Below are 115343 nucleotides of genomic sequence, written 5' to 3'. Positions count from 1 at the left end.
CTCCTAAAAGTGCATAAAGCATTTAAACCCGGCCTTTCCTAATAATAATCGTACAAGTATCATACACCTAATAGAAATTACTAGAAAAGTAAAATGTCTATGAATATTTCGTTACTTCAGCTACATATTTTGAATGTGTGGAAAAATTGCCAAGAAATACATTGCTTGATAAAATATAATCGTAATTTTCAGAATTTTAAGAAGTTTAATAGTTTCCCATTCTTGTTTATTCAATAATAATAAAATGAAAGTATGGAGGGCTTATAATGACGAAGTTTATGACAGATATTCTTGAAGACTATGCAGGGCAGCAACCAAATGCAATTGCAACATTGTATGATGGAAAGGCAATAAGCTATCATGATTTTTACCAACGTGTAGAAAGATTTGCGACTTACTTGCAGGAACAAGATTTTAAAAAGGATGATGTGATTGCCCTATATACGCTCAATTCAGATTTATTTTTAATCGCATATTTAGGTGTCCAATTAGCTGGATTTATTGTGATGCCAATTAACACTAAATTAGCTGCTCCTGAGGTTGATTTTATTTTTAATCATTCACAAGCAAGGGGCTTAATTTTTGATGAAAGATTAACAGAGGTATTAGAGGACGTTTCTTATTCATTCCAACATACAATCGGATTTCAAGAAATGAAAAACATAATTGAATATGATAATCGTGCTAGAAAAATTGTGCAATTAGAGGCTGACGATACAGCAGTGGTCATGTATACGTCGGGAACAACAGGTAAACCCAAAGGCGTCATGCTAACGCATCAGAATATCGTGGCTACAGCAGATATTTGGTCTTCTTCTATGAATATGTCTAGCAAGGACAAAATGTTTATTTGTACGCCTTTGTTTCATTGTGCAGGTCTTCATGTATTTGCTATGCCTATGTTTTATAGAGGGGGAACAGTGGTCATTGAAGAAGCATTTTCACCAACTAAAACGTTAGCTCAAATTGTAGCTACTGAGGCGACAATTTTCTTTGGTGTTCCATCTATGTATACCATTATATTAAATACTCCTGGATTCAAGGAACATAGCTTTAATCATTTACGTTTATTATGTTACGGTGCTGCCCCGATGCCTTATGAGCTTGTAAAGCAAGTGAAAGAAGCATTTCCAAATGTAAAGGTTCAAAATCTTTATGGTCAAACTGAAAATTCACCTGCAGCTACCTCTTTATTAGATACGGATGCATTGACGAAAATTGGCTCAGTTGGAAAACCATTAGCACAGACAGAGGTTTGCGTAGTTAATAGTGAAGGAAAGACCGTACCAGCTGGAGAGGTGGGCGAAATATGCGTAAGAGGACCACAAGTAATGAAGGGCTATTTACGCAATCCAGAGGAAACAGCAAGAGCGATTAGGGATGGCTGGTTGTACTCAGGCGATTTAGGACGCTTTGATGAGGAAGGCTATTTATATATTGTAGATCGAAAAAAAGATATGATTATTCGTGGTGGAGAAAATATTTACCCAATCGAAATAGAAGAAGTTCTATATCAAATGCCGGAAATTTTAGAAGCAGCAGTGGTTGGATTGCCACATGAAGTATATGGAGAAGTACCAAAAGCATTTGTTGTGTTAAAGGAAGGGAAGTCTCTTGATGAAAATTCGATACTATCCTATTGTCAAACACGACTTGCCAAATACAAAGTACCTTATGAAATTGAATTTTTAATAGAATTGCCACGAAATGCCTCTGGGAAGGTACTAAAGCATACATTACGGCCGAAAGTGACAACAATTTAAGACAGTTCAATTATCCTTTGGCATAATTGCTATCCAGATTTTTGGGGTTCACTGTCTTGTGTAACTCGATATTAGTACAAAAAATAGTTACTAAATCAAGATAAAATAGGAACGGCTATGAAAGTATCGTATAATAGAGTCTACGACAAATTGAATAATGAGAATGGCGAAGGGGCTGCTCTTCGCCTTAGAATAGGAGCGGAATTTGTCTTGTGGACGGGGTATAAACGCCTTTTACTTATTGGCATTTTGATTATTATGTTACTTTCAGGCTGTCAGCCATTTTCTCAGCAAGATGCTGAACAAAAAAATCAATTAACGGTTTTAACAGTAGAATTTAATAGCGGGGCACCTATTCCAAATCTCTTCCTTACGGTTACAGATGTACAAACAGGTGAAGTAGTGGAAGAAGCGATTGGTTCAGAAGAAGGAGAAGCTATATTTTCGAAGCTCAAGGCAGGGAGAGAATATGCAATTGCGGCAACAACACTTGAAAATAGTACGACAAATAATGGGTATACAACAATCGAGAATTTCACTTACGATACAACAAAGCCCTATTATCGATTGCAAACACACTTTTTAAGAGACGATCAGGAGTTAGATGTCCCTGTTGTCATGCAAAACCCCGAGCTGCCACATGGCTGTGAAATTACTTCACTTACAGCCGTATTAAATTATTTTGGAATGAATGTGTCGAAGCTCGAAATGACTGACAAGTATTTACCAAAGCAAGAAATACGAACAGTAGGCAATCAACGTTTTGGACCAAATCCCAATGATGCTTTTGCAGGTAATCCTCGTGATAAAGCTCGTGGCATGTATGTTTTTGCTGCTCCAATTGTCAAAGCGGCTGAGGCAGTTATTACAGATAAACAAGCTGGCTTACATGTCAAAAATATGAGTAACGCCTCACAGGATGACATTTTACAGCTTGTGCGTGAAGGTATTCCTGTCGTGACATGGGTAACGCTAGATTTATCAAAGCCTAAACGAAAAGCAGAAAGAGGCTGGATTTATGCAGGTGAAACGACTCGACATGATGCTTTTATGAACTTACATGCAGTCGTCTTAACGGGACATTTAGGTGATAAGGTAGTCGTAATGGATCCTTTAAAAGGGTATGTTACTTACAATGTCGATCAATTTTTCAAAAGTTATCAGGAATTAGGCAAACAAGCTGTAGCTGTTCATAAATAAGCTATAAATCATTAGTATGTTACACTAATAAAAAAGTAAAAGTGAGTTGAGTAGAGTAGAATGGCCATTGAGCACGTTTTTTTACCTGTTTTACTTGGAGATGAAATGAATGCTTATGGCATGGCCAGAGCATTTTACGAAGCCTATGGTGTGAAGCCACTTGCACTAAACCATACAAACATGGAAAAAATTCAACAAAGTGATTTATGGACTTTTCGCGAGATACCGCGACTTCATATCGAAGAAAGATTTGTGACCGCCCTAAAAGCCATAGCGGAGGAGTTCCGAGACAAAAAATTACTGCTATTAGCCTGTGATGAATTTTATGTCAAAAGAATCGTAGAACACAAAGAAGAGTTAGCAGAGGATTTTCTAGTTCCCTATGTAGACGCCACACTTGCGCATCAACTTTTAACTCGTGAAAGCATGTATGAGCTATGTGCACAATTTGGTTTTCAATACCCTGCTACACATGTATGCACGGTGAATGATTATGAAGACTACAACATGCCATTTGATTATCCAGTTGTCATTAAGCCCATGAATATGACAAAATATGCTACTTGTATTTTTCCTGGTAAGAAAAAAGTATATATTGCATATGATAAGGACGAAAAGGACAGTATATTACGTGCTATCTATAAAGAATCAGCTTATCGTGATGATCTGATGATTCAACAATATATACCAGGTGAAGACGCTAACATGCGTGTTGTTAATGCATATATAGGACAAGATGGGAAGGCAAAACTTCTTGCCGTAGGAAACCCTATTTTAGAAGAACATTCTCCAGAAGGGATAGGACGTTATGTAGCGATTATGACAACCTATCATCAGGAATTAATGGATAATGTTAAGCTATTCCTTGAAGCGATACAATTCCAAGGCTTTGCCACATTTGATATGAAATATGATGATCGTGATGGTCAATATAAATTGTTGAGTATTGAATTACATAATGAACTTTCCAATTATTATGTGACGGCCAGTGGCTTTAATTTGATGCAGTATGTAGCGAACGATTATGTTCGAGGAAGTAAACAACAACTAACATATGTGAGGAACAAGCATCTTTGGACAATTGTACCGAATGGTGTGCTGTTCAAATATGTTCAAAATGAACAACTAGTAATGGAGGCGAAAAGTTTAATTCGTCAAGGTATGGCTACAGATTCTATTTTTAATTATAAGGATATGAATGCAAAACGTTGGTTGAATGTCACGCTTGATAATTTAAGCTTTTATCGTAGCTATAAGAAATATTTTAATAACAAAGGTCTGTCTAACACATGAAAAAACAAACTTTAGGTATAATTGGTGGCGTTGGTCCACTTGCAACAATGTTTATAGGAGAAATGATTGTAAGACGTACGAAAGCACAAAAAGATCAGGATCATTTACATACCATTATTGATAATGATACAAATATTCCTGACCGTACGGCCTTTATTTTAGATAATACAAAGGACAATCCAGTTCCAGTCATTATTGAGGATGCAAAAAAACTAGCTTCGGTAGGAGCAGACATAATAGCGATCCCATGTAATACGGCGCATACGTTTTATCAAGAAATTGAAGAGGGTTCTCCTATACCTGTCGTGCATATGATTCGCGAAACAGCAAAGCGTGCTGCTGATTTAGGAGCAAAGCGAGTAGGTATTTTAGCAACAACAGGCACGTTAACATCACGGATGTATCAGGAAGCACTTGAGGAGTTTGGTATTACACCAGTTGTTCCAGATAATGAAATGAGATCCTATGTGATGTCGATCATTTATGATTATGTCAAGGCTGGGAAGGATGTTACGCTAGAAGATTGGCAACCGATAGAAGAGGCGATGCTAGCACTAAATTGTGATCGAATTGTATTAGGTTGTACAGAGCTATCTGTTGTAAACAGAGATTTAAAGCTAAGTGACATTTATATTGATTCATTAATCGTTTTAGCTGAATGTGCCATTTTAGCTTGTGGTTATGAATTAGTCGATTAGTTGAATTGAAAAGAATCTGCTTGCTTTTCACGGGTAAGCTACAATTCTTGAAAGAGTTGTGGACAGGCTTACTTTCCGTGTTGAGTGAAGCAGATTTTTTATGAAAGGAAGCAATGTTCTCTTGAAACGATTAGAAAATTGCTTACGTACATATAAAGTAGGAACCTACGGAGTGTGTTAAACTAGTGTCAAGTAGATAGAAGGTGGGAAATAACATGTCAGTCATAAATTTATTAAAAGAAGAACTACAAGCAAAATGGAACTTTGAAACACCCATGAAAATTCAAGATGAAATGATACCAGCTATGCTTGAAGGCAAAGATATTGTGGCGGAATCACCAACAGGATCAGGTAAAACGTTAGCATATGTCTTACCATTATTAAATAAAGTGAATGGGGCAAAAAAGCAAACACAAGGACTGATCGTAGCTCCCTCGCAAGAGCTCGCTATGCAAATCGTAGAAGTTATTCGTGAGTGGACAGCTGGAACAGACATTACTGTTCAACAGCTGATTGGTGGTGCCAATTCTGCTCGTCAAATTGAAAAGTTGAAGAAAAAGCCAACGATTGTTGTTGGCACACCTGGTCGTTTAAACGAATTAGCACGAGCAGGAAAATTAAAACTCAAAGAAGTCGAAACAGTTATTTTAGATGAATGTGATCAATTACTAAGTCGTGAATACCGTGTTGTTATCAAATCCTTTATCGAAGGTTCTGCCTATGGCCGACAAGTTGTTGTTGTGTCGGCTACGATTACAGAGGAAATTGAATTAGTGGCAAGTCGTATGATGTTTGAGCCACTGCGTTTTAAAATTAAGCCTGAGGACATGTTAAAGGTCGGTAAAGTTGTCCATTCTTTTGTGAAGGTAGAAGAACGTGATAAAACGGATTTCCTGCGCCGACTTTCCCATACAGAGGGTTTAAGAGCGTTGGCTTTTGTTAATAATATCGATCAATTATTAATGAAGGAAACAAAACTACAATACCGTTCAGCACCGATTGTCACGCTCCATTCTGATATGAAGAAAGAAGAACGTAAAAAAGCGTTAGATGCATTCCGTAAAGGAGATGCGCGTATTTTAATTGCAACAGATATTGCAGCTCGTGGTTTAGATATTGCTGGTTTAACACATGTTATTCATGTTGATGTCCCACGAACTATTGAACAGTATTTGCATCGTTCTGGTCGTACTGGGCGTGCTGGAGCTGATGGTGAAGTATTAACCTTATTATCTTATCGTGATGAAAAAACCTATAAAAAATGGACAAGGGAAATTCCGGGCAAGCCTGTGCAAAAAATATGGCATGATGGCGAGCTGATTGAAGGTAATTCTAAAACAATTGGACAGAAGCGAGGGAAATAGTATGACATTTGAAGAGAAATTACAGGCATATGCAGAGCTTGCAGTAAAAGTGGGTGTGAATATCCAACCAGGTCAGTACTTATTAGTCAATACATCTGTGGATGCTTTAGATTTTGCCCGTTTAGTTGTAAAAGAGGCTTACAAGGCTGGAGCAGGCCGTGTTCATGTAAACTTTTCCGATGATGAATTGGATCGTGCTTATTTTGAGCATGCATCCGATGAGGAATTTAATCGCTTCCCTGAATGGGTTGTGAAAATGCGTGATGAACTGATTGAACGTAAAGGAGCTCTATTATGGATTGATGCAGCAGATCCTGATAAGCTAACAGGAATTCCAGCAGACAGACTAGCAACACATCAAAAAGTATCAGGGGCAGCATTGAAAAACTATCGCAATGCAGTCATGAAGGATTTAATTGCTTGGTCCATCGTAGCAGTTCCTTCAGCTAAATGGGCAGCAAAGGTTTTCCCTCAATTAACAGAGGAGCAGCAAGTACCTGCATTATGGGAAGCTATCTTTAAAACGGTTCATATTGGAGAAGGCAATGCAGTTGATAATTGGCGTCAGCATGTAGCTAATTTAGAATCTCGTGCACAGCTTTTAAATAATAAAAAGTATGCAAAGCTTCACTATACAGCACCTGGTACAGATTTAACAATCGCTTTAGCACCACAACATAAATGGCTAACTGGTGGTAGTAAAACACCAGAAGATAATGTCTTTGTGGCCAATATGCCAACAGAAGAAGTTTATACACTGCCAATGAAACAAGGTGTAAACGGTTATGTTAGTAATACGAAGCCATTAGTCTATCAGGGCAATATCATCGATGGCTTTAAATTAACATTTGAAGAGGGCAAAATTATTAAGGCAGAGGCTGAAGTAGGACATGATTTATTGCAAGAGCTTATTCAAGTGGATGAAGGCTCAAGCTACTTAGGTGAAGTAGCACTTGTCCCTCACGAGTCACCAATTTCAGCGTCGGAAATTTTATATTTTAATACGCTGTTTGATGAAAATGCTTCAAACCATTTAGCTATTGGTGAGGCATATCCGACTTGCTTAGAGGGTGGTAGAGACCTAGAAAACGGTCAACTTGAAGCATTGGGTGCCAATATTTCTGTGACACACGAAGACTTCATGATTGGCAGTGGAGAAATGGACATCGATGGTATTTTACCAGATGGTACAGTTGAGCCAATTTTCCGCAAGGGTAGCTGGGCATTTTAAATTTTTAGTCAATAAGAAAAGAGGGAAGCAGATGAAACGATTATGTAGCTTGGTAGGTATGACAGTATTATTCATGACAATTTGTGTTTCATCTGCTTTTGCTCAAACAGAAACCTATGTGGCTATTGGCGATTCCTTAGCAGCAGGTCAAACACCCTACAAAGAAATTGATGTAGGGTATAGTGATTTGATTGCCATGAAATTAAGTTCGATTGGTCAATTATCATTTTATACAAAAGAACTTGCTTTTCCAGGCTTTACTACGGCGGATGTATTAGAACGAATACGATCTGAGGAAGCGGAAAATTTATTAGCAAATGCGACGCTTATTACAATTTCGGCAGGGGCTAATGATTTATTACGTCTTGTCCAGGTAAACCCAAATGCAGGAACCTTAGCTTTTTCACAGCTTCAGGCAGATTACGCTTTAAATTTGGCAAGAAAAAATATGCTATCGATTTTGGATGAATTAGAAGAACGTGCGCCTAAAGCAAAAATCTATGTTATAGGGTATTATTTTGCTTATCCAACAGTTCATCCGACGCAAAAAGAAGGAACCAATGCCCAGCTAGTTAGATTAAATACGATTTTACAACAACAAGCAGAGCAAGCTGGCGCAGCTTATATAAATGTCTATGATGCCTTTGGATTGAATGCAACCAACTACTTACCAAATAGTGCTGATGTTCATCCAAATATTGAAGGCTATCGACAAATGGCTAACTCATTTTTACAAGTTTATAGTGGTAGTGATGCTTTAAACATCTCTTCAGCAGAATTGCCAAAGCCAAATCCCAAGTCATTTGAGGAAATCCTAAAGCAACAATCATCAGCGAAACCTCAGAAGCAAAATGTGACACAACATCAATCTCCTCGTATGACTTACGTAATTCAGGGATTCCCGGGATATAAGGCATTTATCAAATACATCTAAATAACAGGTATCTAAGGCATCTTACTTATAAGATGCTTTTTTCTATGAAAACCAATTTTGGCTAGAACTACTAAACCTTTAGTGTTCACTAGATTGGGAATAGTCATGCTAAAATATAGAGAAGACTAGGAGGTACTAGAATGAAAATATTTCATACAGCAGATTGGCATTTAGGAAAGCTTGTTCAAGGTGTCTATATGACAGAAGATCAACATTATATTCTTCAACAATTTATACAAGCGATTGATGAGGAAAAACCAGATGTAATTATCATCGCAGGTGATTTATATGATCGTTCGATGCCTCCTATTGAGGCAGTTAATTTACTAAATGATGTATTAGCGAAAATAGTATTAGAGAAGAAGATTCCTGTTCTAGCAGTGGCGGGAAATCATGATAGTGCAGGTCGTTTAAATTTTGGTAGCCGTTTAATGAGTGATAGTGGTTTATATATTAAGGGCCAATTTACAAAAAATCATGCCCCTATTGTTTTGAATGATCAACATGGGGAAGTACATTTTCACCTAGTGCCCTATGCAGAGCCAGCTGCTATTCGCAACATCTTTGAAGATGAATCAATCCGTTCTCATCAAGACGCCATGCAAAAAATTATTGAGTATATCACGAAAGACATGGACACAAGTAAGCGTCATGTTTTTGTTGGACATGCCTTTGTGACGAAGTATGGTGAGGAGAAAGCAAATACTAGTGATTCCGAGCGACCCCTTTCCATTGGAGGCTCAGATTGTGTGAATGCAGCTTTATTCAAACCTTTTCACTATACGGCGCTTGGGCACTTACATAAGGCACATTTTGTTTTAAACGAAACCATACGCTATGCAGGCTCTATCTTAAAGTACTCGTTATCTGAGCATTTACATGAGAAAGGATTTTTAATCATCGAATTAGATGAGCAAGGTAACACCACAGTAAGTAAAAGAAAGCTTGTGCCAAGAAGAGATCTACGAGTAGTAGAAGGGCAATTAGAGGAGTTATTAACGCTCACACCAAGTGAGGATTATGTATTTGTTAGATTGACGGATAAAATATCTGTGACTTCACCGATGGAACGTATTCGTAGTGTATTTCCGCACGCTATGCATGTGGAGCGGAAGGTACTAAGACAAGATATGCCACGTGAACTACAAGTAGTAGAAGCTGAAAAACTAGAAGATATTGATTTATTCCGTTCATTCTTCACCAATATTATTGGCATTCAGCCTGATGAAGATACGGAACGCCTATTCACAGAGATGTTACAGGAGTTATTAGATGAGGAGCGAGAGACTGTAAAATGAAGCCTTTAAAGTTAACAATTACAGCGTTTGGTCCATATAAAGACACGGAGGTAATTGATTTTCAAGAGCTAGGGGAGCATCGATTGTTTGCCATTTCTGGAAAAACTGGTGCTGGTAAAACAACCATTTTCGATGCTATTTGCTATGCTCTTTACGGATCAGGTAGTGGGGAGGACCGGCAGGATACAGCTTTACTAAGAAGCGGCTTTGCACATGATGAAGTTTATACAGCTGTAGAACTCGTCTTTGAAATGCATGGAAAGGTCTATCAAATAGTACGACAGCCAGGTCATATTAAAGAAAAAAATAAAACGGTTACTGGAAAGAAAATAGAGCTAGCAGAAGTAAAAGACGGAAAGCTAGATTATAGCATTGTAGAAAAACAGCAAACGCTTGAAGTCGATAAGAAAGTGCAGGAAATCATAGGTCTCACAAAAGATCAATTTAGCCAAATTGTCATGCTACCTCAAGGTGAATTTAGAAAACTATTAACCTCTGATTCAACAAATAAAGAAGTAATTTTACGGAAAATCTTTAAAACAGATCGTTTCGGTGTCATGGCGAAAAAGCTTGATGCCAAGCGTAAAGAAGCAGAAAGTGATCTTGAGCGTGCCAAACAATTAAAAGAACATTTACTTGGTCAAATTGTGGGCGCCTTACCACAACGTTCTTCCACTTTATTCACAGTGATTGCTGATAATACCGAAAATTTACATCAACTGACAGAGGCACTTGATGAGGAGCTTAGCTACTATAAGAAATGTGGAGAAGATGAACAGTCATACTATGAAGAAGCGTATAGCCTTCATCAAAAAGAGCAGGAATATTATCGCTTAGCAAAAACGCTAAATGAGCAATTTGATGAACAAGCTAATCGACAGCAACGGCTACAAATGCTTTTACAACAGCAGGATTTATACCAAGCAAAGGAGAAGGAGATTGCTTTAGCAGAACAAGCAGAGCGACTGGTGCTCCTCGAACAACAATGCAAGGATTTACGTGCTGAACTGAATGTTAAAGAGATAGCATTTCAACAAGCAAAGGTTAAGCAACAGCAGTCACAAGAAAAGTTGCAAGAAGCGCAAGAAAAATATGAGATAGAGCAGGCTAAAGAATCTGAACGACAGCAAATCTTACAGCAGGAGATGCAGATGCTAGCGCTTTTACCGAAATTTGAAGCCTATGAAAACAATATACAGCAGCTGCAAATAGCGGAGCAATATGCTGAAAATGCAAAACGAGCAGTAAATGATAACGTCAAACTTTTGGAAAATGAACAAGAGCAATTACAGCATTTTTCTCAATCATTAGAAGGCTATGAAAAACAGGTTGAACCCTATGAAAGCTATTTAGAACAATTACCGAAACTACGGGAACAGGTTGCTTTAATCAAGCAAGCGGATAAATATAAACATGCCGTAGATTTAGCTAAGCAGGATGTAGTTGCTTCAGAAAGTCTCTATCAAGAAAGTAAAGAGGCACTTCAACTTTTGCAGCAACGATGGCTGACGAGTCAAGCTAGTATTTTAGCAGAACAACTGAAGGAAGGAGAACCCTGTCCTGTTTGTGGTAGTATGACACATCAGAAAGCACACAATGAGCAACTGGAAGTTATTGAGCTTGCTCAAGTGGAAGCATTAAGAGCGAAGGCATCATCAGACGAGCGTAAGTATTTAGAGAAAGAGGCATTTTTAGCATCAGCGCAGCAACTTCTTCAAGATACATGGCGACAACTCGAGGCTCAGCATATTAAGCAAGAAGACCAACCACAGATCACCGCTACTCTACATGAAGTGGAACAAGAGCTTGCTGCATTAAAAATTATTCAACATCAATTAGCTGATGTGCGATTAAAAATAAAGCATCAGCATGACCGAATAGAGCAGCTACGAAATAAGCATATGAAGCTAGAGCAATATTTAGCAGAGCAGATAAAAGAATGGACAAAATTACAAGCGGTTGTAGACGAACAACTTAAGCAGATGCCCCCTAATTTACCAACTTTACAGCAATTAAAGCAACAACTAAATGAAGTTAGTAAACAGAAAGAAGAGCTTCAAAAAAGTTGGCAAGTGAGTCAAGAAAATTTGCATGCAGCAAAGGAAGCAGCTAGCAATGCAACACTAACTGTAGAAATTGCCAAACAGTCCTTTGAGGAATTACAGCTTAAAATGAATGAAAAGCTTCAGCAATTTTCAGCAGATATGCAAGAAATAGGTTTCGAAAGCTATGAGGCTTATGCAACTGCTAAACGGAGTGCCATACAATTGGATGCACTTCGAAAAGCATGTAGCGACTATGCTTTACAAGTACACACGTTGCAAATTCAGATTACCGAAGGGGCTACATACCTTCAAGGAAAAGAGAAGCAAGATTTAGAGGCGATGGAAGCAAGAGTAGAACAGCATCGAGTTTCCTATGAGGAAGCATTTAAACGTTTACAACAGATCAATGGCTTTATACAAGCATGCCAAGGCTTTAGTAAAAAGGTGGAAGAAATAGCGAAAGAGCTTCATTTACTTGAACAAGAAGCAGGGCGAGTAAAGGAGCTTTATGGATTATTAAATGGACAAAACTCGAAAAAGCTATCCTTTGAGCGTTATATACAAATTAACTACTTAGATCAAATTACAGAAGCTGCCAATATACGTCTGTATCATTTATCAAACGGTCAATTTGAGCTTAGACGTTCAGATAGATTAGAAAAGCATGCGAAGCAAAGTGGCCTTGGTCTTGATGTTTATGATGCTTATACAGATCAATTACGAGATGTCAAAACTTTATCAGGTGGCGAAAAGTTTAATGCTTCGTTGAGCCTTGCATTGGGGATGGCAGATGTGATTCAAAGCTACCAAGGTAATATTCATATTGAAACGATGTTTATTGATGAGGGCTTTGGCTCGCTCGATGAGGAATCACTAAATAAAGCAATCGATACATTAATTGATTTGCAGGATTCTGGTCGTATGATTGGCGTTATTTCGCATGTACCTGAATTGAAATCCGCGATGCCAGCAGTTTTACATGTGGAAAAAACATTAAATGGCCATAGTCAAACCCATTTTGAAGTGAAATAAAACGAAGGCGTATTTCCTTTAAAAGGAATACGCCTTCGTTTTATTTTTTTCGGGTTGTGGTTGTAGGCGTTGTGCCTTTTTTTGCAGCCATTACTTTTTTGACGATAGGAATAACAATAGGTGCTAACTTAACGGCAGTTTTTACAACGTTTGATACTTTCATCCCAAAACAGCTCCTTTTACAATTACTACTTCCTGTTTCACTTAAAAATAAAACATTAACGGATAACACGAACAGCCTGAATTATATTCCAAATCACAATACCTAGTGAGACGAGAGCATAGATGGCGAATGAAGCAAACCAAATAATCATCACTGTATTATTACTGGAGGTTGGATCTATACTAAATGTGGAAAAAACAAAGACAATAAAGAACAGGATGCCAAAAACAAAAGGAACTAAATGAGAGACAAGTGCACGAATCGAATGTTTTTTTACATCACTATCTTTTGTCACGAAATATACAATTAATGGAACGATAAAAGGGGCGAAGAAAATACTAAGATAACTAAAGGCAGCTAAAATTTTTTGATTCTCCATAGTTGTACCTCCTTTTTAAATATTTACGCATGAAAAACAGCAAAGTTTCAAAAAAATGATGTATGGAAGGTTGTAATCTTTCAATCCTTTGCGTACAATGAGAGTGTTCAAATAAATTCAGATGTAACGACCACAAGGGGAGCTGATGATGTCAGCTGAGACTGGGCACGTAATGCCTTGACTCTTCGAACCTGTAAGTTAACGCTTGCGTAGGGATGTGGATAGAAACCGACACTTGTACGATGTGAGGCTCTGTCCTGACATCGTTTTTTCCTCCTTAAAGGAAAAAGGTGTCAGAAAGAGACATATCAGCGCTTTTCTATTCCTGCTCTTGTATCCTACATCGGAACAAAGGAGAGAATATGTATGGACAAAAAAAGACTATTAATGCTAGTGGAGATTGCGATTTTTGCAGCGATAGGTCTCGTACTGGATCAGGTTTCCTTTAAAGTATGGGCACAAGGCGGCTCAGTTAGTCTTGTTATGGTACCGATTATGTTAATAGCATTTCGCTGGGGCTTAGTAGCTGGTCTTACTACGGGACTACTTGTGGGTGTTATGCAAACAATGTTTGGTTCTTATATCGTGCACTGGCTACAAGGATTACTAGATTATGGCGTTGCTTTTACTGTTGTAGGATTAGCGGCGGTTGTACGTGGACCAGTATTAGACGCTGCTAAACATATGAACAAAACAAAAATGGCACTTTATATAATCATAGGTACCGTTTTCGCAGGCTTCTTACGATACACAGCACATACAATTGCTGGTGCTGTATTTTTTGCCGAATATGCGGGTGACCAGAATGCATGGATCTATTCCATCATCTACAATGGTACATATATGCTACCAGCAACCATTTTAACGGCTGTCGTTGGTGTTCTTTTATTCACAGCCGCTCCCCAATTAATGCAAAGAAAAGCTTAATGCTAGTCCCTTCACAGGCGTGGAGGGACTTTTTTGTCGTGAATAACTCTTTTAGCACTTTGCAAAGTAGGAAAGCATACAATATTTAAAGCGTTTATCGTTATACGCATAAAAAGTTATGTTATATTAAAGAATAGATATTAGATGAAAGGGACGTTATACATGATTGTAAAAACGCAAGAAGAGATTGAAGCTTTTAAAAAAATAGGACGCATTTGTGCTGAAATTCGCGAAGCAATGAAAGCTGCTACAAAACCAGGTGTTACAACACTTGAGCTTGATGAAATTGCTGGTCGCATGTTTGCAGAGGCTGGCGCTATTTCAGGACCAAAGGGAGAATATGATTTTCCAGGGTATACATGTATTAGCGTCAATGAAGAAGTAGCACATGGTATTCCAGGAAAGCGTGTTATTCAAGAGGGAGATATCGTAAATATTGATGTTTCAGGCTCTTTAAATGGCTATTTTGCTGACACAGGTATTTCATTTGTTGTGGGTGATGGCTATGAGGACAAAGAAAAGCTTTGCCGTGTTGCTAAAAGTGCCTTTGATCGAGCAATGACAAAGGTAAAGGCTGGATCTAAATTAAATCAAATTGGTAAAGCTGTTGAACGCGAGGCAAATGCTAATGGGTTAACTGTTATTATGAATTTAACAGGTCATGGCTTAGGTCAATCTTTACATGATGAACCAAACCATATTTTAAATTATTACGATGCATGGGATACTACTATTATGAAAGAAGGTATGGTCCTTGCGGTTGAGCCATTTATCTCAGCAAAGGCAGAGCATATCGTAGAAGCAGGTGATGGCTGGACATTCGTGACGCCTGATAAATCACTTGTAGCTCAAATCGAACATTCAGTCATTGTAACAAAAGATAAACCAATTATCTTAACGTCATTAGACGAAGAATAGGATGTAATGAAAAAATCCTGCTAACCAATTTATTTTTGGTAGGCAGGATTTTTTTAATAAATAAAATGCCAACAAAGAGAACACCGCATAAAAATAAAGCAGCTGTAGTGACAAGTAGCTCATCAAAACCATTATGTATGGCGATTCCAATATAAGCCCAAATAAAAACACTTGGATACACAACATCAAAGTGATGGAAACGGATATGTAGCGCAATGGCTCCTCCTAAAGTAAGTAAAATCACTGCCCAAAGAGGCGTACTAAGACCAAAGCCGTTCCAACCATAAGCCGTTAACGTAAAGCTTGTATTTGTGATAAAAATAAATGTCATCCATGCTAAATAAATAGAGAAAGGAATACGACCAAACAAGGATTTGTCCTGAAGAGGGTACGTATTATACAACATAAACAAATACAAGACTAAGAGTAATGTAATGCCAAGAGAAACAATAAATAACTCATGGTGCCAGACATATATCGTCAATGCTTGTAATATATTTATGCAACTAAAAAGCGCAGACTGTTTCAAAGTTGTCTTTTTCATGTTCATAACTAACCAATAACCGAGTAAAAAATAAATGATAATCCAAATTACATGACTTACACTAACTGGTGCAAATACAACAGAAAAACGATTAGCGATTTCTAGCGAAGATTGACCGTTGATGTTCACGAAAAAGGATGAAAAGGTTAGGATGATTGAGACAAGATAAGAGATTGTCATCAAGATAAACCGAGGCATGTTTTCCTCTCCCTTCGTGTTAGATTGTATAGGGAAAAGACAAATAAGTATAGTACTGTCACTTTTTTTATTATAACGGAAATTTCCAACAATGTATCGTGTTGTTTTACTATTAATACCTACAATTTACCATGTCTGATAGGCATCCATATATTTCTTTAGTACAATAAGAATAGCCAAATAAAAGGAGTGAAGTTTCATGACACAAAATTTGAAAAATCTAGATCTAACTGTTGAACTAGACAAAAAGATGTATAAAAAGAAATTAAAAGTACTCCAATATGAAATGTTGAACGCACAACAATTTTTATTAAAAAACAAGATTGGCTTGATCTTGGTATTTGAAGGAATGGATGCAGCTGGTAAAGGTGGCGCTATTAAACGATTAATCGAACGTGTCGATCCCCGCGGTTATGTTGTACATCCTATTTCTGCTCCTCAAGCTCATGAATTACGCTACAATTATTTACAACGATTTTGGAGAAAATTGCCTCAACATGGGCAAATCGCTATTTTTGATCGCTCGTGGTATGGCCGCGTACTAGTAGAACGCATCGAAGGATTCGCAACAAAGGATGAATGGTCTCGTGCTTATGAAGAAATTAATAATTTCGAGAAGATTTTAACTGCAGGAGATTACATAATTATTAAGTTCTGGCTTCATGTTTCAGATGAGGAGCAATTAAAACGCTTTAAAGAACGTGAACAAAACCCTTATAAATCTTGGAAGTTAACAGCCGAGGATTGGCGCAATCGAGATAAAACACCTCAGTATATTGAAGCAGCAAATGCGATGTTTGAAAAGACAGATAAAAAAGATGCACCATGGGTCTTAGTCGCTGGAGATGACAAAAAGTATGCACGTGTTCAGGTGCTACAGGAAACTATTGCACACATTGAACGAGAGGCTCAAAGGCGTGGTCTTCATTTAACAAATGTGTTAGACAATACTCAACTAGAGGATGCTGATTCCTCCAGCTTAGAAATAGTAAACGAGAAAAAGAAAGAACAAAAAACTAAATAATTGAATTGTGCTGCTATGACAATAAGACATAAGCTGTTTTGGTTGTAGCAGCCTGTTTTTTTACATACAATGAAATATAAATAGGGTTTGCAATTATGGCTTGTAGCCAATGAAACAAAGAGAAATGTATTGATTTTTATTGGAAGGCTAGTGTGGAGAAATGGTGCTTAAAATTTGGAATCTATTAAGAAAAAAGGGTGGGAATGTGGTAACAATAAAGGGGGAAAAATGCTACATCCGCACATTCCAAGAAAAAGATGCACGAAGTTTAACGGGTCTCGTAAGCCGTAATAAATACTTTTGGTCTATATACGAGCCACTGCAAAGACCTGAATACTATACAGTCGATGCTCAATACAAAAAAATTCAAGAAAGTCTCTATTTAATGGAGTCTAAGCGTGAATTTACTTTTGGTATTTTTGAGCATAGTACAAATAATCTAATAGGGCATATTGCACTTTATGCTGTCAAACGCTTACCGTACTCGAGTGCATTTGTTGGCTATGCGATGGATGAGATTTATGTTGGAAAGGGCATTGTCACAGAAGCTGTGAATATGGTGGTCCGATTTGCATTTGAACAAATTGGTCTACATCGTGTAGAGGCCTACGTATCGACACAAAATAATGCCTCCATGCGTGTATTAGAGAAGGCTGGATTTCAGCAGGAGGGTCTGCTAAGAAAGCTACTGTATATCAATGGTCATTGGGTAGATCACTATATGTATGCACGTTTAGAGGATGAATAGAAAAATAAGTGCCTATCTTCCACATAGAGAGGATAGGCACTTGCTCTTTTATGAATGTATGAAGAAATAATTTTATTGTTTATTTCCATCTTCAATTAAATCTAGATGACCTGTATTTGGATCAATTATTAAACCATGAACAGGTACGTCTTTTACCATTAATGGATGATTACGAATTGTATCGACACTTTTCTTAACACTTGTTGCTACATCACCGAAACCTCGTAAAAATTCTTTCAAATCAAAACCAGAATATTCCAACATTTTGATTGTTTCTGGATCGATGCCTCGTTGTACCATTTCGCTAAGCATGGCGTCAGGATCAACCGCACTCATACCACAGTCATAATGTCCAACAACATACACTTCATCAGCTTGTAGGCCGTAGACAGCAACTAATAAACTACGCATAACTGCACCGAAAGGATGGCTCACTAACGCACCAGCACTTTTCACTATTTTTACATCGCCATTACGCAAATTCATCGCTTTTGGTAAAAGCTCTACAAGACGAGTATCCATACAAGATAAAACAACAATACGTTTATCAGGATATTTCGTAGTGATGAATGGCTCATATTTTTTTTCTTGTACAAACTCTTTGTTAAATTCTAGAATATCTTGTAACATTGTCATGAATATTGCTCCCTTCCTTACAAAAAATATTGTAGAGCAAAATTTTCAATATGCAAACAATAAAGACTTTATTCAGATAATTTTTACAATAAAGGAGCAGTTTCATACGCTTTAGTAGATGAAATAACTTGTAAGCTATAAAAAAACAGCTACCTATAAATAGTAGCTGTTTTTTACACATTAAAATTTTTCGTTTGGCTTTGGATCTACAGTTACTGAAGACTTGCTATCTAAACCAACTTGTAGGTAGTGGATGAAGAATCCCGTTGAAATTAATAAAACTGCTGAAAAGCCAAGAACAGTTGTAATGAACATTATTAGAGCTCCTCTCTACTTAAATGATCTACTAAAATTCCCTAAAACAATTATACAATAGGTTACTAGGAAAATCTAAGGATAATTTATGACAACCTTAACATACTTAGCCTAGAATACTATTAGTAGGAATGGATTATTTAGAAAGCCCAATTTCCATCACGGAATATTGGGTCTATTTGATCATCATGTGTTATTCCATCTATATTCATTTTGGTAGAGCCAATCATAAAGTCTACATGTGTCAAGCTTTGATTGAGACCATGTGCGCTTAGTTCCTCAGAAGTCATTTCTTTGCCGCCCTCAATGCAAAAAGCATATGCACTACCAATGGCAAAATGATTGGATGCATTTTCATCAAACAATGTATTGTAAAATAATAGGTCGGATTGTGAAATAGGTGATTGATGTGGTACTAATGCTATTTCACCAAGGTAATGAGAACCTTCATCTGTTTCAATAAGGGAAGCTAAAATTTCTTGGCCTTGCTCCGCCTTGACGTCAATGATTCGACCATCTTTAAATGTTAGTGTGAAATTATCTATAATATTGCCACCATAGCTTAAAGGCTTAGTGCTTGATACATAACCATTAACACCTGTTTTTAACGGTGCTGTAAAAATTTCTTCAGTTGGCATATTGGCCATAAATGTTTGGCCTTGAGTACTTATACTACTACCCCCTGTCCACACATGGTGTGGAGGCAGCTCAATTGTTAGATCTGTGCCTGGTGCAGTATAGTGCAGTGACTTAAATTGCTTTGCATTTAAATAATCAGCTTTGCTATGTAATTCCTGATCATGTGTATGCCAAGCTTCAACAGGATTTTCAACGTCTATACGTGTGGCTGCAAAGATAGCTTCCCATAATGCATCCATTTGCTGTTCTTCTGGAAGGTGAGGAAAAACCTTTGCTGCCCAAGCTTTAGATGGAGCAGCAATGACAGACCAGCTAAACTTATCTGCTTGTAACCATTGATAATAGTTGGCAAGTGCTTGGCCAGATGCTTTTTGAAATGCCATGATTCTATCACGCTCAATACCTTTTAATAAATCGGGATTTTGTGAGCTAATGCTTAAGAAAGCAGCACCATGTTCAGCTAACCATTCACGTTCCTTCACTTTCCAAGGTGGGAAGAAATCAAATGAGTCTTTTGGTGCCCCTTCATAGCGAGCACGTACAAGTTCATCATCGGATATATCGACAAAAACTTGTTTAGCACCATTTTTATAGGCAATTTTAGTAATTATTTGTGCGAGTTTTAGGTTATCAGTCGAACAGCTTATATAAAGATACTGATCTTTTTGGATATTTACTCCTACTTTCACCGCTAACTCGGCATATTTTAGTAATTTTGTGTCAAACGATAATAACAAAATCATATCCCCTTTCAATTTAAGACAGTTAAGTGTAATATTCTTAATTCAATATAATCAAAAATGGTCGAAATGTGAATAAAAAGCATTAATTACATCGAAAAATATATGAAATACATTTATACTAGGAATATATATATTTAAAATATGGAAAAAAAGACGAAATAACATTAGATAGTAGATTTGGAGGTTCTAGAATGGATAAGTCGTCGATTATAGGGTTAATACTTGCTTTAGTAGCACTATTAACAGGGATGGTAATGAAGGGTGTAAGTTTATCTGCATTTTATAACCCTGCAGCTATCCTAATTATCATTTTTGGTACTATTTCCGCAGTAACAATTGCCTTTCCTATGCAGGAGTTAAAGCGTGTGCCGAAGCTATTTAAGATTCTTTTTAAAGAAACAAAATTAGCAAATGATATAGAGATTATTAAAATGTTTTCACAATGGGCTGACTTAGCTCGTCGCGAAGGGCTATTAGCACTTGAAAGTAAGGCCTCAGAGATTGAAGATCCATTTTTAAAAAATGGCCTTACATTAGCAATTGATGGTCAAAATGCTGACTACATACGTGATGTCTTAACAGAAGAAGTAGAAGCGATGGAAGAGCGACATACTAGTGGAGCAGCTATTTTTACACAAGCAGGTACATATGCACCTACTTTAGGGGTTCTTGGTGCAGTAGTAGGGTTAATCGCCGCATTGGCTGATATGAATGATATCGAAAAGCTAGGACATGCTATCTCTGCTGCCTTCATGGCTACATTACTCGGTATCTTTACAGGGTATGTTTTATGGCATCCATTTGCAAACAAGCTAAAACGTAAATCTGCTTTAGAGGTAAAACAAAAGAGAATGATGATTGAGGGTATCCTTTCAGTATTAGAAGGGGAGGCTCCACGTGTAATTGAACAGAAACTATCATCATACTTAACGATGGAAGAACGTCGTCAAATTTCTGGTGAAAGCGGGGCGGGTGGCCTTGGCAAAGAAAGCTAAGAAGAAAAAGCATGATGAACATATTGATGAATCTTGGTTAGTGCCATACGCAGATATTTTAACTTTGCTGCTAGCCGTGTTCATTATTTTGTTTGCCTCAAGTTCAGTCGATCAAGAAAAGCTAGAAAGAATGTCGGCAGTTTTTAGTCAAGTCTTTGATGGTGGAACTAGTTTTCTAGAGCAACCTGCACCAGTCCCTACTCCGAATGCGGATAGCGACCAAACGCCACAGCAAAACTCTGCCTATTTAAAGGATCAACAGGAGTTAGCTGAAATAAAAGATAGTGTGGATAATTTTATTGCAGTCAATGAAATGGAAGGTCAATTTGCCACAGAAATGACGGATGAGGGATTACTAGTGACAATCCGCGATAGTATTTTATTTGACCCAGGGCAGGCAACAGTTAAACCTGAGTATGTCCCTATTGCCAAAGAGCTATCAACTATGCTGGAATCTGATCCAGCTCGAAATATTGTCATCACAGGTCATACAGATAATGTGCCAGCAGGTCCGAATTTTACATCAAATTTTCAGTTATCTGTAATGCGTGCAACTAAATTTTTAGAACTGCTTATTGAAAGTAATGATAAATTAGATCCTACGCGCTTTAGTGCAAAAGGAAACGGTGAGTATCGTGCAATTGCACCAAATGACACAGCCGAAGGACGCGCAAAGAATCGTCGTGTAGAAGTATTAATTCAACCATTAGTTACTGAGGATGGTTCAGAAACTTAGAGTACACAGTAATAAAGAGCTATTAGCAGCAGACAAATGTCTTGAGCTAATAGCTTTTTGTTTTACCTATTTACGTAAAGATCCTAATTCAGCAACAATCGCTTGCATTTCGCTTGGACTAAAAGTTTCTCTCTTCATAACCATTTCATATAGATACACTAAATCTTCATAATTTGCTTCATCGAAGTTTTCTGATTTCATTGCATCGACATTCACCATACGAAGCTTGTCCTTCATTTGATCAACCATATACATAACGTTTTCTTTAGATGGAACTGATAAATCCATTTTTTACCCTACCTTTCGTCATCCTCGCACATATCATTTCATTGAATAAAAAAAATGTCAACTCCGTATTTGGGCATTGCTTTAAAAATAGACTGTTATTGGGTAGAATAAGTGCAGAAGACTGTTTATTTATGAAATAATAGGGAATATGCAACTATACAAGCAGGGGGTTTTAATATGGGTCAAAGTAAATTATTAGCATCTATTGTAGCAGGAGCAGCAGTAGGAGCAGCATTAAGTATGTTAGATCGTACTACACGAGAAAAAACAATTGCCTCAACAAAAAAGATGAAGGAAGCCATCTCATACTATGCAGCAAATCGAGAAGAATTGCAGGTTTTGGTAGAGGAAAAAGTACTCGCGGCAAAGGTGCTTTGTGAAAGTGTGTCAGATAATGTCAACACAATTGCTGAAAAGGTGGATGAATTTAAGGATTTACCTTCCACTATACAGGGAATGATTGAAGATACGAAATCAGCCTTTACTTTACCTCATAAGGAGTAAAGGTCGTTTTAGGAGGAATTGTATGGAAAAGAATAAAGCAACATTGCATAACGCTTTTGGGTTTGTAAAATCGTTTGTTTCTCCAGAGGAGGGAGCGATTGATATTATGACATCCAAAGGCTTTATCCAAGATTTAATAGGTCGGCTCAAGCGAGTTGAAATATCTGCGCTTGCTGCACAATTGGCTTATTTCTTTTTACTATCGTTCTTCCCCTTACTTATTTTCTTGGTGACACTATTACCATATCTTAACTTAGAAACCACTCAGGTCTATTCATTTTTAGTGAATATCTTACCTGATGAAGTGTATAAGCTGATTGAAAATACACTGAATGAGATTTTAACAAATCGCAACAGTAGTTTACTGTCCATTGGGGTTTTAGGTACTATTTGGTCTGCATCTAAAGGCATTAATGCATTACTTCGTGCTTTAAATAAAGCCTACGATACAGAAGGGAGAGCAGGCATATTAGATAGGGGTTTATCACTTGTTTTTACAATCGCTCTCGTTATTGTTATTGCCGTTGCGCTCTTATTACCGGTCTTTGGTCAGCAAATTGGACATTTCCTATTCTCAATCGTCGGAATAGAGGAGCAATTTGAATCAGTTTGGCATAGATTAAGATGGTCAATCCCGCCATTATTGATTTTCATCGTATTAATGGGCATCTACTGGTTTGTGCCAAATACAAGTCCTCGTTTGAAAATAATGGGCGTATGGCCAGGAGCGTTATTTGCCACGCTTGCTTGGTTAGCAGTCACATACGGTTTCTCTTTTTATATTAATAATTTTGCAAATTATTCTGCTACATACGGTAGTATTGGTGGCGTCATTATTTTAATGCTCTGGTTATATTTTACGGGAATCATTTTAATCTTTGGTGGCGTATTAAATGCTACAATGCAGAAAAGAGCACTTCAAAAGGAAATTCGTCGATAAGGAAATGATCATTCATTAACAAGAGCCTCGCTAAACTCCTAAAGAGTAGCGAGGCTATTTTACCTGATTTTACCTGATTAAATGCATCAATTATTCAATGAAAGCCTCAGCGCATGTCACAGGAAGAGTAGCTTCAAGCAAGCTGGACTCAATTATGCTGAGGCTTATTTGATGTTAAACATTTTTATTGAGCATACGTAAACCATTTAGAATAACTAGAATTGTACTCCCTTCATGCCCGATTACGCCTAATGGCAAGTCGACAACTTGTAAAAAGTTAGAAGCGATTAAAAAGATAATAACCCCGATAGAAAAGAAAATATTTTGTTTCACAATACGTTGCATTTTACGTGATAAACGAACAGCATAGGCGATTTTTGATAAGTCATTTTTCATTAGCACGACATCCGCTGTTTCAAGTGCCACGTCTGTGCCTTCACCCATAGCGATGCCAGTAGTTGCGGTAGCCAATGCAGGGGCATCATTAATACCGTCGCCGACCATGCCAACAAATTGATGCTGTGTAAGTAGGCGTTTCATTTCAGTTACCTTCGTTTCTGGCAGACATTCTGCGACGTATTCAGTAACGCCAGCCTCCTTCGCGATAACTTTCGCTGTTTTTTCATTGTCACCTGTAAGCATCACCACTTGAATACCAAGCTCTTTTAATAATGTAACAGCTTTCTTAGCTTCAGAGCGCACAGTATCTTTTAATGCTGTTAATGCAACAATACCATGTTGATCGCGAATGAAAATAACTGTTTTTCCCTCTTCTGTAAGTTTAGTTACAGCAGCATTTGCAAAACTGTTAGCAAGTTGTACATCAACAAACTCTGGTTTGCCTACTTGATACTCCTCGTTTTGAATCGTTCCTTTAATACCCCAGCCAGGAATATCTTCAATTGTTGCTTGTGGCAGTATGTCGATTCCTTCAGCCTTAGCATAGGAGGTAATCGCTTGGGCAAGGGGATGATTGGATTGAGATTCAATTCCTGCAAGAATTGCTAGAGCCGTCTCACGTTCTACTCCATCACGGACAATAAAATCTGTAACAACTGGTTTGCCTTGCGTTAAAGTACCTGTTTTATCGACCGCCAATGCACGTAACACACTAAGATGCTCTAAATGTAAACCACCTTTAAATAGCACACCATTTTTTGCACCATTTGATATAGTAGCTAGTGTTGCAGGCATAATGGAGGCAACGAGTGCACAAGGTGAAGCAACCACTAATAACACCATTGCTCGGTAAAAGGTTGTTGTCCAGTCCCAGCCGAGTAAGAAGTGGGGAAGAACCATCATAATGGCAACACCAAGTAAAACAAATTTTACATAAGTCCCTTCAAATTTTTCGATGAATTGTTGAGAGGGAGATTTTTCACTTTGGGCACTTTGAACGAGCTGTATAATTTTTTGGAAAAGGGTCTCTGAATTCGCCTTTGTCATTTCCATAGTAATAGCACCATTTAAGTTGACTGTGCCTGCAAAAACTTCGTCTCCTTCGCTTTTGAGATTGGCAGTGGCTCACCGCTAATAGCTGACTCATCAATAGAAGATTGGCCTTTAAAAATAATGCCGTCTGCTGGAATTCGTTCGCCCGGTTTAATCAATAAATGATCCCCGATTTGTAATGTGGAAACTGATACTTTCATAGGCTCAAATCCGCCACGCACTAACCAAGCTTCTTCTGGCTGTAAATTCATAAGTGCAGATATTTCGCGATGACTTTTATTCATCGCATAAGTTTCAAGTGCACCACTTACTGCAAAAATAAATATTAGGATGGCCCCCTCTGTCCAATAGCCAATTGCAGCTGAGCCAATTGCAGCTAATACCATCAACAGCTCAACATTTAGCTTTCGCTCTTCTATGGTTTCTTCAATGCCTTCTTTTGCTTTCGCGAAACCACCTACACAAAAGGCAATTAAATATAGTAGAACAGAAGCTGTTGTTTGTCCACTTGTGTCTAAACGCCATGCTAGTAAGATGAAAATTCCAGCCATTAATGCAGCAATTAATTCTGCATGTTCTTTTATTTTCTCAATTATGTTTATGTTTTCTCGATTAGAGTATTCCATCTTTATCCCTCCTGATAATGAAAATCAATATCAAAACCTTTATAAATTAGTGTTGTTTTGAGCTATTCAATTGAAAATGGATTTCAATTACCATCTCTTTTGTTTAGAATTATTATAACAAAGGAATTTATAAAAATAAAGTAGGAAGTTTGATGGAGATTTTTAAACAATTTGCGAAAGGATTGAAAAAGGCACAGTCTATTCACTAGGAATATTCTGTGCCTTACAAAATTGTGCAATAAAATGAGTTACTACTGCTATCTATTATTTAATTAGAAGACTCTTTCTGCATGCAGAGCAAGTTTTTCTAATGATGATTTATCCACATCTGCATGTAGTGAGTTACCATGTGAATCCATTGTTACAACTGCTGTAAATTTTTCAACATTTAAGTGCCACATGGCTTCAGGAATACCGAATTCCATTAAATCAACACCATCCACGCCTTTAATACAGTCCGCATAGTATTGTGCTGCTCCACCAATTGCATTCAAGTAAACGCCACCATGCTCATTAAGCGCTTTTAATGTTTTTGGTCCCATTCCACCTTTACCAATAACAGCACGGATACCGAATTTTTTCATGATATCGCCTTGATAAGGCTCCTCACGAATTGAAGTAGTTGGGCCAGCAGCTTTCACTGTCCAATTGCCTTCTTCATCCTTAGCCATTACAGGTCCGCAGTGATAAATAACTTGTCCATTTAAATCAACTGGTGCATCGTGGCTCATTAAATGGTGGTGGATGGCGTCACGGCCAGTATACATACGACCAGTAATAGAAACGACATCTCCAACTTTTAATGAACGAATTTGTTCTTCAGTAATTGGCGCAGTAAGTTCTACTACATCTGTAGTTGTATCTTCTGTTGTAGCAGCTACTTCATTCTCTTTGAAGGTAATTTTTTCACCTTCTTGATAGTGCCAATTCAAAATTTCGCCAGTTTGAGGATCGATGTCCACAGCCATACGTCGGTAAGCCCAACAATTATATGCTACTGATACATAGAAAGAGGCAGGTATACGGTGCATTACGCCAATTTTACAGCCTAATAATGTTGCTTCACCACCGAAGCCCATTGTACCGATACCAAATGTGTTAGCCGTTTTAACAACATACTCTTCTAACTTAGCAAGATCTGCATTTGGATTTGTATCTTCAACATGGCGGAATAATTGCTCTTTTGCTAAATCATAGCCCGAAGAACGGTCTCCACCAATACCTACACCAATGAAACCAGCAGAACACCCTTGACCTTGTGCTTGGTATACAGAGTGTAAAATACATTTACGAATACCATCTAAGTCACGCCCTGCACGACCAAGACCTTCTAGTTCACATGGTAGACTGTATTGAATGTTTTTATTTTCACAGCCGCCACCTTTGAGAATTAACTTGATTGTAATGTAATCTTTTTCCCATTGCTCAAATTTCATTACTGGCAAACCATCACCAAGATTATTACCACTGTTTGCACCAGATAATGAATCCACCGCATTAGGACGTAATTTAGCATCTGCAGTTGTATCGTTGATTGCTTTTTTGATTGCAGCTTTAATTTCTAATTGGTTTACGCCAACAGGAGTATAAATTTTGAAAGTTGGTAGCCCTGTATCCTGACAAATTGGTGACACGTTATCTTCTGCCATAATAATATTATTTGCAATTGTGTCTAAGCTCATTGCTGCACGAGTACCAGCATTCTCAGCTTCTTTTGCTTTTTTAATAGCACGACGTACATCCTTAGGTAAATTCGTAGATGTTTCAGTAATTAAATCGTAAAGACTCTTCTCCAAATTTTGTAGATTCATTGGTATTGCCCCCCATAGAAAAATTGATTATTTCCACGTTACATTATACTCTTTTCAACTAATGAAAAAAGAGTCCTTATCTGAGACCGCTAAATTAAAGCATATTTTAATAATATAGAAGGAGAGTATTGATTTTATAGAACGTTTGTTCTAAAATAGAATAAATCCAATATTAGGAGGAACTTGAATGACTGCTAAAACTTTACTTGAATTACCCGAAGCATTCGAGCAATATAGACCATTAATAGAAGGGACAATGAAGCCTGTTGTATTGGTTAATACGGAAATAAGTAAAACAACTTTATTTCAAAGTAAGTTTGCAGGAGATCCTTATTTCCCATTGGGAATGGACTATCCAAAAAACATGAAGGGACAACCGTTAAAGCTATTAGCTCAAATTAACTTTGCAGAGGTTCCTATGCATTTACCCAATTTCCCAGAAGAGGGAATATTGCAGTTTTATATTGATGGTTATGACGATGTTTTAGGAATGGATTTTGATAATGGACAAAATCAAGAAGGCTTTCGTGTAATATTTCATGAACAAGTTATGCAAGATGAAGCACAGCTTATTCAAGACTTTTCTTTTATAGAAATAGATGATGAGGAATTATATTTTCCTGTCGAGCGTGAAATGGCATTATCCTTTATTACAGGCGTTGAGCCGATGTCGATTGATGATTTTAGAAGCAATGAAAAGTATGCTAGCATCTTAACAGCTTTGGAGGATGACGAAGCATTAGAAGACAGCTTCTATGATGCTATGACTGGTGATGGTCATAAAATTGGAGGGTATCCATTCTTTACGCAAGAGGATCCTCGAGCATATGGTGATTATAAAGATTCAATCATTTTGCTGTTACAGATTGATAGTGTCGGCGACAATATTCTTTGGGGCGATTGTGGCGTTGGCAATTTCTTTATCACAGAGGAAGAGTTAATGAATAAAGATTTTAGCAAGGTACTTTATAATTGGGATTGCCATTAAAAAACAAGCGAGCACACGATGCTCGCTTGTTTTTTATTCATTATTGTTCACGAGCATGAAATTGCTCCATTTTGTCCTCTAAATCATCCATCATTTGGATTAAGCGATCAATATCTTCTAACTCAGCTGTTTCAGGATCAAGGGCATCTAATACTTCTAAAAACATCTCCAGACGCTCTTTTAAATAGGTTACTTGTTGCTCTTTATCAGTGATTGGCTTTGACATTCGTACACCTCATTTCATCCCTTTCATCGTAGCCGATTTGAGCTTAAATTTCAATGTTTAGGGAAACACCTAGGACTAAGAGATTAATTTTAAAAAACAATAAACAGAATATTTACAATATTGAGGATGTATGTTAAAGTTGTTTTAAGATAAAGTAAAGGAGCTGATTGGAAAAAGTCATCTGCAACGCTAACTCGAAAAGGAGGGAGTTTAAACAAGTAATCGGTAATATTCAAAAGCCGAAAATCGTGTTTATACAATTAAATGAGGATAAGTATTAGTTAAGCCTTAGCGTAAAATCACATGTGGTGAGCGCTAAGGCTTTTTGGTATGCTGTTCTTTGGAAGAATGACTAGATAGTGGAGGGAAAAATGACGTACTTCTCAGATTACAGCAAAAAAAGATTTACCATTTTAGTAGTAATTGTATCCATATCAGGCTTTTCACAAGGGATGCTATTACCGCTTATTTCGATAATATTTGAACGTGATGGGGTATCCTCTGCATTGAATGGCTTGAATGCAACAGGCTTATACATAGGAACATTACTGATTTCACCATTTATCGAGCAGCCCTTACGCAGGTGGGGCTATAAACCGATTATTTTAATTGGTGGAGCACTAGTTTTTGCGTCTTTACTTGCATTTCCTCTATGGAAAAGTGTGACCTTTTGGTTTGTCCTTCGTTTATTAATTGGCGTAGGCGATCATGCCCTGCATTATGCCACACAAACATGGATTACTAGTACTGCAGATCATAAAAGCTTAGGGAAGGGGATGGCCATTTATGGCTTATCATTTAGCATAGGTTTTGCTGTTGGGCCACTTATGGTGAAGCTCATTGAAATTGCTGAAGCGCTACCGTTTATCGTATCTTCAATAATGTGCCTCTTTGCATGGTCCTTTGTATTTCTCTTACAAAATGAAAAGCCTGAGCGTTTAACAGGTGATTTAAATGCCAGAGGATGGCAACGGTATAAAATGGCTATTGTATTTGGGTGGATTGCTTTTTTAGGTCCATTTGTTTATGGTTTTCTGGAGTCTTCACTAAATGCCTTGTTCCCTGTCTATGCACTACGCAAGGGCTTTGAAGTCGGCATGATTCCTATCATTTTATCTGTGTTTACATTTGGTGGTATTTTAACGCAAGTACCGCTTGGTGCACTAGGAGATAAAGTAGGGAGAAGGAATATTTTGATGATTGGGTCATTTGGTGGCGCAATTATTTTTGCGATTGCAAGCTTTTTAGAGCATTCACAATTCGCTGTGGCTGTCGCATTTTTCTTAACGGGTACGCTGGTTGGCTCGATGTTTTCTTTAGGGATTACATTTATGGCTGATTTGACACCAAAGGAGCTACTGCCTACGGGGAATTTACTTTGCGGAATTGCTTTAAGTATTGGTAGCTTAACAGGTCCATTTTTAGGTGGAGTTTATTTAGAATATGTAAAAAATTATAGCTTCCTTTTACTTGTGGCTATGCTTTTGCTAGCCGTTGCAATCGTTTTATTTATATTTGGACGCCGCAAGCATCAACAACCAAGGATGGCAAAATAAAAAGAGCGGGGCTCATCTCCCGCTCAAAAAACAAAAAACGCCCAGCAAATCCGTGCTGTTATGGCGTTTTTTGCGTAACAAGGATGTTCCGTCCAAGTTACATAGGTTTGGCACCTAGAAAATTATTATACAGACATGTTCTAATGAAAGCAATAAAAAAGAAAATGGGTATTTTTGGACATTATCCATCTTTCTATTTATAATAAAAGAACACTTGCTTAAAAAGGAGGTTTTTATCATGACAGAAATGAAAAAACTATCTATCCACCGTGCTTTAACAGAATTAAAAATGCTGACTCTGCGAATTGAAGCAGCAACAAATGAGGTTAGTGCAGTCGTAGCTAATCGAAAAAGCAATCGTAAAATTAATGGTGTAGACATTCCTGAATATGAAAAACAAATGCAAGCATCCTATGATAAAGTGCTAGGTTTAATTTCCTATCGAAATAAAATAAAAGCACTAGTTGTGCAGTCCAATGCAAACACAAAGGTGTTGGTGGGCAAAGAGGAAATGACTGTAGCGGAGGCAATTGAACGGAAACAATCCATTCAATACGAAAAGAATTTGCTAGAAGTTATACAGCATCAGCATCGTTCAGCTATCAATACGATTGCCAAAGAAAATGATGCATTACCTGCAAAGCTGGAAACCTATTTAATTAACATATTGGGCAATAAAGATAAACAATCACCAGAGGAAGTCAAATTACATACCGAAACATTTATGAAAAGAAATGAGTTTGAAATCATTGATCCCCTAAATGTTAAACAACAAATTGAGAAATTGAGCAATCGGATTGAAGAATTTGAATCAGAGGTGGACGCTGTCTTATCAGAGTCGAATGCCACAACCTTTATTGAAGTACAAGTTTAAAAAGATTTGCATGTCCTAGCGAAAATGGAAAACGAAAAGTCGCTCGCGCTTCAAGGCATGTGTGCGAGTTAAAACGTAAAACATGCCTTACTCCAATGGTAATTTTCAACTAAACTGATTTGAAAGTTCAAAGGTAAAAGGTGAAAGTACAAATCTTACGTTTGAAAGTTCTTTGAATAAAAGCTGAAAATTTAACATTTAATAATCATTTAAATCCTGGGTTATTGGTTAAGGTATCGACTTTTCTGGACCATCCATCATCCACCAGGCAGCTTGTGCTGTGCATTAGAAAAAGGACGTCTCCTAGGGAAACGTCCTTTTCATACTATTTGTTTTTTAAAACAAGTTTTGCAACGCATTCCACCTGCGCCGTTTGTGCGAACATATCGACAGGCTGAATATACTCAACATGATAAAGCTTAGATAATTGTTGTAAGTCCTTTGCCAAAGTGGATGGGTTACAGGAGGTATAAACAAAACGTTTAGGTTTTAGTTTAAGGACTGTTCGAATAAATTCAGGTGCTAGTCCTGTACGTGGTGGATCTACCGTAATCACATCAGGAGTAAATCCTTCCTTACGCCATTTCGCTAGAACACTTTCCGCTGTACCGACTGCATATTTCGTATGCTTGAAGCCATGATTTCGAGCATTTTTACGAGCATCCTGAATGCTTTCAGGAATGACATCCATTCCACGAACTTCCTTCGCTTTATCCGCTAACCATAATCCAATTGTGCCAACGCCACAGTATGCATCAACCACTGTTTCTTTTCCCGTTAAAGCAGCAGCCTTTTAATTTCATCATAAAGATGAACTGTTTGCTTTGGATTTAGTTGGAAGAAGGCGCGGGCAGATAAATCAAAGGCCAATTCGCCAAGCTCTTCATGAATGGTTTCTTTGCCATCAAGTACAACAGTTTCATCACCGAAGATTAATGATGTTTTTTCACGGTTAATATTTTGTGCAATGGATACAATACTCGGATCAATTTTTTTAATACGTGTAATCAATTCAGCTAAATGAGGGATTTCTTTCCTTGTTGTGACAAGAACGACTTGTGTCTCCCCGGTACGAATACCTGTACGTACAACAATCGTACGCACTAAACCATCTAGCGTACGACCATCGTAAATAGTGATATTTAGCTTTTGCAAAATTTTTCGAGTGGCAACGGTGATTTTGGAAGTAATTGGGTGCTGAACAAGGCAATCATTAATGTTTAACAGCTTATTACTTCCTTCAGCAAATAAACCTGCGTAAACACGCTTGCCTTCTTTACGTACTTGGAATTGGCTTTTATTACGATAATGCCAAGGATCATCCATGCCAAGTGTTTTTCTCACTTCAATTGTTTCGAGTAAAGGTTTGGCATAACGCTCTAATGCTTGTATAACAATGTCTCGCTTTTCTATTAGCTGTTTTTCATAGGTCATATGCTGAAGCTGGCAGCCCCCGCACTCATTGTACACTGGGCAAGGTGCTTCCTGACGATGTTTTGAAGCTTTACGAATGGCTAATATCTCTGCTTCAGCAAAATTACGTTGTGTTTTTGTTACTTGAGCTGTGATCTCTTCACCAGGAATGGCTCCTTTTACAAATATCACATTACGTTTATAAAAACCTACACCTTCACCATTAATGCCTAGCCTTTTTATTGTTAGTGGGAATTTTTGTCCCACGGTCATTGTTGTTTGCTGCGTCAAACGTTCCACGTCCCTGCTCTATATTGTCATCTCCCCATTATAGCGAAGGAGCAGGCGATTGCAAAGCAACAGGGAAATCTTCATATTCTAATACTAAATCGTCAAGCGATAAGAACGTATAACCTTGCTTTTTAGCTTCTGCAATAAACATTGGTAATGCTTCCGCATTATCCTGTGCTACGGTATGCATTAAAATAACGGCACCAGGATGCAGTTGTTCCATAAGTGCATTATAAGCATAATCTGCCCCACGACGCTCATCCTTCATCCAATCCTTAAAGGCCACAGACCAGAAAATATGGCGATAACCTTCTGCATTACCCACCTCTAGCACTTTTGCATTAAAAATTCCTTCAGGTGGACGAGCATATGTTGTACGATCGATGCCTGTCAATTCACGTAACTTGCCATCGAACTTTTGCCATTCTGCACGCATGCCATCTGGTGAAAGTCGAGCCATATTTGGGTGACCATATGAGTGATTCCCGATAGTATGACCATCCTTCACCATGCGTTTCACTAAGTCGCTTGCACTGTCTAAGTAATGGCCTGTTAAAAAGAAAGTAGCAGGTACATTTTCTTTTTTCAATGTATCCAAAATACTTTCAGTAAAGCCGTTTTCATAGCCATTATCAAATGTTAAATAGGCAATTTTTTTATCTGCCTTCCCTTTATAAATCGCACCATATTTGTCAAGTAACTGATCGAGCTGTGCTCCTGCCTCTGCCTGCTCACCGTTTTTAGCACGTTTAAAGCCCCAATGGTGTTCATCAGAACCAGCAGCAAAAAATGGATTAAAGCTAATTCCTGCGGCAATAATAAAAGTAGCAATTACCGCACCAACAATATGTTGTTTCCACATAAAAACGCATCCTTTCTTTTTCATTAGAATGCGTAATTACTAAAAAATTATCCAACTTAATTTTTTCTAATTTTGAGCCTTTAACAAATTTTCAAGTGCTTGCTTTAAATAAGGGTATTTAAATATAAAATGTTGTTGTTCTAATAGGGTTGGTAGCACTTGTTGTCCTTCTAAAACAAGTGTGCTTTGTTCGCCGAGAGCTAAACGCATCGCAAAGCTAGGAACAGGCAGCCAATGACGTCTGCCCATGACTTCGGCAATCGTTTGACCAAATTCCTTCATTCTCATAGGATGCGGGGCTGTTATATTAAATGGTCCATGAATATTTTCATTTGTAATAGCGAAATAAATAGCACGTGCTACATCTTCAATATGTACCCATGAAAGCCATTGCTCTCCAGAGCCAATCGTTCCACCTATATGCATTTGATAGGGCAATAGCATTGGTGGAAGTGCGCCACTATTTCTACCTAAAATGACACCAAAGCGTGCAAGAGCCACACGAATACCTAATGCTTCTGCTCGTTTCGCATGTCGCTCCCAATCGTGGACTGTAGTGCCTAAAAAATCAGTTGCGTAATCCGTAAAATCTTCATCATAGATGGCTTGTGTGGAAGTTGGGTATATACCAACCGCACTAGCATTGACAAGGACTTTTGGTTTTATCGTGAGCATGTCCATTATACGTATAATCTCTAATGTGGCATTCATTCTGCTCCAATAGATAGCTTTCTTTTGCTTTTTTGTCCAACGACCATTATTTAATGAAACACCTGCTAAATTCACAAAGGCATCTACACCTTCAAAGATTTCCAAAGCTTGCTCCTGCTGATGTAGCCATTGAACATAGTGAACGCCATTTTCTAGCTTTGACTCATGACGCGTTAAGACAAAAATGTCGTGTCCGTTGTGCTGCAATAGCTGTATAAGAGCATTTCCAACAAAGCCAGTGCCACCTGCAATCACTATTTTCATAACAAGCACCTCTTTTCTCGAATAAAACGCTTACTTTTAAGTTTATCATGTAACCAAAAAGTAAACATCTTTAGGCATTAATTGCAGAGAAGGAAGTTTACCCGTGGAAGGGAAAAGAATGCCCGCGAACATAGGGAAATTAACCGTGCTAACAGTCAGATCCCCCATAAAGAAATGCTATAATGATAATAGTGAGGTGTTTGCTATGCGTATGATTACGAAAATTGCACGTCAAAAAAACAATCCTGAACGCTATAATATCTATTTAAATGAAGAGTATGCTTTTCCGGTTGATGAAGCCATTCTCATTCAATTTGGTTTAACAAAGGGAAAAGTGCTCGATGAATTCGAAATTCAAGAGATTGCCTATGAAGATGAGATACGTAAGGCATTTAATAAGGGGTTAAACTTCCTTTCATATCAAATGCGAAGTGAGCATGAGGTTAAGAAAAAACTGCTCAACTTAGAATTTGGAGAAGCTGTAGTGTTAGAGGCAATCCAAAAGTTAAAATCCTATGGCTTTATTAATGATGAAAACTTTTCAAAGGCTCTGCTTGATACAAAGAAAGCTACTATGAAAAAAGGACCAAGAGCCATTAGACAAGACATGATCAAAAAAGGCATTGAGAAAAACTTGCAGGATGAGGTGCTTGCTACATATAGTTTTGAGGAACAAGTAAAACTGGCGAAGCAACTGGCAGAGAAAATTGTTCGAGCGGAAAGCAAGAAGACCCCAACACAGATTAAGACCAAAATTCAGGATTACTTATTAAGAAAAGGGTATGCTTTCTCGATTGTTGAAGAGGTGCTTAGCCAAGTTGAGATAGGGCAGGATGATGACAACTGGCAGCAGCTACTTGATGCTCAAGGCGAAAAAGTTTGGAAAAAGTACGTATCGAAGTATACTGGTTATGAGCTAAAAATGAAGGTTAAACAGGCGCTCTATCAAAAGGGTTTTCCTATAGAAGTAATAGATCGTTTTATAGAAGAGAAGGAGAATGAAGAATGAGTGAAAAAAATTATGCAGGTATGTCTGAACATGAATTGCGAGAGGAAATTGCTTTTCTAAAAGAGAAAGCTCGAAAGGCAGAACAGCTAGGGATCATCAATGAGTTTGCTGTTTATGAACGCAAAGCTTTAATGGCTGCGGCTTATTTAGTGGATCTTGATACAATCGTTCCAGGAGAAATGTATCGTATTGATGGTTCAGATAATGAGTTTTTCCAAGTAGATTATTTGAAGGGTCGCTTTGCTTGGGGTCATCGTTTAGGTGGAGACAAGTACCAAGAGGCACTACCAGTATCTATCCTTTCACCAGTAAAGGTGGGCAAATAAATGGATGAAAAAATTGAGAAACTAACACAAGAGTTACTTGCAAAGAATCCTCAAATGTCTGTTGGACGGGCACAGGTTTGGGTGGAGTTGTTATGGAGTGACTTTGAATCAACTGCCGCGAAAGCAGGGTATGATTATCGTGGGGCAGAGTATACAGAAAATCTTGTTCGTCAATTAATTGCTAGCTATGGTGATAAACTACATGCTTTTGCAGGGCGCAATCCGAAGTATATACATTTACTAGATGCTAGTGATGATATGGTACAATAATAAAAACCCTGACCAATATTGGTCAGGGTTTACTGCTTAATTACTCGCACCAATTTGTAGTTTTTTCTGGAGCTTATCTTCTGTAAAGATCCAGCCTGTGTAAGACGTAATAATGTCATTCGCATCATTTAAATGTGCTACGGCAACGAAAGGATAGCGATTGTCACTACGGTAACGCAAGTCGATTAACCTTACTTCTATTAGGCCGTTTTCAAGCTCGGAAATCTCCCATCGATACATAGGAGAGAAAGACACAAATGCAGCTAAGTTAGGATCTTTCATTGCAGCATCTACAAGCGCAGTTTTAGGCAAAGGCTTAATTTCGAATTTATCGTAAATATTAACAGTCCTTCCATAAGCACGGCCAACATAATAATGAGTTTTGGACTTTGCTGCGATTCGCCAGTGGAAGAAGCGCATAGTAGGTGCTACAATGACATATTCTTCATCTTGAATAGTATGATGCACCGCGTTTTTTACTGCTTTTTGCACAGCAAAACGCAAAATATAGTAAATCACGATAACCACGTACATGATACTGAATGTCCATACTGGATTTGTGCCAAATGCCCATAACACAATACCTACACAATGTAAGGTAAAAATGATGGGATCGAAGGTATTAATGACACCTAACGCAACCCATTTTCGAGAGAAAGGTCGAATTGCTTGTGTACCATACGCGTTAAAAATATCGACAAAAACATGAAGTGCAACAGCTAAAAATGTCCAAAGCCATAAATGTAACACATTCACATCTTGCAAAATCAGTGATAAAACAATTGTAATTAAAATTGGCCATAAAACTACAGCTGGTAGTGAGTGTGTAATTCCTCGATGATGTCTGATATAGATGGCGTTATTACGTAGTTTTAACACAGTGTCGACATCTGGAGCTTGTGAGCCAATAATTGTACCTGCCATTACTGCTGTAAAAGTCATTGAATGATTGGCTACTACAGGGTCAGCTAATGCAAGACCGCCAAGGGCAATACCCATAACGAAATGTGTACCTGAATCCAAAAATATCCACTCCTAGTATGCATTAAAATCGAGTACAATGTGCATACAACTTTATTTCGAACATAATAAAAGGTATATTGAAATATTCTGACACTCGTGCGTAAGCGACGATTATTGTCGATCTTCCACGAATATTCTTTTCTTCATTGTATACCCTTTTCATCATAAATTAAATCGTAAAAACAACGGAGGTCACTGTGAATTACCCATATGTAACAGAATTTCGACAATCATTAGTTGACTGGTTTAACACAGAGAAGCGTGATTTACCGTGGAGACACACAACAGATCCTTATAAAATTTGGGTATCTGAAGTGATGCTACAACAGACACGTGTCGACACAGTTATTCCTTATTACAATCGCTTTATGGAAAGTTTTCCAACATTAGATTTGCTTGCGGAAGCACCCCAAGAATACTTATTAAAGCATTGGGAAGGTCTTGGCTATTATTCTCGTGCTCGCAATTTACAAGCAGGTGCTCGTGAGGTTATAGAAAATTACGGTGGTATAGTACCTGACAATCGCCATGAAATATCTAAATTAAAAGGTGTTGGTCCCTATACTGCAGGTGCTATTTTAAGTATTGCCTATAATAAGCCTGAACATGCAGTTGACGGTAATGTTATGCGGGTTCTAAGTAGAGTGCTTGATATACATGAAGATATAGCTATTCCCAAAACGAAGAAAATTTTCGAAAGTGCGGTTGAGGAACTAATTGATCCTGATCATGCTTCATCGTTTAACCAGGGCTTAATGGAGCTGGGTGCACTTATTTGTACACCTACCTCTCCAAAATGTTTATTATGCCCAGTCAGAGAGTATTGCACAGCTTTTAATGAGGGAGAACCAGAAAAATTACCTGTCAAATCAAAAAAGATAAAAATGAAGCATCTCACATATGATGTTCTCGTATATGAAAATGACAAAGGACAATTTTTAATGCAACAACGTCCTGAGCAAGGCCTGCTAGCTAATCTATGGCAATTTCCAATGATTGATACAAGCCAATCTTCGGTAGAAAACTTTACAATGGAATATAAAGTAATTGTCCAAGCCAAACATGAATTACTTACATTTAAACATGTTTTTTCACATTTAACTTGGCATTTAAATAGCTATTATATAAAATGCGAATCGACTGAGCTAGGTGATTGGCTAAATCGTGAGCAAATAGAACTCTTACCGATGCCTGTGCCTATGCTAAAAATTTGGGATGAAGTAAAAAAGCAAACAGCAGGAAAATAAATCCTTCTTAAAATCATTGATTCATGAGCATAAAAGTCATCACCTCCGTACACAATAACTAGCGTGGAGGTGAATGAATGATGAAAAAACAAAACAACCAAAATTTCCAACCGAATAAAAACATGCAACGTCAAAGTGAAGAGTTTGGTTATGAAACGGACGTAAATGAAGTGCAAAAGCAAAATGCGAAAGCAGAGCAAAAGAAAGCTCCAGCTTCTGGCCGTTTCTCAAAAACTAACCAAGATCTAGGTGAGTAACACTTTGTAACTGCATAATTGCATTTACCTCTAAGGGGCTGTCTTAAATCCGAAAAGATGAAAAAGACAGCCCCTTTCAAATTGTTTAGGTAAGTAAATCGTCCGCTTAAAAGGAAATTCTCTATGGCATTAACTAAAAAATCCCATCAAAGCTGACATTATAATAAAATTCGCTTATAATTGACTAAATTTTATACAAATTCAAAATAGCGTAGTGAAATTTGTGGTTTTCTAACTACACCTTTCGCGTACACATTGCTATAATATACTAGAGACTGCTAGATTTAGGTAGCATAGACGAAAAGGTGGGCTAACAAAATGGCATTACCGGTAGAAGGAGAAACGATACAAATACATAGTTATAAGCACAATGGCCGTATCCACCGTGTTTGGCAAGAAACGATGGTTTTAAAAGGAACGAAAAATATCGTAATCGGTGCGAATGAACGGACACTTGTGACAGAATCCGATGGTCGTACATGGCTAACGAGAGAGCCCTCTATTTGCTACTTCCATGCGGAACACTGGTTTAACATCATCTGTATGCTACGTGAAGACGGTGTGTATTATTATTGCAATCTAAGCTCACCATTTGTTTTCGATAATAATGCCATTAAATATATCGACTATGATTTAGATATTAAAGTTTTTCCTGACATGTCTTATACCCTTTTAGACGAGGATGAATATGAGCTCCATCGTAAGGAAATGTCTTATCCTGATGTCATAGATAAGATTTTAAAGCGCAATGTCGATAAATTAATAAGCTGGATTCAACAAAAAAGAGGACCATTTGCACCCGATTTCATCGATGTCTGGACAAATCGTTACAAGTTCCAGCTTGATATGCAGTCAGATGATCAATCATGACACCTATTAGTTTAACTAATAGGTGTTTTTTTATTGGAGGGGACAGAGTATTGTTAAGGTAAAGGTAAAATAGTTCGCTATAAAGTCATCATAACTGTATTTTAATCAAAATATTGCTATAATACTTAGGGCATTCATCTTCGAATGTCTGTTTCTTTTTGTAAGGATGTGATGATAAATTGGGAAGCATTAAGCGATATATGCGCTTTGTTAAACCATATACATGGGAAATTATTTTAACGATTATCATTGGTATAGTAAAATTTGCTATTCCACTATTTATTCCACTGCTCATTAAGATTGTGCTAGACGATATTATTGCAGCAGATGACTTAACAGATGTAGAAAAAACAAAAGAACTATTTTATTGGCTAGGTGGAACTATTATTGTGTTCTTTATTATCCGTCCACCTATTGAGTATTATCGACAATATTTTGCACAACACGTAAGCAACAAGGTACTATTTGATATTCGTAAGGAAATTTATGCACATTTACAGCGTTTAAGCTTAAGGTATTATGCCAATACACGGGCAGGGGATGTTATTTCAAGGGTAATTAATGACGTTGAACAAACAAAAACCTTTGTCATGACGGGGTTAATGAATGTTTGGTTAGATTTGGCGACGATTGTAATTGCGATTGCCATTATGCTAACCATGGATGTGAAGCTAACACTAGTAGCGTTGGTCGCATTTCCATTTTATGCTTTCAGTGTAAAATACTTTTTTGGCAAATTGAGAGATTTGACACGGAAACGTTCTCAAGCACTTGCAGGTGTACAAAGCTATTTACATGAACGTGTAGCTGGTATGAGCATTATTAAAAGCTTTACTTTAGAAAAGCATGAGCAAAAATTGTTCGATTCAGCAAACGGTGAGTTTTTAGAAAAAGCGCTTGATCAAACAAAGTGGAACGCAAAATCATTTGCTGTCGTGAATACCATTACAGATGTAGCGCCATTACTAGTTATAGCCTATGCGGGCTATCAAGTAATAAATGGGTCACTTTCAGTTGGAACAATGGTTGCTTTTATTGCTTATATTGAACGTTTATATGGCCCACTTCGTCGACTTGTTAGCTCGTCCACAACTTTAACACAGTCAATCGCTTCAATGGATCGAATGTTCGATTTAATAGATGAACCTTATGAAGTGAAGGATAAGGACTATGCTGGTGAACTCCCACGTGCAAATGGGCAGGTTCGCTTTCACAATGTATCCTTCCAATATGAAGAAACTGGCTCACCTATTATAGATGCTATCGATTTAACGATAAATCCTGGGGAGACTGTTGCCTTTGTAGGGATGAGTGGTGGTGGTAAGTCAACGATTATCAGTTTAATTCCTCGCTTTTATGATACAACAAGCGGGCAAGTGACCATTGATGGAAAAGATGTACGGGATGTTACTTTACATTCTTTACGATCTCAAATTGGTATTGTCCTGCAAGACAATATACTTTTTAGTGACTCTGTCAAAGAGAATATATTAATGGGGAAACCAGATGCAACAGATGCACAGGTCATCGAAGCAGCCAAAGCGGCAAATGCCCATGACTTTATTATGAGTCTGCCTAATGGTTATGACACAAAGGTTGGGGAAAGAGGAGTAAAGCTCTCTGGAGGACAAAAACAACGAGTTGCCATTGCGCGTGTGTTTTTAAAAAATCCACCAATTTTAATCCTGGACGAGGCTACTTCTGCATTAGATCTAGAAAGTGAAGCACTGATTCAAGAATCATTAGACAAGCTTGCCCATGAACGAACAACTATTATTATTGCGCACCGTCTTTCTACAATTACCCATGCTGACAAGATATTCGTCATCGATCATGGTCAATTAATTGAAAGTGGAACACATGAACAGTTAATGGACAGTCAAGGGACATATTATAATTTATTCCAAGTACAGCACTTAGATTAAAATTTTCCGATAATTAAACGGTTTAAGAAATTTTTTCAAAAAAGTCTTTCATTTATTCGAAAATGGAAGGCTATTTTTTTTGAAAAAAGTAAAAAATTATCTCTTTATAAGATTTTATTATTATGGAAGGCGATTATTGTAGAAATTCTATGTAATTTGCAGAATATTAATGATTGAAAGAGTAAGGGTTTTTAGTTAGAATTATCTGAAAATAAGGAATTTAACGAAAGTTATAGTATTCTATTAATATTATTATACATTTAAGTAAAATATAGGTAGGGTGGGGCGTTACACATGAGGAAAAAACTACTAGAAATAAAAGGTTTGAAAACAACCTTTTTCACAGATAATGGGCAAATTCCTGCTGTAGACGATATCGATTTTTCTGTCCATGAAGGGGAAATTTTAGGGATTGTAGGAGAATCGGGAAGTGGTAAAAGTGTTACGTCGCTGTCCATCATGGGATTAATTCCATCACCACCAGGTAAGATAACGGGTGGAGAAATTTTGCTAGATGGCAAAAATATTGCTAAATGTACGGACAAACAAATGCAAAAAATACGTGGAAAAGACATTGCAATGATTTTCCAAGAGCCGATGACTTCGCTAAACCCCTTGTTCACGATTGGTGACCAGTTAAAGGAAGCTATATTAATCCATAATCCAAAATGGTCAAAAAAGGAAGCGTTTGCAAGAGCGGTTGAAATTATGAAATTGGTAGGTCTACCACGTGCTGAGGATTTGCTAAAGGACTACCCACATCAGCTGTCTGGCGGTATGCGTCAACGTGTGATGATTGCTATGGCACTTGTCTGTGACCCTCAAGTATTGATTGCGGATGAGCCTACAACTGCATTGGATGTTACAATACAAGCCCAAATTTTACAGCTTATGAAAGACTTAAATAAACGATTGAATACAGCTGTGTTGTTAATTACACATGATCTGGGGGTTGTCGCGGAAACCTGTGAGCGAGTGATTGTTATGTATGCAGGACAAATAGTGGAAGAGGCGCCGATTCATGAAATTTTCACTAATCCTAAACATCCCTATACACAAGGACTTATTCAATCAGTACCTGACATGCGTTATAAAAAGGAAAATTTATACTCCATTCCTGGAAGTGTACCGAAACCAGGAAGTATTCAGGTAGGCTGTCGTTTTGCAGCACGCTGTCAATATGCAATGGAACGTTGTTTACAGGAAACACCACCTTTATTTGAAGCAGCAGAGAATCATAAATCGAGATGTTTTTTACTAGAAAAGCAGGAGGTGGAGCAACGTGTCGAAAGCGTTATTAAAGGTTGAGGGGTTAAAAAAATATTTTCCAATTCGAAAAGGAGTCCTTAATTCACATGCCGGGGATGTAAAGGCTGTAGATGATGTTTCCTTTGAAGTATTTGAAGGAGAAACATTAGGAATTGTTGGCGAATCAGGCTGTGGTAAATCCACAACGGGTCGCTTATTAATGCGTTTACTAGAGCCCACTGGAGGTAAGATAGAATTCGCAGGTAAAATGATTTCAGAATTATCCAACAACGAAATGAGGAAGGCACGTAGAGATATTCAAATGATTTTCAGGATCCCTATGCCTCACTAAATCCTCGCCATAACATCGGCAAAATTTTAGAGGAGCCTCTTATTGTTCATGGGATAGGTAATGCCAAAGAGCGAAAACAAAAAGTGTTGGAGCTACTTGAGATTGTTGGATTGAATGAATATCATATCAAACGCTATCCGCATCAATTTAGTGGAGGGCAAAGGCAACGTATTGGCATTGCTAGAGCCCTGATGACCAATCCACGCTTAATTATTGCGGACGAGCCAGTATCTGCACTTGATGTATCCATCCAGGCACAGGTTTTGAATTTATTGCAAAAGCTGCAAAAGGATTTAAGGCTAACTTATATTTTTATTTCCCATGATTTAGGGGTTGTGCGTCATATTAGTAATCGAGTTGGCGTTATGTATTTAGGTAAATTAGTTGAGCTGACAGCGAGTGAGGATTTATATGCTGAACCGCTTCATCCATATACACAAGCACTTTTATCTTCGGTTCCTGTTCCAGATCCTACGTTTGAACGGGAACAGATCATCATTTCTGGAGATATTCCAAGTGCCTCAAACCCGCCAAGCGGTTGTACTTTCCATACGAGATGTCCGTTTAAAATGGATCAGTGCTCACAGGTAGTACCTAAAATGCAAGAAGTGAAACCAGGTCATTATGTTGCTTGCCATCTTTACGAGGCACTCCAACATTAAATGATATAAAAACTCATAGGGGGAAATTCGATGAAGAAAAAGAAGTTTTGGACTTTAGGTGTAATGCTACTCCTTATTCTCTCGACAATCTTAGCAGCATGTGGCGGCTCAGATACTAAGGATACGGGTAGTAAAGATACTTCAACTGGTGGCGATACAGCTAGCAGTGGAGAACCAAAAATTTTAGTGTATGGTCGTGGTGGAGATTCTGTAGCACTTGACCCTGCTGTTGTTACAGACGGTGAATCCTTCACGGTGACAGCTAATATTTATGAAACACTTGTAAACTTTGGAGAGCGAGATGTAACAATTCAACCAGGCTTAGCTAAATCATGGGAGGCATCAGAGGATGGTTTAACGTATACTTTCCAGCTACAAGAAGGTGTGAAATTCCATGATGGCACAGATTTCAATGCTGAGGCTGTTGTTAAAAATATTGAACGTTGGAAAACAGGTGCAGATAAACACCCTTACTTTAGCTCGCAATTTGTCGTTGGTGATAAGCAAGTAATTGAATCAGTAACTGCAGAGGGAGACTACACAGTTGTCTTTAAGTTAAGTCAACCTCAAGCACCATTCCTGAAAAATTTAGCAATGTCTCCATTTGCGATTGCTTCTCCAACAGCATTTGAAGCAGATGAAGAAAGTTTATCTGCAAATCCTGTAGGAACAGGTCCATTCAAATTTGTTAGCTGGGTACGTAATGATTCAATCACAATTGAGAAAAACCCGGATTACTATATTGATGGCTATCCTAAATTAGATAAAGTAATTTATCGTTCTATTCCAGAAAACTCAGCACGTTTAAATGATTTATTAGCAGGCAATATTGATGTAGCTGATGGCTTAAGCCCATCTGATAAAGCAACAATCGAAGGTGATGCTAATTTACAGTTAATCGAACGTCCATCTATGAACGTTGGTTACCTTGGTTTAACTGTTACACGTCCTCCTTTTGATAATGTAAAAGTGCGTCAAGCAGTCAACTATGCAATTGATAAACAAGCATTAGTAGATGCATTTTATGAAGGGCTAGCTGAGCCAGCGAAAAACCCAATGCCACCAGTAATTTCTGGTTATAACGATGAAGTGACAGGCTATACGTATGATCCAGAAAAAGCGAAAGCATTACTTGCTGAAGCAGGCTACGATGGCAAGGAAATTGAGCTATGGGCAATGCCAGTACCACGTCCATACATGCCAGACGGACAAAAAGTGGCTGAAGCGATTCAAAAGAACTTAGAAGACGTGGGTATTAAATCTAAAATTGTGTCATTTGAATGGGCTACGTATTTAGAAAAAGCTCAAAACGGTGAAGCGGATGCATTCCTACTTGGCTGGACAGGCGATAATGGGGATGCGGATAACTTCCTATACACGTTATTAGACGGCGATAATATTGGTTCTAATAACTATACGTTCTATGATAATCCAGAATTACACAAGATATTAACAGCTGCTCAAACTGAGATTGATGAAGACAAGCGTAATGAACTTTATAAGCAAGCTCAAGTAATTATTTCTGAGGATGCTCCATGGGTTCCACTTGCTCACTCTATTCCAATTTTAGCTGCTAACAAGAAAGTTACAAATTACATTGCGCATCCTACTGGTTCTGACCGTTTAGATGCAGTAGATATTCAATAGTAAATTTCATCATTTTTAATTGAACAAAGGAATGTGAAGAATCTGCTTGCTTTTCTGCGGGTAAGCCGTGGAAATCTCGCAGATTCTTTTCAAGTAAAGATAATGATTATTTCCTGTATGAAAGAATTCAACTAAACATTCAAAACCGTTTAGTGAAGGCTCAACCTTTCAACAGTATATAAAGACTTCACAGTAGATTATGAAAATCATAGAGAGGTGATGAAAATGCTTCACTATATGGGGAGACGTTTACTTCAACTAATCCCAGTTTTGCTTGGAATGACTTTTATCGTCTTTATGTTGATACGGGCAATTCCTGGAAATCCAGCACAAGTTATTTTAGGACAACAGGCAACAAAAGAGGCGGTCGAGGCGTTAAACGCAAGTTTAGGATTAGATAAGCCGTGGTATACACAATATTTTAGTTACTTAGCAGGTATTTTTCAGGGAGATTTAGGGGTTTCCCTACGTACGAAACTACCTGTATCAGAAGAAATTTTCCCATACTTAGCAGCAACAGCCGAACTTGCACTATTTGCGATGATCATTGCGATTGTTATTGGTGTGAATGCGGGCATTATTTCTGCGTGGTTCCAAAATTCTTGGTTTGATTATACAGCAATGATTATAGCGTTAATCGGTGTATCTGTACCCGTGTTCTGGCTTGGATTGATGGAGCAATGGACATTTAGTAGTAAGCTTGGATGGCTGCCTACATCTGGTCGAGAAGATGTGCGAAATCCAATTACCGCCATAACCCATTTCTATTTATTGGATACGCTCATTCAAGGCCGCTTTGATCAATTCATCGAAGTCATAAAGCGATTAATATTACCAGGAGTAGCACTTGCAACGATTCCGATGGCTATCATTGCCAGAATCACAAGGTCCTCCATGCTGGAAGTTATGCGTTCAGATTATGTAAGGACTGCAAGAGCAAAAGGACAAAAAATGTTTATTGTTGTTTATAAGCATGCATTAAAGAATGCAGTTATTCCTGTGTTAACGGTAATTGGTCTACAAACTGGATTACTGCTAGGTGGTGCCATTTTAACAGAGACGATTTTTAGTTGGCCAGGAATTGGTCGTTATATTTATGATGCGATTGGCTTCAGGGATTATCCCGTTATTCAATCAGGTATTCTCGTCGTTGCATTTATTTTCATCATGATTAACTTAATCGTGGATTTACTGTACACAGTAGTCGACCCACGGATTAAATACAAATAGAAGGGAGTTGCAATGATGACTGGAGCAATCGATATAAAAAAAGAAGTATCACCGGTTCGAGAAAAGGCAGTAGGTCCATGGCTCGAAGGGTGGCGTAGTTTTAAAAAGAGTAAAGTATCCCTTGTTGGAGCAGGAATTGTTATCTTTTTTATTATACTAGCTGTCATTGGTCCGTTCATTGCACCACAGGGCATCAATGAACAAGATTTAACGAAGCGTTTACTGGCACCATCCGCTGATCATTGGTTTGGAACGGATGATTTTGGACGGGATATTTTTTCGAGGATCATTCACGGTGCAAGGATTTCGCTATGGGTAGGCTTTTTCTCTGTTATTTTGTCCGTGATAATTGGTAGTTTACTTGGCATCATTGCAGGTTATTATGGAAAATGGATCGATACGATAATTTCACGTATTTTTGATATTATGCTAGCTTTCCCTAGTATGCTACTAGCGATTGCAGTAGTATCAGTGCTTGGTCCATCTTTACAAAATGCATTAATCGCCATTGCTATTATTAACGTACCGAATTTTGGGCGCTTAATCCGTTCTAAGGTTTTAAGTGTCAAGGAAGAGGAATATATAGTAGCGGCAAAAGCAATTGGTATGCGTGATGCACGAATTCTATTTTCCCATATTTTGCCGAATTCCATAACCCCAATAATTGTACAGGGGACACTAGCAATTGCGACAGCCATTATTGAAGCGGCAGCATTAGGTTTCCTTGGGCTAGGGGCTCAAGCTCCAGCACCAGAATGGGGAAAAATGTTAGCGGATGCACGGAAGTTCTTATTAAATGCTCCGTGGACGATGATTTTCCCTGGTTTAGCTATTATGTTAACAGTTTTAGGCTTTAATCTAATGGGTGATGGACTACGAGATGCACTTGATCCAAAAATGAAAAGTTAGTAAATAAGACAATAGCCTTCTACAAGTTAGAAGGTTTTTTTAGCTGCTTGGACCATTGGATATAAAAGGAACATTTTTACTACAAAAACGTTTTATAGTATAGAAAAAGACGTGAGGGGCTTTCAAAAATAAGAGAAAACACCTTTTCGGAGCCATTAATTGAATTTTTTGTCACGTTATTTTAGACTTAATTTAAGTAGAAATCTTTTAGCTTAGTAGATTATTGCTTACCATAAAATCTTTCGACTGAAATACATATTTTAGGAGGGTGTTAGAATTGGGGATTAATTTACAAAAAGGACAAAGAGTTGATTTAACAAAGGGTAACGCAGGATTAAATAAAATTAAAGTTGGTTTAGGGTGGGACCCTGTAGGCCAAGAGAAAAGTGGCGGCTTTTTAGGTGGTTTATTTTCTAGCAGAAATAGTGGCAGTGGCAGAAGTATCGACTGTGATGCTTCGGTATTAATGTTACAAGATGATAAGGTTGTAGCGGGTGACGATGTTGTTTATTTCGGAAAATTAACAAGTAGCTGCGGTTCTGTTCGACATTCAGGTGATAATTTAACAGGTGATGGTGATGGTGATGATGAGGTAATTACAATTGAACTATCGTCTGTACCTTCGCAATATAACAAGCTTGTGTTTGTTGTAAACATTTATGATGCGGCAGGTCGCAATCAACACTTTGGTATGATTCATAATGCATATATTCGTGTGTATGATGACAGGACAGGAAGCGAACTAATTCGCTATAATTTAACTGATAATTATTCGAATTTAACGACGTTAGTATGTGGAGAAATTTACCGTCATAATAACGAATGGAAATTTGCTGCGGTTGGTACGGGAACAAATGACATAAAGCTTGGCGACGTTGTTCGAAGATATCAATAAATAATTGACTAAATAGGAGGAATAAAAATTATGGGCATTTCACTACAAAAAGGTCAAAAGGTAGATTTAACTAAAACAAATCCAGGATTAACGAATGTGGTTGTAGGTTTAGGCTGGGATACAAATAAATATGATGGTGGTCATGATTTTGACTTAGACTCCTCTGTGTTTTTACTTGCTGATACAGGTAAAGTTGCAGATCAAAATGATTTTATTTTTTATAACAACACTACAGGTGGCAATGGTTCAGTTGAGCATTCAGGCGATAATTTAACAGGTGTAGGCGAAGGTGACGATGAAGTGGTGAAAGTGGCATTAACTCAAGTACCTGCTCATGTTCAGCGACTAGCCTTCACAGTAACCATTCATGATGCAGAGTCTCGCAGTCAAAACTTCGGTATGGTGTCTAATGCCTATATTCGTATTATGAATGCTGCTTCCAACGAAGAAATTATTCGCTATGATTTAGGCGAGGACTTCAGTATTGAAACAGCTATTGTTGTAGGGGAATTATATCGTCATAACGGAGAATGGAAATTTAATGCGATTGGTGCAGGCTATCAAGGTGGCTTAGCTGCTTTATGTAATGATTATGGCTTAAGTGTAAACTAAAATTTCATCTTTGGACAGAAAGGGAGATTTTTGAATGGCTATACAATTAAGTAAAGGGCAACGTATTGATTTAACAAAGCAAGATCCAGGCTTAAATAGCATTGGTATTGGTTTAGGCTGGGATGTAAAGCAATTTGATGGTGGACAAGACTTTGACCTGGATGCATCTGTATTTTTACTAGATGCTTCAGGTAAATGTCGTAATGAACAGGACTTTATTTTCTATAATAATCTAGCCAGCCCAGACCAGTCTGTTGTCCATACGGGAGATAATCGTACAGGTGCAGGGGATGGAGATGATGAAAAAATTCTTGTCAACTTAAAGCAAGTATCACCTCAAATTGAAAAAATTGTAGTGACGGTTACTATTTACGATGCCGAGGGACGTCATCAAAACTTCGGGCAAGTCTTAAATGCCTATGTACGATTGACGAACGAAGAGTCGGGATCAGAGGTATTGCGTTACGATTTAGGTGAAGATTTCAGTATTGAAACGGCTGTAGTATTTTGTGAGCTGTACCGACATAATGATGAGTGGAAATTTGCTGCAGTAGGTTCAGGTTACCAGGGTGGACTAGCTGCTTTAATCAATGCATATGGCCTACAGTAACTATGGGACATAGGTGCATGGTGGAGGATCTGATGTGGATGTATTAAATGAGATATTAAATACATATGCACAGTTTTTAAACTAGCAGATGTAACAGGGGCTTATCGTAATACACTGAAAATGTGTGTTAGTATATTGGGGCTACCATCCTTCGCATGAAATTTTCGTTATTATTTTAATAGCTGCATTCTTATTGACATTTGTTATTTACAAGTTGAAGAAGAAAACAGCAGTGTAAACAAGGCACTGTATTAGTCTGTATGGAACAGGCTGATACAGTGCTTTTTTCACAAAAGGCATAGTTACTGGGGAGAGGATTAGATGCAACATTTTGCAACAGAAGCAGAGATGATTTTTTATAAGAAGCCACAGCCGTTTACAAAATGGGAAACGGCGGATATTTTGTCATATGCCCTAGGTGCGACTTTGTATATGCCAGCTTCCATGCCTACGATTGTGAGCTTGATCCGATCACAAAAATATAAGGAACTTACATCACTTGTCATTGATTTGGAGGATGCAGTTGGAGATGCAGAGTTAGTAGATTGTGAAGCTAAGCTAATAGAGGATATTAGTGAATTATATGCACTCTATCAGCAAAAACAGCTATTACTTCAGGAGCTCCCTTTACTTTTTGTTCGAGTACGTCATGTTGAGCAATTTCAAAGGCTAACAACTGTTTTAGGGAAAAAGCAAGAAATATTAACTGGCTATGTCTTTCCAAAGTTTACAGCAGAACAGGGTGCCCGTTATTTCGAGTTGCTTGAACAAACCATTTTAGAAAATGATTTAATTTTATATGGTATGCCAATTTTAGAAAGTCGTGAGGTACTATATAAGGAATCTCGCATGGAAGCGTTATTAGACATTAAAGCGGTTCTACATCAATACAAAGCCCGTGTATTAAATGTACGAATTGGTGCTACCGATTTTTGTGGTATTTACGGAATTCGCAGGCGTATGGATTCTACCATTTATGATATTAGTGTCATACGAGATTGTATTGCAGATATTGTCAATATCTTAGGTCGTGAGGAAGATGGTTTTATTATTTCTGGGCCTGTGTGGGAGTATTTTAATAATCAGCGTGTATTAAAGCCCGCACTTAGAGTGACACCATTTAGTGAGAAAGGCGCGCTTGATACAAGGAAAGCGTTATTAGACGATTGTTTAGATGGATTAATGAAAGAAGTTTTAATGGATAAACAAAATGGCATAGTGGGAAAAACAATTATTCATCCGAGCCATATCCGTGTTGTGCATGCCCTTTATGCTATTTCGTATGAGGAATACTTAGATGCGCTAAGTATTATAGAAAATAATGATGGACAAAAAGGTGTTATGAAAAGTCACTATGCTAATAAAATGAATGAAATTAAGCCACATATGAGATGGGCACAACGGATTTTAAAACAGGCTCATGTCTATGGTGTTTATCATGAATCTGTCGATTTTGCCTCACTTTTATTACAGTCTGAAATAGGTGGTAGTGTATATGCAACAACAAATGAGTAAATTAAGCATTTTACCGAATTATTCAATTGATATTGAAATTACCTACAATCCCCATAATTTTGCGCTAACCGATTTGTTTAGAATGGCGGCTCGGATTAATAAGAAGAGACAATTTTTGTTTGTAAGCACGGTACTAGGCAAACATTTGGCTGTCCGTCCGCAAATCCCTTTACTGACAGGAACTCTTTTAGCAATGATGTATCAGCAGCATCTTACGGGACAAAAGGTAATGGCTTCGGCTGTCGTTAAAGCTTTAAAAGACGGAGCTAATTTGGATGAAGTACAAAAATCCATAGAAGGAACCCTAGAATTAACGGATGAAACATTGTTTATTGGCTTTGCTGAGACAGCAACAGCACTTGGACACGCAGTATTTAATGCCTTTCACTCGAATGCTATGTATATCCACACAACACGTGAAGTGTTGCCCGATTTTGAGCCATTTGTTACGTTTGAAGAAGAACATTCACATGCGACAAGCCATAGAATTTATACGGAGGAACCAGAATTTTTACTGCAAACTAAGCGCATTGTGTTAATTGATGATGAGATTACTACTGGAAATACGGTCATTAATATTATTGAGACTTTAATACAGAAATTTCCTTTAGTGAGACAATATGCGGTACTATCTATTTTAGATTGGCGTTCCCAACAGCAGCAAACAATCTTTAAGCAATTAGAAGTACAATGGGGTATCTCTATAGAATTCATCTCCATTATGTGTGGGAATTTTAGCTGTTCAGGCATTCCAAGCTTAACCAGTACACAACCAAACTTACTAACACAGGTTGCACGAGATATGGACATTTGTCCGATTCAAGTATCTGTTGATCGCAAATTCTATCGTTCTGTTGCGGAGAATGGGTTAATAAATAAGTACCCCTATTTACTAGCAACAGGGAGATTTATGCTCACGTCAAAACAGCATGTTGACCAAAAGCAAACGATACAAGCTATTGCTATGCAATTACAAGAGCTAAGAACAAATGGACCAGCACTTGTTATTGGCACGGGTGAGTTCATGTATGTTCCTATGCAAATTGCCTCTTTTTTAGGAAATGATGTTTATTTTCAGTCAACTACTCGTAGTCCAATCTATTGTACGGATGATTTAGGATATACGATTAACGATAAAATAGCCTTTGAAAGTCCAGAAAATAACGGGGTCACTAATTTTTTATATAATCTTCAAAGCCAGTCTTACACGGAACTTTTTTTCATAGTGGAACGTATAGCAAGTAAAGAGGTAGTTGCCCGTGTGGTAAAGGCATTACAAGAAGCCACTAAAGCCAAAGTATATGTAATTAGTATGCATGAATTGGAGGTAGAACGATGATATCGACTTTGCAGCCAGATAAAATGGGGAGTTATGCACCAGAGGACGTTATTTTTTTATTGCGTGATATTGGAAGTGCATTCCTTGAAATGGATAATGAGAAACGTGAACAACTCATTCAATCGGGTATACATTATTCGGAAATGCTGCCAGTGGAGAAGCAACCATCGGATACCTACATGAATCTTTTTTATAAAGCGCTAGATGTTCATGCAGAAAGAATAGCAATCGCCGTTGGAGTAGTGGCAGAACAAATCATTGAAAATAGAGGATTAGAAAATTTAATTCTTGTGAGTTTAGCTCGTGCAGGTACACCCATAGGTATTTTAATCAAACGGTATATAGCCATGCATTATCATGTGAATGTTCCACATTACTCCATTTCTATACTGCGAGGTCGTGGGTTTGATGAAACGGCAATTCGTTATATTTTGACACAGCATCCTCTAGGAAGTCTGCAATTTATTGATGGTTGGACAGGAAAAGGGGCAATTACCAATGAATTAATTCAATCCTGCCAAAAGTTTAATTTACAATATCAAGAACAGTTAAGTGGCGATTTAGCTGTTTTGGCTGATCCTGGCCATTGTGCAGCTATTTATGGAACTCGTGAGGATTTTTTAATACCATCTGCTTGTTTAAATTCCACTGTATCTGGATTAGTAAGTAGAACGGTATTAAATTTGCAGTTTATGGATGCAAACGATTTTCATGGTGCAAAATACTACAAAGAATTAGAGGCAATAGATGTCTCCAATCTGTACATAGAGCGTATCGTCACATGTTTTGAACAAGTACAGAGTAAAATTGTGCAACAAATTCAAGAGCAAGAAATCTCTCCAATTACTTGGGAGGGTATGAAGTCCGTGCAAACAATTCAACGAGATTTTGGTATTGATAATATTCATTTCATTAAGCCAGGTGTTGGGGAAACGACAAGAGTTTTGCTGAGAAGGATACCTTGGAAGATTTTAATTAATCCACAGTACATGCATGAATTGAAACATATTTTATTATTAGCGCAGGAAAAAAATGTATTGATTGAAGAGTATTCGAATATGTCCTATGCATGTTGTGGTTTGATCAAAGAATTATAGAGGAGAATATGATGATATTATTTACATCTGATTTAGATAGAACCCTTATTTATTCTAAACGCATGATGGAGATGTTTCCGCCAGCTACAGAGACAATCGTCGTTGAACACAAGGACGAAACAGCAATGAGTATGATGACACAGGCAACAGCACCCCTATTGCAACAGGTACACCAACATACTTTATTTGTACCTGTTACGACAAGAGCTTTACATCAATATAAAAGAATCCATTTTATTCATGATTTATGCCCTGCTTTTGCAATTACAAGCAATGGGGGTACAATAGTAGAAAAGGGTCAGCCATATGAAAAATGGACACAAACATTATCTAGACGTATTGAAGATTCCTCGATCCCTCGTATGGATATGCTAAAGCTTTTTCAGACAATTAAATCTGATACATGGCTACAACGATCTCTGTATATAGATGAGCTTTTTTATGTACATCATGTAGATATTGATATTTTACCATACGATGAATTACAAGCGATGATTCAAGAGTTTGATATGCATGGTTGGCATGTTCTGCTACAAGGAAAAAAATTGTATTTTATGCCCAAGGTGCTGACAAAGGAAGCGGCTATAGAATATATAAAAGAGTTCTGTACATACGATGTGCATATAGCAGCAGGTGATTCTATTATGGATTATGGCATGCTTGCAATGGCTGATTTAGGTTTTACACCAAATCATGGAGACTTAAAAGATAAACAGCCAAAATTTTTACAAAATACAACTTACTCGCCTCACAATGGTGAAGCATTTACAAAGAATTTATTGGAAACAGTTTTACAGATGGCATCACAACAAACGATCGTATAGATGTTCAAATATTTTTGTTGTCATTAGGTGAGACGTCCTATGACAAATGAATGCTTTAGCATAGGCTGAGGATGATTTTTAGGAGGTGCGTTTGTATGCAAACAATCACAATTAAATCAGTGTTGGAGCGTCATCCTGATGATTGGCTACAGGCGTTTCAAGATTCACCAAAGGATCGTGCATTTTATGAAACAACAGAGCAGCAAGTGAGCTTTAGTAGAATTGCTGTTCGTGTATTGGGCGTACCAATCGAAGAAGATGATTATTTCAATTCATTATTTACATTGTCACAGAACACTAACATCCATATTTTAAGTGAAGAATTAAATAAACATATTGAACCAAAAGACTTTCAGGCAATACAAACAATCCTTTCGCAGCATCAACAAACTCCACAAGGTCTATCTATTAATCGTTTAGTGGCAATGATGTATGGTTATCAATTAATTCCTAAGCATGATGACAGTGTAATGAATCGCCATTTACAGTTAGCAACCATTAAAGTAGTAGAGCTCTTTCAAAAACAGCAATCGTTAGGTTTGCTAGCAAATGACTTTCGCCGTTTTTTAATTGATATGGTGAAATGGCTAAAAAACCATTGGATTCTATGGACAAAATCCATGAAACCAACAGATGATTTTCCTAAAGTAGTTTGGTATGGGGAAGCAACTCTAAGTCAGCGCTATTTCTTATTGTTATTAATGGAGCTCGGTTGTGATGTGTTAATTTTTCATCCAGCTAAAATAGATGAATTTGCTGAGATTGATCCTAATGATACTTTCTCTATCACATCTGCGTATACCAATCAAACAACTTTACAGCCATTTCCTGATAAGTTGCGTGATCGGCAAGCAACGGTTGGATATCGATCTAGTCAGCATTTTGAGCAATTAATGCATGATCAGCAATCAGGTGTCTATAAGCCTTGGCAGTTTAAAGATTTTATGCCACGCTCCTTAACATTACGGATGACATATGATGATATTTTTATTTATGCAAAAGAGAAAGCTTTGGTTCGACCACAGTTTGAAGTAATTGGAGATGAGATTGTCATTCCAGTCATATTTGCCAAAATTAGTGGGGTTTCGAGCAGACGGGAAGAATACTGGTATTATATGCATCAGTTATTAGCAAATCCGCAAACTGTTTTTGTCCAAAAATTCCCCTATGCACCAACGAGTAGAGCCAATTTTCACTTTCACTATAAGCATTGCCTAGTAAATGGAGAACTATCAGTAGAGCGTATTATGCAAAGTGATTGGTGGCAATACGGTGAGTTAACATTGGAGCTACAGCGTGCGATTGCACACACGATAAAAACTTTCTGTGAGCAGCCCATGTTGAAACAGCAGCAAAATGAGACCTTATATGATTTACAGTTATTTTTATTTAAACAAATGTCGATGATTCCACAGGAGATCCTAAGATTACTACAAAGCTTTGACTATTCCCAAGAGGTACCGAAGCTGGTATTATACCAAGCACCTCAACAACCAGCTTTATCACGTGAAGATATAGCGTTATTGGCCTTTTTAAATCGATTTGGTGTGGATATTGTTTTTTATAATCCGACAGGACAACTAGATTTAGAAAAGCATTTGCAAGAGGATAGTTATGATGTACACCGTTTAGAGCATATGCTGTTTGACTTGCACTATGAAGAACCAAAGCCACAGAAAACTGCACCCGACAAAATCATAAAAAAACTCTTTAATCGTTTTTTCTGATGATAGGAAGGAGGCGGCACGAATGTCGAATAACTCGTTGACGCTGAAGCAGCTGACACTGGAAACAGCAGAAGCCTTCAAAGAACAGTTAAGGGATCATGCAGAGGTACGGCAAATTGCCAATCAAATCAATATAAAAAATCAGATAGAGCTATTAGCTTTAGGAAAAGAACCGTCTACAAAATTAGCTACTTTTGCAGATCGAATTTTAGCCATCATCACCCAGTCAACAACTTTCGAATCAAATGAATTATTTAAGCAGCTTGAAGCCCTTATGCAGACATTCGACAAACAAGATTTTACAGAGCAAAAAGGCTTTTTTAAAAAGCTGTTTGCACGTAAGACCAAAAATGATGGCGATTTATTTACGAAATATAATGGACTGGGGAGAGATATTGAGAAAATCCATTATCAATTTGTACTGATGGAAGAGGAATTAGCGAAGGATAACCGAGTACTTGCACGCTTATATCAAGAAGACCTCATGTACTATCTTGAGCTAGAAAAGTATATCGTAGCAACTGACATGAAGCTTCATGATGTCCAAACAACATTGATTCCGATGTATGAAAAACAGAGTGAAGCAGGTAATCAGCTGGCGAAAATGGAGCTAAATCGTTTGCAAGGTATTGCAGAGATGCTCCAGCAAAAAATAGATGACTTAGAAAAATCGCGTATGGTGGCTATTATCACAGCCCCTCAAATCGATATGCTACGTAATGGTAACAGTGAATTGATAGAACAAATTAATGGGGCTTTTGTTAAAACCATTCCTGTTTTTAAAATGGGTTTGATGAATGCAGTTAATGAAAGACGTCAACAATTACAAAGTCAATCAGCCTCTGCCTTTGAAGATCGTATGAGGCAATTTGGGGGAGCTAGCAAGGAAGCGGTGCAATTAAGTACTGCCATGGCTCAACAATCCAGCACTACCAAGACTCTTGAAGAAATGTGGGATACTATTGTATCAGGCATTGCCAATTATCAGCATTTACGTGCTGAACAAATGGTCAAACGCCAACAAGCAGAGCAACAATTGCTAACATTGCGTTCTTAGCTCCTTTCCTCTAAGTAGATTACTACTTGGAGGTTTTTTGTATAAAAAAAAGCCGACAGACTTAGCTTCATTCAATGGGTGATCAAAATCCCCCTGAATCAAGGTAATCTGTCGCCAAAATGTTAGCTATATGAATTCTTCTTCAAATTCTACATTGATTTCATGTCCATGATAGCTTTGGTAAGAAACAATAAGTGTATCAAGATGTTCTAAGTTTTCCTCATAATCTAAAATACGCGATAAAATATAGAGTAGGTGATAGCTAGAAAACTCCGTATCGCCTTCTTCACGAGCAAAGTTGATTTGCTTGATGAAAATTTCCATCAGCTCATTACGTTGGACATAGTCAATGCTTTTACTCCACTCCGAATGCTCAGGCTTAAGCTTCCCTGTATATTTTAAGAGCAATTGCTCATGGTACGTTAGCAAGGAATCAAGTCTCTCCTGAATCATTAAATGAAATTGGGTGGGGAGCTGAGCTAATTCATTTTCGTGATTATGCAAACGCTGTAGCAATTCCAAGCTTTTCTTGGAAGTTAAAATCATTTGACGATAGACTACTAGTTTGCGAGCTTTGACATATTTTTTATTTTTAAAGTAATTACGCTCTTCCTTATATAAATCATACAGCGTATCCACTCGTAGCATACGGTTTTTAAACTTACTTAATGCTGTTTTTGTGGATGTATGCTCAGAAGCTTGCCGTACAGCCAGTCGTGTCCAACGAATAATATCATCTTGTAAAATATAAATTTTGCGAAATAGTTTTACCTCGTATTTAGGTGGTAAGAACACAAGATTTACGACAAATGCTGCTAATACCCCAACTAATATCGTAACAAAGCGTATCAAACCAAATGTTAAAAAGTCATCCCCTTGAAATTCCATAATAGCTACAACTGATACCAACGCTAGCGAAAGTGATTTTTCGAGTCTAAACTTTAACATTAAACCGATAGCTATTATGACAGCTATACCAATGGCAACGACATGGTGTCCAAAAAGCAAGCCAAAAATGACGGCAATTGTCGCACCTATAATATTCGCTTGTACTTGCTCCACAATGGTTTGGTAAGAACGATAAATAGAAGGCTGAATAGCAAAAATAGCTGCAATTCCAGCAAAAACAGGTGAAGGTAGTTTCAACAACTCTGCAATAAATAATGCAAATACGATAGCTACACCAGTTTTAAATACACGGGCACCTAATTTCATAAAGATGTCCTTTCTGTCTAATATTTTTTAGCTTCTTTACATTATAGAAGGAAGTGCTCATAAAATACATAGATTTGCATGGATGAATAAGAAAAAGGCGACTTCTACTTGCAAGTCGCCTTTTTCTTGTCAAGATTATAATTGAGAAAACGCAATATCTACTGCTTCAATTGTTTCCTTAATATCTGCTTCTGTATGCTCAGTTGTTAAGAACCATGCTTCATATTTAGAAGGAGCTAGATTAATACCTTGCTCAAGCATGTGTTTAAAGAAGCGCCCAAATATTTCACCATCAGAGCTTTCAGCTTGCTCATAGTTTTCTACCTTCACATCTGTAAAGTAAATAGTAAGCGCTCCTTTAAGACGATTTAACGTGATGGTTACGCCATGTTTTTTAGCAGCAGCTAAAACACCTTCTTCTAAAATTGCGCCTAATCTATCCATTTCCTCGTATATACCTGGTGTTTGTAGAACTTCTAGGCAAGCAATACCAGCTTGCATAGATGCAGGATTTCCAGCCATCGTACCCGCTTGGTATGCTGGGCCGAGAGGTGCCACAGTATCCATAATCTCTTTACGTCCGCCATAAGCACCTATTGGTAAACCACCACCAATAACTTTACCAAGTGCAGTTAGATCAGGTGTTAGGCCAAGTAAATTTTGAGCGCCACCATAGTGGAAGCGGAAGGCCGTGATGACCTCATCATAAATCGTTAGGGCCCCTTTTTCCTTTGCTATAGCATGTACTAATTCAAGAAAGCCTGGCTTTGGTTCAACGATACCGAAGTTTCCTACTATTGGCTCGATTAAAATAGCTGCAATCTCCTCGCCCCATTTATCCATGGCTTCTGTAAAGGCTTCAGGGTTATTAAAAGGTACAGTAATAACTTCTTCAGCAGTTGAAGTTGTCACGCCCGCTGAATCTGGTGTTCCTAATGTTGCTGGACCTGATCCGGCAGCCACTAATACTAAATCAAAGTGCCCGTGGTAGCAACCAGCAAATTTCATGATTTTTGTACGTCCTGTATAGGCACGTGCCACACGAATCGTTGTCATAACAGCTTCTGTACCAGAGTTGTTAAAACGTACTTTATCCATCGACGGAATGGCTTCCTTTAACATTTTTGCGAAAGTAACTTCATACTCAGTCGGCGTCCCAAACAATGTACCATTTTCAGCTGCGTGCGTAATGGCCTTTGCAATATGAGGATGACCATGACCAGTAACGATTGGACCATATGCTGCTAGATAGTCGATATAACGATTGCCATCTACATCCCAAAAATAAGCGCCTTTTCCTCGCGCCATGGCTACAGGAGAACCGCCACCTACTGCTTTATATGAACGAGAAGGGCTGTTTACACCACCAACAATATGCTGTAATGCCTCTTCATGTATTGCTTCAGATTTTGCATGATTCATAGAATTGCCTCCTAACTTTTTATACGTAATCTATTGTAGACCTATCGGTGTAAGAAATCCAAAGAAATTAAGGGATATGACTTGATTTGTTACTTAGAGTAAAATAGGACCTACAGAGGAGGAGATTGTATGACATTACTAGAAGGACAAAAGGCGCCGGATTTTTCTCTATTGAACGAAAAGGGCGAGATGGTGCATTTAGCTGATTTTAAAGGAAAAAATGTTATTTTATACTTTTACCCAAAGGATATGACACCAGGCTGCACGACGGAGGCATGTGATTTTCGCGATAAGTTTGAGGACTTCAGTCATTTAAATGCTGTTGTTCTGGGTGTTAGCCCAGATAACGCAAGCAAGCATACAAAATTTATTGATAAGCATGGTTTGCCATTTTCATTATTAGTGGATGAGGACCATGCTATTGCTGAAGCTTATGATGTATGGGTTTTAAAGAAAATGTATGGACGTGAATATATGGGCATAGAGCGTTCAACGTTTTTAATTGATGCTGAGGGGAAGCTTGTAAAAGCTTGGCGCAAAGTTCGAGTGAAAAATCATATTGAAGAAGTATATGCTTATTTAGCAGAACAGGAGGCAAAACAATGAGAATCTATTTTACATTTGAACCTAGACCAGATTTACGAGAACCATTAGTAGCAGAATTTCCACAGCTTGAATTTATCTTTGAAAAGAGCATATCAAATGAAGAGCTTCAACAAGCGGATGTATTAGTTACATATGGTGAAGATTTAACAGAAGAGAGTATTCAATCTGCGACAAAGCTAAAATGGATTTTTGTTGCATCGGCAGGTATAGAAAAAATGCCAGCTCAGGCTATTATTGAACGCAGGATTCTAGTTTCAAATGTTCGTGGCATTCATAAAACGCCCATGGCTGAATCGATTCTTGCTCATATTTTAGCCATTAAACGAGCTTTGCCTTGGATGTATGAGCAGCAAAAGAAAAATGAATGGTCGAAAAAAACGCAACAAACGGAATTACGAGATAGTACGGCACTTATTTTGGGGCCAGGTGCCATTGGTTCGGAAGTTGGGCGTTTATTGCAAGCTTTTGGTGTTACAACAATTGGCTGTAATCGCTCTGGTAAAGAAGCGGCCTATATGAATACGATGATTAGTTTTACCAATTTGAAAGAAGCACTACCTCTTGCAGATATCGTTATTTCTGTATTACCAAAAACAACAGAAACGACCAATTTATTAAAAGAAGAGCATTTTGTTGCGATGAAAAACAATGCGATCTTCATGAATTTTGGTCGAGGTAATTTAGTTGATGAAAACGTACTCATTCAAGCGATTGAAAGAAAGCAAATAGGACACGCAGTTTTAGATGTATTTGAAGAGGAGCCTCTGACATCCGACAATCCATTATGGACATTACCAAATGTTATATTATCACCTCATGTATCCAGTCATTCTTCTCGTTATGTTGAGCGTAGCTTAGAAATTTTCAAGCCAAGCCTAACAAAATGGCTAAAGGGTGACACGGATTTAGAAAATGTTATGGATTTATCAAGAGGATATTAAGGAAAAAACCATTGATTTATTGAGGATAAGCAATGTGTGATTGTTGACGAAGTAGTACGAATTGGATACACTATTTATAACAATTATAAATTAATAATACTTATGGAAGAGGTGCATGACGATGTCTGCAACGCATTTACAAGATGCACTGGACACGTTGAAAACAACTGGTGTACGTATTACTCCTCAGCGTCATGCTATTTTGGAATATCTAATTCAATCAATGGCACATCCTACTGCCGATGAAATTTATAAAGCTCTTGAGGGTAAGTTCCCTAATATGAGTGTAGCGACTGTTTATAACAACCTGCGTGTATTTCGTGAAGTAGGTCTTGTGAAAGAGCTAACTTACGGGGATGCTTCAAGTCGCTTTGATTTCGTGACAAACGATCATTACCATATGATTTGTGAATGCTGTGGTAAGATCGTCGATTTCCATTATCCTGGACTCGACGAAATAGAGCATTTTGCATCACAGGTAACAGGCTTTGATGTGCATTCGCATCGCTTAGAGATATACGGCACTTGTCCATCATGTAAAGTTGCTACTGCTAAAGTACAATAAAAATCCTAGCTCTTAAAAAGGGCTAGGATTTTTTTGTTTTATTATAGGATTGATCGAACTCTTTACCTTCTAGAGTAGGATCAAGTGTTAATGGCTCATTGCAGTACATGCACATATCTACTCGGCCTAAAACCTTTGTATGTTTATGGCAATTAGGACACTCTACTTGAATAGCTCTTGTTGACAGTAATCCGATCCACGCATATACAACTGTGCTACCGATAATACAAAGAACACCTAGTGACATGAAAATTAAAACTAATATCGGGCTGTTTTTAAAGAAAATGCCTCCGTACATGACAATAAAACCAAAAAAGATTAGTGCTAATGCGAATGAACGAATTTTATTAATTTTACTTTTATAAGGTTTCATATTTCATCTTGCCTCCCAATCTAAAATCTACTATAACATATAAGGGCAAAGTATTTTAGCTTTGAACTGAATGAAAGAAGGAATACTTTTAGAGTATGTCGAATTTTTAACGGAACAAAACAACCTATATGAATAAAGGAGGGCTGAACATGGAGCAAGTACTGCGTCCGATATATCAAGAACGTGCGAGTCAGTCGAATACATTAGGCGTAATTTTAGTGGAAAAGCGTGAAGAACAAAGTAACGTTACAGATACATTTGATACGGTTTTACTCATTATCGTAAAAGAAGCAGAGCAACCAGTCTTTTCAAAACATTACTTATATGAAGGAAATAAAATCGCTCTACATACTGTTACGGAGAAATTAATTCGAAAATGGTTACTCATCGGTTCAAATAGAAAGGTTGTTGATTGGATATTCTTCGGTAGAGTATTATTTGATCGGAATGAATTTCTGCATAAACTAAAAATAGAATTGCAGGAATTTCCGTATAGTGGTCGTAAAATTAAAACAGGTATTCAATTTTCAAAGTTAATTCGTCGCTATTTGGAGGGGAAAGAATACTTTGATAAAGGAAGTTACTTAGATGCTTATAATCACGTTGTGGATTCCCTACATCATCTAGGCCGCCTATCTATTATCGATAGTGGCCTGTATCCTGAAGTAACTGTTTGGGCACAGGTGAAAAAAATCGAGCCAGCCATCTATAAGCTGTATGAAGAGCTAGTGACAAGTAATGAGCCAATAGAAAAGCGCTTAGAATTGTTGTTTTTAGCAAGTGAGTTTTTAATCCACTCTCGTACACGAGATGGAGCACAGCATATATTAGAAGTCATGCAAACAAAAGAAATGTGGACTATTCAGGAATTACATGATCATCATGAACTTGTTAACTACTCAGTGGATTTAGAAGTGTTTGTTGAGTATCTAGTGGATAAAGGCTATATTCAAATTGAACCCATTGCAGCGAAAAATGATAGGATATTTCACCGTCATTACAAGGTAAATAAAGATGCTCTAGAAATGGGACAATGACTGTAGTATGCTTGTAATCGAGGTATCTAAAAAATACCTCGATATTTTTTTAGAAAAGTAGTTGACGAATAATATCTTAGTATTGTATTATATTAATTGTCGCTAAGACATAAACGAATAACTCAGAAAAACACAAAAAACTTTTTTAAAAAGTTGTTGACATGTTTTGAGTGAGATGTTAATATAAAGAAGTCGCTGAAAAACGACTTAAATAATGAACCTTGAAAACTGAACAAGCAAAACGTAATCAATAAAGTTTTAAGTAGCTAGTTTTGCTAGTGAACAAAACAAAAAATTTGGACATCAAACATGATGCCAGCAAAACAATTTGAGCTAATCAAATTTCTTTTATGGAGAGTTTGATCCTGGCTCAGGACGAACGCTGGCGGCGTGCCTAATACATGCAAGTCGAGCGAACAGAAAAGGAGCTTGCTCCTTTGACGTTAGCGGCGGACGGGTGAGTAACACGTGGGCAACCTACCCTATAGTTTGGGATAACTCCGGGAAACCGGGGCTAATACCGAATAATCTCTTTTGCTTCATGGTGAAAGACTGAAAGACGGTTTCGGCTGTCGCTATAGGATGGGCCCGCGGCGCATTAGCTAGTTGGTGAGGTAACGGCTCACCAAGGCGACGATGCGTAGCCGACCTGAGAGGGTGATCGGCCACACTGGGACTGAGACACGGCCCAGACTCCTACGGGAGGCAGCAGTAGGGAATCTTCCACAATGGGCGAAAGCCTGATGGAGCAACGCCGCGTGAGTGAAGAAGGTTTTCGGATCGTAAAACTCTGTTGTAAGGGAAGAACAAGTACAGTAGTAACTGGCTGTACCTTGACGGTACCTTATTAGAAAGCCACGGCTAACTACGTGCCAGCAGCCGCGGTAATACGTAGGTGGCAAGCGTTGTCCGGAATTATTGGGCGTAAAGCGCGCGCAGGCGGTCCTTTAAGTCTGATGTGAAAGCCCACGGCTCAACCGTGGAGGGTCATTGGAAACTGGGGGACTTGAGTGCAGAAGAGGAAAGTGGAATTCCAAGTGTAGCGGTGAAATGCGTAGAGATTTGGAGGAACACCAGTGGCGAAGGCGACTTTCTGGTCTGTAACTGACGCTGAGGCGCGAAAGCGTGGGGAGCAAACAGGATTAGATACCCTGGTAGTCCACGCCGTAAACGATGAGTGCTAAGTGTTAGGGGGTTTCCGCCCCTTAGTGCTGCAGCTAACGCATTAAGCACTCCGCCTGGGGAGTACGGTCGCAAGACTGAAACTCAAAGGAATTGACGGGGGCCCGCACAAGCGGTGGAGCATGTGGTTTAATTCGAAGCAACGCGAAGAACCTTACCAGGTCTTGACATCCCGTTGACCACTGTAGAGATATAGTTTCCCCTTCGGGGGCAACGGTGACAGGTGGTGCATGGTTGTCGTCAGCTCGTGTCGTGAGATGTTGGGTTAAGTCCCGCAACGAGCGCAACCCTTGATCTTAGTTGCCATCATTTAGTTGGGCACTCTAAGGTGACTGCCGGTGACAAACCGGAGGAAGGTGGGGATGACGTCAAATCATCATGCCCCTTATGACCTGGGCTACACACGTGCTACAATGGACGATACAAACGGTTGCCAACTCGCGAGAGGGAGCTAATCCGATAAAGTCGTTCTCAGTTCGGATTGTAGGCTGCAACTCGCCTACATGAAGCCGGAATCGCTAGTAATCGCGGATCAGCATGCCGCGGTGAATACGTTCCCGGGCCTTGTACACACCGCCCGTCACACCACGAGAGTTTGTAACACCCGAAGTCGGTGAGGTAACCTTTTGGAGCCAGCCGCCGAAGGTGGGATAGATGATTGGGGTGAAGTCGTAACAAGGTAGCCGTATCGGAAGGTGCGGCTGGATCACCTCCTTTCTAAGGATTATTTCGGAATACAAACCTTGGGTTTGTAAGATTACGTTTTGCGTTCAGTTTTGAAGGTTCATTCTATCTGAATGAAACACTTCAAAACTTGTTCTTTGAAAACTGGATAAAACGACATTGAAATTGTAACAAACACATTTATTTTTTAAGTTTTTTTATAGGCTTAATAACTTGGTTAAGTTATTAAGGGCGCACGGCGAATGCCTTGGCACTAGGAGCCGAAGAAGGACGGCACTAACACCGATATGCTTCGGGGAGCTGTAAGTGAGCTTTGATCCGGAGATTTCCGAATGGGGGAACCCACTACGTTTAATCGCGTAGTATCTTGACGTGAATACATAGCGTCTTGAAGGCAGACCCAGGGAACTGAAACATCTAAGTACCTGGAGGAAGAGAAAGAAAAATCGATTCCCTGAGTAGCGGCGAGCGAAACGGGAAGAGCCCAAACCAAGAGGCTTGCCTCTTGGGGTTGTAGGACACTCTATACGGAGTTACAAAAGAGCGAGTTAGATGAAGCGACTTGGAAAGGTCCGCCAGAGCAGGTAAAAGCCCTGTAGTCGAAAGTTCGTTCTCTCCTGAGTGGATCCTGAGTACGGCGGAACACGTGAAATTCCGTCGGAATCCGGGAGGACCATCTCCCAAGGCTAAATACTACCTAGTGACCGATAGTGAACCAGTACCGTGAGGGAAAGGTGAAAAGCACCCCGGAAGGGGAGTGAAAGAGATCCTGAAACCGTGTGCCTACAAGTAGTTAGAGCCCGTTAATGGGTGATAGCGTGCCTTTTGTAGAATGAACCGGCGAGTTACGATTACGTGCGAGGTTAAGCTTTAGAAGGCGGAGCCGCAGCGAAAGCGAGTCTGAATAGGGCGAAATAGTACGTGGTCGTAGACCCGAAACCAGGTGATCTACCCATGTCCAGGGTGAAGGTGAGGTAACACTTACTGGAGGCCCGAACCCACGCACGTTGAAAAGTGCGGGGATGAGGTGTGGGTAGCGGAGAAATTCCAATCGAACTTGGAGATAGCTGGTTCTCTCCGAAATAGCTTTAGGGCTAGCCTCGTGATGAGAATACTGGAGGTAGAGCACTGTTTGGACTAGGGGGCCATCCCGGTTTACCGAATTCAGACAAACTCCGAATGCCAGATATTTATACACGGGAGTCAGACTGCGAGTGATAAGATCCGTAGTCAAAAGGGAAACAGCCCAGACCACCAGCTAAGGTCCCAAAGTAATCGTTAAGTGGAAAAGGATGTGGCGTTGCACAGACAACCAGGATGTTGGCTTAGAAGCAGCCATCATTTAAAGAGTGCGTAATAGCTCACTGGTCGAGTGACGCTGCGCCGAAAATGTATCGGGGCTAAACGATTCACCGAAGCTGTGGATTGACATCTACGATGTCAGTGGTAGGAGAGCGTTCTAAGTGCGTTGAAGTCAGATCGGAAGGACTGGTGGAGCGCTTAGAAGTGAGAATGCCGGTATGAGTAGCGAAAGACGGGTGAGAATCCCGTCCACCGTATGACTAAGGTTTCCTGAGGAAGGCTCGTCCGCTCAGGGTTAGTCGGGACCTAAGCCGAGGCCGATAGGCGTAGGCGATGGACAACAGGTTGATATTCCTGTACCACCTCCTCACCGTTTGAGAAATGGGGGGACGCAGTAGGATAGGGTAAGCGCGCCGTTGGTTGTGCGCGTCCAAGCAGTAAGGCGTGTGTGTAGGCAAATCCGCACACTGTAACGTTGAGCTGTGATGGCGAGTCCGTATGGACGAAGTTCCTGATTTCACACTGCCAAGAAAAGCCTCTATCGAGGTGAGAGGTGCCCGTACCGCAAACCGACACAGGTAGTCGAGGAGAGAATCCTAAGGTGTGCGAGAGAACTCTCGTTAAGGAACTCGGCAAAATGACCCCGTAACTTCGGGAGAAGGGGTGCTCTTGAGCGTGCAAGCGCATGAGAGCCGCAGTGAATAGGCCCAGGCGACTGTTTAGCAAAAACACAGGTCTCTGCAAAACCGTAAGGTGACGTATAGGGGCTGACGCCTGCCCGGTGCTGGAAGGTTAAGAGGAGTGGTTAGCGCAAGCGAAGCTGCGAATTGAAGCCCCAGTAAACGGCGGCCGTAACTATAACGGTCCTAAGGTAGCGAAATTCCTTGTCGGGTAAGTTCCGACCCGCACGAAAGGCGTAACGATCTGGGCACTGTCTCAACGAGAGACTCGGTGAAATTATAGTACCTGTGAAGATGCAGGTTACCCGCGACAGGACGGAAAGACCCCGTGGAGCTTTACTGTAGCCTGATATTGAATTTTGGTACAACTTGTACAGGATAGGTAGGAGCCAGAGATCTCGGAGCGCCAGCTTCGAAGGAGGCGTCGGTGGGATACTACCCTGGTTGTATTGAAATTCTAACCCATGCCCCTTAGCGGGGCAGGAGACAGTGTCAGGCGGACAGTTTGACTGGGGCGGTCGCCTCCTAAAAGGTAACGGAGGCGCCCAAAGGTTCCCTCAGAATGGTTGGAAATCATTCGTAGAGTGTAAAGGCACAAGGGAGCTTGACTGCGAGACCTACAAGTCGAGCAGGGTCGAAAGACGGGCTTAGTGATCCGGTGGTTCCGCATGGAAGGGCCATCGCTCAACGGATAAAAGCTACCCCGGGGATAACAGGCTTATCTCCCCCAAGAGTCCACATCGACGGGGAGGTTTGGCACCTCGATGTCGGCTCATCGCATCCTGGGGCTGTAGTCGGTCCCAAGGGTTGGGCTGTTCGCCCATTAAAGCGGTACGCGAGCTGGGTTCAGAACGTCGTGAGACAGTTCGGTCCCTATCCGTCGTGGGCGTAGGAAATTTGAGAGGAGCTGTCCTTAGTACGAGAGGACCGGGATGGACACACCGCTGGTGTACCAGTTGTCTTGCCAAAGGCATCGCTGGGTAGCTATGTGTGGACGGGATAAGTGCTGAAAGCATCTAAGCATGAAGCCCCCCTCAAGATGAGATTTCCCATTACGCAAGTAAGTAAGATCCCTCAAAGACGATGAGGTAGATAGGTTCGAGGTGGAAGTGTGGTGACACATGGAGCTGACGAATACTAATCGATCGAGGACTTAACCAAAAAAGTTTGAAACTTTCAATGCACCGTTTATCCAGTTTTGAAAGAATAAAATATTAGAATATACTTGTAATTTTTATAAGATATGTTATAATAAGTATTGTCTTTCAAATAGTCTAGTGATGATGGCAAAGAGGTCACACCCGTTCCCATACCGAACACGGAAGTTAAGCTCTTTAGCGCCGATGGTAGTTGGGGGCTTCCCCCTGTGAGAGTAGGACGTCGCTAGGCTATATACTAAAATTATTCCGAAGTAGCTCAGTTGGTAGTAGCACCTGACTGTTAATCAGGTTGTCGCAGGTTCGAGTCCTGCCTTCGGAGCCATTCTTGGAGAGTTGTCCGAGTGGCCGAAGGAGCACGATTGGAAATCGTGTAGGCGGTTAACACTGTCTCAAGGGTTCAAATCCCTTACTCTCCGCCAACACTTTGATGTGTTCCAAACGATGGCCCCTTGGTCAAGTGGTTAAGACACCGCCCTTTCACGGCGGTAACACGGGTTCGAATCCCGTAGGGGTCACCAATTCAATACCCAGATGGAGGATTAGCTCAGCTGGGAGAGCATCTGCCTTACAAGCAGAGGGTCGGCGGTTCGAGCCCGTCATCCTCCACCATTATTTTTACAACATTATAGTATTATCGCGGGGTGGAGCAGTGGTAGCTCGTCGGGCTCATAACCCGAAGGTCGTTGGTTCAAATCCAGCCCCCGCAACCAAATGGTCCCGTGGTGTAGCGGTTAACATGCCTGCCTGTCACGCAGGAGATCGCCGGTTCGATCCCGGTCGGGACCGCCATTTATTTTAAAATATGGGTCAGTAGCTCAGTTGGTAGAGCATTAGATTGAAGCTCTAAGTGTCGGCGGTTCGATTCCGTCCTGACCCATCTTGTTTTTTTGCCGGTTTAGCTCAGCAGGTAGAGCAACTGACTTGTAATCAGTAGGTCGTGGGTTCGATTCCTATAGCCGGCACCAGATTTTCCCGGAGGGGTAGCGAAGTGGCTAAACGCGGCGGACTGTAAATCCGCTCCTTAGGGTTCGGCGGTTCGAATCCGTCCCCCTCCACCAGTTTTATTATTTTAGGGGCATAGTTCAACGGTAGAATAGAGGTCTCCAAAACCTTTGGTGTGGGTTCGATTCCTACTGCCCCTGCCAATTAATTTTATGGCGATTGTGGCGAAGTGGTTAACGCACCGGATTGTGGTTCCGGCATTCGTGGGTTCGATTCCCATCAGTCGCCCCATCTAATATAAAATTAATAAACATCATAATACAATGGCGATTGTGGCGAAGTGGTTAACGCACCGGATTGTGGTTCCGGCATTCGTGGGTTCGATTCCCATCAGTCGCCCCATTGTTGGGGTATAGCCAAGCGGTAAGGCAACGGATTTTGATTCCGTCATGCCTAGGTTCGAATCCTAGTACCCCAGCCATTTTTGCGGAAGTAGTTCAGTGGTAGAACACCACCTTGCCAAGGTGGGGGTCGCGAGTTCGAACCTCGTCTTCCGCTCCATGTATGACGGCGGCATAGCCAAGTGGTAAGGCACGGGTCTGCAACACCCTTATCACCGGTTCAAATCCGGTTGCCGCCTCCATATTTTAACTGTTAATCGGTTTATCCGATTTTTTTATCTCCATTATGCCGGTGTGGCGGAATTGGCAGACGCGCACGACTCAAAATCGTGTTCCTTTGGAGTGTCGGTTCGACCCCGACCACCGGTATCAATTACAACGAAGAATCCTTGATATATCAGGGGTTCTTTTTTTTGTTGTAAAAAATTATAGAAAGTATATAAACATAGATAAAGGAGCGGGGGACTGAATGGGTCATATTTTTGCCTTTACAGCAGCTATATTTTGCGCTGTATTAGCAAACTAAAGTTATTTAATATAATCTACCTTCATTATGGTAACGTTAACTGATAAATTAATGTGTACTTGCCTCTTAAAAGCAGAAAATGACAAGACAGAGTTTAGTTTCTTCCTTCACTTAGAAACAAGTGGCATTAAGATATGTTTTGTATCGATGAAACATGAAAACATCAATCACAACGTATGGGTCATGCATGAAGTTGAACTAAAATTTTTGTTCTATTAATTCAAAATTTATATATATTAATTTTACTATTTATTATAAAATATTTTTACCACATTTGTATGATAGGTAGACTAATTTCTCTAAAATGGAAAGCAAAAAAGGATATATCTAAAATATTTGGTAATAACTACCCAAAAACCATTGTGGAATTATAATAAGAAAGGGAGATATTCCAATTTAAAAAAACATACAAAAAGATATATCGCAAATTACTATTTATTAGTAAATAAGTCACCATCAATAATGAGGGAAAGAATGTGAGATTATGAAAAAAAAGAATAAAAATTTTAACAAGATAATAGCATCTACAGTTACAGCATCTGTTGTGGTAGGTAGTTTAGTGACAGTGATACCAAATGCTAACGCAGCTGCAACTAAATTCAAAGATGTACAGTCAAATGCATACTTTTATGAAGCAGTAAATAGTTTACATGCACGTAATATTATAAGTGGCTATGAAGATGGTACTTTCCGTCCAAAAGAACCTTTAACTCGCGCCCATGCTGCAAAAATCATCGCACTTGCATTAGATTTAGATACAACTAATATTAAGAACCCAGGATTTAAAGATGTCTCTGAAAAGCATAATTTCTATAAATATATTGCTGCATTAGCCGATAAAGGAATTATTGTGGGATCTGAAGGTGAATACAGACCGAATGATCCTGTGACTCGTGCACAGATGGCAAAAATTATCTCATTAGCCTATGATTTAAAATCAGAAAATTCTCAACAAAAAATAAACTTTACAGATGTGAGTCAAGATGATTGGTTTAATAATTATGTTGGGGTATTGATTGAAAATGAAATCACATCCGGAACAACCTCAACAACATTTTCGCCTAATAAAAGTGTGACTCGTGGACAACTAGCAGCGTTCATTTACCGTAGTGAAAACAGAATAACACCTGTTCCTGTTCATGTGAATGAGACGATCTCCAATATTACAGATGAGACACTGGTGACTTCTGAAGGTACATACACACTTTCAGATGATCAAAAGAAATGGATTAATCCGAGTAATCTAGCGACATTAAAAGGTGCCAACTTAAAACTAACTATAAAAGAGAATAAAATTGAACAAATACAATCTATTGAATTAACTGCAAAAGGTACACCAAGTACTGATACTAATAACCCCTATGTAAATCATGCTGTCTTTGATGGAAAAGGTGCAACTATCGATTCTACTGTCATTGTAAATAGCGATTACATCACAATGAAGAATATCAGCATTAAAGGCGATTTACATGTTGGTAAAGGCGTTGAGAATTCTTTCTACTCTGAATTCTTGAAAGTGGAAGGTAAAACGACGATTGATGATACTTTGCAACTAGCAAATCAAACTAATGCATATAAATCTTTTGGAGCAAAGGTTGCATCTATGAATAACTTACCTATAGCTGCGAATGAAACTAAAGTAAGAGGAAGAGTAGTTTTCAGTGAATTTCAATTGGGTGATGTGGGTGTGGATAAAAATGCTGATGTTATTTTCCTATCGAAAACATCTGGAGCATCTACAGTAGGAGAGATTGTTGTTAATAGCAATGCAATATTAACTGCTGGAAGTTCAGTGGTGCTTCCTAAAGTATTGATTGTCCAGGGAGCTACTGACGTCGTCATTAACTCAAATGTAACTGCTTTACAAGTAACAACTACAGGTGAGGTTAAATTATCTGGTAAAAGTGACATTGTTAATCTATCTCTTATGACAAGTGCAAATGTAAATCTGCAAACAATCGGTCGAGTAAGTAATCTTGAAACACTTAATAGAGAAACAAAAGTTACAATAGGAACAGAAACCAAAATTGGCAACCTTGTTATTCCAACAGGTTCAAAACCTGCTGATATAATTCAAAATTATAATTCTGTAAAAGGCAATGTCGAACGAGTTGCTGGAACAAAAAACCCAGATTTATCCGATACGTCATCTGATAACTCAGGTAGCGGGTCTATTGATACAACAGTTCCCGTAGCACCATCAGCACCAAAGGGTTTACAAGGGGTGTCTCCAACTTTAGTAGGAAATGATGGTAAGATTACAGGTTTAAATGCAAGTAAGAAATATCAATATAAACTAGTTACAGACACAAGTTGGACGAATGTACCTTTATTAGCAACAGAAATTATTGGCTTAGGTGCAGGAAACTATGAAGTACGGTATGCAGCAAGTGGGAACATACCAGCAAGTTTATCAACGACGGTATATGTTCAAAGTTCAAATCAATCACAAGCTTCTTCACACATACAATTGGTTAATTACGCGACAGCAGGCAAGGATATGATTGCTTTACCTTCATTACCAGTAGGCTCATTAATTAAAGTGTATGATGCAAGTACAAATGGAAATATCCTTGGAAGCTTTTCAGTAACAACGTCAACTGCACTTAGTATAGTAGAGATTCTAGGAGGATTTCCTCTAGGACTTGATAAAGTCTATGTAACAGTTACAGAAAACGGAAAAACTGAAAGCACAAGAGTCGAAAAAGGAGTACCAACGACTTTCCCGAATGCACCAGCAGTTAGTGATATTACTGTTACTGACAATGCTACTGGGGCAGACAAAGTGACAGTTAAACTACCTTCCCCAATAGGTGATTATATGATTTCTGTATACGATGTTTCAGGCAATCAATTAGAATGGGGTATACTTCCTGACGGAAATGGTGAAAAATCAATTGCGATTTCCTCTGGTTTTGCTAATGGGATGTCTGAAATTGATGTAGCGATTATAAAAGTAACAGACAATGGTACTCAATATGCAGAGAGTTTAAGAACACGAGTTAGCATCGGATCTTTAAGCCCATTAGCTGTTACGGCAGTGGATGATCCATTCAGTAACGATAAAATAAATATTACAGTTGATGAACCTGTAGATTTAGGTAATGAGTTTGCTTTTAAAGTTTTTGATGATGCGAATGCAGCAGACGCTGGAAAGCCATCATTAAATGCTGATGTATCTTCTTGGGAAACACTTCCGCCTGATGGTAAAATTTCAGCAGCTGCTGGTAAGGTAGTTGTTGTAGTAGAAAGAACGTCAGCAGGTAAAATCGCGAAAAAGATGGGACAAGTAGTTGCTAATACAATAGTAAATAACCCATTGCTAGAAACGGTTACGATAGATGGTAAAGATGGGGTCAGCTCACAAGATGGAAAAATGGAAACCATTCGCCTAAAATTTTCAGCAAATATTGATCCAACGACAGTAACTAAGGATTCATTTACAGTCCCTGGCTTTACTGTAGAATCTATAAAAGTAACAGACAAAAATGGAAGAACGCCACTGCTTAGCAATGGTAATCCTAATCCATTATATACACAAGGTGAAAACAAATATATTACAATTAGAGTGGAACCAATGGTTGGTACTCACTTCACACCAGAGGTTATTCAAAATCCAAATGAATCTATCATAGATATCAATGGAGTGAATATAGCTGGGATTCATGTGACAGCAGTTGATCAGGCTGCACCAGTTATTATTAGTTCAGGCTTCGTAGATAAGGATTCTAACGGTGTAGATGTAGGGGATCAGTTAACGATTATCTTCTCAGAGGATGTAAATCTTGGTTTGGCTAATCTAATTGATTTAGCGAATGATTTTACTTTAAGTAATCAAACAAATTCTACGTTTGCTTTTGCTAATGATGATACCTTTGAACTTTTAGGAGATACCGTAACTGTCACGTTAGGTGCAACAACCGTATCAAAAATTGAACAAAATACAACCATCACGATGAGTGCAAATGGTAACGATATTTCTTTAAAAGACGCTGCTTTGAATAAAGCGAAGCCTCAAAAAGAATTTGTGAATGAAACAGTCTATTCTGATGCAAAAACAATAAATATAACGAATATACCATTAACAATTGTAAATCCAATTGCTGCACCTAATGCAATGAAAGCACAAGGAACGAATGCAGGAACAATGAAACTGACAGGATTAACAGATGGTGTGACGTATGAATATATAATAGATAGTAATGCTACTACATCTATTAGCACAGACTGGGCAGGCGCAACATTAATACCCCTATCAGGAACAACAGAAATTGATAATATTTCGATAAATGCGGGTCAATTTGTGCATATTCGTATAGCTTCAGCAGGAGGGCAACCAGCAAATGATGTACAAGATTTAACGCAAATTGAGTTAAACGATATCAAACCTGCTGCTGCACCTGAACCTACAGTAGCGGTAGGTGTTGCTGGGTATACAAAATTATCAAATTTACAAACTCAGAAGACATATGAGTATTTTGTGGATAGTAATCCAAACGCAGCAGATGATGCAGTAGAATGGTCAAATGCTCCAACTATATTTGGTGTTACTTCTATTGAGATCCAAGCTAATACTTCGCAATATATTCATATCCGTATAAAAGCAACCGCAGAAAAGCCAGCGTCTTATATAAAAAGTGTTAAAGGTACTGGAAATGAGGGACCTTAAGTAAATCCTTAGTTGGAATGGATCACTTATCGAGGTGATCCATTTCCCTTTTTTACTAAACCTCAAATAATAGACTATTTTCATTAAGAAGGTAAAAATCATGCTAATCCAAAGAATAAATGAAACCCAAGTTAATGAAGTATTACTGCATTTTAAAAATATTAAAGGTGACTTTTTATTTAATGACCTAAACAATGACTCGTTTGTCCTAGGCGTTTCAGTTGATAAAAATAGTGAAGTTCTCGGAGCAATATTGGCGGAATACAAAGAGTTAGATAGAATGGGCGTCGTCTACTCAGTAAATGTTAGAGATAAGTTTAAAAATAAAAACATAGAAGAAAAACTACTAAAGTTTGCCGAAAAAGAACTAAAAGCAAAAGGTGCAAATGTTTTATATACAAATGTTTTTCCTGAAACTAGTCCGAATGTAAAATACACATTAAGAAAGCAATCGTGGACTCCACCAATTTTAGACAAAACTCACTTTATGATTAATGTGAAAGATATGAGCAAAGAAAAATGGATCGAAAAAAACACATTTCCAGAAGACATCTCTGTTAAAGCGTTGAATCAAATTCATGAAGCGGAACTGGAGTCGTTACGCAATGTTGATTGGTATCCTAAGCATTTATCACCCTTAGAGGATTTTCAATTTGGTGAAGCTAGTCCACAAACGAGTTTTTGGGTTTACTACAAAGAGGAAATCATCGGGTGGATATTAAGTACAAATGTGAATAATGAACATTTATTTATTACTTCCCTCTTTATTAAAGAAGATAGAAGAAATCATTATATTTTAAGACCTTTACTGGGCGAGGTTATTAAAAATCAAATTCAACTAAATATACCGTATGCTTGTTTTGATGTAAGAAATGAAGATGAAAAGGTATTGAAATTCTTTAAGAGTTTTTTTAGATCCTATATTCATACTACAATTGAAATTCACAGTTCGTATAAAATATTAAGACCTTGATTAGAAATCAAAAATATCAATTCATTCAAGGCGAGGGATTTTAGTAAGTAAAGATAAATAAGATTCAAAAAAGATGCCACTCTATGGGATAAAAATGCCTTTATAGAGTGGCTTTTTATATAATCACTACATTTTAACGATTAGTTCATGCTCTGTTCATTTAACAATTTTAAGCTAGGAGTAATCAAAGAAATGGAGGGGTTAGTGATGAATCTTGCCTGGAAAGAAATGAAGAAGAATAAAGTACGGTTTTTAATCTTGGGCTCCATTATCTTCCTAGTTAGTTTTTTAACGTTTATTATCTCGGGTTTAGCAAATGGTCTGTCACAGGATAATGCAGCTTTAATTAAGGATTTACCGAAGGGACAATTTTATATGGCTGAGGATGCGGATGGCACGTTTAATCTTTCAAGAATCGATAGCGACCTGCAACAGAAAGTCATAAGTAAAGAAAAAGAGGCAGTAGCTTTTTCGATCCAGATGGGCTTTTTAAATGATCAGGATGATAAACAACAAAGTGTAGCCTTTGTGACATCAACTGAATCTACACTTTTTAGCAATGTGCATCAAGACGAGTTGCTTTTGGATAGCTCACTACAAGATAAAGGAATACAAGTTGGAGATATATTAACGAATAATCAATACAGTGGAAAGTTCATTGTAAAAGGTTTTGTAGAGCAAAAAAAATATAGCCATGCTCCCGTTGCTTATATTAGTGAAGAGGCTTATCAGGAGATGTATCGGGTAGCTGATAAACAATTAATTTTTGTACCAAATAGTGAGCCAAATGATATTAAGGGATTGCAAGCATATAGCAATAAAGAGTTTCTCAATACTATCCCTAGTTATAATGCGGAACAATTATCTTTAAATATGATTATATGGTTCTTAGTTGTCATTAGTGGGATGTTGTTTGCTATTTTCTTCTATATGATGAATGTGCAAAAAATTGGCTTGTATGGCATTTTAAAAGCGATTGGATTAAAAACAAGTAAGCTATTTAAAATGATCTGGACACAGATGGCTATTATTACAATCTTTTCACTTGTGGTATCTGTCAGTCTTAGCCAGCTATTTAATATAGTTGCTCCTAAGGGGATGCCATTCACTTTAACAATAGGCACTACAACACAGTTATCCGTTGTATTCCTCCTCATAGGCTTTATTGGTGCGACCTTGTCAGGAATGCAAATTAAAAAAATTGAACCGTTACAAGCAATACAGCAAGGGGAGGCTTAATCATGACGTTATTTACAATTGATGAAGTACGAAAAACGTTTAAGAATGGTGAAGTCGAGGAAGAGATCTTAAAGGGCATCAATCTTTCTTTAAATGAAGGAGAGATTACAGCATTGGTAGGTGCTTCTGGCTCTGGGAAAAGTACATTATTAACGATCGCTGCAGGACTACAACCAGCAACAGATGGGCAAGTGTTATTTGAAGAGCAGAATCTTACGACGATGAAAACCGGCCAGGTACGAAAATTACGTGCAAGTAAATTCGGTTTTGTTTTTCAATTTGCTCACCTCGTTCCATTTTTGACAGTGGAGGAACAATTGCTATTAATGCTAGATGTAGCTGAATCTCCATTAAAAAAGAATGAACAGAAATATGAAGTCAATCGGCTATTGGAGTTAGTTGGAATGGAACATCGTAAAACTGCCTATCCTTCCTCCTTGTCAGGGGGAGAGAAGCAACGTGTAGCAATTGCACGTGCTATTATTCATCAACCGAAAGTATTGTTTGCTGATGAACCAACGGCTAGTTTAGATTCACAGCGCTCTAAAGAGATTATGTTGTTATTAAGAACATTAACAAAAACTTTAAATATAACTACATTATTAGTGACGCATGACGAAGAAATGTTGGCATATACAGATCGTATTATTAAAATGAGCGATGGTGTCGTATTATAAAATAAGCAAGGCTCCCATTAGTAGGGAGCCTTGTGAAACATTAGGTTAAACGTGCATTACGACTCACTTTACAAACCATTCTCATTAACGCTTTGTGTAAAAAAGGAAAAATAGTAAAAACAACATCCAGTGTTTTGCGCATTGGCATTGGACAAATGATAGGCTTATTTTGATGAACACCCTCTATAGCCATTTTTGCAATTCGCTGAGGTGAGATCATTTTTTGCTGCTTTAATTGTTTGGTGATAATTGATTTATCCATATGAATCGCCTTTGCATTATCGAAAATTGGTGTATCCACAAACGTTGGACATAAAGTACTCACCTTAATCCCGAATTCCTCAGCCTCATAGTGTAGAGAGGTTGTTAGTCCTATAACAGCATGTTTGGTAGTAGCGTATGCAGTAGAAAAAGGAGAAGGTCCTAACCCTGCAGCAGAGGAGGTATTGACGATATGACCAAAACCTTGTTTTTTCATAAGTGGGTAGCCTATTTGAGTCCCATAAATGACACCCCATAAATTAATGGCCATAATTTCCTTCCAATCCTCAATAGTCATTTCACCCATCTCCCCATACATAGCGATACCAGCATTATTAAACAGGTAATCTATACGGTGAAATTCTTCAAATACATCATGAATGACAGAAGCTACATTTTTATAATCGGTTACATTTAAATGTACAAATTTTACATGGGCGATATCCTTATTTAACTCTGCTTCTAACACACGACCCTCATGATCTTGAATATCAGCAATAATGACAAATATTTCTCGAGCAATTAATTCTTGGCAAATAGCCTTTCCTATCCCTGAAACACCGCCAGTAACAACAGCAATCTTCCTCATCTTTAGGACCTCCCGATTTTGTCTCCTTCGACTTTATAAAGTTCAATGATAGAGCTATATTGCTGTGCCACTATATCAGCACCTTTACTATTCAAATGAACACCATCTAAAGTTACATGTAGCCCTCTTTTTTGAGATAATTTATCGATACGTAAAGGACTTTTGTAAAATAAAACATCCAGTAGGACTCTTATTACATTCGTATTAATAAAGCCTGAGCACTCCAAATGTTCTAAATGCTCTTTAAAGAGATTTTGCATATTTACAAAATAAACATTGCCAGATTTCATTGAAATAGACTCCATAACAGACGTTAATTGTGTTATTTCTTTGTTAGAGGGATTTTGAAGATCTTCTCCTACTAATGCTGGAGATACTAATACAACATTTTTGGAAGCGTCATGTGCTTTCTCTAATACCTTGAGGCAGTACTCTTCGAATTCAATGTGGTCCTTCGCCACAGGCTGTGCTTGCACCTTTAATAATTTTGAATAGACGTCATTGACGCCTATCCAAAGAATAAGGAGATCATAGGAAGATTGGAGCGGCATTTTTTCCAAGCGAGTAAATAAACTTTTAATCGTCTCGCCTGGATTTCCAAGATTATCGAATGAAATATGGGGATATTGATGTTTCAAGAGATCATAAAATGAAACGCCTGGACGACCTTCTGTTAAGCTATCACCTATTAAACCTACTTTCATTTAAACCCCACCTTTTTTAATTTCTTTTAAGAAAATCGTTATTGCCTGTTGAAAGAGTGGTTCTAATGATTTCAAGTTATGAGTATTGGTCAGCTGACATAATCCACCTAGCCATGTGCCAAGTAAGACGGTCCATGTATCTACACTGCCATGAACAAATTCGTTTTGGTCGATGCCCTCTTGAAGAATTGCTCGATAAGCATTCATTGGCGTAATAGCTAAATTGTATAACTGTTGTATTGAATCAGGACTTGATTTGGGATTAGATGCCAGTTCCTGACCTGACTTTAGTAAGGGTGTTTGATACTCATAGAGGACATGCATGGCCATACCATACAATTTATCTGTGGATGTGGTGTATGAAGATTCTTGTTGCAACCATTTGTCATGCCAATTTTTCATCGATTGCTGCGCCAAAAGCACAAATAACTTTTCTTTATTTTCGAAATGATAATAAATATGTCCTTTACTATAACCAGAGGCTTTCGAAATATCACCAACAGATGTCTGATTATAGCCATGTTGAGAAAATAATTGGATGGCATGTTTGATAATCTCAATCTTTGCCTTGTCACTGTCATAGCGTCTTTTACTCAATGTTGTACTCCTTTAATGATTTGAACAGTCGTTCTAATTTAATTATACATAATTTTCTAACTAATTAAATACATAAATTTTTATTTGGAATATTGTCAAATTTCTAAAGTTTGCAGGAAGGGAATTCCAATTTATTGTTGAATTATTTGTTATGCTAAAAATGAGGGGGTATATGTATGGGAAAAGTGATTGGCTTTGAATTAAATAGTCAGGAACCGGAGAAAGCGGCAGCTTTTTATAGTAAAGTGTTTGGCTGGGAGGTGGCAGCTCCAAAGTGGGATTATTGGGCAGTTATGACTGGGAATGAAGACAAAGCTGGGATTAATGGTGGCATTGGTAAAGGACCAAGCGATTTTCCGCATGGTACAAGAATTCAAATTGAAGTGGATGCAATTGACGAAGTCATTGCACAGGCAAAACACAATGGTGCTACTATTTTGCGTGACAAAATGGCGTTTGATGATTTCTATCTAGCTTATTTGGTCGATCCGACTGGAATAGGGATTGGATTAATTCAATATAAAAATAACGAATAAAGTCTCTTTTAATAGAGGCTTTTTTCATTTTAAGCATATGGGTACGTCTTTATGGGTATAGAATCGAAGGAGGAGGGATAATGTGAAGAACATATTGAAGCTAGTATGTTTGATCCTGATAACGATTGGTATATTACCGAAGCAAGTGCAGGCAGCCAGCTTTATCGATCTAACGGATGATACATTAATGACGGAAATTCATTATTTAGTAGAACAGGATATTGCGAAAGGGTATTCGAATAACTTGTTCAAGCCGAATGATTTTATTACGAAAGCACAAGTAGCTGTAATGCTAACACGTGCTTTAGGATTAAACACGATCCATGTGCAAAATCCAAACTATCAAGATGTAACAACCACTCATAAATTTTATAAAGAAATTGCGGCTGTGCAAAATAAAGGTATATTTGATACTGCCCATAAATTTCATCCAGATGCACCGCTTACTAGGGGGGAAATGGCGATTATGCTAAATAGGGCCTTTCAATTAAAAGGTTCAGATCCTTATTATTTTACAGATGTGAGTAAGCAGACGCCAGGTTATAAAGAAATTTTAACACTGGCCCATAATCATTTAGTAAGGGGCTATGAGAATGGTTCGTTTAAACCTAATGATCCTGTTACACGCGCCCATTTCTCAGCGTTTTTAGCGAGAGCAATGACTCTTTCTAAACCTAACTTGCTAAGGGACCCCGCATTTGAATATACGTATGCCTATTATTCTTTAAGTGACAATAAGCGTTATACTTTAAACTATCAATATCAGCAACACGACGGTAAAAATGATGTATGGACAGTCAAAAATGTAAGTACAGGACAAACTATCTCTGATGAGCTTTTATATGGTCATGATCGTGCATACGGACAAGCAATTTCTAGTGAAGCTAACACACATTATGATTTATATATAGAACTTCCACTTAGAATAGGTGTTGTTTTACATGAAGATGATCCAGGGGTTTCTGCAGGGGAACGAGTAACTGTAAAATCTACTGATGGTACGGTACAAGCTGGTGATGTGCAATATACGGGTGTGGTTATAGTCGAGAAAAGGTCAGAATTTAGTGATGTAGTGAAAACTTATTACTTTGTAGATGATATAGGTTTAGTTAAAGAGCTACACAATGACATAGTTGTGTTTGAATTGCTCAATAGGACAATGAAATAATGTGAAAGGAAAGCAAGCCACTGATGGACTTGCTTTCCTTATTATTGTACAGAGATATGAAAAAAACGCTGTAGAGCTTGCAGCCATTCCTTCTCAGTGTTTGTTGTATAGGTAGTTAAGGATTGTCCTTCATAAATTCTAAATTCGTTGTTCATCATGGTATGACGGCCACCAATGGTTCGAATCATAGCAATTTTATTTTTTTGCTTGGAAAGTCGTGGTGCAAATTTTGCATCATTGGCATCGTCGTGAAAACTATAAAGCAAACGCCAACTATGTTTAGCTTGTTCCAACAGCATCCAACCATTCGCTTCATCATAATCTATTTTATATAACTCTTTACCTTCACGGTGTTGATAGCCAGCAATCAGTGGCACTGGTTTACAGGGTGCTAATGCACCGACACCTACATCCGAGATATAGTATTGTCCACTCATATTTACTAGTAATAATTGATGCATAGGAATTTCCTCTGGAGGGGTATTTTCCGCTACGTTGCGCCAAAACTGGGCATAACGATTGGTGACAGAAAAGCCAAGCTCTCGTAGAAGCCAGCTGAATAAGATATTTAATTCAAAACAATTGCCACCACGTTTATCAATAATTATTTTCTTAAATATATCAGGAATAGCGAAGGAGATACCACGATTCAAGGCAACATCTAAATTTTCATAGGGAATGGTTAATAGATGTTTAGTTTGTAGTTGTCCAAGTAGTTGAATAGATGGCTCTAACGTTCCTTGAAATTGAATATACTGTAAATAGTGCTGAATTTGTAAATTCATAAAATCGCCTCACTTCCTTATTAATAACATAACCGAAATAGTCTTAGATTACACGCATAAACTGAAGTAGGAAATGATAGAAAAATAGCTAAATAACTAGTAAGATTAATATATTAGCTACTATAAAGTGAAATATTTTACATATTAGTTAATAATATTAATGGTAAGGTAGGTATCGTATAAAGAATGAAATGGATAGAAGTGAATACATATGAGGAAATGAGTGAAGTGGCAGCTACTATTTTCTCAAAACAAATACAAGAGAAACCTGATAGTGTTTTAGGTTTAGCAACTGGTGGATCACCTGTAGGCATGTATAAAGAATTAGTGGCACGACACCAAGCTGGCCATTTATCTTTTAAGGAAGTACAAACTTTTAACTTGGATGAGTATGTTGGCATTGAGCAATCAAGTCCAGCAAGTTACTTTACATTTATGCATGAGAAATTATTTAATTTTGTGGATATACAGCCGAAAAATGTCCATTTGCCAAATGGACAGGCAGCCAATTTAGCTGAAGAATGTGCTACATATGATAAGCGCATTGAAGAAGCAGGAGGCATTGATTTACAGCTTCTAGGTATCGGTGTAAATGGACATATTGCTTTTAATGAACCAGGCACATCGTTTGATGCCAAGACGAATATTGTGGAGCTAACAGAGTCAACAAGAACAGAAAATGCTATTTATTTTGATGATCCGTCTGAAGTACCAACACATGCCATTACAATGGGCATTCACTCCATAATGAAGGCAAAGGAAATCATCCTCATTGCCTTTGGTGAAAAAAAACTCGCGGCGATTGAGAAATTGAAAAGTGGTCATATTACAGAAGAGTTCCCAGCAAGCCAATTATTAAACCATCCTAATGTTACAGTAATTTATGGTGGTACGAATTAGCAAAAATAAGCAAAGACTTCTTAGGATTGAAGTCTTTGCTTATTTATTTTTCCTGATAAAATAACCCCTGCTACAACGGCTAGTCCACCTATAAGCTGAAAAGAGTGCAATCTTTCACTTAGAAAAAGGACGGCAAAAATGGAGGCAAAAACAGGAATGAAATTTAAATAAATACTTGCTTTGTTCGCTCCCAACTGTATAACACCACTGTTCCAGCAGAGAAAAGCAATGATAGAGGCAAAAATACCAACATATAAAATAGCAGCAAAGGTTGACCATTCCCAATGAATTGCTGTTGCACTAGACAGTGTTTCATAGAGAGAAAAAGGAAATAACATCATAGCCCCAAGTCCAATCGTCACTAGAAAGGTAGACTGCCCTGGTAAGCGAGTTGCATATTGTTTAATGAGCAATGAATATATGCTCCAACATAATACTGCTGCGATTACAATTAAATCCCCTTTGTTGAAAGTAAAATGGACAATCCTTGTAAAAGAGCCACCCATTATAATAAAGGCAACTCCACTCAGTGATAGAACGGTCCCTATTAACTGATATTTTGATAGTTTTTCCTTCAAAAAAATAAAGGAAAGTATGTAAATCATTATGGGCGTAGAAGAGTTCATTAAAGATGCATTAATGGACGTTGTGTAATGTAATCCAATGTAAACAAGTGTGTTAAATGCTGTAACACCTGTTAATGAAAGAATGATGACAATAAACCAATGTCTTTTCAGTAACCGCCATTCACGTTTTAATTGGTGAAATGCAATGGGAAAAAAGATAATAAATGCGACGCACCAGCGTAAAAAGGCAAGTGTTAGGGGAGGAATATCTTCACTAACGGCACGTCCAATAACAAAATTACCACCCCATAAAAGAGTTGCGAGTACTAATAATATATATGGTGGAATTTTCAAGATGCTTTAACCCCTTTATTAATTGAATAGTAAAGTTAATTATAGGCAGTCAGTATAGCAATAATCAATGCCTCTGAAGTTTTGCTATGCTAAAATAAGGACAACAAGAGGAGGAATAACTGTGAAAAGTACCGTACCATGTTTACAAAAGGGAGATTTAGTCGGTGTTGTTGCACTTTCAAGTCTTGTAGAGCCTGAAAAACTAGGAGAAGCAGTAGCTTTTTTGGACGAATTGGGTCTTCGCTATATTCTGGGTGATACGATTCATGCAAAACATGAATATTTGGCAGGAAGTGATGAAATCAGACTAGCTGATTTTCATGAGATGGTAAAAAACCCAGAAGTGAAAGCAATCTTTTGTGTAAAGGGAGGCTATGGCTCTGCCAGAATTGCTGATAAAATTGATTATGCTTTAATAGAAGAAAATCCTAAGATTTTCTGGGGCTTTTCTGATGTTACATATTTACATTGTGCGATTAATGAGTATGCCAATATGGTGACATTTCATGGGCCAATGCTGATGTCAGCTAATAAGATGGATGATTTATCAAAAAAAATGTTTTTACAGCTATTTTCCCCTATGGAAATTCAGTATACAGAGGCAATTTCTCCGCTAACAACGATTGCTGGGGGCATCACACGTGGTGAAATGATCGGAGGAAATCTCTATCGTCTTGTCAGCACACTAGGTACCAAATTTGAAGTAAGAACTGAAGGTAGGATTTTATTAATAGAGGATGTAAATGAAACAATTCCAGTTATTGACTCAATGCTTCAGCATTTAAAACAAGCAAGGAAATTTGAGCAATTAGCAGGAGTCGTCATTGGTTCATTTACACAGACAGGATCTGATGAAGAAGCACTTCATTCGTTAATGAAGGAGTATTTTGCAGATTTAGGAATACCAGTCGTGGCAGGTTTTAAGTTCGGACATGAAACAACGAATATAGCCATTCCATTAGGAACAGAGGCAATTTTAGACGCACAGGAAAAGGTGTTGAAAATATTACCAGGTGTGCATGTATGATAGCGAGAGGAAATATGGATATTGAAAAAGTACTGTATGAAGCTGCGGTTGCACTAGCAGAAAAAAGATATCCCACTGGATGGGGAGGAGCTGCAGCCTTATATACCGCGGATGGGCAAATTTTAACAAGTGTCGCTCCCGAGGTAATGAATGCTGCTACTGAATTATGTATGGAAACAGGTGCTATTTTAGAGGCACATAAATTGAATACAAAAGTTACGCATTCGATTTGTGTTGCTAGGGAAGATGAAACATCTAAATTTGTAGTGCTGACACCCTGTGGAGTCTGTCAGGAAAGACTTTTTTATTGGGGAGAAAATGTTAAGGCAGCGATTACGAATGCAGATGGAGAATTGGTATTTAAATCATTAAAGGAAATTCAACCTTATCATTGGTATAAGGCATATGAACAATAAAGTAAAAGACATTACAAAAAATGTAATGTCTTTTTTAGCTTCGTCAATATGGCTCAGCGTCGTGTCCTTTATTCATGGCATCTTGAGGTGCTTGATCACCATGGATATTGCCAAGTGGTTTTGATGCAGAGGAATCTTTTTTAGCGTTGTGCAAACCTTCCTTGAGTAAGCGACCATATTCTTCGTCGGCTTCTTGTGCCAAAGCAATCATGGCATTTTGAATATCCTCATGACAGACCGATAGATCACGTATTAAATTTTCAAGAAGTTCTTCGCGTTCCCACTGTTCAAAGTTACGATAGGTTTCACCAGCCTGTTTCGTATTACTTTGACGATCAATCGATTCACGAACAAGGTTCCCTTCAATGTATGGTGTATATTCTTTACCAGCTTGTGTTGCTTCCTTTAATCCATTCAGCATGGATGGCTCATAATTAATATGTGGATTTTGTCCAGGTGCCAAATCACGCTTATACATCATTTGCCCACCATGTTGATTGGTCGCTACACGTTTTTTTGGTGCATTAATTGGAAGCTGTAAGTAGTTGGCGCCTACACGATGGCGTTGTGTATCAGAATAAGAGAAAGTACGACCTTGCAACATTTTATCATCAGAGAAGTCTAAGCCATCAACAAGCACCCCTGTCCCGAAAGTAGCCTGTTCCACCTCCGCAAAATAGTCTTCAGGGTTTTTGTTTAACACCATTTTGCCAACTGGATACCATGGAAATTGATCGTTTGGCCAAAGCTTTGTATCATCCAATGGATCAAAATCAAGCTCAGGGTGTGAACCATCCTCCATAATTTGAACATGTAGCTCCCATTCGGGGAAGTCTCCACGTTCGATAGCATCATATAAATCTTGTGTAGCATGATTGAAATTTTTCTGTTGGATTTCCTCTGCTTCTTTTTGTGTTAAATTTTTAATACCTTGTAGCGGTTCCCAATGATATTTGACAAGGACTGCCTTGCCTTCACTATTCACCCACTTGTACGTATTAACCCCAGAGCCCTGCATCATACGATAATTTGCTGGAATCCCCCAAGGAGAGTAAACGAATGTTACCATATGGAAGGTTTCTGGTGAGCTAGCACAAAAATCAAAAAAACGTTCAACGTTTTGAATATTAGTAATGGGATCAGGCTTAAAAGCATGAATCATATCTGGAAATTTGAGCGCATCACGAATAAAGAAGATCTTTAAATTATTGCCCACTAAATCCCAATTGCCATCCTCTGTATAAAACTTTACTGCAAAACCGCGGGGATCACGCAATGTTTCTGGGGAGTGACCACCATGTATAACAGTTGAAAAACGCACAAAGACAGGTGTTTTTTTCCCTTTATCCTGAAAGACTTTTGCACGTGTATACTTAGAGATAGGTTCATTGCCAACAACACCATAGGTTTCAAAATACCCATGTGCTCCAGCTCCACGAGCATGCACAACCCGTTCTGGAACTCGCTCTCTGTCAAAATGACTCATTTTTTCTAGAAAATCATAATTTTCCAATGTTGCAGGACCTCGATTACCGACTGTTCGCAAATTTTGATTGTTGGTAATTGGATGTCCCTGTCTGTTGGTCAATGTCATATCTTGCTCATGTGTTGCATCATCTTGCTGTGTCATAGTATGACCCCTTTCCTATAGATACTTCCATTTTGTCCTTGAAAGGGGCAAACTAGTCATCCAAATTATCCCTTTGAACTACTTAAAAAAGCTCTCCATACATAAATGTAGGAGAGCCCTGGATGGCGTTTTCAAATGGAATCAAGTTGTTTTGAGTATGGCCATTGCTTATAGTTGGTCATTAGTCATCGGTCATACAGTAACAGGTAACTTGTTATTGGTTTTTAACTAATTAGCTGAAAAGCTAGATTTGAAAACAGCACATCCAACTCGGGTTGGAGTCTCACCGTCCCGAGTCTAGAAATAACGGGAATCGTCAAAGTTAATTTGAATACTGTAATTTTTTGAATTAATAAGATTAGATAGCTTATGTGCATCTTTTTCAAGCTTTGTAGCTCGTTCTCGATATTCATCTGGCTCATACAAAGCAATTTCATATAACATTGTATTTTCGCCATAGCCAAATCTTACACTCTCTTTTTCTCGCATACTGAAATCTTTACACATATCAGCCTCGGCACGAAGTTGTGTTGCTAGTTCGATGGCTTCTACTAGTGCTAGCTTTTGACCTTTAAAGTCTACTGTGTTTTGGATGTTTGCTTCGTAAACGAGGCGGTCTAATGTACGAGTATCTAGACGAACTTGGGCTAAGTCAGCTTCAATAAGGGGGAGTGCTCGATTACTTGTTTTAGGGGCTTGTCCCTTTTCAACTGTTACAAAGGCACTGCGATGTAGTTCGTTTACTAGCTCTTGAGTTTTCTTTCCTAAAATACTTTTTAGTTTAACAGCTTCTGCAAGATTAATCACGAAAACACGTCCTTTTTATAGTGTTTTAGATGGTACATCATTTGATATAATTGCGATTTGATAATGTCCGCCATGAATTTGATTAAACATTTTCCCAGCTGACGCTAGCAGTTCATTCGCTGCATCATTTGTTAAGGAAGGGCGGAAATAAAAAATATGTAACGCATCAGTTGTTTCCTCTGTGACAGCTGTGCGTTTAGAATCAACAAAAGGTGAGCCAAATGCTCCTACCTCATCACGACTATACAGAATATTTTCTAATGTGTTAAAGCGCCCATTCAAACCTTCATAACCAATCTCGTCATGACCAAGATCAATTGTTACAAACCCTTTGATTTGAGCAACATCATATAGCCCAATTGGCATTTCATATTGAAGTGAAAAGAAATTATTTAAATCAACACCTGAATGAATTGGCGTTAAATAATTTTGCTTACTAATTCGACGCATAAGGCTTTCTGCTGAGTGACGATAGCGATTTGGATCAGCACCAAGCTTTTTCCAAATTTGTCGCCATTCTGCGATCCCCTCACGCTGTGTTACAGGAAGTTCCTGCATTTCAAGAAAAAGATTTTCCTGATACAATTGCATACGCCCTTTAATCATTTGAGGGGATTCTGCTACAACAATTTTGGTATAATGAATAATGCCGATTTTTAGCTCGGGATGTTGTGTTAATAGAGTTGGGTTAATGGAAATTTCCAATGAACATCACCTACTTTATCTATTTCTAATATTGTACCATGTAAGGAGTTGGAAATAAAATGAACATACACGACCTGCAACGTGATTTTGTGGCATATGCGATGTCCATTGGTGTTGATAAAATAGGTTTTACAACAGCAGCTCCCTTTACAGAATTAAAAAACAGATTGCGTCGCCAGCAGGAGCTTGGCTATCAGTCTGGATTTGAAGAAAGTGATATTCAAAAACGTACAGAACCCCTTCAATTACTAGATGAAGCAGAGAGTATTGTAGCGATAGCTGTGGCTTACCCTTCACGTATGCAAAATGCACCAATTGGTAAAAGGGGTGCGCGACGTGGAATTTTTTGCCGTGCTTCATGGGGTGTCGATTATCATACAGCATTACGTGAGCGTTTAAAGCTATTATCTACTTGGCTTGAGGAACATGTCAAAGGTGTACGTATTGAATCAATGGTTGATACAGGAGCCCTTGTAGATCGGGCGGTAGCTGAACGTGCAGGCATTGGGTGGAGCGGAAAAAATTGCTCGATTATAACGCCTGAATTTGGTTCCTATGTGTATTTAGGAGAGCTCATTACAAATATTCCATTTGCGCCAGATAAGCCAATGGAGGATGAATGCGGAGATTGTCGACTGTGCTTGGATGTTTGTCCAACGGGAGCCTTAATTCAAGGTGGACAATTGGATGCACAGCGTTGTATTGCTTTTCTGACTCAAACGAAGGGTACATTACCAGATGAGTTTCGTAGTCATATCGGTAATCGACTCTATGGCTGTGATACATGCCAGACAGTATGTCCTAAAAATAAAGGGAAAATTAATTGGATTCATGAAGAATTTATACCAGATCCAGAGCTAGCCAAACCATTATTGACACCGCTTTTAACGATTACTAATCGGGAATTTAAGGGGAGATTTGGTCATGTTTCAGGCTCATGGCGTGGAAAAAAGCCTATCCAGCGTAATGCCATCTTGGCACTTGCTCATTTTAAAGAGGAAGCCGCCATACCAGATTTGATTGCTCTACTTCATAAAGATGACCGTCCTGTCATTCGAGGCACAGCCGCATGGGCTTTGGGTAAGATTGGCGGGGATACTGCACAAACTGCCTTACATGAAGCAGAAGCTACAGAGCAGGACGAAGAAGTGCGAAGTGAAATTTATAAAGGGTTGCAGTTTTTTAAGTAGTATTGGATGTAGAAGCAATTGACTAACTACAGTTTAATGTAGGGATGAAATCAATTGCTTGGAGTTCCTATGATTGAGAGCGGATCCGCTCTAATTGTGAGAAGAGTCGCTCCAAAAGAGGAAGGCTTCGTTAACTTTTTAAAGAGTCATCTTAAAGAATTTTTTAATAAGGAAGTGTGTCGTTATGCCATTGCATATCGTTTTATATCAACCAGAAATACCAGCCAATACGGGGAATATTGCACGTACCTGTGCGGGTACTAATACATCGCTCCATTTAATTCGTCCGCTAGGTTTTTCAACGGATGATAAAATGCTGAAACGGGCGGGCTTAGATTATTGGCATAGTGTAAATATTGTCTATCATGATTCACTTGAGGATTTTATAGAGTACTCTAAAAATGGAGATGTTTATTTAATCGAAACATACAGTGATGAGCCGTTTACGAAAAATGATTTTAGTGATCAAGACCGAGATATTTATTTTATGTTCGGAAAAGAAACTACAGGTTTGCCGAAGGACTTTGCTTATGAACGCCGAGATATGTGTTTACGTATTCCACAAAGTGATCATGTGCGATCACTTAATTTGTCCAATACGGCTGCAATTGTTATTTATGAGGCATTACGTCAACAAGGATATCCAGGGTTACATTAAAAAGCAGTTCTCCGCTTGTGAGAACTGCTTTTTAATATTAAAACTTTAATAACACAACATTCCCCGCAGGATCCTCTGTTTGGAACCCTCCGACGATTTCCGTAACGGGTGCACCTATACCACGAAGATTATCTTTCATAGTTGCCGCTTGTTCTTCGTTATCTAAACGCAATGAGAACGTTTTTAAGCCAACTTGATTTTTTCCAAGCTTTGGTGCATTCTCTGAGTGCCAAGTATTTAAGCCGATATGATGATGGTAACGGCCTGTAGAAATAAATAATGCTTGGGACCCGTAGCGTGTGACAATATCATAACCTAATCCCTTTGTATAAAATTGCTCGGCTTCAGCCAAGTTAGAGACCGATAAATGAATATGGCCCATTACTGTGCCAGCAGGCAGACCAAGCCAGTTGCCATCGCCCTCTTCTAAAATAGAACGAATATTGAGTGGTTCTGTCACCATATGCACCTGATTGTTATGCCATGTCCATTCACTTTCAGGACGATCTGCATAAATCTCGATTCCATTATGATCAGGATCATTTAAATAGAGTGCTTCACTTACAGCATGATCAGAAGCCCCAAGGTACACACCTTTTTCGTGAAAATGAGAAATAACATTAGCTAAGTCACGTCGACTAGGTAATAATAGGGCGAAGTGATAAAGTCCTGTCGTCATGCTAAGCTTATCTTCTACGGTTTTAGGCTGAACAAGAGTTAATAGAGCTGTTTCTCCATCGGCAGTTAACATAGCTTTATGTGAATCTTGTTGTAACACTTTAAAGCCAATAATTTCTTGATAAAAGGTTAAAGAGCGGTGTAAATCACTCACTTTTATTTCAACATTCGTTACATAGGTGTTTGGTTTTTCATGAAAATGCATTTTGAATACCTCCAAATAGTTATCTTTTTTCATTAAGTTACTTTATGTAAGTTAGTTTATTTTAAAAATAAAGGAAAGTCAAGTATTTCTATTGTTCCACAAAAAAAGAAAATCACTAAGCTTTTCGAAAAGCTTAGTGATTTTCTTGAGATATTATTTGTCAGCTTTGTAGTCGCCTTCGTATCCAGCAGTGAAAATAGCTGTTAAGAAAGCAACTGTTACACCAATGATTAATAATAATTTCATGGAAGTAACCCTCCTCATGTTATAAAGAAATCTCTTTTTAGTATAGCCTATCTACTTTAAAAATGAAACGACATAGCAGAATAAAATATGTCAGAAATGGTTCAAACAGCTTGATATCGGGAAAACTAAAAGTGAGGTGATTAGTATGGAAAAAAAGGTGCCAAATATTGAAAACGGGACAATGGTGAGAGATATGAAAGAATTAAAAGATTTGGGCAAGCAGATGGAGCATTTACGTGATGGTCTAGAGCTTGCGGAGGATGAGCGAATCGCTGATCCAATTCAATTGGAAGATGTTGAACAGAAGAAAAAGTAGTATATAAACCAGCCGCTTTATTTTTCTTAAATCCAATTTTTTGTATAATGGAACGAGGATAAGAAAGGGGTTGTGCTTTTTGAATTTACAATCAACGAAAACATTATCAAATGGTGTAGAAATGCCTCGTTTTGGCTTAGGTGTTTACAAAATGACAGAACGTGAGGAAACATTACAGGCTATTGATAAAGCACTTCAATACGGTTATCGAGCTATTGATACAGCATCCTTATATGGGAATGAGGTAGAAGTAGGAGAAGCTATTCGTCATTCAGGCATTCGTCGTGAAGATATTTTTGTTACAACAAAAGTATGGAATAATGACCAAGGATATGATGCAACATTACGTGCTTTTGAGGTTTCGCTAAAGAATTTAAATATGGATTACCTAGATTTATATTTAACACATTGGGCTGTCCCTGAAACATTTGAAGAAACATATCGAGCTATTGAGCGCCTTTACGATGAAAAATTAATTCGCGCAACAGGTGTATCGAATCATCATGAGCATCATTTAGAAAAAATATTGGCTAAGGCAAATTCTGCACCGATGGTTAATCAAGTGGAGGTACATCCATATTTACAACAGCAGCCATTAAGGGCATTTTGTAGTGAACACCAAATTGCTGTTACTGCATGGTCTCCACTAGGACGTGGTGGTGTACTTGCTGATCCTACCATTATTGAGATTGGGAAAGAAATCGATAAAACCCCTGCTCAGGTAGTACTGCGTTGGCATTTACAAAATGATACACTCGTTATTCCCAAATCCGTAACACCGAGCCGAATTGAGGAAAACGCACAGATTTTTGATTTTGAATTAACCAAAGATCAAATGGAGAAAATGGCAACATTAAATCGTAACCAACGATTTGGACAAGATCCTGATCATTTTAAATTTAATTTTTAAAAAAAGAATAAATCCCGCACTCCTATAGAGGCGGGATTTTTCTTATTGCTCGTCCTTGACGATAATATGTTTATTTAAAAAAGGATGGTCAAATTCTAATTGAATGGCATGTAGTTCGTAGTCATCACTTACTGTTTCTCGTGCACCATACATTGTATCCCCAATAATTGGATGGCCAATATAGGCTAAATGCACACGGATCTGATGTGTTCGCCCAGTCTCAAGTATGAGATGAACGACACAGGAATTTTTGTAACGCGCCACCACTTCATAGTGTGTTACAGCATGCTGCCCAGTTTTGGACACAACACGTCTTGTGGCATGGTGTCTGTCTTTGCCAATTGGTTCAGCAATCGTTCCAGAAGACGTTCGTAAGTTACCTTGCACCTCTGCTGCATACGTACGAATAATGGTTTTTTCCTCAATCATTCGATCGAAAATGGACTTTGCTAAAGGGTGCTTTGCTACTAGTAATAAGCCCTGTGTCCCTTTATCAAGACGATGAACATGTTCAGCATAAATGCCACCCTGTTCTTTGATATGTGTCATGACATGGTTCATACATGTATGTGTATCACGAGCATCATTAGGATGTGTTGCCATACCTTTTGGCTTTGATACGATTAAACAATGGTCATCCTCATAGACTACATCAATAGCACATACAGGTGTTGGTTTGTAGCTAGAAGTTGGAACAGGAAACGTAAATTTGATTATTGTTCCAGTTTGTAAAGGTGTATTCCATTGAACCAGCTCATCATTTGCCAATGTGATGGCTTTGGCCATACGCAATTCATGAACGAGTTTTTTACCGAGTCGCCAATGATTACGTAGCAATTCTTCCACACTTAAGTTATCTTCAGCAATTTCATAATGAAACATAGATCTTCCTCCGTAGAAAAAACCGTATTCCAAAGGTAGAACACGGTCTTCCGATTATTTTGCAGCTTTAGAAGCTTTGATTAAATAAAAGCTTGCCCCTGCGATTAAAATAAATGCAGTTAATGCTAAAAACGGAATAGTAATAAAGCCTAACCAATTAATATATTGTCCTGTACAAGAAACTGCGCCACAGGAAGGAGCATTTTCAGCTAAATAGCTAAGCTTTTGAATTCCGTAATGGTAAAGTGAAATACAGCCGCCAACCACAGAAAATACAGCTGTTGTGACAGCAATACGTGCATTTTTTTGTATAAATGCTACTGTCGTCATTATAACAATTGGGTACATAAAAATACGTTGAATCCAACATAATTTACAAGGTTCATAATGACGAATCTCAGAAAAATATAACGAACCTAGTGTTGCTATAGCAGAAACAATCCAAATAAATAATAAGCCATTTTCTTCTTTTTTAGACATATCCAATCTTCCCTTCATAAAACCATGTCCTTGTTCGATTATAGTGGTTCTAGTTTTATATGTAAATCAACTTACACAAAATAAGGTATGTGATGAATTTCAGTCTAAAGTATGAACGGTGGAAGCAGACGCTTTCAATAGCTTAATGGTATCATTAACAATAGTAATGCTAAAGAAGAGGTGTTTTCGTGAGGGAGAATGAGCATTCCAATATCAGTATTTTAAAAGAGATTGCTGAACTATTAAATGAAGAAACTGAAATTGTCACAATGCTAAAAGGTGCGCTCATCAAATTTTTAAATGGCACCAATTTTGAAACAGGCTGGATTTTTTTTATTGATGCAAAGGGGCGTTCAGAACTTGTTGTCCATGAAAATCTACCAGAGGCATTGGAATATAACAATTGCCATTATTTAAAAAAGGGCGGTTGTTGGTGTGTATCGCGTTATCGTAATGAAGAGCTAAAAAAAGCCTCCAATATTATCGAGTGTCAGCGTATTGAAAGTGCCATAGCTGCAAATGTTGGGGATCATGAAGGAATCACACATCATGCGACAGTACCCCTTCAATCTGGACAAGAACGTTTTGGCGTATTAAATGTCGCATCTAAGGATACAGTACGCTTTTCAGAGGAGGAGCTTGCTTTATTAGAATCAGTTGCCTTTCAGATGGGGTCAGCTATTAAGCGAATTTTATTGACAAAGCAGGAGCAGGAAATGGCACTTGTGAAGGAACGTAATCGCCTAGCTCGTGATTTACACGATTCAGTTAATCAACTACTATTCTCGGTTACGTTAACAGCTAGGGCTGGCATTGAAATGACGGATGATTGCGAAGTGAAAGAAACATTTAAAGAGATTCAGCATTTAACACAAGATGCACTTACAGAGATGCGTGCGTTAATTTGGCAATTGCGACCTAAAGGGTTGGAAAATGGTTTACTTGAGGCCATGAAAGTATACGCTGAAATGCTTGGCTTAAAACTACATGTTACGGTTTCAGGCGTATTGCAATTTCCCTCACGTATTGAAGAAACATTATTTCGCGTAGCCCAAGAGGCGTTAAATAATGTACGTCGCCATGCAGGTGTATTAGAGGCAGCATTGTATATTACTGTTACATCAACAGATATTTTGTTGGTTATTCGTGATGAGGGACGGGGCTTTGTCATTGACAACAATACAAAGTTGCTTTCAATGGGCTTACAATCTATCAAGGATCGTGCAAAATCAGTTGGTGGAACTGCCGACTGGGTAAGTGAAATTGGCAAAGGTACGGAGCTGCTAATCCGCTTGCCATATTAAGGGGGAGAGGACATGATACGTGTATTAATTGCAGACGATCATCACGTGGTGCGTAGAGGACTACTGTTTTTCTTAAAGACACAAAAGGATATTGAGGTTGTTGGAGAGGCCAAAAATGGGCACGAAGCTGTTGCATTAGCAGAAAGCATTCAACCAGATATTATCTTAATGGATTTAGTCATGCCTGAAATGGATGGCATCCAGGCGACTAAACGCATCAAAGCGAAGTTTCCACAAATAGAAATTTTAATGCTCACTAGCTTTTCTGATCGAGATCATGTGGTTCCAGCAATGGAGGCAGGAGCGGCAGGCTATCAGTTAAAAGATATTGAGCCAGATGAATTGGTCTTATCCATTCGTCGTATTATGCGTGGTGAAAACACTCTACATCCTGAAGCAACGACAACGCTTGAAATGGATCGCCAGGAGTCTCAGAATGCACCCCATTTATTAAATCCGCTGACACCTCGTGAACAGGATGTGCTAGCAGAGCTTACAAAAGGAAAAAGTAATCGGGAAATTGCATCCTCACTCTTTGTCACAGAAAAAACGGTGAAAACCCATATTTCGAATATTTTTACAAAGCTACAAGTACAAGACCGTACACAGGCAGCGCTGTATGCTGTTAAGCACGGGCTAACTGAAGGTAGTGGGATGTAAATAAACGGCGAGCTTCTACTCACATAGAAGCACTCGCCGTTTTTTACATTATTTATGTTGAACAAATAATTTTTTAGATATCTCTAATAATGTAGAGCTAGGTGTTAGTGCTAAATCTTCCTCTAGTCTTTGCGTATATGTTTGGAAAATTTTGAGTGCCTGTTCATGAAGCCCTGCCTGTATTAACGTATATAAATAGTGCTCAAGTTTTTGTTCATTATAGGGATCATACTCTATTAATGCATGTAAAAATTCCATAGCTCTTTCAGTATCTGAAAAGACCGTTGTTTGAAACCCTTTTTCTAATAGCTCTATGTATGATTTCATTAATTTATCTTTATAGGCAGTTGACCATTCATAATCATCAAAAACAAATAAGCCATTCTTATAAATAGAAAGACATTGATTAATCAAAGAAATAGAAGGAAATTCAAGTCTTGAAAAATCCTCATGAAGTTTTTGAAAATCGTATAAATCACATACGATATTTGGCTTTTCGAAGATATAGTATTTATTTGAAAAGACAATACAGTTTTCGTAGCCAATTGTATTTAGAGTTTTCCTTAAATAAGATAGAGCTGTATGAAGATTTGATTTGGCTCGTACATAATCTAAATCTGGCCATAGAATTTCAATTAAATAATCTCGATGAATCGGTATATTTGGATGCAAAATAAAATAAGCAAACAATTCTTTTGTCTTTTCTGTTTTAAATGCCACTAAACTATTGTTACTATAGACGGCAAATTGATCGAAGCATTGTACATTTAAGACAGTTTGTGTAGCCTGTTGAAGCATTTGCTGAATGGAAAATTCATGCTCAATACGGGCTACAGTTTTTTCTAAACGGGCATGACTGATAGGCTTTAATACATAGTCGAGACTGCCAATTTCATAGGCTTGTAATGCAAATTCATGATAGGCGGTAATGAAAATTACACTGACTTGTGGGCGTTCCGTTTTGATAATATCAGCAACTTCAAGTCCTGATAATTCTTGAAGTTTTACTTCTAAAAAGATAGCCTCAAATTCCATAGTTGGTAGTTCATTCAGAAATACTTCTACGCTTGTAAAGGTTTGCATCACCTGTATTTGTTGAAAGGCATGTAGTTTATTTTGAAAATAGTGTAAAGCTAACGGTTCATTGTCTATTAAAACGGCTCGAATCACATCAAACTCTCCTTTATACAATTAAATTAAAAACATTAAACTCTAGTTCATTTTGGGTGAAAAGGCTTCCTAATATAGTGAAGGGCAAGAAAAGTGAAAATCACTCAACTTTTCTATTAAAAATTTGATGCCAGAAAAAAGCAATTTATGGTGTAGTTCTTTCACGGGTGAGAGTCAATGAATCCCGATGTGTTTGTCACATCGCGTCAAATCCATTCAAAGAAAATTTCGCCGTTCATTATATAGAAGATAAAAGTTTTTTAGTTTGTGTTAAGAGAATTGAAATAATTGCTTAGGCGTTAAAATCAAACTATTCTTATACAAAAATGAAACAACATAGTATTGTTAATGAAAGTTGCATATGGGCATAAGCCTTGTTTTTTCTTTTATTGTTAAAATAGTATAATTGTTGTAACAATAATTAGGCGTTATTATAGTACATTTGTCTTAAAAAATACTCAAAAAGTACTTAAAAAATACTTAAAAAGATAGGTTATTAATTAAAATAGAAGTATATATAGGAATAATGGGATGGCAAGAAAGGAGATTTTACCATGAAATTAGAAAGACTTCTAACCATGACGATGATATTAATCAACCGTAAAAAGGTTAAGGCACAGGAATTAGCAGAGTTATTAAATGTTTCGATTCGTACCATTTATCGAGATATTGAAACATTGAGCTGTGCTGGTGTACCTGTTATTAGTCAGCAAGGTGTAAATGGTGGCATTAGTTTAATCGATGGTTATCGTGTTGATAAGCAAGTGTTGACGAAGGATGAGCTCACGTCACTTTCTATTGCGATTAAAAGTGCTTTGACTACCTATGAAGATTCCCACGCTGAAGCCGTGCTCGAGAAAATAACGAGTATTGCTGATGATCATGTAAAACAATCGATGGACCATCTATTTGTTGATCTTAGTCCATGGGGACCAAACGCTCTCTTTAAAGAGCTTATTACGACGCTCAAGACAGCTATAGAGAATAATCGTTGCATAAGCTTTCATTATTCTACTACTTATGGTGAACAAACAAGCCGAATAGTCGAACCACATACAATTGTTCAAAAAGGGAAGATATGGTATTTGTATGGCTATTGTACATTAAGAAAGGACTTTCGTTTATTTAAGCTTGCGAGAATGAAACATTTGCTTCAAGCTGATTCTACCTTTGAGCGTAAGGAAGTGAATTTAAGTGAACTCCCTTGGGGTAAAGAATGGCATCGACCACAAAACGTAGTCGATTTAGTCATTTCTTTTGATAAAGACATTACAACCTTAGTGGAGGAATCCTTTGGTGCAGAACATATAGACCATGAACAATCTATGATTCATATATCTATACCCGAAGATGAATGGCTTTATGGTTTCTTGTTAAGCTTTGGGCATCGCATTAAAATTATGGAACCACTTTATATAAGAGATATTATTCAAAAACGAGCTTTAGAAATTGTTCAATTATATAAAAATCTAGATAATTGATGACAGACAGTTGTCAGGTTTCCTTTGCTATAGTAAGTACAAATAAAGCGAAAGGTGGAATGACGATGCAAAGCTATTGTCAAAGCTGCGGTATGCCTTTAGTAGAAGAGGCATTATTGGGTACTGAAAAAGATGGGGACAAAATTCTGGAGTATTGTATATATTGTTACGAGGGAGGCAAGTTTAAACAACCCCAGTTAACAGTAGAAGAAATGATCGAAATTTGTGTACCGCATCTTAAGGAAGGTGGTATGCCAGAAAATGAGGCACGGAATATGCTGACTTCCTTTTTGCCAAGTTTGAAGCGATGGAGAAAAAGTGAAGGGAAGGAACCAAAAGTAGTTGAATTAACCGCATTTAACATCGTAGGTATTTCAACTCAAACAAGTAATGCCAATGAAATAACAGAGCATGCTAAAATTCCACAATTATGGGATGACTTTTATCAGCAAAATATTGCGGGCCAAATAGCCGAGCGAAAAAATGGTCATGTCTATGGTTTGTATTCAGACTATGAGACGGATGTGAATGGTAATTATACTCTTACACTAGGAGTAGAGGTAAATAATGATGACATTCCAACAGATTTAGTAGTTAAAATGATTCCAGCAGCTAAGTATCTAGTATTTACATCAGATAAAGGCACGATGCCTGAAGTTGTCATCCACACCTGGCAAGAGATTTGGGCATGGTTTGCAAATTCTAAAGTTGAACGAACATATACAGGCGACTTTGAACTGTATGATGAACGATGCGCTAATCCACATGAATCACAAGTGGATATTTATATAGCTATTAAATAAGAAAAGTCTCCTACCAATCAACTGGTAGGAGACTTTTCTTCGTTTTGCGGAGGAATGATATATGGCTCAATATGCACAAGAACCTGACAAAAGCGATTTTCACGCATAATGGTATGTTCGATTTCTTCGGTTATGCGATGACTTTCAAAGACATTTAAATAAGGATCTACTGTGACAGTTACGTCGATGAAATACATATTGCCATGGGCACGTCCTTTAAAGTCTAAAAGCTCCATTACCCCGTCCACGTTACGGATTAGGACCGATAACGTTTCAACTTCATCAATATCAAATGCATCTGTAAGACTTTGAACAGCTTCCCAAAAAATTTCTACTGCTGTTTTAATAATTAAAAAGGCAACAATGAGAGCTGTAAGTGAATCAATGATCGGAAAGCCGAAAATGGCTCCAAAAATACCAATGGCTGTACCGATGCTGACAAGTGCATCAGAGCGATTGTCAAAGGCAGCAGCTTTAACAGCGGCACTCTTAATTTTCTTTGATAGTGCCAAATTATAGCGATAAACCACATACATGACAACTGCACTACCTATTGCTACATAGGCTGTTAATAGTGAAGGTGTTGTACCAGTGGGCTCCCACAAGCTTTTTAGGGAACTAACTAATACTTGGAGACCGACAACAAGCATAATGAACGATGCGACTAAAGAGGCAACAGTCTCAGCTCGTAAATGTCCGTATTGGTGGTTGGAATCAGGTGGTCTTTGGGCAATGCGTAAACCAACCAGTACCGCGATGGAAGCAATGATATCAGTTGTGTTATTTAAACCATCTGCTTTTAGGGCCTCAGATGTACCAATGTAGCCTATTGTAAGCTTAGCAGAGCTTAGGATTAGATATGTACCAATGGATAGCCATGCACCTTTTTCCCCTTGACGTAAATTTGTATAGAGCTCCATTTTGTTTCCTCCTCGCAAAACTTTCGGACATTAGAAAACGACCCCCTTTTAAAAAGGGAGTCGTTTCATCTATTTATTACAGTCGTTGCTCCCACCTATATAAGGTGTGAAAAAAAGACCATATTTATAGCCTAGATTATACAAGCGTGCTTCTAATAGTACCACGACAAGTATGGTAAATCAATTCAATTTTAGTCAATGACTGCGTCATATTCATTTGATAAATCACTGTTAGGTAATTTCAGAACTTCTAAGTATAAAATATGGTGACCATCTAATTCTTTTGCGATAAATTCAAAACCTTGCTCTTCAATACTGTCACCTTCGACTGCATCAAAACGCTTCGTCATGAACCAACCACCGATAGTATCAATATCATCATCTTCTATGTCAGTACCAAGCATATCATTTACATTTTCAAGAAGCATCTTAGCATCTAAAATAAAATGATTTTCTGCAATTTCTTGTACTTCCGGGATTTCGTCTTCATCAAATTCATCTTGAATATCGCCGACAATTTCCTCAATAATATCTTCAATCGTCACTAAACCAGATGTTCCGCCATATTCATCCATTAAAATGGCCATATGAATACGTTCACGTTGAATTTTTAGTAATAGATCGTTAATTTGCGTTGTTTCCATCACTCGAATAATAGGTTGCATATAATCAATGACTGGCTTATCACCATTTTTAGGATCTTTAATGTAAGCGGTTAATAAATGCTTCATGTTAACTAATCCAATAATATGATCTTTATCTCCATCCAGAATTGGATAACGAGTATATTGCTCAACACCCATTAAATCAAACACTTCTTTAATTGTTAGCTCTTTTTCTATGCCGACAATTTCAGTTCGAGGAACCATAATTTCTTTTGCAAGACGATCAGAGAACTCGAAAATACTGTTAACATATTCATATTCTGAGTTATTAATTTCTCCACCTTTTAAACTATCCGACAAAATCATACGCAGCTCTTCCTCTGTATGAGCAACTTCTGATTCTGACATCATTTTTAAGCCGAAAAGACCTGTTAAACCACGGGCAGAGCCATTTAATAGCTTAATGATGGGATACGTAATATTGTGGAAGATAATTAATGGGCCAGAAAAGTTTAATGTGACAAATTCTGCTTTTTGGATGGCTAATGTTTTTGGCGCCAATTCCCCAATAACAACATGCATAAACGTAACGATTGAGAATGCAAGTATGAATGAAAGGATAGATGTAATACTACCATTCAAATTTAGAAATTCAAACACTGGGTGTAAAATGATTTCAAATGTAGGTTCACCTAACCAACCTAAACCAAGTGCAGTGATGGTAATACCTAACTGGCATGCAGATAAGTACTCATCTAAATCTGAAACAACACGTTTTGCATTTTTCGCTTTTTTATGCCCTTCCGCGAGCAATTGATCAATGCGGGTAGATCTCACTTTTACGATTGCAAATTCAGTTGCAACGAAAAATCCAGTCATTATAATTAGTAGGGCGAATGCCGCCAACCTAATGGTTATCTCCAATATGTCTCCGTCCAAATAATTCCTTTGTTCCCGCCCGAATGAGGGAAGTAAACAAAGTGTACACCTCCTATGATTTAAAAAATTGTTGGATGTTTCAATCATAAATTATTTAAAAGAAAAACACAAATATTGACAACAACTTTTTCACTTGTTTTTCATGGATCTTTTGAAAAAATGCAACTAGATTCAAATACCAAAAGATTGTAATTACCATGGCTATATGCTAACTTTAGAAAGATCAAAGATAGTTTGTTTAGGGAAAGAAGCATTTTGCATCTCATATAATACGACACGTCAAAAATCTCAAGAGTGCTTTAGCTTGCGGATTTTTTTAAATGAATTATTTTTTATAGTAAGGGGGAGTCTCAATCATCATTTGAGACTCCCCCTTTCTAAATGTTTGACCTATTTATTCTTGCTGGAAGCGTAATTTTAAACACGCTTTTTCAACATCATGAACCGTTTCCTTTAAAGGTATTTCACCTGTAAACGGAGCGATAGATACAGGTGCTTTTTCCGTTATGCCTTGCTGTGTTAAAACATAGTTCTTATTATTATACGTTAAATAGAAGGTTTTAATCGATTTCTTGCCAAAAGAGCTAGTAGATGAATCAAAGAAGCCCTTTAGTTGACTGCAATACTCATTGTAAAAGTCGCTTTTATAGCCAGAAAGTTCCTCGAATTTCTTACTATTAACAGCACCCGCTTCATCCACTAATTCGAATATTTTAGCGGAAAATTCTGAAAAAAATTCTTTTACTTTTACACGAATTAACGCTTTTGAATTATAGCTATTTAAGTCATCCGAAAGTGTGACTTTACTCATTGAAATGGCCCCCTGCATAAAAAACATTTACTATTAAGCTGATATCATAAATGTATAAGAAAAATATACAAATTTCAACAGGATTCAACATAATTAGCTTAAATGGCGTGCTATTAATAGTAAATATAGGTATTTTTATACGGGATCACAACGAAAAATTGACTATCAAATTCAATCGTATACATGAAACAGCATAAGTTCATGTATCATTTTTTTAACAACCTCCTCGTCTGATGGAATGGCTCCTATCCACTCAATCGTACCGTCCTTTAAATATTCCGCTTGGTATCGTTCTCGTTGATAAAAAAACGAAATAGACCACCCAGGTAGTTGCGTGTTTTCAAATAGTGGTTTAAAACTGAAATGTTGAATCATCATCAAACCTCGCTTCTTATAGTATGTAGTCATATTATTCAAGTATAAAGGTATTTTTGCAACTATTCACTTTTCATAGAAGTAAATAGGATGAGATTGAAATTCTAAAGGGGTATTTCTTTCGTTGAAAATCATTGCTCTGCTATAATGAGTGCAGAAGGCGACAAAATACGCCAATCTTGAATACAATTGAAATGAGAGGATACTAATGGATAATTTTATAGTGACATTACTTTTTATGGCTATCATTGGGGCTGCAATTGGGGGCGTTACAAATCACTTAGCCATTAAAATGCTTTTTCGTCCATATAAAGCGATATATATTAAAAATTGGCGTGTACCGTTTACACCAGGCCTTATACCCAAACGACGTGATGAATTAGCAAAACAGCTGGGTCTTACAGTAGTTAATTATTTACTAACGCCTGAAACATTTAGAAAAAAGTTTTTCTCTAAGGATATTCAAGACAAAGTAGAACACTTTGTGCAAACAAAAGTTGAAGAAACAATCTTTACAAACGACAAAACAATTCAGGATTGGCTAAACTTAGCTGGGTTTGCTCATCTACCTACTACCATTGAACAGAAGGTTGAAGCAATTGTTGAGGGACAATTTTCGTCGGTAAAGAATACACTATCAACAAAATCAATTCGTACGCTGTTATCAGATGATATCCAAAATACAATTGATGCTAAAATTCCAGTAGCAGTTCAGCACATTTTGGAAAAAGGCGAGGATTATTTTTTATCACCAGAAGGTGAAATGACGATTAAGGCAATGATTGATGACTTTTTATCATCAAAAGGGTCTCTAGGCGGCATGATCAATATGTTCTTAGGTGATTCCTCTTCATTAGTTGGGAAAGTTCAACGTGAGCTTGTGAAGTTTTTACAAGCACCAGGAACAACAACATTACTAACAAAAATATTTTCACAGGAATGGGAAAAACTTAAAGATCGACCAGCTATGGACTTTTTGCAAGATGTTCAATTTGACCCCATTTTATCGAAATTACAAGTGTACGTGAAAGAACAATTAGCAATCTCTGAACGTTTAAATCAACCGATTTCTTATTATTGGCCAGAAGGAAATGACTGGGCGAAGTATACCGTGATTCCACAAGCTATAGAAAAAGCTTTTGTGAAGGCAGAGGAAAAACTTGAGGACGTACTAAAACGTTTAAACTTACAAGAGGTTGTGCGAGAGCAGGTTGATTCATTCCCAGTAGAGAAATTAGAGGAGCTTGTATTAGGTATTTCAAAACGTGAGTTTAAAATGATTACTGTATTAGGTGCAGTGCTTGGTGGATTGATTGGGATTGTGCAAGGCTTGATTGTTTACTTTATTTAAAAGGAGATTGTATGAATGATTAATATTTATAATGACATTAATGCGTTAGAAGCAACTTTCCGTAAGATTCCAGAATTTGAAGCGTTAAAAGCTGCTGTTGAAGTTGTTAAAAATGATGAAGAGGCATTAAATGTCTTTAAAAACTTCCGTAAAATTCAAATCGAATTACAGAAAAAGCAATTAGCTGGTGAGGATATTTTGGAGGATGAGCTTGTCTATGCACAAAAAGCGGCACAGCTTGCACAGCAAAATGAAAAAATTTCAACGATGCTTGAGGCAGAAATGAAGGTAAGTAAAGTAATCGAAGAAGTAAATCGCATTTTAATAAAACCTATCCAAGGTTTATATGAAGGAATTCAATAAAAGGTGATAATCGCAATTTAAAAAGGAATAATTTTTCTAGGAATTGCACATATAACAAGTGAGAGGAAAACGTGTATCCGCTATTGGTCGGTACACGTTTTTGCTTTATGTACCAGTTAAAGAGTATGGGAGGTTATGAATATGCATGTCATCATTGAATGGACCTATAAAACACCAAAAGGAGCAACAACAGTTTTACGTTCCGCTGAAATGCCTGCAGCTCAAGCACTTTTACTTGCAGAGGATATGGAAAGAACGGGAAGGGTAAAATCGCTACATTGTATTGATCGGCAAGATACAAATTGGTCACTTAAAGAGCTAAAAGCATATTTAAAGGAAATTGATACAGAGCCTCATAATATTACGGTCTATTTTGATGGAGGTTTTGATCGTGGGACAAGGCAAGCAGGACTAGGCTGCGCCATTTATTATGAACAAAATGGTAAACCTTTACGATTGAGAAGGAATGCCTTTTCGTCTGAATTGAAATCAAATAACGAGGCAGAGTATGCAGCGCTTTATTTAGCCTTAGTAGAGCTAGAACTTTTAAATGTCCACCATTTGCCTGTGCGTATTATAGGAGATTCACAAGTGGTCATCAATCAGCTGAATGGGGAATGGCCAGCATTGGAAAAAGAACTAGCAAGCTGGGCAGATAAAATTGATGCTAAGCTGGAGCAACTTCACATTCAAGCCGAATACCAGCTTGTTTCACGTAAGGATAATTCGGAAGCAGATCGCCTTGCTACTCAAGCTTTAAATGGCATCGATATTACTGGTTTGAGCGAGATTGTTAAAGAATAGGAATAAGAGGTGGCAGTAGATACTGCCACCTCTTTCTCATAAAATCCTCGGTTTGCACTGAAACTTTTTCCATTTTAAAACTACTACTACTATGAATCCAAACAATAAGGAGAGATTTTATGAACATGAAAAAAATAGCACCTGCAGCTATGTCTGCATTATTATTTGGAAGTGCCCTTGTACCGGTAGCTTCAGCAAATGAGCAGCAATCTACAGAAGCGGAGGTACCACAAATACAAATTGATCCCGTACACATTTTTAATGATACTCGTGGTACTGTGGAAGATGTTCGTATTGGGGAAAATATTACATATTACACAGTAAAAGAAGGCGAGCAAACAAATGTATTAGAAATTACTAAAGATACTCTCGTGTTCGACAATACTGGGAAGAAAGTGGAGCTACAAAAGGGTGATAAAGTATTAGCTTATACCTTTGCTAACAAACCGCAAAAATATATTTATCCACCACAATTAAATCCAGAGGTTGTCATCGTTGAAACAGAAGAAGTTGGTTTTGTAGAAGTGGATTATTTCTTTGAAGATTTAACTAATACGTATGATATTTTAAAATTAAATATTGGGAAAGAAACAGAGCTATTCAATGAAAAAGGTGAAAAGGTGGACGCTAAAGATTTAGCAGAGAAGCATCTAATTGTTTTCTATACGGCCTCTACTAAAAGTATCCCAGCTCAAACAACACCATCTAAAGTAATTGTACTGGACGATGATTCCTCAACTACTAAGAATCCAATAAATGAAGAAATTGATAATATTATCGCATCAGATTCTTATGAAGTAGCTGGTACAAAAATGGTGCCATTACGTGTGATCGCTGAAAAGCTTGGCTTCAAAGTGGATTCTACAGGCAAGGGGGCAATCCTTTCAAAAGGGAATATGTCTTACACAATTACTCGCGGTGAAAAAACATTTGGCTATAATAAGGCATTACGTACACTAACAGTCGCACCGACCTTAAAAGATACAAAGACATATGTACCTGTTGAATTTGTGGATGAATATTTAAAATAATTAAGAAAATAGTATGCCAACAATGCTTGGCATACTATTTTTATTTGTGGTTACTCAGCCATTGCTAGAGCGTAATGGTTCTTTGAGGAAATAAAGGCTGGATACTTTTTCGCGAATTGTTGGAGACATTGTTTAAAGGATATTGTACTCATGAAGTTTTTAGCTAATACCATTTCATCTGAATACAATAAAAATTGCTGAAAATGCTGTTGAATAAATACCCTTGTCTTTTCATAATGCTTGTTAATTGAAATAGCGCCATAGATTTCTTGTTGATCAATAATATAAATAAAATCACAAAGTACTTTATGTGTGCCGTATTTAAGTTTTACCGTGACATATAATGTTTTTTCGTCACAGCGCTCTAAATCAAAATGGTGGAATGCTACTTCTACTTGATGAATAAAGCTCGAAACAGATGTATAATTGTCATTTTTTAAAATAAACATTCTCGACACCACCTTTTCTGAAAATTATAATGACAAAAAAATAGTTTGTCTATATTTAAACAGAATATTCTGTTATTTTATAGATTCTAATTGTTATTTTGCTTATAGTCATAGAAATTTGTTAAACTTAAATCTGCAATATATAAAAGAAGAGAGCGAAACGAAATGAAAATTATTCATATAGATCAAAAATATCCTGAAGATTGGATTCGCGTATTAAATCATATTGCGAATTTATTTTTTGAGGATTCCAAGCTGAAGGTTGAACTAATGGGAGCAGATATGTCTGCTTCATTTGACTATCAGACTGGAAAAGATTTTTCCATTTCTACAAAAGCAAACTTGATTGTAGATGGTAAGCAATACACGAATGAGTACAGTATTCAATATGAGTCCCCAGCAACAGATCGTGAGCTAAATATTCGCATAAAACGTGCATTGTCACATGTATTTTTAGATGTTCTTGAACAGCATACTGGAGTGCATCAGCAATGGGGGATTTTAACAGGTGTACGCCCAACAAAGCTGTATCATAAATTTAGAAAAGAAGGTAAAAGTGAGCAAGAAATTGCTGATCTATTAATTCGAGATTTCCGCTTATCAAAGGAAAAAGTTGGACTATTAAAGGAAATTGTGGACCGACAACTAGTGACCATTCCTGATCTTGATGCCATTGGACAAGAAATCAGTGTTTATATTGGTATTCCATTCTGCCCTACCAAATGTGCATATTGCACTTTCCCAGCCTATGCGATTGGTAGTAATCGTAAGCAAGGGCGTGTTACGACTTTTTTAGATGGCTTGCATATTGAATTGCGCGAAATGGGTAAATGGCTGAAGGACAATGATATGAAAATCACCTCCATTTATTGGGGTGGTGGTACACCGACTTCAATTGAGGCCGAAGAAATGGATGCCTTATATCAAACGATGTATGAATCATTCCCTAACCCTGAAACAATTCGAGAGGTGACAGTTGAAGCAGGAAGACCTGATACCATCACACCAGAAAAATTAGAAGTGCTAAAAAAATGGGGTATTGATCGTATTAGTGTAAATCCACAATCTTATACTGATGAAACATTAAAAGCAATTGGTCGTCATCACACAGTCCAGGAAACCATTGATAAGTTTTGGCTTGCAAGAGAATCAGGTATGAACAATATCAATATGGATCTTATAATTGGGCTACCGAATGAAGGGATTGAAGAATTCCAACATTCATTAGAGGAATCGGCAAAAATGCAGCCAGAGTCTTTAACTGTTCATACGCTATCATTTAAACGTGCTTCAGAGATGACGCGTAATAAGGATAAATACAAAGTAGCCGACCGTGATACGGTAGCTGAAATGATGGCAATGGCACAAATTTGGACAAAAGAAAATGATTATGTTCCATACTATTTATATCGTCAGAAAAATATTTTAGGTAATTTAGAAAATGTCGGCTATAGTAAAGCGGGAGAAGAAAGTATTTATAATATCGTTATTATGGAAGAAGTGCAGACAATCTTAGGAATTGGCTGTGGGGCATCCTCAAAATTTGTTCATCCCGAAACAGGGAGAATTACACAATTCCATAATCCGAAAGATCCTGCTGCCTATATCATGACCTTTGAAGAGGCTATTGGGAAGAAAATAGAATTTTTAAATGAATTATATAAGGCTTAATGATGAAGGCAATCTGATCTGTTCAGATTGCCTTCATTGTTTGTAGTGTTCGTAATGTACAGGCCATTTTTAGCAGAACAGCATCCTCAAAGTATTGCGGATCATAGCCTGTTAATTCCCTTATTTTATTTAAACGATAAGTAAGTGTATGTCGATGAATATTCAAATGCTGAGCACAATGCTTTAGCTGTAAATTACAATCAAAAAACGATTGTAATGTTTCCAATTGTTTAGCGTCTAAATTTTTGAGTACACGACGGTAAAATGCTTGTACCTCCTCCGATTCACGAGGTTTAAAAAGGGAATATAACTCGACATCTTCAAAAAAAGTCAATTCATTATTGATTGTAGCAAATTTTAGAGCTGTTCCGGCACCTTGGTAGCTATAGGGAAGCTGAGATAAATGCTGAACCACAGGCCCTACACCAATTTGAAGGGAGGGAAGTTTCTGCTTCTGCTTACGCAGTGCTTTTATAATAGGACGGCAATTTTGCTCCATACAATTTGTTAGTAGGATATAGTATTCCTGTAATTGGCTATGACCAGCAAGAATAGGCTGTTTGTAAAATAGATCCTCAAAAAAGAAGGGTATTGTATTTTCTGCGTAGGATGCTTCATTTAAGCTCACTAAAATCACCTGAAAAGGGCCCGAAAGAGCAAATGGTAATTTCTGAATCCGTTCAGTTAAGGTTCCGTCTAGCTTACTTCCATGAACGAGTGCTTCAAATATGTAATCGTTATTCTTTCGTTGCCATTCGCTTTTAGATTCAACAATCGCTTGATGGGCCATAATCTCTGTTGTGAGTTGAACGAGATTAGCAATTTCAAGCATATCGTCTGAATCTCCTGTAATACCTATAACACCTACAACCTCATCTTGATACATAATTGGCATATTGATGCCTGGTTTTGTGTTTGGATAAAGTGCTATATTTTCCTCATTTATAATTAGAGTCTCTTTTGTCTGTGCTACATATAGTGCACCTTCATGAATATTTTCCACCCTCATTTTATCCCCAGAAGCTAAAATGACTCCACTTGGGCTGATAACATTAATATTGTGACGCAAGCGCAACATCGTTTGATGGACGATGTCTTCTGCTAACTTTTTTGTCAACATGTTTATACACCTCGCATAAAAAACAGCCTGTTATATGACAGATAAATTGTACACCTATTATAATGTTTTCTGAATTTATTGTCATTATAATAAATTGTAAGCGCTTAACTTAGGGATATGAAAATTTACGTAAATGTCAATGGACGACATAAGTGGAGGTATAACATGAAAGTTATCATTAGTCCAGATTCCTACAAGGGTACTCTGTCAGCAGTTGAAGTAGCAAAGGCAATGCAAAAAGGAATCTTAGATGTGGATCATTCAATTGAAACAATTATACTACCAGTGGCAGATGGTGGTGAAGGTACACTGCACTCACTTATTGCCTCTACAGATGGTCGATATTGCTCAGCAACTGTGCTTGATCCATTGGGAAGAGCTATCCAGGCTCAATATGGTGTACTGGGCGATCAAGTAACCTGTGTAATAGAGATGGCTCAAGCATCTGGTATTATGCTGTTACAAGAAAGTGAGAAAAATCCTGAACTTGCTACATCTTATGGCACAGGACAATTAATTAAAGCCGCACTTGATCAAGGTTTTAGAAAATTTATTATTGGCATTGGTGGGAGTGCTACAAATGATGCGGGTACTGGTATGTTACAAGCATTAGGTGTGCGGTTATTATCAGCGGAAGGGGTGGAACTTGAGGCTGGTGTTTCTAACCTTATGCAATTAGATGTCATAGATATGAGTCTACTAGACACTAGATTAGCAGAATCCACATTTACGATTGCCTGTGATGTGGATAATCCGCTTATTGGTGAACGAGGAGCCACTGCCATCTTTGGTCCACAAAAGGGTGTTCAAAAACACCAGGTCGCTGAATTTGATCGTTGTTTAAAGCATTTTGCAGATATTGTTGAAGCTCAATTTGCTATACGATTACATGACTATAAAGGTGCTGGAGCCGCTGGGGGAATGGGGGGCGCATTAATCGCTTTTTTAAAAGGAACCTTCCATGCAGGAATTGACCTTGTGCTGGACGCTGTACAACTTCAGGCTCATTTAGCAGAAGCACAGTTAGTGATAACGGGTGAAGGAAAATCTGATCTTCAAACATTACATGGTAAGGCACCATTAGGTGTAGCAAAAGCTGCAAAGCAAGCGAATGTAGAGGCGATGCTGCTGTCTGGAGGAATTGATACCAAGGCAAATGCAGCATTACAAGCGTATTTTACAGTTGTTGAGTCATTGGTAGATGAGGAGATTGATGTGCAGCAGGCAATGCAAGAACCTGCACACTTTATTCGGTTAAAAACTAAAAGAATGATAGAGCGTTACTTACAAAAGGGGGATGTCTAGATGTTGTTCATTATTATATTAATAGGGGTATTATTTGTTGTCTTAGGAACAGCTAAGTTAAAGCTTCATCCGTTTTTAGCTTTATTAATTAGTGCTTTCTTCGTTGGAATTGCTTCAGGTATGCCATTATTGACAGTAGTGGAAAGCATTAATACTGGATTTGGAGGCTTAATGACAAGTATTGGTTTAGTCATTATTGCTGGTACTATTATAGGCTTAATATTAGAAAAATCAGGTGCTGCTTATCGAATGGCAGAAGTAGTGTTAAGAATTGTAGGACCTAAACGTCCACAATTAGCGATGTCTTTAATTGGCTATATCGTATCCATACCAGTATTTTGTGATTCTGGCTTTATTATTTTATCCAGCTTGCAAAAATCATTAGCAAAGCGAGCAAATGTTACGATTGCATCTATGGCAGTAGCTTTAGCAACTGGCTTATTTGCGACGCATGTATTAGTACCACCAACTCCAGGGCCTATTGCAGCAGCAGGAAATATTGGCGCAGCTGATTATTTAGGAACAGTCATTGTCATTGGTTTACTAGTCGCGATACCAGCAACATTCGTAGGTTATCTATGGTCAGTAAAAGTGGCGACAAAAATTCGCGTTCCTGAAGATGAGGTAGAGGCATTAGATTATGAGGAAGTCATTAAATCCTTTGGTAAAATGCCCTCAACATTTAAAGCATTTTTACCAATCGTTCTGCCGATTGTGTTAATTGGTTTGGGTTCTATAGCAGCATTAGTTGGTGATACGGAATCGACTTTCAATACCATCTTTAAATTCTTAGGTTCTCCAACAGTGGCCTTATTTTTAGGTGTAGCAGCAGCCTTTTTATTATTACCTGAAATCAATGAAACGACATTAACAGGTTGGATTGGCGAAAGTCTAAAAGAAGCAGCACCAATTTTACTTATAACAGGGGCTGGTGGTTCGTTTGGAACTGTTATAAAAAATGCTGGTGTTGGAGAAATGCTTCAAGAAATGGATTTAGGTATGTTTGCCTCAGGTACATTATTCCTTCTTGTGCCGTTTATAGTAGCAGCAGCGTTGAAAACGGCTCAAGGTTCTTCCACAACAGCTCTTGTGATTACATCTACTTTAGTAGCCCCAATGCTTGTGACATTGGGGATTGATGGAGCGGTACCATTAGCATTAGTGGTGATGGCAATAGGTGCAGGAGCAATGACAGTTAGCCATGTGAATGATAGCTTCTTTTGGGTGATTACGCAGTATAGTGGTATGGAAGTAACACAAGCCTATAAAGCCCAAACGGTGGCCACATTACTCCAAGGGCTTGTGACTATTATTATTACGATGATTTTATGGTGGATATTTGTTTAAAGTAAAAGGAGAGCAGCCCATGGCTAGCTCTCTTTTTGTATAATAGGAGAATAGAAAGGAAGTTAGTAGATGAAAAAAATAATAGTATTACTCCTTTGTATTTTTTTATTAGCCGGCTGTACCGAGGCAGTCAAGACAGAGAAAATTCCTGTAACAGCTGGTCATGAAATGCAGGTTCATTTTATTGATGTAGGACAGGGGGATTCTATACTGATCGAATCACCAAGTGGTAAAACGATGCTTATAGATGGGGGAGTGAAGGGCGCAGGGCAACAGATTGTCTCTTATTTAAAAGAACTTGGGATAGATAAGCTTGATATTGTAGTAGCAACACACCCAGATGCTGATCATATTGGAGGGCTTATTCCTGTATTAGATAACATGACGATTGAGCAATTTTATGATTCGGGAAAAGTACATACATCGCAAACCTTTGAAGAGATGCTGACACGTATCGATGAAAAAAATATTCCTTATCATGTGCCAAAAATCGGCGATGATATCGAATTTGATAAGGATGTAAATGTGAAAGTTTTAAATGCCAATGATCAGGCTACAGACAATAACGATGCCTCCATTGTCTTAAAAATGACTTATGGGAATGTCTCTTTTTTATTGACAGGAGATGCGGGAGTGGCATTAGAAAAGGAAATGTTGCAGTATGATGTGAAAGCAACAGTTTTAAAAGCTGGACATCATGGCTCTAACACAAGTAGCTCAGAGGAGTTCATTCAGGCTGTAAAACCAGAGGTCACGATATTAAGTTATGGAGAGGATAATAAGTATGGACATCCACATGCAGAAATTGTGGACCGTTTGCAGGCTATTGGTAGTAAAATATATGCCACCGCGGATTTAGGAACGATTACGGTGTCCACAGATGGGGTAAACTATACGGTGAACGGTAAGGAAACTTCTAGTGTAGAAACTGGTAATATACTATCTAAAGAAGAACCGACAACAGCTATTGAAATCGTTAGCAAGGATCTTGTTACTGAAATTGTAGGAATTAAAAATAGTGGACAACACGCAGTATCTTTAAAAGATTGGCAGCTTATTTCAATTGAAGGGCATCAAGTTTATAACTTCCCTAATCTTTCTTTACAGCCAGGGAAAACGATTTATATTACTAGTGGAACCAATGCACGGGAAGGGCAAAATTATTTGAAATGGACAACTAAACAAATTTGGTTAAATGCTGGAGATGCTGCGCAATTACGGAATGAGAAAGGGGAACTTGTAAGTGAGCTTGAGTAAATACACATTGGACCGTATTGAAGATGGCTATGCGGTTTTCTTAAAGTTTCCAGCAGAAGAGGAACAACTCATTATTTCACAGTCAGCCATGAACAAGCCTGTGCAAGTAGGTGATCGTGTTCAGATAGAAGAAAAAGATGGTATTTACCATATTGAAATTTTAAAAGAAGAAACACAGCAAAAAAGAGCAGACCTTCAGAGTTTAATGAATCGTTTACGAAATAAAAATAATTAATACATGACAAGCTGTAAGATTTGACGTACAGCTTGTTTTTAGATACAGGAATTGTACTTAAATTGTTATCCTAAATATTTTGAAAATATGCTAAAATAGTAGTATTAATCGGGAGCTAGGAGCGGACAAAAATGTCGATAAATACAATTATTTTTGATTTAGATGATACACTACTATGGGATAAAAAATCAGTCAAAACTGCATTTGAAAAAACATGTGACTATGCAGCAACAGTACATAATGTGAATCCTACTGAGCTAGAGGAAGCTGTTCGCCGAGAGGCACGTGCTTTATATGAGGGTTATGAAACATATGATTATACGGTATTAATTGGTATCAATCCATTTGAAGGACTTTGGGGAACGTTTGACGACTCGACAGACTCCTTCCAAAAAATGAAGGAAATTGTTCCTAGCTATCGTGCAGCGGCTTGGACAAAAGGGTTAGCTGCTCTTGGTATTGAAGATACAGCGTTTGGAGAGGAGCTAGGAGAGCGCTTTGTAGCCGAGCGTAAAGTAGCGCCATTTTTATACGAAGATACTTTTGCAGTGTTAGATGAATTAAAAGGAAAATATCAGCTTGTATTGCTTACAAATGGCGCACCAAGTTTGCAAAATTTAAAGCTAGAAATCACACCAGAAATTGCCCCATATTTTGATCATATTATTATTTCAGGTGACTTTGGTAAAGGTAAGCCGGACGCATCTATTTTTGAGTATGTGATGGAGAAAGCAGGTATTACAGCGGACGAGGCAATTATGGTTGGCGACAATCTTAATACTGATATTTTAGGATCATCTCGTGTGGGAATGCGCAATGTATGGATTAATCGTGAAAGCAATATCGCCAGCGGGGCTG

At 38.0% G+C, this 115343-nt stretch carries 105 protein-coding genes, 16 tRNA genes, 3 rRNA genes, 3 pseudogenes and 1 riboswitch (2 of these 128 only partly in view); of the genes and pseudogenes, 91 read left to right on the top strand and 36 right to left on the bottom strand.

The window, feature by feature from the left end; genetic code table 11:
- Positions 1-22 carry the start of a metallophosphoesterase family protein gene (locus LBYS11_RS19810; protein WP_048394823.1) on the bottom strand. Its footprint begins 572 nt before the window's first position, so the window shows 22 of its 594 coding nt (coding positions 1-22); the start codon lies at positions 20-22; its stop codon lies off the left edge, out of view.
- Positions 23-266: 244 nt separating this feature from the next.
- On the opposite strand from LBYS11_RS19810, the gene LBYS11_RS19805 reads away from it, so the two are divergent.
- The 9 genes from LBYS11_RS19805 (at position 267) to LBYS11_RS19765 (ending at position 12858) form a co-directional block, all read left to right on the top strand.
- Positions 267-1763, top strand: a complete 1497-nt coding sequence (locus LBYS11_RS19805) for a class I adenylate-forming enzyme family protein (protein WP_103118845.1) — start codon at positions 267-269, stop codon at positions 1761-1763.
- 150 nt (positions 1764-1913) lie between these two features.
- Positions 1914-2963, top strand: coding sequence for a C39 family peptidase (locus tag LBYS11_RS19800; protein ID WP_233732198.1), 1050 nt, complete (start codon positions 1914-1916; stop codon positions 2961-2963).
- A 60-nt stretch (positions 2964-3023) separates the two neighbouring features.
- Entirely contained in the window at positions 3024-4256 is a 1233-nt protein-coding gene (locus tag LBYS11_RS19795; protein WP_054549004.1) for a carboxylate--amine ligase, read from the top strand.
- Positions 4253-4954 carry a cysteate racemase gene (locus tag LBYS11_RS19790; RefSeq protein ID WP_103118843.1) on the top strand — a complete coding sequence of 234 codons (702 nt, stop codon included), beginning with the start codon at positions 4253-4255 and terminating at the stop codon, positions 4952-4954. The genes LBYS11_RS19795 and LBYS11_RS19790 overlap by 4 nt, the downstream gene beginning before the upstream one ends.
- Before the next feature lie 215 nt (positions 4955-5169).
- On the top strand, positions 5170-6318 hold the full coding sequence (locus tag LBYS11_RS19785) for a DEAD/DEAH box helicase (protein ID WP_004225614.1): 1149 nt from the start codon (positions 5170-5172) through the stop codon (positions 6316-6318).
- Position 6319: 1 nt separating this feature from the next.
- Positions 6320-7549 carry an aminopeptidase gene (locus LBYS11_RS19780; protein ID WP_004225611.1) on the top strand — a complete coding sequence of 410 codons (1230 nt, stop codon included), beginning with the start codon at positions 6320-6322 and terminating at the stop codon, positions 7547-7549.
- Between the two features lie 31 nt (positions 7550-7580).
- On the top strand, positions 7581-8483 hold the full coding sequence (locus tag LBYS11_RS19775; RefSeq protein ID WP_103118842.1) for an SGNH/GDSL hydrolase family protein: 903 nt from the start codon (positions 7581-7583) through the stop codon (positions 8481-8483).
- A gap of 140 nt (positions 8484-8623) precedes the next feature.
- Complete coding sequence (locus tag LBYS11_RS19770; protein ID WP_103118841.1) at positions 8624-9781, top strand: exonuclease SbcCD subunit D; 1158 nt, start codon at positions 8624-8626, stop codon at positions 9779-9781.
- On the top strand, positions 9778-12858 hold the full coding sequence (locus LBYS11_RS19765; RefSeq protein WP_103118840.1) for an AAA family ATPase: 3081 nt from the start codon (positions 9778-9780) through the stop codon (positions 12856-12858). The genes LBYS11_RS19770 and LBYS11_RS19765 overlap by 4 nt, the downstream gene beginning before the upstream one ends.
- A gap of 40 nt (positions 12859-12898) precedes the next feature.
- Here the strand turns inward: LBYS11_RS19765 and LBYS11_RS24040 are convergent, their stop codons facing one another.
- Together LBYS11_RS24040 and LBYS11_RS19760 are read right to left on the bottom strand one after the other, a co-directional pair.
- A complete protein-coding gene (locus tag LBYS11_RS24040; protein WP_004225603.1) occupies positions 12899-13021 on the bottom strand; it encodes a hypothetical protein in 123 nt (40 codons plus the stop codon).
- Positions 13022-13076: 55 nt separating this feature from the next.
- Positions 13077-13400, bottom strand: coding sequence for a magnetosome magnetite crystal formation protein family (locus LBYS11_RS19760; RefSeq protein WP_103118839.1), 324 nt, complete (start codon positions 13398-13400; stop codon positions 13077-13079).
- 125 nt (positions 13401-13525) lie between these two features.
- Positions 13526-13633: riboswitch (TPP riboswitch) on the top strand.
- A 133-nt stretch (positions 13634-13766) separates the two neighbouring features.
- Here LBYS11_RS19760 and thiT point away from each other — a divergent pair.
- Positions 13767-14327 carry an energy-coupled thiamine transporter ThiT gene (gene thiT / locus LBYS11_RS19755; RefSeq protein ID WP_054549010.1) on the top strand — a complete coding sequence of 187 codons (561 nt, stop codon included), beginning with the start codon at positions 13767-13769 and terminating at the stop codon, positions 14325-14327.
- A 162-nt stretch (positions 14328-14489) separates the two neighbouring features.
- Positions 14490-15245, top strand: a complete 756-nt coding sequence (map, locus tag LBYS11_RS19750) for a type I methionyl aminopeptidase (protein WP_103118838.1) — start codon at positions 14490-14492, stop codon at positions 15243-15245.
- Here the strand turns inward: map and LBYS11_RS19745 are convergent.
- Entirely contained in the window at positions 15217-15987 is a 771-nt protein-coding gene (locus tag LBYS11_RS19745; protein ID WP_233732195.1) for a hypothetical protein, read from the bottom strand. The genes map and LBYS11_RS19745 overlap by 29 nt on opposite strands.
- A gap of 199 nt (positions 15988-16186) precedes the next feature.
- On the opposite strand from LBYS11_RS19745, the gene LBYS11_RS19740 reads away from it, so the two are divergent.
- Both LBYS11_RS19740 and LBYS11_RS19735 read left to right on the top strand, forming a co-directional pair.
- Positions 16187-17011 (top strand): polyphosphate kinase 2 family protein, encoded by an 825-nt coding sequence (locus LBYS11_RS19740; RefSeq protein ID WP_048394803.1) that lies wholly within the window; start codon positions 16187-16189, stop codon positions 17009-17011.
- A gap of 160 nt (positions 17012-17171) precedes the next feature.
- Entirely contained in the window at positions 17172-17759 is a 588-nt protein-coding gene (locus LBYS11_RS19735; protein ID WP_054549012.1) for a GNAT family N-acetyltransferase, read from the top strand.
- Positions 17760-17831: 72 nt separating this feature from the next.
- Here LBYS11_RS19735 and LBYS11_RS19730 read toward each other — a convergent pair whose 3' ends face one another.
- The 3 genes from LBYS11_RS19730 to LBYS11_RS19725 form a co-directional block, all read right to left on the bottom strand.
- Positions 17832-18395, bottom strand: coding sequence for a beta-class carbonic anhydrase (locus LBYS11_RS19730; RefSeq protein ID WP_004225593.1), 564 nt, complete (start codon positions 18393-18395; stop codon positions 17832-17834).
- A gap of 180 nt (positions 18396-18575) precedes the next feature.
- On the bottom strand, positions 18576-18710 hold the full coding sequence (locus LBYS11_RS24035; RefSeq protein WP_004225590.1) for a hypothetical protein: 135 nt from the start codon (positions 18708-18710) through the stop codon (positions 18576-18578).
- 140 nt (positions 18711-18850) lie between these two features.
- A complete protein-coding gene (locus LBYS11_RS19725) occupies positions 18851-20092 on the bottom strand; it encodes an aminopeptidase (RefSeq protein WP_158651974.1) in 1242 nt (413 codons plus the stop codon).
- A gap of 191 nt (positions 20093-20283) precedes the next feature.
- On the opposite strand from LBYS11_RS19725, the gene motA reads away from it, so the two are divergent.
- Entirely contained in the window at positions 20284-21087 is an 804-nt protein-coding gene (gene motA / locus LBYS11_RS19720) for a flagellar motor stator protein MotA (protein ID WP_004225583.1), read from the top strand.
- Positions 21071-21823: a flagellar motor protein MotB gene (motB, locus tag LBYS11_RS19715; protein ID WP_054549014.1), complete on the top strand. Its 753-nt coding sequence runs from the start codon at positions 21071-21073 to the stop codon at positions 21821-21823. The genes motA and motB overlap by 17 nt, the downstream gene beginning before the upstream one ends.
- Positions 21824-21889: 66 nt before the next feature.
- Here motB and LBYS11_RS19710 read toward each other — a convergent pair whose 3' ends face one another.
- Positions 21890-22111: a DUF1128 domain-containing protein gene (locus tag LBYS11_RS19710; protein ID WP_004225580.1), complete on the bottom strand. Its 222-nt coding sequence runs from the start codon at positions 22109-22111 to the stop codon at positions 21890-21892.
- A gap of 177 nt (positions 22112-22288) precedes the next feature.
- Between LBYS11_RS19710 and LBYS11_RS19705 the strand changes: the two genes are divergently transcribed.
- Positions 22289-22615 (top strand): hypothetical protein, encoded by a 327-nt coding sequence (locus tag LBYS11_RS19705; protein ID WP_048394796.1) that lies wholly within the window; start codon positions 22289-22291, stop codon positions 22613-22615.
- Between the two features lie 22 nt (positions 22616-22637).
- Entirely contained in the window at positions 22638-23555 is a 918-nt protein-coding gene (locus tag LBYS11_RS19700; protein WP_004225576.1) for a YihY/virulence factor BrkB family protein, read from the top strand.
- Between the two features lie 174 nt (positions 23556-23729).
- Here the strand turns inward: LBYS11_RS19700 and LBYS11_RS19695 are convergent.
- Positions 23730-25633: pseudogene (locus LBYS11_RS19695) on the bottom strand (heavy metal translocating P-type ATPase).
- A gap of 272 nt (positions 25634-25905) precedes the next feature.
- The gene (locus tag LBYS11_RS19690; RefSeq protein ID WP_048394791.1) at positions 25906-27444 is read right to left on the bottom strand and encodes a fumarate hydratase; all 1539 of its coding nucleotides are present in this window, start codon (positions 27442-27444) and stop codon (positions 25906-25908) included.
- A 187-nt stretch (positions 27445-27631) separates the two neighbouring features.
- Between LBYS11_RS19690 and LBYS11_RS19685 the strand changes: the two genes are divergently transcribed.
- A complete protein-coding gene (locus LBYS11_RS19685) occupies positions 27632-28432 on the top strand; it encodes a YwqG family protein (protein ID WP_054549016.1) in 801 nt (266 codons plus the stop codon).
- 40 nt (positions 28433-28472) lie between these two features.
- On the opposite strand, the gene LBYS11_RS19680 is transcribed toward LBYS11_RS19685, so the two are convergent.
- Complete coding sequence (locus LBYS11_RS19680) at positions 28473-28658, bottom strand: SE1561 family protein (RefSeq protein WP_016995373.1); 186 nt, start codon at positions 28656-28658, stop codon at positions 28473-28475.
- A 371-nt stretch (positions 28659-29029) separates the two neighbouring features.
- On the opposite strand from LBYS11_RS19680, the gene LBYS11_RS19675 reads away from it, so the two are divergent.
- Together LBYS11_RS19675 and LBYS11_RS19670 are read left to right on the top strand one after the other, a co-directional pair.
- A complete protein-coding gene (locus tag LBYS11_RS19675; RefSeq protein ID WP_048394787.1) occupies positions 29030-30214 on the top strand; it encodes an MFS transporter in 1185 nt (394 codons plus the stop codon).
- A gap of 238 nt (positions 30215-30452) precedes the next feature.
- Complete coding sequence (locus LBYS11_RS19670; protein WP_048394785.1) at positions 30453-31088, top strand: hypothetical protein; 636 nt, start codon at positions 30453-30455, stop codon at positions 31086-31088.
- Positions 31089-31413: 325 nt separating this feature from the next.
- Here LBYS11_RS19670 and rlmD read toward each other — a convergent pair.
- The 3 genes and pseudogenes from rlmD to LBYS11_RS19655 form a co-directional block, all read right to left on the bottom strand.
- Positions 31414-32792: pseudogene (rlmD, locus tag LBYS11_RS19665) on the bottom strand (23S rRNA (uracil(1939)-C(5))-methyltransferase RlmD).
- A gap of 37 nt (positions 32793-32829) precedes the next feature.
- Positions 32830-33654, bottom strand: coding sequence for a polysaccharide deacetylase family protein (locus tag LBYS11_RS19660; protein ID WP_009371550.1), 825 nt, complete (start codon positions 33652-33654; stop codon positions 32830-32832).
- Between the two features lie 66 nt (positions 33655-33720).
- Positions 33721-34629 (bottom strand): TIGR01777 family oxidoreductase, encoded by a 909-nt coding sequence (locus LBYS11_RS19655; RefSeq protein WP_103118836.1) that lies wholly within the window; start codon positions 34627-34629, stop codon positions 33721-33723.
- Between the two features lie 205 nt (positions 34630-34834).
- Between LBYS11_RS19655 and recX the strand changes: the two genes are divergently transcribed.
- Genes recX through LBYS11_RS19640 form a run of 3 tightly spaced genes read left to right on the top strand, consistent with a single transcriptional unit; the run spans position 34835 to position 36234 of the window.
- The gene (recX, locus tag LBYS11_RS19650; protein WP_066038231.1) at positions 34835-35638 is read left to right on the top strand and encodes a recombination regulator RecX; all 804 of its coding nucleotides are present in this window, start codon (positions 34835-34837) and stop codon (positions 35636-35638) included.
- On the top strand, positions 35635-35964 hold the full coding sequence (locus LBYS11_RS19645) for a YfhH family protein (RefSeq protein WP_103118835.1): 330 nt from the start codon (positions 35635-35637) through the stop codon (positions 35962-35964). The genes recX and LBYS11_RS19645 overlap by 4 nt, the downstream gene beginning before the upstream one ends.
- Entirely contained in the window at positions 35965-36234 is a 270-nt protein-coding gene (locus LBYS11_RS19640; protein WP_048394780.1) for a YfhJ family protein, read from the top strand.
- 36 nt (positions 36235-36270) lie between these two features.
- Here the strand turns inward: LBYS11_RS19640 and LBYS11_RS19635 are convergent, their stop codons facing one another.
- A complete protein-coding gene (locus LBYS11_RS19635) occupies positions 36271-37257 on the bottom strand; it encodes a metal-dependent hydrolase (RefSeq protein ID WP_066037902.1) in 987 nt (328 codons plus the stop codon).
- Positions 37258-37454: 197 nt separating this feature from the next.
- Between LBYS11_RS19635 and mutY the strand changes: the two genes are divergently transcribed.
- The 18 genes and pseudogenes from mutY to LBYS11_RS19545 all read left to right on the top strand — a co-directional run bounded on the left by mutY (position 37455) and on the right by LBYS11_RS19545 (position 57280).
- The gene (gene mutY, locus LBYS11_RS19630) at positions 37455-38504 is read left to right on the top strand and encodes an A/G-specific adenine glycosylase (RefSeq protein ID WP_048394777.1); all 1050 of its coding nucleotides are present in this window, start codon (positions 37455-37457) and stop codon (positions 38502-38504) included.
- 77 nt (positions 38505-38581) lie between these two features.
- Positions 38582-38761, top strand: coding sequence for a gamma-type small acid-soluble spore protein (locus tag LBYS11_RS19625; protein ID WP_004230485.1), 180 nt, complete (start codon positions 38582-38584; stop codon positions 38759-38761).
- A 318-nt stretch (positions 38762-39079) separates the two neighbouring features.
- Complete coding sequence (locus LBYS11_RS19620) at positions 39080-39631, top strand: nucleoside tri-diphosphate phosphatase (protein WP_004230486.1); 552 nt, start codon at positions 39080-39082, stop codon at positions 39629-39631.
- A gap of 200 nt (positions 39632-39831) precedes the next feature.
- Complete coding sequence (locus LBYS11_RS19615) at positions 39832-41556, top strand: ABC transporter ATP-binding protein (RefSeq protein ID WP_199768338.1); 1725 nt, start codon at positions 39832-39834, stop codon at positions 41554-41556.
- 294 nt (positions 41557-41850) lie between these two features.
- Positions 41851-42864 (top strand): ABC transporter ATP-binding protein, encoded by a 1014-nt coding sequence (locus LBYS11_RS19610; RefSeq protein ID WP_103118833.1) that lies wholly within the window; start codon positions 41851-41853, stop codon positions 42862-42864.
- Positions 42839-43818 (top strand): annotated as a pseudogene (locus LBYS11_RS24030) (ABC transporter ATP-binding protein). The gene LBYS11_RS19610 and the pseudogene LBYS11_RS24030 overlap by 26 nt, the downstream one beginning before the upstream one ends.
- A 30-nt stretch (positions 43819-43848) precedes the next feature.
- Entirely contained in the window at positions 43849-45465 is a 1617-nt protein-coding gene (locus tag LBYS11_RS19600) for an ABC transporter substrate-binding protein (RefSeq protein WP_054549023.1), read from the top strand.
- A gap of 225 nt (positions 45466-45690) precedes the next feature.
- Positions 45691-46695, top strand: a complete 1005-nt coding sequence (locus tag LBYS11_RS19595) for an ABC transporter permease (protein ID WP_048394767.1) — start codon at positions 45691-45693, stop codon at positions 46693-46695.
- Between the two features lie 12 nt (positions 46696-46707).
- Positions 46708-47604: a nickel transporter permease gene (nikC, locus tag LBYS11_RS19590; RefSeq protein ID WP_054549024.1), complete on the top strand. Its 897-nt coding sequence runs from the start codon at positions 46708-46710 to the stop codon at positions 47602-47604.
- 277 nt (positions 47605-47881) lie between these two features.
- Positions 47882-48499, top strand: a complete 618-nt coding sequence (locus tag LBYS11_RS19585) for a TerD family protein (protein ID WP_048394762.1) — start codon at positions 47882-47884, stop codon at positions 48497-48499.
- A 30-nt stretch (positions 48500-48529) separates the two neighbouring features.
- Positions 48530-49111, top strand: coding sequence for a TerD family protein (locus tag LBYS11_RS19580; RefSeq protein ID WP_048394760.1), 582 nt, complete (start codon positions 48530-48532; stop codon positions 49109-49111).
- A 34-nt stretch (positions 49112-49145) separates the two neighbouring features.
- Entirely contained in the window at positions 49146-49721 is a 576-nt protein-coding gene (locus LBYS11_RS19575; protein ID WP_103118832.1) for a TerD family protein, read from the top strand.
- Between the two features lie 321 nt (positions 49722-50042).
- Entirely contained in the window at positions 50043-51236 is a 1194-nt protein-coding gene (locus tag LBYS11_RS19570) for an HpcH/HpaI aldolase/citrate lyase family protein (protein ID WP_103118831.1), read from the top strand.
- Positions 51217-52575, top strand: a complete 1359-nt coding sequence (locus LBYS11_RS19565) for a phosphoribosyltransferase family protein (RefSeq protein ID WP_048394756.1) — start codon at positions 51217-51219, stop codon at positions 52573-52575. Before LBYS11_RS19570 ends, LBYS11_RS19565 begins: the two co-directional genes overlap by 20 nt.
- Entirely contained in the window at positions 52572-53672 is a 1101-nt protein-coding gene (locus LBYS11_RS19560; RefSeq protein ID WP_048394755.1) for a cysteine protease StiP family protein, read from the top strand. The genes LBYS11_RS19565 and LBYS11_RS19560 overlap by 4 nt, the downstream gene beginning before the upstream one ends.
- A gap of 11 nt (positions 53673-53683) precedes the next feature.
- Entirely contained in the window at positions 53684-54496 is an 813-nt protein-coding gene (locus LBYS11_RS19555; RefSeq protein ID WP_054549028.1) for an HAD family hydrolase, read from the top strand.
- A 95-nt stretch (positions 54497-54591) separates the two neighbouring features.
- Positions 54592-56223: a YceG family protein gene (locus tag LBYS11_RS19550; RefSeq protein ID WP_103118830.1), complete on the top strand. Its 1632-nt coding sequence runs from the start codon at positions 54592-54594 to the stop codon at positions 56221-56223.
- 22 nt (positions 56224-56245) lie between these two features.
- Entirely contained in the window at positions 56246-57280 is a 1035-nt protein-coding gene (locus LBYS11_RS19545) for a toxic anion resistance protein (RefSeq protein WP_103118829.1), read from the top strand.
- A gap of 126 nt (positions 57281-57406) precedes the next feature.
- On the opposite strand, the gene LBYS11_RS19540 is transcribed toward LBYS11_RS19545, so the two are convergent.
- Positions 57407-58495: an FUSC family protein gene (locus LBYS11_RS19540; protein WP_048394747.1), complete on the bottom strand. Its 1089-nt coding sequence runs from the start codon at positions 58493-58495 to the stop codon at positions 57407-57409.
- Between the two features lie 135 nt (positions 58496-58630).
- Positions 58631-59917, bottom strand: a complete 1287-nt coding sequence (locus tag LBYS11_RS19535; RefSeq protein ID WP_103118828.1) for a glutamate-1-semialdehyde 2,1-aminomutase — start codon at positions 59915-59917, stop codon at positions 58631-58633.
- A 129-nt stretch (positions 59918-60046) separates the two neighbouring features.
- On the opposite strand from LBYS11_RS19535, the gene bcp reads away from it, so the two are divergent.
- The 3 genes from bcp to perR all read left to right on the top strand — a co-directional run bounded on the left by bcp (position 60047) and on the right by perR (position 62029).
- Positions 60047-60523, top strand: coding sequence for a thioredoxin-dependent thiol peroxidase (gene bcp / locus LBYS11_RS19530; protein ID WP_048394742.1), 477 nt, complete (start codon positions 60047-60049; stop codon positions 60521-60523).
- A complete protein-coding gene (locus LBYS11_RS19525) occupies positions 60520-61464 on the top strand; it encodes a D-2-hydroxyacid dehydrogenase (RefSeq protein ID WP_103118827.1) in 945 nt (314 codons plus the stop codon). The genes bcp and LBYS11_RS19525 overlap by 4 nt, the downstream gene beginning before the upstream one ends.
- 121 nt (positions 61465-61585) lie before the next feature.
- Entirely contained in the window at positions 61586-62029 is a 444-nt protein-coding gene (gene perR / locus LBYS11_RS19520) for a peroxide-responsive transcriptional repressor PerR (RefSeq protein ID WP_004230508.1), read from the top strand.
- A gap of 22 nt (positions 62030-62051) precedes the next feature.
- Here perR and LBYS11_RS19515 read toward each other — a convergent pair whose 3' ends face one another.
- Positions 62052-62402, bottom strand: a complete 351-nt coding sequence (locus LBYS11_RS19515) for a YgzB family protein (RefSeq protein ID WP_048394737.1) — start codon at positions 62400-62402, stop codon at positions 62052-62054.
- Positions 62403-62551: 149 nt separating this feature from the next.
- Here LBYS11_RS19515 and LBYS11_RS19510 point away from each other — a divergent pair, with 149 nt between their 5' ends.
- The 24 genes from LBYS11_RS19510 (at position 62552) to LBYS11_RS19395 (ending at position 77874) form a co-directional block, all read left to right on the top strand.
- Complete coding sequence (locus tag LBYS11_RS19510; protein ID WP_016994017.1) at positions 62552-63439, top strand: nucleotidyltransferase-like protein; 888 nt, start codon at positions 62552-62554, stop codon at positions 63437-63439.
- A gap of 347 nt (positions 63440-63786) precedes the next feature.
- A 16S ribosomal RNA gene (locus LBYS11_RS19505) occupies positions 63787-65338 on the top strand.
- A 182-nt stretch (positions 65339-65520) separates the two neighbouring features.
- Positions 65521-68448 (top strand): 23S ribosomal RNA (locus LBYS11_RS19500).
- Positions 68449-68560: 112 nt separating this feature from the next.
- Positions 68561-68676: ribosomal RNA gene (gene rrf, locus LBYS11_RS19495) — 5S ribosomal RNA — on the top strand.
- Together the 16S, 23S and 5S rRNA genes with 16 tRNA genes alongside form the textbook arrangement of a ribosomal RNA operon.
- Positions 68677-68692: 16 nt before the next feature.
- Positions 68693-68769 (top strand) — tRNA-Asn (locus LBYS11_RS19490).
- Positions 68770-68774: 5 nt separating this feature from the next.
- Positions 68775-68866 (top strand) — tRNA-Ser (locus tag LBYS11_RS19485).
- Between the two features lie 24 nt (positions 68867-68890).
- Positions 68891-68965: transfer RNA gene (locus LBYS11_RS19480), tRNA-Glu, on the top strand.
- 15 nt (positions 68966-68980) lie between these two features.
- Positions 68981-69056: transfer RNA gene (locus LBYS11_RS19475), tRNA-Val, on the top strand.
- Positions 69057-69082: 26 nt separating this feature from the next.
- Positions 69083-69157, top strand: a tRNA-Met gene (locus tag LBYS11_RS19470).
- A gap of 3 nt (positions 69158-69160) precedes the next feature.
- Positions 69161-69236, top strand: a tRNA-Asp gene (locus LBYS11_RS19465).
- Between the two features lie 15 nt (positions 69237-69251).
- A tRNA-Phe gene (locus LBYS11_RS19460) sits at positions 69252-69324 on the top strand.
- 12 nt (positions 69325-69336) lie between these two features.
- Positions 69337-69412: transfer RNA gene (locus tag LBYS11_RS19455), tRNA-Thr, on the top strand.
- A gap of 9 nt (positions 69413-69421) precedes the next feature.
- Positions 69422-69505 (top strand) — tRNA-Tyr (locus tag LBYS11_RS19450).
- 13 nt (positions 69506-69518) lie between these two features.
- Positions 69519-69592: transfer RNA gene (locus tag LBYS11_RS19445), tRNA-Trp, on the top strand.
- 12 nt (positions 69593-69604) lie between these two features.
- Positions 69605-69680: transfer RNA gene (locus LBYS11_RS19440), tRNA-His, on the top strand.
- Positions 69681-69715: 35 nt separating this feature from the next.
- A tRNA-His gene (locus LBYS11_RS19435) sits at positions 69716-69791 on the top strand.
- 4 nt (positions 69792-69795) lie between these two features.
- Positions 69796-69870: transfer RNA gene (locus tag LBYS11_RS19430), tRNA-Gln, on the top strand.
- Between the two features lie 5 nt (positions 69871-69875).
- Positions 69876-69950: transfer RNA gene (locus tag LBYS11_RS19425), tRNA-Gly, on the top strand.
- Between the two features lie 8 nt (positions 69951-69958).
- Positions 69959-70032 (top strand) — tRNA-Cys (locus LBYS11_RS19420).
- A gap of 46 nt (positions 70033-70078) precedes the next feature.
- Positions 70079-70159: transfer RNA gene (locus LBYS11_RS19415), tRNA-Leu, on the top strand.
- 641 nt (positions 70160-70800) lie between these two features.
- A complete protein-coding gene (locus LBYS11_RS19410; RefSeq protein WP_103118826.1) occupies positions 70801-74985 on the top strand; it encodes an S-layer homology domain-containing protein in 4185 nt (1394 codons plus the stop codon).
- Between the two features lie 100 nt (positions 74986-75085).
- Positions 75086-75958: a GNAT family N-acetyltransferase gene (locus LBYS11_RS19405; protein ID WP_066038299.1), complete on the top strand. Its 873-nt coding sequence runs from the start codon at positions 75086-75088 to the stop codon at positions 75956-75958.
- 207 nt (positions 75959-76165) lie between these two features.
- Positions 76166-77197 carry an ABC transporter permease gene (locus tag LBYS11_RS19400; RefSeq protein ID WP_103119109.1) on the top strand — a complete coding sequence of 344 codons (1032 nt, stop codon included), beginning with the start codon at positions 76166-76168 and terminating at the stop codon, positions 77195-77197.
- A gap of 2 nt (positions 77198-77199) precedes the next feature.
- Positions 77200-77874, top strand: coding sequence for an ABC transporter ATP-binding protein (locus tag LBYS11_RS19395; protein WP_103118825.1), 675 nt, complete (start codon positions 77200-77202; stop codon positions 77872-77874).
- 40 nt (positions 77875-77914) lie between these two features.
- Here LBYS11_RS19395 and LBYS11_RS19390 read toward each other — a convergent pair whose 3' ends face one another.
- From LBYS11_RS19390 to LBYS11_RS19380, 3 genes are read right to left on the bottom strand one after another with little or no spacing between them, the layout of a single operon-like run.
- Complete coding sequence (locus LBYS11_RS19390; RefSeq protein ID WP_103118824.1) at positions 77915-78724, bottom strand: SDR family NAD(P)-dependent oxidoreductase; 810 nt, start codon at positions 78722-78724, stop codon at positions 77915-77917.
- Positions 78725-78726: 2 nt separating this feature from the next.
- Entirely contained in the window at positions 78727-79428 is a 702-nt protein-coding gene (locus LBYS11_RS19385; protein WP_103118823.1) for an SGNH/GDSL hydrolase family protein, read from the bottom strand.
- Positions 79429-80025 carry a TetR/AcrR family transcriptional regulator gene (locus LBYS11_RS19380; RefSeq protein WP_103118822.1) on the bottom strand — a complete coding sequence of 199 codons (597 nt, stop codon included), beginning with the start codon at positions 80023-80025 and terminating at the stop codon, positions 79429-79431.
- 176 nt (positions 80026-80201) lie between these two features.
- Between LBYS11_RS19380 and LBYS11_RS19375 the strand changes: the two genes are divergently transcribed.
- Entirely contained in the window at positions 80202-80561 is a 360-nt protein-coding gene (locus LBYS11_RS19375; protein WP_066038295.1) for a VOC family protein, read from the top strand.
- 82 nt (positions 80562-80643) lie between these two features.
- The gene (locus LBYS11_RS19370; protein ID WP_103118821.1) at positions 80644-81729 is read left to right on the top strand and encodes an S-layer homology domain-containing protein; all 1086 of its coding nucleotides are present in this window, start codon (positions 80644-80646) and stop codon (positions 81727-81729) included.
- Positions 81730-81770: 41 nt separating this feature from the next.
- On the opposite strand, the gene LBYS11_RS19365 is transcribed toward LBYS11_RS19370, so the two are convergent.
- A complete protein-coding gene (locus LBYS11_RS19365; RefSeq protein WP_103118820.1) occupies positions 81771-82514 on the bottom strand; it encodes an arylamine N-acetyltransferase family protein in 744 nt (247 codons plus the stop codon).
- Positions 82515-82700: 186 nt separating this feature from the next.
- On the opposite strand from LBYS11_RS19365, the gene nagB reads away from it, so the two are divergent.
- Complete coding sequence (gene nagB, locus LBYS11_RS19360; protein WP_103118819.1) at positions 82701-83414, top strand: glucosamine-6-phosphate deaminase; 714 nt, start codon at positions 82701-82703, stop codon at positions 83412-83414.
- Positions 83415-83434: 20 nt separating this feature from the next.
- On the opposite strand, the gene LBYS11_RS19355 is transcribed toward nagB, so the two are convergent.
- A complete protein-coding gene (locus LBYS11_RS19355; protein ID WP_103118818.1) occupies positions 83435-84334 on the bottom strand; it encodes a DMT family transporter in 900 nt (299 codons plus the stop codon).
- Between the two features lie 121 nt (positions 84335-84455).
- On the opposite strand from LBYS11_RS19355, the gene LBYS11_RS19350 reads away from it, so the two are divergent.
- Together LBYS11_RS19350 and LBYS11_RS19345 are read left to right on the top strand one after the other, a co-directional pair.
- Entirely contained in the window at positions 84456-85361 is a 906-nt protein-coding gene (locus LBYS11_RS19350; protein WP_048391824.1) for a S66 peptidase family protein, read from the top strand.
- A 14-nt stretch (positions 85362-85375) separates the two neighbouring features.
- The gene (locus tag LBYS11_RS19345) at positions 85376-85777 is read left to right on the top strand and encodes a cytidine deaminase (RefSeq protein WP_048391850.1); all 402 of its coding nucleotides are present in this window, start codon (positions 85376-85378) and stop codon (positions 85775-85777) included.
- A 43-nt stretch (positions 85778-85820) separates the two neighbouring features.
- Here LBYS11_RS19345 and LBYS11_RS19340 read toward each other — a convergent pair whose 3' ends face one another.
- The 3 genes from LBYS11_RS19340 to LBYS11_RS19330 form a co-directional block, all read right to left on the bottom strand.
- Positions 85821-87407 carry a catalase gene (locus tag LBYS11_RS19340; protein WP_048391822.1) on the bottom strand — a complete coding sequence of 529 codons (1587 nt, stop codon included), beginning with the start codon at positions 87405-87407 and terminating at the stop codon, positions 85821-85823.
- 297 nt (positions 87408-87704) lie between these two features.
- Positions 87705-88214: a hypothetical protein gene (locus LBYS11_RS19335; RefSeq protein WP_048391820.1), complete on the bottom strand. Its 510-nt coding sequence runs from the start codon at positions 88212-88214 to the stop codon at positions 87705-87707.
- Between the two features lie 15 nt (positions 88215-88229).
- Positions 88230-88919 (bottom strand): B3/B4 domain-containing protein, encoded by a 690-nt coding sequence (locus LBYS11_RS19330; RefSeq protein ID WP_103118817.1) that lies wholly within the window; start codon positions 88917-88919, stop codon positions 88230-88232.
- A 59-nt stretch (positions 88920-88978) separates the two neighbouring features.
- On the opposite strand from LBYS11_RS19330, the gene queG reads away from it, so the two are divergent.
- Together queG and trmL are read left to right on the top strand one after the other, a co-directional pair.
- Positions 88979-90109, top strand: a complete 1131-nt coding sequence (gene queG, locus LBYS11_RS19325; protein WP_103118816.1) for a tRNA epoxyqueuosine(34) reductase QueG — start codon at positions 88979-88981, stop codon at positions 90107-90109.
- Between the two features lie 184 nt (positions 90110-90293).
- Positions 90294-90767, top strand: a complete 474-nt coding sequence (gene trmL / locus LBYS11_RS19320; protein WP_004230835.1) for a tRNA (uridine(34)/cytosine(34)/5-carboxymethylaminomethyluridine(34)-2'-O)-methyltransferase TrmL — start codon at positions 90294-90296, stop codon at positions 90765-90767.
- Positions 90768-90804: 37 nt separating this feature from the next.
- On the opposite strand, the gene LBYS11_RS19315 is transcribed toward trmL, so the two are convergent.
- Positions 90805-91650 (bottom strand): VOC family protein, encoded by an 846-nt coding sequence (locus LBYS11_RS19315; RefSeq protein WP_054548665.1) that lies wholly within the window; start codon positions 91648-91650, stop codon positions 90805-90807.
- 391 nt (positions 91651-92041) lie between these two features.
- Here LBYS11_RS19315 and LBYS11_RS23330 point away from each other — a divergent pair, with 391 nt between their 5' ends.
- Positions 92042-92212 carry a hypothetical protein gene (locus LBYS11_RS23330; protein ID WP_004230831.1) on the top strand — a complete coding sequence of 57 codons (171 nt, stop codon included), beginning with the start codon at positions 92042-92044 and terminating at the stop codon, positions 92210-92212.
- Between the two features lie 79 nt (positions 92213-92291).
- Positions 92292-93122: an aldo/keto reductase gene (locus LBYS11_RS19310; RefSeq protein WP_103118815.1), complete on the top strand. Its 831-nt coding sequence runs from the start codon at positions 92292-92294 to the stop codon at positions 93120-93122.
- A 42-nt stretch (positions 93123-93164) separates the two neighbouring features.
- Here LBYS11_RS19310 and LBYS11_RS19305 read toward each other — a convergent pair whose 3' ends face one another.
- Both LBYS11_RS19305 and LBYS11_RS19300 read right to left on the bottom strand, forming a co-directional pair.
- Positions 93165-94004 carry an RluA family pseudouridine synthase gene (locus tag LBYS11_RS19305; protein ID WP_103118814.1) on the bottom strand — a complete coding sequence of 280 codons (840 nt, stop codon included), beginning with the start codon at positions 94002-94004 and terminating at the stop codon, positions 93165-93167.
- 54 nt (positions 94005-94058) lie between these two features.
- Entirely contained in the window at positions 94059-94484 is a 426-nt protein-coding gene (locus LBYS11_RS19300; RefSeq protein ID WP_103118813.1) for a disulfide formation protein C, read from the bottom strand.
- Between the two features lie 188 nt (positions 94485-94672).
- Here LBYS11_RS19300 and LBYS11_RS19295 point away from each other — a divergent pair, with 188 nt between their 5' ends.
- Positions 94673-95788, top strand: a complete 1116-nt coding sequence (locus LBYS11_RS19295; protein WP_054548662.1) for a GAF domain-containing sensor histidine kinase — start codon at positions 94673-94675, stop codon at positions 95786-95788.
- Between the two features lie 12 nt (positions 95789-95800).
- Positions 95801-96448 carry a response regulator gene (locus tag LBYS11_RS19290; protein ID WP_004230823.1) on the top strand — a complete coding sequence of 216 codons (648 nt, stop codon included), beginning with the start codon at positions 95801-95803 and terminating at the stop codon, positions 96446-96448.
- A 48-nt stretch (positions 96449-96496) separates the two neighbouring features.
- Here the strand turns inward: LBYS11_RS19290 and LBYS11_RS19285 are convergent, their stop codons facing one another.
- The gene (locus tag LBYS11_RS19285; protein WP_103118812.1) at positions 96497-97618 is read right to left on the bottom strand and encodes a response regulator; all 1122 of its coding nucleotides are present in this window, start codon (positions 97616-97618) and stop codon (positions 96497-96499) included.
- A gap of 554 nt (positions 97619-98172) precedes the next feature.
- On the opposite strand from LBYS11_RS19285, the gene LBYS11_RS19280 reads away from it, so the two are divergent.
- Both LBYS11_RS19280 and LBYS11_RS19275 read left to right on the top strand, forming a co-directional pair.
- Positions 98173-99099 carry a helix-turn-helix transcriptional regulator gene (locus LBYS11_RS19280; protein ID WP_103118811.1) on the top strand — a complete coding sequence of 309 codons (927 nt, stop codon included), beginning with the start codon at positions 98173-98175 and terminating at the stop codon, positions 99097-99099.
- A 65-nt stretch (positions 99100-99164) separates the two neighbouring features.
- Complete coding sequence (locus tag LBYS11_RS19275; protein ID WP_103118810.1) at positions 99165-99902, top strand: effector binding domain-containing protein; 738 nt, start codon at positions 99165-99167, stop codon at positions 99900-99902.
- Positions 99903-99919: 17 nt separating this feature from the next.
- Here the strand turns inward: LBYS11_RS19275 and LBYS11_RS19270 are convergent, their stop codons facing one another.
- From LBYS11_RS19270 to LBYS11_RS19255, 4 genes are all read right to left on the bottom strand, one after another.
- Positions 99920-100822, bottom strand: coding sequence for a cation diffusion facilitator family transporter (locus LBYS11_RS19270; RefSeq protein ID WP_103118809.1), 903 nt, complete (start codon positions 100820-100822; stop codon positions 99920-99922).
- Positions 100823-101013: 191 nt separating this feature from the next.
- Positions 101014-102333 (bottom strand): hemolysin family protein, encoded by a 1320-nt coding sequence (locus LBYS11_RS19265; RefSeq protein WP_004230815.1) that lies wholly within the window; start codon positions 102331-102333, stop codon positions 101014-101016.
- Between the two features lie 427 nt (positions 102334-102760).
- Entirely contained in the window at positions 102761-103177 is a 417-nt protein-coding gene (locus LBYS11_RS19260; protein ID WP_048391793.1) for a hypothetical protein, read from the bottom strand.
- 171 nt (positions 103178-103348) lie between these two features.
- Positions 103349-103552: a YheE family protein gene (locus tag LBYS11_RS19255; RefSeq protein WP_048391848.1), complete on the bottom strand. Its 204-nt coding sequence runs from the start codon at positions 103550-103552 to the stop codon at positions 103349-103351.
- A 208-nt stretch (positions 103553-103760) separates the two neighbouring features.
- Between LBYS11_RS19255 and LBYS11_RS19250 the strand changes: the two genes are divergently transcribed.
- The 4 genes from LBYS11_RS19250 to LBYS11_RS19235 all read left to right on the top strand — a co-directional run bounded on the left by LBYS11_RS19250 (position 103761) and on the right by LBYS11_RS19235 (position 107101).
- Entirely contained in the window at positions 103761-104903 is a 1143-nt protein-coding gene (locus tag LBYS11_RS19250; protein WP_048391791.1) for a DUF445 domain-containing protein, read from the top strand.
- Positions 104904-104918: 15 nt separating this feature from the next.
- The gene (locus LBYS11_RS19245; protein ID WP_004230811.1) at positions 104919-105266 is read left to right on the top strand and encodes a YlbF family regulator; all 348 of its coding nucleotides are present in this window, start codon (positions 104919-104921) and stop codon (positions 105264-105266) included.
- Positions 105267-105407: 141 nt separating this feature from the next.
- Positions 105408-106070, top strand: coding sequence for a ribonuclease H family protein (locus LBYS11_RS19240; RefSeq protein WP_054548656.1), 663 nt, complete (start codon positions 105408-105410; stop codon positions 106068-106070).
- A 119-nt stretch (positions 106071-106189) separates the two neighbouring features.
- The gene (locus LBYS11_RS19235; RefSeq protein WP_103118808.1) at positions 106190-107101 is read left to right on the top strand and encodes a stalk domain-containing protein; all 912 of its coding nucleotides are present in this window, start codon (positions 106190-106192) and stop codon (positions 107099-107101) included.
- A gap of 50 nt (positions 107102-107151) precedes the next feature.
- Here LBYS11_RS19235 and LBYS11_RS19230 read toward each other — a convergent pair whose 3' ends face one another.
- Entirely contained in the window at positions 107152-107550 is a 399-nt protein-coding gene (locus tag LBYS11_RS19230; protein WP_103118807.1) for a hypothetical protein, read from the bottom strand.
- A gap of 165 nt (positions 107551-107715) precedes the next feature.
- On the opposite strand from LBYS11_RS19230, the gene LBYS11_RS19225 reads away from it, so the two are divergent.
- Positions 107716-109221, top strand: coding sequence for a coproporphyrinogen III oxidase (locus tag LBYS11_RS19225; protein WP_103118806.1), 1506 nt, complete (start codon positions 107716-107718; stop codon positions 109219-109221).
- Positions 109222-109243: 22 nt separating this feature from the next.
- Here LBYS11_RS19225 and LBYS11_RS19220 read toward each other — a convergent pair whose 3' ends face one another.
- Entirely contained in the window at positions 109244-110341 is a 1098-nt protein-coding gene (locus LBYS11_RS19220) for a CdaR family transcriptional regulator (protein WP_103118805.1), read from the bottom strand.
- Between the two features lie 165 nt (positions 110342-110506).
- Between LBYS11_RS19220 and LBYS11_RS19215 the strand changes: the two genes are divergently transcribed.
- The 5 genes from LBYS11_RS19215 to LBYS11_RS19195 all read left to right on the top strand — a co-directional run.
- Positions 110507-111646 (top strand): glycerate kinase, encoded by a 1140-nt coding sequence (locus tag LBYS11_RS19215; RefSeq protein WP_103118804.1) that lies wholly within the window; start codon positions 110507-110509, stop codon positions 111644-111646.
- On the top strand, positions 111647-112993 hold the full coding sequence (locus LBYS11_RS19210; RefSeq protein ID WP_054548651.1) for a GntP family permease: 1347 nt from the start codon (positions 111647-111649) through the stop codon (positions 112991-112993).
- Positions 112994-113062: 69 nt separating this feature from the next.
- The gene (locus tag LBYS11_RS19205) at positions 113063-114250 is read left to right on the top strand and encodes an MBL fold metallo-hydrolase (protein WP_103118803.1); all 1188 of its coding nucleotides are present in this window, start codon (positions 113063-113065) and stop codon (positions 114248-114250) included.
- The gene (locus LBYS11_RS19200; RefSeq protein WP_048391776.1) at positions 114237-114485 is read left to right on the top strand and encodes a DUF3006 domain-containing protein; all 249 of its coding nucleotides are present in this window, start codon (positions 114237-114239) and stop codon (positions 114483-114485) included. The genes LBYS11_RS19205 and LBYS11_RS19200 overlap by 14 nt, the downstream gene beginning before the upstream one ends.
- Positions 114486-114616: 131 nt before the next feature.
- On the top strand, positions 114617-115343 hold the 5' portion of the coding sequence (locus LBYS11_RS19195; RefSeq protein WP_103118802.1) for an HAD family hydrolase. It continues 62 nt past the right edge of the window; 727 of the gene's 789 nt are visible here — the first part of the coding sequence; its start codon is at positions 114617-114619; its stop codon lies beyond the right edge, outside the window.

Source organism: Lysinibacillus sp. YS11 (assembly GCF_002896375.1).
Lineage (GTDB): Bacteria > Bacillota > Bacilli > Bacillales_A > Planococcaceae > Lysinibacillus > Lysinibacillus capsici.
The sequence above is the reverse complement of the archived record's forward strand: the minus strand, read 5'-3'. Positions and strand labels throughout refer to the sequence as shown.

Excerpts from the sequence above, each read along its gene's own strand:
- LBYS11_RS19805 (WP_103118845.1), top strand. The coding sequence starts at position 267 with ATGACGAAGTTTATGACAGATATTCTTGAAGACTATGCAGGGCAGCAA.
- LBYS11_RS19795 (WP_054549004.1), top strand. The coding sequence starts at position 3,024 with ATGGCCATTGAGCACGTTTTTTTACCTGTTTTACTTGGAGATGAAATG.
- LBYS11_RS19790 (WP_103118843.1), top strand. The coding sequence starts at position 4,253 with ATGAAAAAACAAACTTTAGGTATAATTGGTGGCGTTGGTCCACTTGCA.
- LBYS11_RS19785 (WP_004225614.1), top strand. The coding sequence starts at position 5,170 with ATGTCAGTCATAAATTTATTAAAAGAAGAACTACAAGCAAAATGGAAC.
- LBYS11_RS19780 (WP_004225611.1), top strand. The coding sequence starts at position 6,320 with ATGACATTTGAAGAGAAATTACAGGCATATGCAGAGCTTGCAGTAAAA.
- LBYS11_RS19775 (WP_103118842.1), top strand. The coding sequence starts at position 7,581 with ATGAAACGATTATGTAGCTTGGTAGGTATGACAGTATTATTCATGACA.
- LBYS11_RS19770 (WP_103118841.1), top strand. The coding sequence starts at position 8,624 with ATGAAAATATTTCATACAGCAGATTGGCATTTAGGAAAGCTTGTTCAA.
- LBYS11_RS19765 (WP_103118840.1), top strand. The coding sequence starts at position 9,778 with ATGAAGCCTTTAAAGTTAACAATTACAGCGTTTGGTCCATATAAAGAC.
- LBYS11_RS24040 (WP_004225603.1), bottom strand. The coding sequence starts at position 13,021 with ATGAAAGTATCAAACGTTGTAAAAACTGCCGTTAAGTTAGCACCTATT.
- LBYS11_RS19760 (WP_103118839.1), bottom strand. The coding sequence starts at position 13,400 with ATGGAGAATCAAAAAATTTTAGCTGCCTTTAGTTATCTTAGTATTTTC.
- thiT (WP_054549010.1), top strand. The coding sequence starts at position 13,767 with ATGGACAAAAAAAGACTATTAATGCTAGTGGAGATTGCGATTTTTGCA.
- map (WP_103118838.1), top strand. The coding sequence starts at position 14,490 with ATGATTGTAAAAACGCAAGAAGAGATTGAAGCTTTTAAAAAAATAGGA.
- LBYS11_RS19745 (WP_233732195.1), bottom strand. The coding sequence starts at position 15,987 with ATGCCTCGGTTTATCTTGATGACAATCTCTTATCTTGTCTCAATCATC.
- LBYS11_RS19740 (WP_048394803.1), top strand. The coding sequence starts at position 16,187 with ATGACACAAAATTTGAAAAATCTAGATCTAACTGTTGAACTAGACAAA.
- LBYS11_RS19735 (WP_054549012.1), top strand. The coding sequence starts at position 17,172 with ATGGTGCTTAAAATTTGGAATCTATTAAGAAAAAAGGGTGGGAATGTG.
- LBYS11_RS19730 (WP_004225593.1), bottom strand. The coding sequence starts at position 18,395 with ATGACAATGTTACAAGATATTCTAGAATTTAACAAAGAGTTTGTACAA.
- LBYS11_RS24035 (WP_004225590.1), bottom strand. The coding sequence starts at position 18,710 with ATGTTCATTACAACTGTTCTTGGCTTTTCAGCAGTTTTATTAATTTCA.
- LBYS11_RS19725 (WP_158651974.1), bottom strand. The coding sequence starts at position 20,092 with ATGATTTTGTTATTATCGTTTGACACAAAATTACTAAAATATGCCGAG.
- motA (WP_004225583.1), top strand. The coding sequence starts at position 20,284 with ATGGATAAGTCGTCGATTATAGGGTTAATACTTGCTTTAGTAGCACTA.
- LBYS11_RS19710 (WP_004225580.1), bottom strand. The coding sequence starts at position 22,111 with ATGGATTTATCAGTTCCATCTAAAGAAAACGTTATGTATATGGTTGAT.
- LBYS11_RS19705 (WP_048394796.1), top strand. The coding sequence starts at position 22,289 with ATGGGTCAAAGTAAATTATTAGCATCTATTGTAGCAGGAGCAGCAGTA.
- LBYS11_RS19700 (WP_004225576.1), top strand. The coding sequence starts at position 22,638 with ATGGAAAAGAATAAAGCAACATTGCATAACGCTTTTGGGTTTGTAAAA.
- LBYS11_RS19690 (WP_048394791.1), bottom strand. The coding sequence starts at position 27,444 with ATGAATCTACAAAATTTGGAGAAGAGTCTTTACGATTTAATTACTGAA.
- LBYS11_RS19685 (WP_054549016.1), top strand. The coding sequence starts at position 27,632 with ATGACTGCTAAAACTTTACTTGAATTACCCGAAGCATTCGAGCAATAT.
- LBYS11_RS19680 (WP_016995373.1), bottom strand. The coding sequence starts at position 28,658 with ATGTCAAAGCCAATCACTGATAAAGAGCAACAAGTAACCTATTTAAAA.
- LBYS11_RS19675 (WP_048394787.1), top strand. The coding sequence starts at position 29,030 with ATGACGTACTTCTCAGATTACAGCAAAAAAAGATTTACCATTTTAGTA.
- LBYS11_RS19670 (WP_048394785.1), top strand. The coding sequence starts at position 30,453 with ATGACAGAAATGAAAAAACTATCTATCCACCGTGCTTTAACAGAATTA.
- LBYS11_RS19660 (WP_009371550.1), bottom strand. The coding sequence starts at position 33,654 with ATGTGGAAACAACATATTGTTGGTGCGGTAATTGCTACTTTTATTATT.
- LBYS11_RS19655 (WP_103118836.1), bottom strand. The coding sequence starts at position 34,629 with ATGAAAATAGTGATTGCAGGTGGCACTGGCTTTGTTGGAAATGCTCTT.
- recX (WP_066038231.1), top strand. The coding sequence starts at position 34,835 with ATGCGTATGATTACGAAAATTGCACGTCAAAAAAACAATCCTGAACGC.
- LBYS11_RS19645 (WP_103118835.1), top strand. The coding sequence starts at position 35,635 with ATGAGTGAAAAAAATTATGCAGGTATGTCTGAACATGAATTGCGAGAG.
- LBYS11_RS19640 (WP_048394780.1), top strand. The coding sequence starts at position 35,965 with ATGGATGAAAAAATTGAGAAACTAACACAAGAGTTACTTGCAAAGAAT.
- LBYS11_RS19625 (WP_004230485.1), top strand. The coding sequence starts at position 38,582 with ATGATGAAAAAACAAAACAACCAAAATTTCCAACCGAATAAAAACATG.
- LBYS11_RS19620 (WP_004230486.1), top strand. The coding sequence starts at position 39,080 with ATGGCATTACCGGTAGAAGGAGAAACGATACAAATACATAGTTATAAG.
- LBYS11_RS19615 (WP_199768338.1), top strand. The coding sequence starts at position 39,832 with ATGCGCTTTGTTAAACCATATACATGGGAAATTATTTTAACGATTATC.
- LBYS11_RS19610 (WP_103118833.1), top strand. The coding sequence starts at position 41,851 with ATGAGGAAAAAACTACTAGAAATAAAAGGTTTGAAAACAACCTTTTTC.
- LBYS11_RS19600 (WP_054549023.1), top strand. The coding sequence starts at position 43,849 with ATGAAGAAAAAGAAGTTTTGGACTTTAGGTGTAATGCTACTCCTTATT.
- LBYS11_RS19595 (WP_048394767.1), top strand. The coding sequence starts at position 45,691 with ATGCTTCACTATATGGGGAGACGTTTACTTCAACTAATCCCAGTTTTG.
- nikC (WP_054549024.1), top strand. The coding sequence starts at position 46,708 with ATGATGACTGGAGCAATCGATATAAAAAAAGAAGTATCACCGGTTCGA.
- LBYS11_RS19580 (WP_048394760.1), top strand. The coding sequence starts at position 48,530 with ATGGGCATTTCACTACAAAAAGGTCAAAAGGTAGATTTAACTAAAACA.
- LBYS11_RS19575 (WP_103118832.1), top strand. The coding sequence starts at position 49,146 with ATGGCTATACAATTAAGTAAAGGGCAACGTATTGATTTAACAAAGCAA.
- LBYS11_RS19570 (WP_103118831.1), top strand. The coding sequence starts at position 50,043 with ATGCAACATTTTGCAACAGAAGCAGAGATGATTTTTTATAAGAAGCCA.
- LBYS11_RS19565 (WP_048394756.1), top strand. The coding sequence starts at position 51,217 with ATGCAACAACAAATGAGTAAATTAAGCATTTTACCGAATTATTCAATT.
- LBYS11_RS19560 (WP_048394755.1), top strand. The coding sequence starts at position 52,572 with ATGATATCGACTTTGCAGCCAGATAAAATGGGGAGTTATGCACCAGAG.
- LBYS11_RS19555 (WP_054549028.1), top strand. The coding sequence starts at position 53,684 with ATGATATTATTTACATCTGATTTAGATAGAACCCTTATTTATTCTAAA.
- LBYS11_RS19550 (WP_103118830.1), top strand. The coding sequence starts at position 54,592 with ATGCAAACAATCACAATTAAATCAGTGTTGGAGCGTCATCCTGATGAT.
- LBYS11_RS19545 (WP_103118829.1), top strand. The coding sequence starts at position 56,246 with ATGTCGAATAACTCGTTGACGCTGAAGCAGCTGACACTGGAAACAGCA.
- LBYS11_RS19540 (WP_048394747.1), bottom strand. The coding sequence starts at position 58,495 with ATGAAATTAGGTGCCCGTGTATTTAAAACTGGTGTAGCTATCGTATTT.
- LBYS11_RS19535 (WP_103118828.1), bottom strand. The coding sequence starts at position 59,917 with ATGAATCATGCAAAATCTGAAGCAATACATGAAGAGGCATTACAGCAT.
- bcp (WP_048394742.1), top strand. The coding sequence starts at position 60,047 with ATGACATTACTAGAAGGACAAAAGGCGCCGGATTTTTCTCTATTGAAC.
- LBYS11_RS19525 (WP_103118827.1), top strand. The coding sequence starts at position 60,520 with ATGAGAATCTATTTTACATTTGAACCTAGACCAGATTTACGAGAACCA.
- perR (WP_004230508.1), top strand. The coding sequence starts at position 61,586 with ATGTCTGCAACGCATTTACAAGATGCACTGGACACGTTGAAAACAACT.
- LBYS11_RS19515 (WP_048394737.1), bottom strand. The coding sequence starts at position 62,402 with ATGAAACCTTATAAAAGTAAAATTAATAAAATTCGTTCATTCGCATTA.
- LBYS11_RS19510 (WP_016994017.1), top strand. The coding sequence starts at position 62,552 with ATGGAGCAAGTACTGCGTCCGATATATCAAGAACGTGCGAGTCAGTCG.
- LBYS11_RS19410 (WP_103118826.1), top strand. The coding sequence starts at position 70,801 with ATGAAAAAAAAGAATAAAAATTTTAACAAGATAATAGCATCTACAGTT.
- LBYS11_RS19405 (WP_066038299.1), top strand. The coding sequence starts at position 75,086 with ATGCTAATCCAAAGAATAAATGAAACCCAAGTTAATGAAGTATTACTG.
- LBYS11_RS19400 (WP_103119109.1), top strand. The coding sequence starts at position 76,166 with ATGAATCTTGCCTGGAAAGAAATGAAGAAGAATAAAGTACGGTTTTTA.
- LBYS11_RS19395 (WP_103118825.1), top strand. The coding sequence starts at position 77,200 with ATGACGTTATTTACAATTGATGAAGTACGAAAAACGTTTAAGAATGGT.
- LBYS11_RS19390 (WP_103118824.1), bottom strand. The coding sequence starts at position 78,724 with ATGAGGAAGATTGCTGTTGTTACTGGCGGTGTTTCAGGGATAGGAAAG.
- LBYS11_RS19385 (WP_103118823.1), bottom strand. The coding sequence starts at position 79,428 with ATGAAAGTAGGTTTAATAGGTGATAGCTTAACAGAAGGTCGTCCAGGC.
- LBYS11_RS19375 (WP_066038295.1), top strand. The coding sequence starts at position 80,202 with ATGGGAAAAGTGATTGGCTTTGAATTAAATAGTCAGGAACCGGAGAAA.
- LBYS11_RS19365 (WP_103118820.1), bottom strand. The coding sequence starts at position 82,514 with ATGAATTTACAAATTCAGCACTATTTACAGTATATTCAATTTCAAGGA.
- nagB (WP_103118819.1), top strand. The coding sequence starts at position 82,701 with ATGAAATGGATAGAAGTGAATACATATGAGGAAATGAGTGAAGTGGCA.
- LBYS11_RS19345 (WP_048391850.1), top strand. The coding sequence starts at position 85,376 with ATGGATATTGAAAAAGTACTGTATGAAGCTGCGGTTGCACTAGCAGAA.
- LBYS11_RS19340 (WP_048391822.1), bottom strand. The coding sequence starts at position 87,407 with ATGACACAGCAAGATGATGCAACACATGAGCAAGATATGACATTGACC.
- queG (WP_103118816.1), top strand. The coding sequence starts at position 88,979 with ATGAACATACACGACCTGCAACGTGATTTTGTGGCATATGCGATGTCC.
- trmL (WP_004230835.1), top strand. The coding sequence starts at position 90,294 with ATGCCATTGCATATCGTTTTATATCAACCAGAAATACCAGCCAATACG.
- LBYS11_RS19315 (WP_054548665.1), bottom strand. The coding sequence starts at position 91,650 with ATGCATTTTCATGAAAAACCAAACACCTATGTAACGAATGTTGAAATA.
- LBYS11_RS23330 (WP_004230831.1), top strand. The coding sequence starts at position 92,042 with ATGGAAAAAAAGGTGCCAAATATTGAAAACGGGACAATGGTGAGAGAT.
- LBYS11_RS19305 (WP_103118814.1), bottom strand. The coding sequence starts at position 94,004 with ATGTTTCATTATGAAATTGCTGAAGATAACTTAAGTGTGGAAGAATTG.
- LBYS11_RS19300 (WP_103118813.1), bottom strand. The coding sequence starts at position 94,484 with ATGTCTAAAAAAGAAGAAAATGGCTTATTATTTATTTGGATTGTTTCT.
- LBYS11_RS19290 (WP_004230823.1), top strand. The coding sequence starts at position 95,801 with ATGATACGTGTATTAATTGCAGACGATCATCACGTGGTGCGTAGAGGA.
- LBYS11_RS19280 (WP_103118811.1), top strand. The coding sequence starts at position 98,173 with ATGAAATTAGAAAGACTTCTAACCATGACGATGATATTAATCAACCGT.
- LBYS11_RS19275 (WP_103118810.1), top strand. The coding sequence starts at position 99,165 with ATGCAAAGCTATTGTCAAAGCTGCGGTATGCCTTTAGTAGAAGAGGCA.
- LBYS11_RS19270 (WP_103118809.1), bottom strand. The coding sequence starts at position 100,822 with ATGGAGCTCTATACAAATTTACGTCAAGGGGAAAAAGGTGCATGGCTA.
- LBYS11_RS19260 (WP_048391793.1), bottom strand. The coding sequence starts at position 103,177 with ATGAGTAAAGTCACACTTTCGGATGACTTAAATAGCTATAATTCAAAA.
- LBYS11_RS19255 (WP_048391848.1), bottom strand. The coding sequence starts at position 103,552 with ATGATTCAACATTTCAGTTTTAAACCACTATTTGAAAACACGCAACTA.
- LBYS11_RS19250 (WP_048391791.1), top strand. The coding sequence starts at position 103,761 with ATGGATAATTTTATAGTGACATTACTTTTTATGGCTATCATTGGGGCT.
- LBYS11_RS19245 (WP_004230811.1), top strand. The coding sequence starts at position 104,919 with ATGATTAATATTTATAATGACATTAATGCGTTAGAAGCAACTTTCCGT.
- LBYS11_RS19240 (WP_054548656.1), top strand. The coding sequence starts at position 105,408 with ATGCATGTCATCATTGAATGGACCTATAAAACACCAAAAGGAGCAACA.
- LBYS11_RS19235 (WP_103118808.1), top strand. The coding sequence starts at position 106,190 with ATGAACATGAAAAAAATAGCACCTGCAGCTATGTCTGCATTATTATTT.
- LBYS11_RS19230 (WP_103118807.1), bottom strand. The coding sequence starts at position 107,550 with ATGTTTATTTTAAAAAATGACAATTATACATCTGTTTCGAGCTTTATT.
- LBYS11_RS19225 (WP_103118806.1), top strand. The coding sequence starts at position 107,716 with ATGAAAATTATTCATATAGATCAAAAATATCCTGAAGATTGGATTCGC.
- LBYS11_RS19220 (WP_103118805.1), bottom strand. The coding sequence starts at position 110,341 with ATGTTGACAAAAAAGTTAGCAGAAGACATCGTCCATCAAACGATGTTG.
- LBYS11_RS19215 (WP_103118804.1), top strand. The coding sequence starts at position 110,507 with ATGAAAGTTATCATTAGTCCAGATTCCTACAAGGGTACTCTGTCAGCA.
- LBYS11_RS19210 (WP_054548651.1), top strand. The coding sequence starts at position 111,647 with ATGTTGTTCATTATTATATTAATAGGGGTATTATTTGTTGTCTTAGGA.
- LBYS11_RS19205 (WP_103118803.1), top strand. The coding sequence starts at position 113,063 with ATGAAAAAAATAATAGTATTACTCCTTTGTATTTTTTTATTAGCCGGC.